At 55.2% G+C, this 115,343-nt stretch carries 108 protein-coding genes, 4 pseudogenes and 1 riboswitch (1 of these 113 cut by a window edge); of the genes and pseudogenes, 94 read left to right on the forward strand and 18 right to left on the reverse strand.

Annotated features, from left to right (window positions below; genetic code table 11):
- Positions 1-103: 103 nt before the first annotated feature.
- Genes HMPREF9334_RS00645 through HMPREF9334_RS00660 form a run of 4 tightly spaced genes read right to left on the reverse strand, consistent with a single transcriptional unit; the run spans position 104 to position 4,379 of the window.
- Positions 104-901, reverse strand: a complete 798-nt coding sequence (locus tag HMPREF9334_RS00645; protein WP_006691576.1) for a TonB family protein — start codon at positions 899-901, stop codon at positions 104-106.
- Between the two features lie 4 nt (positions 902-905).
- Positions 906-1,313 carry an ExbD/TolR family protein gene (locus HMPREF9334_RS00650; RefSeq protein ID WP_006691577.1) on the reverse strand — a complete coding sequence of 136 codons (408 nt, stop codon included), beginning with the start codon at positions 1,311-1,313 and terminating at the stop codon, positions 906-908.
- Positions 1,313-1,933, reverse strand: a complete 621-nt coding sequence (locus HMPREF9334_RS00655) for a MotA/TolQ/ExbB proton channel family protein (RefSeq protein WP_006691578.1) — start codon at positions 1,931-1,933, stop codon at positions 1,313-1,315. Before HMPREF9334_RS00655 ends, HMPREF9334_RS00650 begins: the two co-directional genes overlap by 1 nt.
- A 22-nt stretch (positions 1,934-1,955) precedes the next feature.
- The gene (locus HMPREF9334_RS00660; protein ID WP_006691579.1) at positions 1,956-4,379 is read right to left on the reverse strand and encodes a TonB-dependent receptor plug domain-containing protein; all 2,424 of its coding nucleotides are present in this window, start codon (positions 4,377-4,379) and stop codon (positions 1,956-1,958) included.
- Between the two features lie 203 nt (positions 4,380-4,582).
- Between HMPREF9334_RS00660 and HMPREF9334_RS00665 the strand changes: the two genes are divergently transcribed.
- From HMPREF9334_RS00665 to HMPREF9334_RS00685, 5 genes are read left to right on the forward strand one after another with little or no spacing between them, the layout of a single operon-like run.
- Positions 4,583-5,731: a PIN/TRAM domain-containing protein gene (locus HMPREF9334_RS00665; protein ID WP_006691580.1), complete on the forward strand. Its 1,149-nt coding sequence runs from the start codon at positions 4,583-4,585 to the stop codon at positions 5,729-5,731.
- Positions 5,732-5,756: 25 nt separating this feature from the next.
- Positions 5,757-6,527 carry a 2-C-methyl-D-erythritol 4-phosphate cytidylyltransferase gene (gene ispD, locus HMPREF9334_RS00670; protein WP_006691581.1) on the forward strand — a complete coding sequence of 257 codons (771 nt, stop codon included), beginning with the start codon at positions 5,757-5,759 and terminating at the stop codon, positions 6,525-6,527.
- A complete protein-coding gene (gene ispF, locus HMPREF9334_RS00675) occupies positions 6,524-7,000 on the forward strand; it encodes a 2-C-methyl-D-erythritol 2,4-cyclodiphosphate synthase (protein ID WP_006691582.1) in 477 nt (158 codons plus the stop codon). The genes ispD and ispF overlap by 4 nt, the downstream gene beginning before the upstream one ends.
- Before the next feature lie 16 nt (positions 7,001-7,016).
- Entirely contained in the window at positions 7,017-7,961 is a 945-nt protein-coding gene (locus tag HMPREF9334_RS00680; RefSeq protein WP_006691583.1) for a nitronate monooxygenase, read from the forward strand.
- A 16-nt stretch (positions 7,962-7,977) separates the two neighbouring features.
- Complete coding sequence (locus HMPREF9334_RS00685) at positions 7,978-8,907, forward strand: hypothetical protein (RefSeq protein WP_006691584.1); 930 nt, start codon at positions 7,978-7,980, stop codon at positions 8,905-8,907.
- A 342-nt stretch (positions 8,908-9,249) separates the two neighbouring features.
- Here the strand turns inward: HMPREF9334_RS00685 and HMPREF9334_RS00690 are convergent, their stop codons facing one another.
- Positions 9,250-11,103, reverse strand: a complete 1,854-nt coding sequence (locus HMPREF9334_RS00690) for a nicotinate-nucleotide--dimethylbenzimidazole phosphoribosyltransferase (RefSeq protein WP_006691585.1) — start codon at positions 11,101-11,103, stop codon at positions 9,250-9,252.
- Positions 11,100-13,289, reverse strand: a complete 2,190-nt coding sequence (locus HMPREF9334_RS00695) for a Tex family protein (RefSeq protein WP_006691586.1) — start codon at positions 13,287-13,289, stop codon at positions 11,100-11,102. Before HMPREF9334_RS00695 ends, HMPREF9334_RS00690 begins: the two co-directional genes overlap by 4 nt.
- Before the next feature lie 178 nt (positions 13,290-13,467).
- On the opposite strand from HMPREF9334_RS00695, the gene perR reads away from it, so the two are divergent.
- The 9 genes from perR to HMPREF9334_RS00735 all read left to right on the forward strand — a co-directional run bounded on the left by perR (position 13,468) and on the right by HMPREF9334_RS00735 (position 24,949).
- Positions 13,468-13,923 carry a transcriptional regulator PerR gene (gene perR, locus HMPREF9334_RS00700; protein ID WP_006691587.1) on the forward strand — a complete coding sequence of 152 codons (456 nt, stop codon included), beginning with the start codon at positions 13,468-13,470 and terminating at the stop codon, positions 13,921-13,923.
- A 505-nt stretch (positions 13,924-14,428) separates the two neighbouring features.
- Positions 14,429-16,024: an RND family efflux transporter gene (locus HMPREF9334_RS00705; protein WP_006691589.1), complete on the forward strand. Its 1,596-nt coding sequence runs from the start codon at positions 14,429-14,431 to the stop codon at positions 16,022-16,024.
- Between the two features lie 24 nt (positions 16,025-16,048).
- Positions 16,049-16,948, forward strand: a complete 900-nt coding sequence (locus HMPREF9334_RS00710) for a nucleotide sugar dehydrogenase (protein ID WP_006691590.1) — start codon at positions 16,049-16,051, stop codon at positions 16,946-16,948.
- Positions 16,949-16,954: 6 nt separating this feature from the next.
- Positions 16,955-17,353 carry a UDP binding domain-containing protein gene (locus tag HMPREF9334_RS12830; RefSeq protein ID WP_006691591.1) on the forward strand — a complete coding sequence of 133 codons (399 nt, stop codon included), beginning with the start codon at positions 16,955-16,957 and terminating at the stop codon, positions 17,351-17,353.
- 15 nt (positions 17,354-17,368) lie between these two features.
- Positions 17,369-18,304, forward strand: coding sequence for a polysaccharide deacetylase family protein (locus tag HMPREF9334_RS00715; RefSeq protein ID WP_006691592.1), 936 nt, complete (start codon positions 17,369-17,371; stop codon positions 18,302-18,304).
- Between the two features lie 33 nt (positions 18,305-18,337).
- Positions 18,338-20,224: a glycosyltransferase gene (locus HMPREF9334_RS00720; protein WP_006691593.1), complete on the forward strand. Its 1,887-nt coding sequence runs from the start codon at positions 18,338-18,340 to the stop codon at positions 20,222-20,224.
- The gene (locus tag HMPREF9334_RS00725; RefSeq protein WP_006691594.1) at positions 20,221-22,128 is read left to right on the forward strand and encodes a polysaccharide deacetylase family protein; all 1,908 of its coding nucleotides are present in this window, start codon (positions 20,221-20,223) and stop codon (positions 22,126-22,128) included. The genes HMPREF9334_RS00720 and HMPREF9334_RS00725 overlap by 4 nt, the downstream gene beginning before the upstream one ends.
- 24 nt (positions 22,129-22,152) lie before the next feature.
- A complete protein-coding gene (locus tag HMPREF9334_RS00730) occupies positions 22,153-23,178 on the forward strand; it encodes a glycoside hydrolase family 18 protein (protein WP_006691595.1) in 1,026 nt (341 codons plus the stop codon).
- A 28-nt stretch (positions 23,179-23,206) separates the two neighbouring features.
- Entirely contained in the window at positions 23,207-24,949 is a 1,743-nt protein-coding gene (locus HMPREF9334_RS00735) for a polysaccharide deacetylase family protein (RefSeq protein ID WP_006691596.1), read from the forward strand.
- Positions 24,950-25,005: 56 nt separating this feature from the next.
- Here HMPREF9334_RS00735 and speD read toward each other — a convergent pair.
- Positions 25,006-25,463, reverse strand: a pseudogene (speD, locus tag HMPREF9334_RS11460) (S-adenosylmethionine decarboxylase).
- A 245-nt stretch (positions 25,464-25,708) separates the two neighbouring features.
- On the opposite strand from speD, the gene HMPREF9334_RS00740 reads away from it, so the two are divergent.
- From HMPREF9334_RS00740 to HMPREF9334_RS11470, 12 genes are all read left to right on the forward strand, one after another.
- Positions 25,709-26,743 carry a rod shape-determining protein gene (locus HMPREF9334_RS00740; RefSeq protein ID WP_006691597.1) on the forward strand — a complete coding sequence of 345 codons (1,035 nt, stop codon included), beginning with the start codon at positions 25,709-25,711 and terminating at the stop codon, positions 26,741-26,743.
- Complete coding sequence (gene mreC, locus HMPREF9334_RS00745) at positions 26,740-27,681, forward strand: rod shape-determining protein MreC (protein WP_006691598.1); 942 nt, start codon at positions 26,740-26,742, stop codon at positions 27,679-27,681. The genes HMPREF9334_RS00740 and mreC overlap by 4 nt, the downstream gene beginning before the upstream one ends.
- A complete protein-coding gene (gene mreD / locus HMPREF9334_RS00750; RefSeq protein WP_006691599.1) occupies positions 27,678-28,175 on the forward strand; it encodes a rod shape-determining protein MreD in 498 nt (165 codons plus the stop codon). Before mreC ends, mreD begins: the two co-directional genes overlap by 4 nt.
- A gap of 23 nt (positions 28,176-28,198) precedes the next feature.
- Positions 28,199-29,989 (forward strand): penicillin-binding protein 2, encoded by a 1,791-nt coding sequence (mrdA, locus tag HMPREF9334_RS00755; RefSeq protein ID WP_006691600.1) that lies wholly within the window; start codon positions 28,199-28,201, stop codon positions 29,987-29,989.
- Between the two features lie 9 nt (positions 29,990-29,998).
- On the forward strand, positions 29,999-30,655 hold the full coding sequence (gene minC / locus HMPREF9334_RS00760; RefSeq protein ID WP_006691601.1) for a septum site-determining protein MinC: 657 nt from the start codon (positions 29,999-30,001) through the stop codon (positions 30,653-30,655).
- A gap of 10 nt (positions 30,656-30,665) precedes the next feature.
- Positions 30,666-31,460, forward strand: a complete 795-nt coding sequence (minD, locus tag HMPREF9334_RS00765; protein WP_006691602.1) for a septum site-determining protein MinD — start codon at positions 30,666-30,668, stop codon at positions 31,458-31,460.
- Between the two features lie 12 nt (positions 31,461-31,472).
- Positions 31,473-31,760, forward strand: coding sequence for a cell division topological specificity factor MinE (gene minE / locus HMPREF9334_RS00770; protein ID WP_006691603.1), 288 nt, complete (start codon positions 31,473-31,475; stop codon positions 31,758-31,760).
- Positions 31,757-32,863 (forward strand): rod shape-determining protein RodA, encoded by a 1,107-nt coding sequence (gene rodA / locus HMPREF9334_RS00775; RefSeq protein ID WP_006691604.1) that lies wholly within the window; start codon positions 31,757-31,759, stop codon positions 32,861-32,863. Before minE ends, rodA begins: the two co-directional genes overlap by 4 nt.
- A 246-nt stretch (positions 32,864-33,109) precedes the next feature.
- Positions 33,110-35,725 (forward strand): TIGR03960 family B12-binding radical SAM protein, encoded by a 2,616-nt coding sequence (locus HMPREF9334_RS00780; RefSeq protein WP_006691605.1) that lies wholly within the window; start codon positions 33,110-33,112, stop codon positions 35,723-35,725.
- Positions 35,726-35,841: 116 nt separating this feature from the next.
- Complete coding sequence (locus tag HMPREF9334_RS00785) at positions 35,842-36,066, forward strand: FeoA family protein (protein WP_006691606.1); 225 nt, start codon at positions 35,842-35,844, stop codon at positions 36,064-36,066.
- Positions 36,067-36,080: 14 nt separating this feature from the next.
- Entirely contained in the window at positions 36,081-37,976 is a 1,896-nt protein-coding gene (gene feoB, locus HMPREF9334_RS00790; protein WP_006691607.1) for a ferrous iron transport protein B, read from the forward strand.
- A gap of 32 nt (positions 37,977-38,008) precedes the next feature.
- On the forward strand, positions 38,009-38,176 hold the full coding sequence (locus HMPREF9334_RS11470; protein ID WP_006691608.1) for a FeoB-associated Cys-rich membrane protein: 168 nt from the start codon (positions 38,009-38,011) through the stop codon (positions 38,174-38,176).
- Between the two features lie 104 nt (positions 38,177-38,280).
- Here HMPREF9334_RS11470 and HMPREF9334_RS00795 read toward each other — a convergent pair whose 3' ends face one another.
- Genes HMPREF9334_RS00795 through HMPREF9334_RS00805 form a run of 3 tightly spaced genes read right to left on the reverse strand, consistent with a single transcriptional unit; the run spans position 38,281 to position 40,956 of the window.
- Positions 38,281-39,237 carry an arsenic resistance protein gene (locus HMPREF9334_RS00795; RefSeq protein WP_006691609.1) on the reverse strand — a complete coding sequence of 319 codons (957 nt, stop codon included), beginning with the start codon at positions 39,235-39,237 and terminating at the stop codon, positions 38,281-38,283.
- A gap of 25 nt (positions 39,238-39,262) precedes the next feature.
- Positions 39,263-40,168 carry a transglycosylase domain-containing protein gene (locus tag HMPREF9334_RS00800; RefSeq protein ID WP_039957059.1) on the reverse strand — a complete coding sequence of 302 codons (906 nt, stop codon included), beginning with the start codon at positions 40,166-40,168 and terminating at the stop codon, positions 39,263-39,265.
- Between the two features lie 20 nt (positions 40,169-40,188).
- On the reverse strand, positions 40,189-40,956 hold the full coding sequence (locus HMPREF9334_RS00805) for a DUF4931 domain-containing protein (protein WP_006691611.1): 768 nt from the start codon (positions 40,954-40,956) through the stop codon (positions 40,189-40,191).
- Between the two features lie 142 nt (positions 40,957-41,098).
- Here HMPREF9334_RS00805 and trmD point away from each other — a divergent pair, with 142 nt between their 5' ends.
- The 5 genes from trmD to HMPREF9334_RS00830 all read left to right on the forward strand — a co-directional run bounded on the left by trmD (position 41,099) and on the right by HMPREF9334_RS00830 (position 46,898).
- On the forward strand, positions 41,099-41,839 hold the full coding sequence (gene trmD / locus HMPREF9334_RS00810) for a tRNA (guanosine(37)-N1)-methyltransferase TrmD (RefSeq protein ID WP_006691612.1): 741 nt from the start codon (positions 41,099-41,101) through the stop codon (positions 41,837-41,839).
- 92 nt (positions 41,840-41,931) lie between these two features.
- Entirely contained in the window at positions 41,932-43,389 is a 1,458-nt protein-coding gene (locus tag HMPREF9334_RS00815; RefSeq protein WP_006691613.1) for a nicotinate phosphoribosyltransferase, read from the forward strand.
- Positions 43,390-43,396: 7 nt separating this feature from the next.
- On the forward strand, positions 43,397-44,263 hold the full coding sequence (locus tag HMPREF9334_RS00820; RefSeq protein ID WP_006691614.1) for a shikimate dehydrogenase: 867 nt from the start codon (positions 43,397-43,399) through the stop codon (positions 44,261-44,263).
- Positions 44,264-44,305: 42 nt separating this feature from the next.
- Entirely contained in the window at positions 44,306-45,613 is a 1,308-nt protein-coding gene (locus HMPREF9334_RS00825) for a nitrogenase component 1 (protein ID WP_039957060.1), read from the forward strand.
- Complete coding sequence (locus HMPREF9334_RS00830; protein WP_006691616.1) at positions 45,606-46,898, forward strand: nitrogenase component 1; 1,293 nt, start codon at positions 45,606-45,608, stop codon at positions 46,896-46,898. The genes HMPREF9334_RS00825 and HMPREF9334_RS00830 overlap by 8 nt, the downstream gene beginning before the upstream one ends.
- A gap of 62 nt (positions 46,899-46,960) precedes the next feature.
- Here the strand turns inward: HMPREF9334_RS00830 and HMPREF9334_RS00835 are convergent, their stop codons facing one another.
- The gene (locus HMPREF9334_RS00835) at positions 46,961-47,266 is read right to left on the reverse strand and encodes a P-loop NTPase family protein (protein WP_425358154.1); all 306 of its coding nucleotides are present in this window, start codon (positions 47,264-47,266) and stop codon (positions 46,961-46,963) included.
- A gap of 42 nt (positions 47,267-47,308) precedes the next feature.
- Positions 47,309-47,494, reverse strand: a pseudogene (locus HMPREF9334_RS12845) (hypothetical protein); the annotation flags it as partial.
- A gap of 323 nt (positions 47,495-47,817) precedes the next feature.
- On the opposite strand from HMPREF9334_RS12845, the gene HMPREF9334_RS00845 reads away from it, so the two are divergent.
- The 30 genes from HMPREF9334_RS00845 (at position 47,818) to HMPREF9334_RS00990 (ending at position 72,857) form a co-directional block, all read left to right on the forward strand.
- The gene (locus tag HMPREF9334_RS00845) at positions 47,818-48,597 is read left to right on the forward strand and encodes a Rossmann-like domain-containing protein (protein WP_006691618.1); all 780 of its coding nucleotides are present in this window, start codon (positions 47,818-47,820) and stop codon (positions 48,595-48,597) included.
- 219 nt (positions 48,598-48,816) lie between these two features.
- Complete coding sequence (locus HMPREF9334_RS00850) at positions 48,817-49,587, forward strand: Rossmann-like domain-containing protein (RefSeq protein ID WP_006691619.1); 771 nt, start codon at positions 48,817-48,819, stop codon at positions 49,585-49,587.
- A 399-nt stretch (positions 49,588-49,986) separates the two neighbouring features.
- Complete coding sequence (gene tgt / locus HMPREF9334_RS00855; protein ID WP_006691620.1) at positions 49,987-51,108, forward strand: tRNA guanosine(34) transglycosylase Tgt; 1,122 nt, start codon at positions 49,987-49,989, stop codon at positions 51,106-51,108.
- Between the two features lie 26 nt (positions 51,109-51,134).
- Positions 51,135-51,413 carry a preprotein translocase subunit YajC gene (gene yajC, locus HMPREF9334_RS00860; RefSeq protein WP_006691621.1) on the forward strand — a complete coding sequence of 93 codons (279 nt, stop codon included), beginning with the start codon at positions 51,135-51,137 and terminating at the stop codon, positions 51,411-51,413.
- The gene (locus tag HMPREF9334_RS00865) at positions 51,413-52,030 is read left to right on the forward strand and encodes a 5-formyltetrahydrofolate cyclo-ligase (RefSeq protein WP_006691622.1); all 618 of its coding nucleotides are present in this window, start codon (positions 51,413-51,415) and stop codon (positions 52,028-52,030) included. Before yajC ends, HMPREF9334_RS00865 begins: the two co-directional genes overlap by 1 nt.
- Positions 52,031-52,063: 33 nt before the next feature.
- Complete coding sequence (secD, locus tag HMPREF9334_RS00870) at positions 52,064-53,296, forward strand: protein translocase subunit SecD (RefSeq protein WP_039957064.1); 1,233 nt, start codon at positions 52,064-52,066, stop codon at positions 53,294-53,296.
- A complete protein-coding gene (gene secF, locus HMPREF9334_RS00875; protein ID WP_006691624.1) occupies positions 53,289-54,206 on the forward strand; it encodes a protein translocase subunit SecF in 918 nt (305 codons plus the stop codon). Before secD ends, secF begins: the two co-directional genes overlap by 8 nt.
- A gap of 54 nt (positions 54,207-54,260) precedes the next feature.
- On the forward strand, positions 54,261-56,252 hold the full coding sequence (recJ, locus tag HMPREF9334_RS00880) for a single-stranded-DNA-specific exonuclease RecJ (protein WP_006691625.1): 1,992 nt from the start codon (positions 54,261-54,263) through the stop codon (positions 56,250-56,252).
- Complete coding sequence (locus HMPREF9334_RS00885; protein WP_006691626.1) at positions 56,242-58,473, forward strand: RelA/SpoT family protein; 2,232 nt, start codon at positions 56,242-56,244, stop codon at positions 58,471-58,473. The genes recJ and HMPREF9334_RS00885 overlap by 11 nt, the downstream gene beginning before the upstream one ends.
- Before the next feature lie 76 nt (positions 58,474-58,549).
- Positions 58,550-58,801 (forward strand): IreB family regulatory phosphoprotein, encoded by a 252-nt coding sequence (locus tag HMPREF9334_RS00890; RefSeq protein ID WP_006691627.1) that lies wholly within the window; start codon positions 58,550-58,552, stop codon positions 58,799-58,801.
- Entirely contained in the window at positions 58,798-59,223 is a 426-nt protein-coding gene (ruvX, locus tag HMPREF9334_RS00895; RefSeq protein WP_006691628.1) for a Holliday junction resolvase RuvX, read from the forward strand. Before HMPREF9334_RS00890 ends, ruvX begins: the two co-directional genes overlap by 4 nt.
- A 12-nt stretch (positions 59,224-59,235) precedes the next feature.
- The gene (locus HMPREF9334_RS00900; RefSeq protein WP_006691629.1) at positions 59,236-59,538 is read left to right on the forward strand and encodes a DUF1292 domain-containing protein; all 303 of its coding nucleotides are present in this window, start codon (positions 59,236-59,238) and stop codon (positions 59,536-59,538) included.
- A gap of 79 nt (positions 59,539-59,617) precedes the next feature.
- A complete protein-coding gene (mltG, locus tag HMPREF9334_RS00905; RefSeq protein ID WP_006691630.1) occupies positions 59,618-60,715 on the forward strand; it encodes an endolytic transglycosylase MltG in 1,098 nt (365 codons plus the stop codon).
- Positions 60,716-60,731: 16 nt separating this feature from the next.
- Positions 60,732-61,970, forward strand: coding sequence for a peptidase U32 family protein (locus HMPREF9334_RS00910; protein ID WP_006691631.1), 1,239 nt, complete (start codon positions 60,732-60,734; stop codon positions 61,968-61,970).
- A complete protein-coding gene (locus tag HMPREF9334_RS00915) occupies positions 61,970-62,251 on the forward strand; it encodes an acylphosphatase (RefSeq protein ID WP_039957065.1) in 282 nt (93 codons plus the stop codon). Before HMPREF9334_RS00910 ends, HMPREF9334_RS00915 begins: the two co-directional genes overlap by 1 nt.
- A 9-nt stretch (positions 62,252-62,260) precedes the next feature.
- Positions 62,261-62,704, forward strand: coding sequence for a type II 3-dehydroquinate dehydratase (gene aroQ, locus HMPREF9334_RS00920; RefSeq protein ID WP_006691633.1), 444 nt, complete (start codon positions 62,261-62,263; stop codon positions 62,702-62,704).
- Positions 62,701-63,777 carry a M24 family metallopeptidase gene (locus tag HMPREF9334_RS00925; RefSeq protein WP_006691634.1) on the forward strand — a complete coding sequence of 359 codons (1,077 nt, stop codon included), beginning with the start codon at positions 62,701-62,703 and terminating at the stop codon, positions 63,775-63,777. Before aroQ ends, HMPREF9334_RS00925 begins: the two co-directional genes overlap by 4 nt.
- Before the next feature lie 48 nt (positions 63,778-63,825).
- Positions 63,826-64,383, forward strand: a complete 558-nt coding sequence (efp, locus tag HMPREF9334_RS00930) for an elongation factor P (RefSeq protein WP_006691635.1) — start codon at positions 63,826-63,828, stop codon at positions 64,381-64,383.
- Positions 64,384-64,398: 15 nt separating this feature from the next.
- Complete coding sequence (locus HMPREF9334_RS00935) at positions 64,399-64,806, forward strand: Asp23/Gls24 family envelope stress response protein (protein WP_006691636.1); 408 nt, start codon at positions 64,399-64,401, stop codon at positions 64,804-64,806.
- A 20-nt stretch (positions 64,807-64,826) separates the two neighbouring features.
- Positions 64,827-65,405, forward strand: a complete 579-nt coding sequence (amaP, locus tag HMPREF9334_RS00940; protein ID WP_006691637.1) for an alkaline shock response membrane anchor protein AmaP — start codon at positions 64,827-64,829, stop codon at positions 65,403-65,405.
- Positions 65,406-65,417: 12 nt separating this feature from the next.
- Positions 65,418-65,663 carry a DUF2273 domain-containing protein gene (locus HMPREF9334_RS00945; protein ID WP_006691638.1) on the forward strand — a complete coding sequence of 82 codons (246 nt, stop codon included), beginning with the start codon at positions 65,418-65,420 and terminating at the stop codon, positions 65,661-65,663.
- Complete coding sequence (gene nusB / locus HMPREF9334_RS00950; RefSeq protein ID WP_006691639.1) at positions 65,660-66,076, forward strand: transcription antitermination factor NusB; 417 nt, start codon at positions 65,660-65,662, stop codon at positions 66,074-66,076. The genes HMPREF9334_RS00945 and nusB overlap by 4 nt, the downstream gene beginning before the upstream one ends.
- Positions 66,077-66,157: 81 nt before the next feature.
- The gene (gene xseA / locus HMPREF9334_RS00955; RefSeq protein ID WP_006691640.1) at positions 66,158-67,381 is read left to right on the forward strand and encodes an exodeoxyribonuclease VII large subunit; all 1,224 of its coding nucleotides are present in this window, start codon (positions 66,158-66,160) and stop codon (positions 67,379-67,381) included.
- Positions 67,353-67,589, forward strand: coding sequence for an exodeoxyribonuclease VII small subunit (xseB, locus tag HMPREF9334_RS00960; protein ID WP_006691641.1), 237 nt, complete (start codon positions 67,353-67,355; stop codon positions 67,587-67,589). Before xseA ends, xseB begins: the two co-directional genes overlap by 29 nt.
- 1 nt (position 67,590) lies before the next feature.
- Positions 67,591-68,466: a polyprenyl synthetase family protein gene (locus HMPREF9334_RS00965; RefSeq protein WP_006691642.1), complete on the forward strand. Its 876-nt coding sequence runs from the start codon at positions 67,591-67,593 to the stop codon at positions 68,464-68,466.
- A 5-nt stretch (positions 68,467-68,471) separates the two neighbouring features.
- On the forward strand, positions 68,472-69,278 hold the full coding sequence (locus tag HMPREF9334_RS00970; RefSeq protein ID WP_006691643.1) for a TlyA family RNA methyltransferase: 807 nt from the start codon (positions 68,472-68,474) through the stop codon (positions 69,276-69,278).
- Positions 69,279-69,293: 15 nt separating this feature from the next.
- Positions 69,294-70,148, forward strand: coding sequence for an NAD(+)/NADH kinase (locus tag HMPREF9334_RS00975; protein ID WP_006691644.1), 855 nt, complete (start codon positions 69,294-69,296; stop codon positions 70,146-70,148).
- 11 nt (positions 70,149-70,159) lie between these two features.
- The gene (argR, locus tag HMPREF9334_RS00980; RefSeq protein WP_006691645.1) at positions 70,160-70,612 is read left to right on the forward strand and encodes an arginine repressor; all 453 of its coding nucleotides are present in this window, start codon (positions 70,160-70,162) and stop codon (positions 70,610-70,612) included.
- A gap of 14 nt (positions 70,613-70,626) precedes the next feature.
- Positions 70,627-72,351, forward strand: coding sequence for a DNA repair protein RecN (recN, locus tag HMPREF9334_RS00985; RefSeq protein ID WP_006691646.1), 1,725 nt, complete (start codon positions 70,627-70,629; stop codon positions 72,349-72,351).
- Positions 72,352-72,362: 11 nt separating this feature from the next.
- A complete protein-coding gene (locus HMPREF9334_RS00990) occupies positions 72,363-72,857 on the forward strand; it encodes a DUF4367 domain-containing protein (RefSeq protein ID WP_039957067.1) in 495 nt (164 codons plus the stop codon).
- 229 nt (positions 72,858-73,086) lie between these two features.
- On the opposite strand, the pseudogene HMPREF9334_RS12420 reads toward HMPREF9334_RS00990, so the two are convergent.
- Positions 73,087-73,215, reverse strand: a pseudogene (locus HMPREF9334_RS12420) (secretion protein HlyD); the annotation flags it as partial.
- A gap of 54 nt (positions 73,216-73,269) precedes the next feature.
- Between HMPREF9334_RS12420 and HMPREF9334_RS00995 the strand changes: the two are divergent.
- Entirely contained in the window at positions 73,270-74,235 is a 966-nt protein-coding gene (locus HMPREF9334_RS00995; protein WP_006691648.1) for a type I phosphomannose isomerase catalytic subunit, read from the forward strand.
- A gap of 84 nt (positions 74,236-74,319) precedes the next feature.
- Here the strand turns inward: HMPREF9334_RS00995 and HMPREF9334_RS01000 are convergent, their stop codons facing one another.
- Positions 74,320-75,255 carry an aldo/keto reductase gene (locus HMPREF9334_RS01000; RefSeq protein ID WP_006691649.1) on the reverse strand — a complete coding sequence of 312 codons (936 nt, stop codon included), beginning with the start codon at positions 75,253-75,255 and terminating at the stop codon, positions 74,320-74,322.
- A 159-nt stretch (positions 75,256-75,414) separates the two neighbouring features.
- Between HMPREF9334_RS01000 and HMPREF9334_RS01005 the strand changes: the two genes are divergently transcribed.
- The 6 genes from HMPREF9334_RS01005 to HMPREF9334_RS01030 all read left to right on the forward strand — a co-directional run bounded on the left by HMPREF9334_RS01005 (position 75,415) and on the right by HMPREF9334_RS01030 (position 82,367).
- A complete protein-coding gene (locus HMPREF9334_RS01005; protein ID WP_006691650.1) occupies positions 75,415-76,359 on the forward strand; it encodes a Dyp-type peroxidase in 945 nt (314 codons plus the stop codon).
- 107 nt (positions 76,360-76,466) lie between these two features.
- Positions 76,467-76,784: a PQ-loop repeat-containing protein gene (locus HMPREF9334_RS01010; protein ID WP_245535199.1), complete on the forward strand. Its 318-nt coding sequence runs from the start codon at positions 76,467-76,469 to the stop codon at positions 76,782-76,784.
- A 50-nt stretch (positions 76,785-76,834) separates the two neighbouring features.
- Complete coding sequence (locus tag HMPREF9334_RS01015) at positions 76,835-77,758, forward strand: hypothetical protein (protein ID WP_039957069.1); 924 nt, start codon at positions 76,835-76,837, stop codon at positions 77,756-77,758.
- A gap of 410 nt (positions 77,759-78,168) precedes the next feature.
- Positions 78,169-78,340: riboswitch (cobalamin riboswitch) on the forward strand.
- 106 nt (positions 78,341-78,446) lie between these two features.
- Positions 78,447-79,580, forward strand: a complete 1,134-nt coding sequence (locus HMPREF9334_RS01020) for an ABC transporter substrate-binding protein (RefSeq protein ID WP_169311772.1) — start codon at positions 78,447-78,449, stop codon at positions 79,578-79,580.
- A 36-nt stretch (positions 79,581-79,616) separates the two neighbouring features.
- Positions 79,617-81,734 (forward strand): TonB-dependent receptor, encoded by a 2,118-nt coding sequence (locus HMPREF9334_RS11315; protein WP_006691654.1) that lies wholly within the window; start codon positions 79,617-79,619, stop codon positions 81,732-81,734.
- Positions 81,735-81,842: 108 nt separating this feature from the next.
- Positions 81,843-82,367 carry a TonB-dependent receptor gene (locus HMPREF9334_RS01030; RefSeq protein ID WP_006691655.1) on the forward strand — a complete coding sequence of 175 codons (525 nt, stop codon included), beginning with the start codon at positions 81,843-81,845 and terminating at the stop codon, positions 82,365-82,367.
- Between the two features lie 770 nt (positions 82,368-83,137).
- Here the strand turns inward: HMPREF9334_RS01030 and cutA are convergent.
- The 3 genes from cutA to HMPREF9334_RS01060 all read right to left on the reverse strand — a co-directional run bounded on the left by cutA (position 83,138) and on the right by HMPREF9334_RS01060 (position 85,999).
- Complete coding sequence (cutA, locus tag HMPREF9334_RS01050; RefSeq protein ID WP_006691656.1) at positions 83,138-83,482, reverse strand: divalent cation tolerance protein CutA; 345 nt, start codon at positions 83,480-83,482, stop codon at positions 83,138-83,140.
- A gap of 22 nt (positions 83,483-83,504) precedes the next feature.
- Positions 83,505-85,034, reverse strand: a complete 1,530-nt coding sequence (locus HMPREF9334_RS01055; protein WP_006691657.1) for a YifB family Mg chelatase-like AAA ATPase — start codon at positions 85,032-85,034, stop codon at positions 83,505-83,507.
- Between the two features lie 152 nt (positions 85,035-85,186).
- Positions 85,187-85,999: an MBL fold metallo-hydrolase gene (locus HMPREF9334_RS01060; RefSeq protein ID WP_006691658.1), complete on the reverse strand. Its 813-nt coding sequence runs from the start codon at positions 85,997-85,999 to the stop codon at positions 85,187-85,189.
- A 120-nt stretch (positions 86,000-86,119) separates the two neighbouring features.
- Here HMPREF9334_RS01060 and HMPREF9334_RS01065 point away from each other — a divergent pair, with 120 nt between their 5' ends.
- Positions 86,120-87,058: a LysR family transcriptional regulator gene (locus tag HMPREF9334_RS01065; protein WP_039957080.1), complete on the forward strand. Its 939-nt coding sequence runs from the start codon at positions 86,120-86,122 to the stop codon at positions 87,056-87,058.
- On the opposite strand, the gene HMPREF9334_RS12770 is transcribed toward HMPREF9334_RS01065, so the two are convergent.
- The gene (locus HMPREF9334_RS12770) at positions 87,045-87,170 is read right to left on the reverse strand and encodes a hypothetical protein (protein WP_281042381.1); all 126 of its coding nucleotides are present in this window, start codon (positions 87,168-87,170) and stop codon (positions 87,045-87,047) included. The genes HMPREF9334_RS01065 and HMPREF9334_RS12770 overlap by 14 nt on opposite strands.
- Before the next feature lie 88 nt (positions 87,171-87,258).
- On the opposite strand from HMPREF9334_RS12770, the gene HMPREF9334_RS01070 reads away from it, so the two are divergent.
- From HMPREF9334_RS01070 to HMPREF9334_RS01190, 25 genes and pseudogenes are all read left to right on the forward strand, one after another.
- On the forward strand, positions 87,259-88,200 hold the full coding sequence (locus HMPREF9334_RS01070) for a hypothetical protein (RefSeq protein ID WP_006691660.1): 942 nt from the start codon (positions 87,259-87,261) through the stop codon (positions 88,198-88,200).
- A 7-nt stretch (positions 88,201-88,207) separates the two neighbouring features.
- Entirely contained in the window at positions 88,208-88,894 is a 687-nt protein-coding gene (locus HMPREF9334_RS01075) for a glycosyltransferase family protein (protein ID WP_006691661.1), read from the forward strand.
- A 32-nt stretch (positions 88,895-88,926) separates the two neighbouring features.
- Complete coding sequence (locus HMPREF9334_RS01080; RefSeq protein ID WP_039957084.1) at positions 88,927-90,690, forward strand: O-linked N-acetylglucosamine transferase, SPINDLY family protein; 1,764 nt, start codon at positions 88,927-88,929, stop codon at positions 90,688-90,690.
- A gap of 22 nt (positions 90,691-90,712) precedes the next feature.
- The gene (locus HMPREF9334_RS01085; protein ID WP_006691663.1) at positions 90,713-94,105 is read left to right on the forward strand and encodes a DNA polymerase III subunit alpha; all 3,393 of its coding nucleotides are present in this window, start codon (positions 90,713-90,715) and stop codon (positions 94,103-94,105) included.
- An 8-nt stretch (positions 94,106-94,113) separates the two neighbouring features.
- Positions 94,114-94,782: pseudogene (locus tag HMPREF9334_RS01090) on the forward strand (pseudouridine synthase); the annotation flags it as partial.
- Positions 94,783-94,840: 58 nt separating this feature from the next.
- Entirely contained in the window at positions 94,841-96,094 is a 1,254-nt protein-coding gene (locus HMPREF9334_RS01095) for a BaiN/RdsA family NAD(P)/FAD-dependent oxidoreductase (protein WP_006691664.1), read from the forward strand.
- 4 nt (positions 96,095-96,098) lie between these two features.
- Positions 96,099-97,403, forward strand: coding sequence for a 3-phosphoshikimate 1-carboxyvinyltransferase (aroA, locus tag HMPREF9334_RS01100; protein ID WP_006691665.1), 1,305 nt, complete (start codon positions 96,099-96,101; stop codon positions 97,401-97,403).
- Between the two features lie 17 nt (positions 97,404-97,420).
- Positions 97,421-98,074: a (d)CMP kinase gene (gene cmk / locus HMPREF9334_RS01105; protein ID WP_006691666.1), complete on the forward strand. Its 654-nt coding sequence runs from the start codon at positions 97,421-97,423 to the stop codon at positions 98,072-98,074.
- 9 nt (positions 98,075-98,083) lie between these two features.
- Positions 98,084-98,686, forward strand: coding sequence for a lysophospholipid acyltransferase family protein (locus HMPREF9334_RS01110; protein ID WP_006691667.1), 603 nt, complete (start codon positions 98,084-98,086; stop codon positions 98,684-98,686).
- Between the two features lie 159 nt (positions 98,687-98,845).
- Positions 98,846-99,601: an MBL fold metallo-hydrolase gene (locus HMPREF9334_RS01115; RefSeq protein WP_006691668.1), complete on the forward strand. Its 756-nt coding sequence runs from the start codon at positions 98,846-98,848 to the stop codon at positions 99,599-99,601.
- Positions 99,602-99,614: 13 nt separating this feature from the next.
- A complete protein-coding gene (locus HMPREF9334_RS01120; RefSeq protein WP_006691669.1) occupies positions 99,615-100,718 on the forward strand; it encodes a S1C family serine protease in 1,104 nt (367 codons plus the stop codon).
- Positions 100,715-101,194, forward strand: a complete 480-nt coding sequence (rlmH, locus tag HMPREF9334_RS01125) for a 23S rRNA (pseudouridine(1915)-N(3))-methyltransferase RlmH (RefSeq protein WP_006691670.1) — start codon at positions 100,715-100,717, stop codon at positions 101,192-101,194. Before HMPREF9334_RS01120 ends, rlmH begins: the two co-directional genes overlap by 4 nt.
- Before the next feature lie 153 nt (positions 101,195-101,347).
- Positions 101,348-102,697 carry an NADP-specific glutamate dehydrogenase gene (gene gdhA, locus HMPREF9334_RS01130; RefSeq protein WP_006691671.1) on the forward strand — a complete coding sequence of 450 codons (1,350 nt, stop codon included), beginning with the start codon at positions 101,348-101,350 and terminating at the stop codon, positions 102,695-102,697.
- A 144-nt stretch (positions 102,698-102,841) separates the two neighbouring features.
- Positions 102,842-103,672 (forward strand): undecaprenyl-diphosphate phosphatase, encoded by an 831-nt coding sequence (locus HMPREF9334_RS01135; protein WP_006691672.1) that lies wholly within the window; start codon positions 102,842-102,844, stop codon positions 103,670-103,672.
- Positions 103,673-103,675: 3 nt separating this feature from the next.
- On the forward strand, positions 103,676-104,302 hold the full coding sequence (gene pth / locus HMPREF9334_RS01140; protein ID WP_006691673.1) for an aminoacyl-tRNA hydrolase: 627 nt from the start codon (positions 103,676-103,678) through the stop codon (positions 104,300-104,302).
- Positions 104,268-105,545: a radical SAM family protein gene (locus HMPREF9334_RS01145; RefSeq protein WP_006691674.1), complete on the forward strand. Its 1,278-nt coding sequence runs from the start codon at positions 104,268-104,270 to the stop codon at positions 105,543-105,545. The genes pth and HMPREF9334_RS01145 overlap by 35 nt, the downstream gene beginning before the upstream one ends.
- 303 nt (positions 105,546-105,848) lie before the next feature.
- Positions 105,849-107,678, forward strand: coding sequence for a glutamine--fructose-6-phosphate transaminase (isomerizing) (gene glmS / locus HMPREF9334_RS01150; RefSeq protein ID WP_006691675.1), 1,830 nt, complete (start codon positions 105,849-105,851; stop codon positions 107,676-107,678).
- An 81-nt stretch (positions 107,679-107,759) separates the two neighbouring features.
- The gene (gene deoC, locus HMPREF9334_RS01155) at positions 107,760-108,404 is read left to right on the forward strand and encodes a deoxyribose-phosphate aldolase (protein ID WP_006691676.1); all 645 of its coding nucleotides are present in this window, start codon (positions 107,760-107,762) and stop codon (positions 108,402-108,404) included.
- Between the two features lie 81 nt (positions 108,405-108,485).
- Positions 108,486-109,763, forward strand: coding sequence for a threonine/serine exporter family protein (locus HMPREF9334_RS01160; RefSeq protein ID WP_006691677.1), 1,278 nt, complete (start codon positions 108,486-108,488; stop codon positions 109,761-109,763).
- A 13-nt stretch (positions 109,764-109,776) separates the two neighbouring features.
- Positions 109,777-110,967, forward strand: coding sequence for a multidrug effflux MFS transporter (locus HMPREF9334_RS01165; protein WP_006691678.1), 1,191 nt, complete (start codon positions 109,777-109,779; stop codon positions 110,965-110,967).
- Between the two features lie 16 nt (positions 110,968-110,983).
- Positions 110,984-111,640, forward strand: a complete 657-nt coding sequence (locus HMPREF9334_RS01170; RefSeq protein WP_006691679.1) for an HAD family hydrolase — start codon at positions 110,984-110,986, stop codon at positions 111,638-111,640.
- A 73-nt stretch (positions 111,641-111,713) separates the two neighbouring features.
- A complete protein-coding gene (locus HMPREF9334_RS01175) occupies positions 111,714-112,391 on the forward strand; it encodes a response regulator transcription factor (RefSeq protein ID WP_006691680.1) in 678 nt (225 codons plus the stop codon).
- Positions 112,388-113,689 (forward strand): sensor histidine kinase, encoded by a 1,302-nt coding sequence (locus HMPREF9334_RS01180; RefSeq protein WP_006691681.1) that lies wholly within the window; start codon positions 112,388-112,390, stop codon positions 113,687-113,689. Before HMPREF9334_RS01175 ends, HMPREF9334_RS01180 begins: the two co-directional genes overlap by 4 nt.
- A gap of 11 nt (positions 113,690-113,700) precedes the next feature.
- A complete protein-coding gene (locus HMPREF9334_RS01185) occupies positions 113,701-114,537 on the forward strand; it encodes an energy-coupling factor transporter ATPase (protein WP_006691682.1) in 837 nt (278 codons plus the stop codon).
- Positions 114,522-115,343, forward strand: the 5' portion of a protein-coding gene (locus HMPREF9334_RS01190; protein WP_006691683.1) for an energy-coupling factor transporter ATPase. Its footprint extends 33 nt past the window's final position; the window shows 822 of its 855 coding nt (coding positions 1-822); its start codon is at positions 114,522-114,524; its stop codon lies off the right edge, out of view. Before HMPREF9334_RS01185 ends, HMPREF9334_RS01190 begins: the two co-directional genes overlap by 16 nt.

Raw genomic sequence — 115,343 nt, forward strand, 5'->3', positions numbered from 1 at the left:
ATGGCGGGGAAGGGGGACCGCGCAAGCGGTGAAAGGGGCACAAAGAAGGGACTGCTGTAAGAAGTTTTTAGCTTCGTGCAACAGTCCCTATTTTATTGAAATCCTATCGAATACTGAAACTTACATTTGTTGTGACCGATACCGTCGCGCCGGTGGGGTTCGGATAGCTGCCGACGGCGTATGCCGCAGCAACTGCCGCATCGTCGAGCACGCCGTGCCCCGAGGAGGAGGCAATCGACACGCTCGTAATCGCGCCCGAGGAGCTGATCGTCGTAACGATGGTCGTCGTTCCCTCCAGGCGACGCTTCATCGCCATGTAGGGGTACTCCTTGTTCGCGTTGACTGCCGCCCAGAATCCGTTGGTATCAAACGGGGCACTGCCCGTTCCCGAGACATTGCCGTCGCCCGAGCCCTGACCTGCACCCGAGCCGGAACCTACGCCCTGTCCGTCGCCTGAGCCGTCGCCGCTGCCCGTGCCCGATCCTGAGCCGGTGCCGCTGCCCTCACCGCTGCCTGAGGCTGAACCGGAGGATGCGGCGGCAGGTGCGGCATCGGAGGAGGGGGCAGCTGTTTGAGAAGCTGCCTGTGGCACAGTCACGGCATCCGGGGTCGGCACAACTGCCTCGGTCGGTGTCACAGGAGGAATCGTCTGCTGCACCGTCTCGACGCGCTTTGCGACCTCTTCCGCCTTGAGCGGCTCGGGGAAGAGGTTTTCGGCACTTCCGCCGCCCTCGTGTCCGCTGCCCTGACTAAAATCAGATGCCTGCAGATCTATCTCGTAGACCTGCTGCTCCTGCTCGGCAACAACGACCGCGAGACCGACGGCGAGCAGGAGAAAGATCACGAAGTGAATTCCGGCAGAGACGATATAGGCCTTTCTCCATGAGAGGTGTTGATCCATATATCTATCCCTTCTGTTCTGCGGCAATCGAGAGCCGTTTTACCCCCGCTCCTTTGAGCATATCCATCACGGCGACCACCTGACCGTGTGCCGTGCGCTTGTCCGCCTGCAGGACGACCGCCGCATTCGGGTTCTCCTCCATGTGACGCTTCATGATTGCCGCCGACTCCGTGATGCTCACGGGATTGTTGTCCAGCGTAATATGCCCCTGTTCGTCAATCGTCATAATGATTGGGAGCTGTGCCGGAGCAGTCGCAGACTGTGCCTGCGGCAGCTGGACGGCAAGTGCCTTCTGCGCGACTGTCTGCAGGCTGTTCATCATGAAGAAGACAAGCAGGAAGAAGATGATGTCGATCATCGGGATAATCATGAACTCCGGCTTCTTTTTCAGTCGATGATTGCTAAAATTCATTACGCATCCCAGCTTTCTTTCTTTGCAGTGACGATCGTCGCGCAGAGACGCTCCGTATCCGTCACAATCGTATCGAGCTGATGGCTGAAATAGGTGTAGACACAGAATGCAATGATCGCAACGCAGAGACCAGATGCCGTCGCGACAAGAGCCTCACCGACACCGCCCGTGATCGCGGCCGCGCCGCCGCCCGCATCGAGCACGCTGAACGTCTGAATCATACCCGTGACCGTGCCGAGCAGACCGAGCAGCGGGGCAATCGTGACAATCGCACTCAGATAGTCGAGATAGCGACGGAAGTTGATCGATTCCATCGACATACGGTCGGAGAACGCGCCCTTCATCGAGGTCTCCGTGGATGCGTTCTCCATACCGCTCTCAATGATACGGGCAATCGCGGAGGGGTACTCCTTGCAGAGGTTTACAATCGTGTCCCAGTCCTGTTGTACGGCAGCATGATAGACCCCGTGGAAGAACACACGCGAACCCTTGCGGTTGATGCGGTAGTAGTAGAATCGCTCCACCGCAATCGCAATCGTGATGAGTGAGAGAATCAGAAGGGGATACATGACCAGTCCGCCGCTGTGAAAGAGGTGGACTGCGCTTTCAAAACCTGACATAAGTTGAACTCCTTTGTATAGATTAGAACATCATGCGCATACCGAGACGGTAGATGCGCCCGCCCATTCCGAGGAACGGGTCATATTGGTTGAAGATGTTGGTGATGCCGGCGTAGAACGTAAGGAAGTGGTGGTAGTCCTTCTCGACCATCAGATTCCACAGACCGTAGTTCTTCTCGCGGGCGACTTTCTCGCGGGTGGCATCGTGTTGAATGTCGCCGCGCATATATGCTTTCGCATCTGCCTCATTCTTGAACATTCGATAGACCTTTCCTGTATTGGGATCGGTAAATTCGACGTGTTCCAAGTTCCTGGCACCGCTGCCTGTGAGGCGTCCCGTTGCGATGCGGTCACGAATATCAAGGTAGTTGCGTGTATAGTCGCCCCAGAAGGTCGCACGCCATCCATTCTTCGGGTCGCTGTACGTCATCGTGAGGTTCAGCATGTGCCGGCCACGTCCCTCGAGGCGCTTGCCCGTCTGACGGTCATAAGCATCGAGATAGGTATATCCCGCCTTGATATTGAAATCACGTGCAACCTGATGAGAAACCTCTGCCTCGATGCCTTGTGTACGCGCCTTGGCGATGTTCTCATAGGTATAGATATCATCCGTAGCAGGAATGCCCTTCGCATAATCCGTCTCATCAATCACATCGTTTTCAATATCGCTCCAACTGTTCGCTGCGTTGAGATTGTTTACAAGATCGTCATAACTGTACCAGCCATAGGGATCCGGATATAGTATTTGCCGATCATAATAAGTACGTCCGTAGAGATTCTTGCTGTCCTTTTCTCCCTTATACATGATCTGCATATAGTCTTTGTAATCGTTGCGGAAGAGTGTGATCTTCGCACTCGTCTTCTTGTCGAAGTCCTTTTCGACGGAGATGTCCATGTTGAGTGCCTTCTCGGGCTTCAGCTCAGGATTGCCTTGGAAGAACCATCCGTTTCGAATGGGGGGGCTGGCATTCAGCGATGGTTCATACATCTCCCAGTCATGGTAGAGCTCGGCAATGCCACCTGTCGCGAAGCTCGTGCCAATGTTCGTCTTAAAGCGCACATTGTTGCGTGCCTTATACGTTGCACCGATGGAGGGGGAGACGTTTACGCCGAAGTGACTGTGGTTCGTATAGCGCAGAGAAGGGATCACAAGCAACTTCTTGCCGACCTGCCAGTCGTCCATGATGTAGGCGCTGTAGTAGCTCAGCGAGGTTTCATAGACATCGGCTTTTGCTGTCGTCTTTGAAATGATGGATGGATTATCCTTGGCGGGGCGGACATAGAGTCTGGATACTTCACGCGCCGTTTGCCCTGGGACGTGGATTCGTGTTCCCTCACCGTATTCATCGTGATAGTCCGCGCCGACGGTCACATAGTGCTTGTCGTGCGCCATTACACCGATCGATGCCTCCATGACATTATCTATGCGATTAAAGTAATCGAAGTACATATGACGGTAGGGGACACCAGGCTTGCCAAAGACATCATAATTCACATCGGAATTGTGTTCCGTCTGATAGAGGCGCACGTGATAGTCCGTGCGGCTTGTCTGCTTCTTCCAATCGATGCTGAAATTATTGCGCCATGCATCCTCATAGGCAATCATATCTATGACTCTGCCCAGTGATGTATCCTTCTGCAGGTCTTCCGTCTGGCGGTCTGCAGAGATGGTGATCGTCTCGTCCTTGCCGATTGTAAACTCAGCGCGTGCACTCATCGGATTGCGCTCGCCGTAGTACTGCATGGACGAGCCGTCTCTGTCGTAGAGGAAGGGGGCGGTCTTGCTCCATCCGTAGGAGAAGTCCATATACGTCCCGCCCCCAAGGTCGCCCGTGGAGTATCCGATGCTGTGGTTGTACTGATGTCCCTTCACGTCGATCCACGATCCTTCGGTCGTGAGACGGACGCCCTGCCGATGCGAGACCTTCGTGATGATGTTGATGACACCGCCGATGGCGTCTGCACCGTAGCGTGCCGTACCCGAGCCTCGAATGATCTCAATGTGGTCGATGTCATCGAGCCCGATGCGGTTCACCTCGTCTGTCGCGCCATAGTACTTGCTGAGGCCGCCCGCCAGTCTGCGTCCGTCGACGAGGATGAGCGTGTGGCGCGGCTCGGCACCGCGAATGCTGACGGTCTTACGCCCCATGTTGTCCGTGCCCATCTGGACATCCTGCTCTGCCGCGAGTGCGTCCGAGAGCGTGCGTGCACCCTTGCGGTCAAGATCGGCACGGGAGATGATCGTCTTTGTCTCGGGAGCTTCCTTGAGCATCTCTTTATCGAAGTCCACCTCCACGTGGATATCTTTTGTTGAGACTTTTGACTTACTCCCCCCCCCCCCCGAAACGTCCTCTGCTGCGTATCCGTGCGGCGCACCAATGCAGGCGAGTACAGCAGCGGTCAGAAGTGCATATCGTCCATGACGCAATTTTCCTTTGAATGACATACCTTGAAAAATCCTTTCCTGTAGAGATGATAAATAATGAGCACGATAATTATTATATGAAAAACCATATAGATGTCAAGAGTAACATTCATTTTCAAAAGCTCTGTTTTGACAATGCGAATTTTTTTTATTATACTGAAAGAGTTGAGAAGGGAGAGATTCGTTTCTTTTCCAACCATAAACAGATGAGAGGAGGTGAATGCTTGTTATTCGATCGTATTTTACGTTTTTTCATTGTGCTCATCATGGCGATTGTCGGCGGAACTCTGTTTGAGCTTGCGATTCCGACGGTGAGCGGCTATTTCGCGGCATCGTTTTGGCATGTCGAGCTCGGGGTGCTTGGGCTCTCGCCGGCGGGACTTCTCTGCATTCTCATCGGTACTGCTATCGGCGGCGTGGTCGGCTATCCGCTCGCGCCGTTCTTCACGGGACGCCTCAGACGTTTCTCCGTGTGGGTGGAGGGGCAGCTTGGCAAGATGCCGACGCGGGATGTGATCGCAGGGGCAATCGGACTTTTTATCGGACTCATCATTGCGCGTCTCCTCGGTGACGCGTTTTCTATGATACCGATTGTCGGCGACTATATTCCCATCGTGTTCAGCATTGTGCTTGGCTATCTCGGTGTTCATATCATGGTGCGAAAGCAGGAGGAGCTGGCGGCCGTCTTTGACTTTATCCCGCGTTTCCTGCGCGATATGTCGCGCGCTCGTGAGGGGCGTGTCTCCACGCAGACGGCGGCATCCTCCGCGCAGTCGGATCGGCAGTACAAGCTGCTCGATACGAGTGTCATCATTGACGGGCGCATCGCGGATATCTGTGAGACGGGATTTCTTGAGGGGACGCTGCTCATTCCGGTGTTTGTTCTTGAGGAACTGCAGCATATTGCGGATTCGCCGGATTCTCTAAAGCGCGTGCGCGGACGTAGAGGGCTTGACATTCTGCAAAAGATCCGCAAGGAGTCGCGCATGAAGGTGGAGGTCACGGAGACGGACTTTGAGGACATTGCAGAGGTGGACTCGAAGCTCCTGCAGCTGGCACAGGAGGTCGGCGGCAAGATCATCACGAACGATTTCAACCTGAACAAGGTTGCACAGCTGCGTGGTGTTCCCGTGCTGAACATCAACGCGCTCTCGAATGCGGTGAAGCCGGTCGCGATCCCCGGCGATCTCATGACGGTGCAGATTGTCCGTCCGGGCAAGGAGCACGGGCAGGGGCTCGCGTATCTCGATGATGGCACGATGATCGTTGTGGACGGCGGGTTCCGCTGCATGAACGAGGTTGTGTCTGTCGAGGTGACTTCGGCACTGCAGACGGCGGCGGGGCGCATGATCTTTGCAAAGCTGACGCGGTAATCACAGGGCGCACAGGAGGGAATATATGGTTAGTGTTGTCTTCCCTGCGGCGGGACAGGCACATCGGATGAATGCTGGACTGAACAAGGTTTTTCTGACGCTCGCGGGCAAACCGATGCTCCTGCGGACGCTGCTCACGTTTTCCAAGGTGTCCGAGGTCGGTGAACTGATCGTCGCCGTCGGTGCGGATGAGGTCGATGCGGTGAAGGGGCTTCTCAGCCGTGTGAAGGGGCTTGCTCCGTGGCAGGTAGTCGAGGGCGGCTCAGAGCGGCAGTATTCGATCCGCAACGGACTTGCCGTTGTCTCGGAGGAGGCGGATATTGTACTTGTGCACGATGCGGCGCGTCCGCTGATCCGCCGTGAGACGATTGAGGCGCTCATTCGTGTGGTACGCGCGGAGGGGGCGGCGATTGTCGCCGTACCTGAGAAGAATACGATCAAGATTGCCTCGGAGGACAATATTGTCGTGTCGACGCCGCCGCGCAGTACGCTGTGGCAGGTGCAGACCCCGCAGGGGTTTCGCAAGGAGATCCTGCGCGAGGCGAACCGCCGCGCAGATGAGGATGGGTTTCTCGGGACGGACGACGCGAGCCTTGTGGAGCGCATCGGTGTTCCCGTGCACATTGTCAAGGGTGAGTACAGCAATATCAAGGTGACGACGCCCGAGGACATGGTGGTCGCGGAGGCAATCCTGCGCAACGATATGGGCGCAGGTGAGCTGATGAAGACGGCTGTGCATGAGGCAAAGCGTCTCCTCGGGGGTGTCGTGCGGCGGCGGAAGGGAGAAGGCGAATGACGCGTTTTGGCATGGGCTATGATGTGCATCGTCTGGTCGAGGGGCGAAAGCTGATCCTCGGCGGTGTGGATGTGCCGTATGAAAAGGGGCTGCTCGGACATTCGGATGCGGATGTGCTGCTGCATGCTGTCTCGGATGCGATTCTCGGTGCGGCGGCACTCGGGGACATTGGGACGCATTTTCCGGATACGGATGAGCGTTTTCAGGGCGCGGACAGCGGCAAGCTCCTTGCGGAGGTCGTTCGTCTCGTGCGTGCGGAGGGCTATGCCATCGGCAATGTGGATGCAACGATTGTCGCGCAGGCACCGAAGCTGCTGCCGTATATCCCTCGGATGCGAGAGAATATTGCGCGTCTGCTCGGTGTGGCGGTCGGCGATGTCAATGTCAAGGCGACGACGGAGGAGCGGCTCGGGTTCACGGGCAGCGGTGAAGGGATGTCTGCTTATGCCGTTGCGGGCATAGAGCGCGTATAATATAGGAGGTAGTAACGTGGCAAATCAGCTCAAAGAACTCTTGGGAATCGAGGTTCCTATCCTGCAGGGCGGCATGGCGTGGATCTCGGAGGCGAATCTCGCGTCTGCGGTGTCGAATGCGGGCGGTGCGGGCATCATCTCGACGGGCGGGCGTACGACGGAGTATACGCGCGATGAGATTCGCCGCTGCCGTACGCTGACGGATCGCCCGTTTGGTGTCAATGTGATGCTCATGGCACCGAACAAGGACGAGATCGTGGATGTGATCTGTGAGGAAAAGCCGGCGTTCGTGACGCTCGGTGCGGGCAATCCCGTTCCGTACTTTGAGAAACTCCATGCGGCGGACGTGAAGGTCATCCCCGTTGTGCCGAGTGTGAAGCTCGCAAAGCGTGTGGAGGAAAAGGGCGCGGACGCGATCGTCGTCGAGGGCATGGAGGCAGGCGGTCACATCGGCGTGCTCTCAACGATGCCGCTGATGGAGCAGGTCATCCCAGAGGTAAACCTCCCTGTCGTTATGGCGGGCGGCTTCGGCGACGGACGCGGGCTTGCGGCAGCACTTCTCATGGGTGCGGCGGGCATCCAGATGGGGACGCGCTTCCTCGTCGCCGAGGAGTGCGTTGTGCATGACAATATGAAGGCGAAGCTGATCGAGGCGGTGGACACGGATACGATTGTGACGGGCTTCACCATCGGTGGATCGGTACGCGGTATCAAGAACAAGTTCGCGGAGGACTTTGTCGCGCTCGAACTCTCGGGCAAGGCGACGAAACAGGAGCTGCTCGACCGTGCGACGGGCACGAACAAGCTCGCCGCCGTGGAGGGTGATGTCGTCAATGGCATGATGCAGGCGGGCGAGACGCTGACACTCCTGCGTGAGGTCGAACCGGTCAAGGTGATTGTGGATCGCATTGTGCGCGAGGCGCGTGAGGTGCTTGCGCGTGCAGCGAAGATTGAAGTTTAAGGGGTAAATCAGGGGAATGGGAACCGACGAACTGACACGGATTCATGAGCTCGCGAAGCGCGTCACGCTTCTCGAAAAGATGGCGCTGCGTCAGCAGAGTCGCCTTGATGAACTGGTAGAGCGGCTGGAGGCGGCAGAGCGGCGTGCGGGTGAGATACCGCCGCGCAGGGAGGTGCAGAAGGAGCAGCCTGACAATCCTGCGGCTGAGGCGAACGCCGCCGCACAGCGTGCTGTCCCATCGGTGAGCGATCTCCTCAATGAGGAGATGAAACGCGACCTTTCGCGTGCATATACAGGAGCCGCCGCGCCGTCGCCGAATCCCTTGGCAGCGGGGCAGCCGGCGAAGCCGATGAATGCGATGGAGCGGGCAGCCGGAAGCTATGCGCGTGCGACGGGAGGCAAGGAAGCAACACCGAGTGACCGTGCGAAACAGGATGAAGCCGCACGAAAAAAAGCCGCCGATGCGGCGGCTTCGCTGGAGCAGATTCCTGTGCAGGAGCTGCGTGAACGAACCCCTGCCGAGCGTGCGGCAGACTATGTACGCGACTACAATGCGCTCTACGATGTCATGGGGACGATGTTCCAAAAGAAGAAGGCGCAGGACGACTTCATCAAGCTCTACGAAGTGCAGGGGATGCGCTGCACAAATATGCAGCTGCGCCTCAGCCGCCCCGAGCTCGAACCACGCTTTGTCGCCGTCACTCCGACGCGTGATGCGGACTTCTGGGGGATGCCGCTCGGCAACAATCTCTTTGCCGTCGTACCAAACCCCTTCCTCGTCTACGGGGAGGAGATGCACACGGCGGGCGGTATGCGCGAGGCATTCAACTCGAACTATCGCGCGGGGACTACCTACGGTCGCTTTACCGTCAAGGAAACGGCAACCTTCCAGTTCGGCACCATCGGCAAGGTGTTCAAGAAGGGACAGCTTGAGGTTACGGTATAAAGGCAAAAAATAAGGGGCTGTCGCACGAAGTTTTCTAACTGCGTGCAACAGCCCCTTGTCATTATGTCAACGGTATCGCTACAAGCGCCCCTTCCACCGCTTGCGCGGTCCCCCTCCCCCGTGTCGCACGGGGGAGGCTAGGATTATGGCATCTTAGCTTCCCCCGTCGCAACGGGGGAGCGGTCAACGTCATCCAATCACACGTCGCTAACGCTCGTGTTCTTGGGTCGTTTTCCCATACGACCTGTTTCCCGATCAGCTACCCCCTTTGGGCTTGCTTCTCGGACAGGTCAGTAAGTGGCGAGCGCAGCGAGTCGATAGGGGCGTTTATGCAACAGTCCCTTATTTTTTTGTCTGTTCATGCACCTGTCGTCCTGCGCCTGCGCCGTCGATGGCGACGGCGACACCGGTCTCGGTGAAGGTTTTCATGTCGTTTACGACGTGGAGAGCAGCGTGTAGGATGTCGATGCCGAAGATGCCGGCGATGCCGGCGGTCAATTCCGTGTCGATGGTGAGCATATCGGGGAGAACATGGAGGAGATGGGGAGTGAGGGCGGGGGAGTTTGCTTCTGTCTTGTGTGCGAGACGATCTGTCCGTGCATCGCCGGGGAGGATGAGACTGCCGCCCACCGCCGCACCGTGCAGGGCATCTGTGAGCGCATCGGTGATGGCGGCACTCGCCTTGTGTTCATCTGTGCCGAGGATAAGGATCGGGGAGCTGCGGGCGAGACGGTATGCAGCTGCGTATGCGTCCTCGCTGTCGTGTGAGGTGAGGATGTGGACGGGGATGCCGCGTGTATCCGTCAGGGCTGAGAGGATGCGCACGAGAACTTCGGGAAGTGCTTCGCTCTCTGTGATCAGGAGCAGTGCCGCCTGTGTGTTCAGAGGAGGACGCTCGCAGTGCATCACGCCCGCGAGCCGTACGGCAATCCGCTCAAGATAGCCGAGGCTGTGGATGGGCTTTGCGAGGTTATCGAGGCGGTATTGACAGGCGGACATAGAGGATTGGTTGGGAGGGGGAAGACGCAGTGACCCCACCGCCGCTTTGCGATTCCACTCCCCCTCTGTGACGGGGGCGGCTTTTAATAACGCCATATTAGCTTCCCCCGCTTGCGGGGGAAGTGGCGAGCAAAGCGCGCCGATAAGGGGGCGGTGGATCGCCTCCTCTGGTGAAGTATCTATTGTTTCCCAGACCTTTAGCATCTGCCCAAGCGTACGAAGCACAATCGACGAGCCTGCTGCTTCGCTTAGGCGTATATCGAGGCGGAGGATCGGCGTAGGTCCGAGGTGGTGCAGCGCGTGCGGATGCGAGTGTTCTGTCAGCGATGCGTGCGAGGCGAGGAGATAATGCACGCAGTTCGGCGCAAGTGCGTGTGCTACGAGTGCCGCAGATGTGGTATTTGCCCCATCGAGAATGACGAGCATCCGCCGTGCAGCCGCCCCGAGAATGAGCCCTGCAATGCAGCCGAGCTCAAATCCTCCGACCTTTGCGAGCACGTCCAGACCGTCATGCGGATCGGGGCGGTTGACATCGAGGGTGCGGCGGACGATTTCAACCTTATGCGCGAGACGCGCGTCGGAGATATTCGCGCCGCGTCCCGTGACCTCCTCGGGGGGCAGTCCGAGGAATGCCGCGACCATCGCCGCACTCGATGTTGTGTTGGAAATGCCCATCTCACCGGGCAGGATGCAGCGGTCACCACGATTGGCACAGTCATTTGCGATTGCGATGCCCGTTTCAATGGACTGGATTGCCTGTGCGCGTGTCATGGCAGGTCCTTTGGTCATGTTTGCCGTTCCGCGTGCAATGCTGTGGTGTAGAAGTCCGTGGATGTCTGTGTGTTCCGTATTCACGCCAAGATCGGCAACGATAAGGTTTGCGTTTGCATAGTTTGCGGCGGCGTTCGCTGCACCGCCGCGTGCGATGAGGTAGTTGCACATCATGTTCAGCGTGGTCTCGGGCGGGTAGGCACTGACGCTCTCGGCGGCGACACCGTGATCGGCGCAGGAGATGACAACGCTCGTCTGTGGGGGAGCGGGGTGGCGTTCGCCCGTGATACTGATATAGCGGAAAAGTACATCGTTCAGCCGCCCAAAGTCCACGCCGTCCTGTGACGTCATAGCCCTATCGATCTCGGCAGAAAGATCTGTGACGGGAATTGTGATCTTAGAAATTGTGCGTTCAAGAAGATTCATGCGCGTACCTTTTCCTTTTTCATGCGTTTCAGGGAGAGCCCGATACGGCCGCGTGCCTCGTCAATGCTGATAATCATAACGTCGAGGGAGTCGCCGACGGAGAGTGCGTCGAGCGGATGGCGCACGCGGCGGTGGCTCATCTCGGAGATGTGGAGAAGCCCCGCCTGTTTCAGCCCAATGTCGATGAATGCGCCAAAGTCCGTGATGTTGCGTACCGTTCCTTTGAGGATGGTGCCAACGGCGAGATCGGAGAGCTTTACAATGTTCTGACGTGTGAGCGGTGCGGGCAGATCCTCGCGCGGATCACGCCCGGGACGTGCAATTGCCTTGAGGATGTCCGTGACGGTCGGAATACCCGCGCTGAGTTTTTTTGCAAGCGGTGCTGCCGCTGTCTGTGCGGTCTTTAAGGCGAGGGCAGGGAGCTTCGCACGGTCGCGCAGATCGTCCTCGCTGACACCGAGCTCCGCGAGGATGGAGCGTGTAAGCTCATAGGACTCGGGATGAATAGCAGTGCTATCAAGCGGCGTTTCGCCCTCGTGGATGCGCAGGAAGCCCGCGCACTGCGTAAAGGCGGCATCGCCGAGGCGTGCGACCTTTCGGAGTGTCTTGCGGCTTGTGAAGCGTCCGTGTTCGTTGCGATAGGCGACGATATTCTTTGCAATCGTCGCGTTGATTCCCGCAATGCGGTTCAGCAGAGCGGGGGAGGCGGTGTTGAGGTCAACGCCGACATGGTTCACCGCATCCTCTACGGTTGCGTCCAGTGTCTCCTTGAGCTGTTTTTGACTGACATCGTGCTGATACTGTCCGACGCCAATCGCCTGCGGATCGATCTTCACAAGCTCTGCGAGCGGATCCTGTACGCGCCGCGCGATGGAGACTGCACCGCGAATCGTGACATCGTAGTCGGGCAGTTCATCCTTCGCGAGTTGAGAGGCGGAGTAGACGGAGGCACCCGCCTCGTTCGTGATAAGGTAGTGCACATCCTTCAGATCGTTGTCGCGGATGAGTGCGGCAACGAATTGCTCCGTTTCGTAGGAAGCAGTGCCGTTGCCGATCGAGATGAGCGTAACCCCGTGCGCCTTGATGAGCTTCAGCAGGGTCTGTGCCGCCGATCTGCGTTCGCCGTCACTCCGTGTGACCTGTATCACGCCGCTTGCGAGGACGTTGCCCGTTGCGTCGACGAGTGCCATTTTGCAGCCCGTGCGATAGCCGGGGTCAAGCCCAAGAACGGTATGGCCTGCGAGGGGCGGCTGCAGGAGGAGTTGACGGAGGTTGTGCCCGAACACGGCGATCGCCTTTTCCTCGGCAGCCTCAGTCAGCTGTGTGCGCAGTTCACGTTCGAGCGCGGGGACGAGCAGACGCTTGTAGCCATCCTCAATCGCCGCATGCAGTTCTCCTTCGAAAATCGAGGGACGCTGATGGATCCTCTTGTCAATCCACGCGATGTTGTCCTCGTGGTTGACAGCGATGCGGACAACGAGACAGCCCTTTTTCTCACCGCGATTGACGGCGAGAATCCGATGCGAGGGAAGTGTGCGGACGGGCTCGCTGTAGCCGTCGTACATCTGAAAGACCTGTGCATCCTCGGCATCGGCATTGAGCGTCGTTTCAAGGACGGCACTTCTCCAAAACTTTTCGCGCATGAGGCGGCGCAGCTCCGCCTCGTCCATGATCGTCTCGGCGAGGATATCACGCGCACCCGCAAGTGCGTCGGCGACCGTTGGGACTTCCTTTTCTGCATTTACATACGGTGTAGCAGCTTCCTTGGGCGAGCCTTTGGCCTCTCGTTGGAGCAGCATCGTGTTTGCAAGGTTTTCCAGCCCCCGCTCACGGGCAATGGAGGCGCGTGTGCGTTTCTTCTGTTTGTAGGGGCGGTAGAGATCTTCGAGTGTCTGAAGTTTTTCGGCGGCTTCGATTTCTGTACGCAGATCGTCCGTCAGCTTACCCTGCTCCTCGATGCGTGCAAGGATTTCCTCCTGGCGTTTGACAAGGCTGCGCAGGTAGGTGAGACGCGTCTCCACTTGACGCAGCACCTCGTCCTCAAGGGAGCCGGTCGCCTCCTTGCGGTAGCGTGCAATGAAGGGAATCGTGTTGCCGTCGTCGAGGAGTGTGATAACGGATTCGACCTGCTGCGGACGAATGGAGAGTTCGCCTGCAATCGCTGCGGGAATATCGGAGATGCGCATGAAACCAAACCTTTCTTTTTCGATTGAATGTTTTCCATTATACCATGATTTTCGTGCCGTGCAAAAGATATCATCGATTCTCATAACGGGACTATTGACAGGCGTTTTCGGATAGAGTATTATAATACATAAATAATAATGATTTTAGATTTGATAGAAAAGAAATGTAGGAATGATTATGCGAGAACATACGATGCTGACCCTTGGTGAGGTGACGGATATCCTCCGTCAGAATAAAAAGAAGGTGACACCGCAGCGCCTTGCCGTCTATGCCGCACTTGCTGCGACAACGGAGCATCCGACGGCAGAGACGCTCTACAAGGAGCTGCGTCCAAACTATCCGACGATGAGCCTTGCAACGGTCTACAAGTCACTTGATGCGTTCTGTGAGATTGGCATTGTACGAGAGCTGAATGTAGGGGAGGAGGCGTTCCGTTACGATGCGGATATCTCTGCGCATCCTCATGTGCGATGCATTGTCTGTGATAAGGTCGCGGATGTTCCCATTGCATCGCTTCCGTCTCTTGACAAGAACGTTGCTTCCGTCACGGGGTATCGTATTGTTTCACAGCAGATGTATTTTTTTGGGTACTGTCCGGACTGTCAGAAAACAAATGTCGAATCGTCTTCGTGAACAAAGCAATTCTGTGGAACAGGTTCATCTGATTGGATGAGCCTGTTTTTTTGGAGGAAGTTCGTCCTTACTTTATTTCGCGTGAAAAATAAAAAATATTTTTCCATACTATGTAAAAAGTCCTGTATCAAAATTTCAGAAATGCAGGAATTTATATGCGAAATTCTTGTCTTTTGTATCAATTTTATGCAAAAAGGAACCGCCTACTGCCTCTGTGTTGCTTTATCTACATCATATCAATAGAAGGAACGTAGACGTTTGTTTTATTTTCTGAATTTTTGTTTGACTAATATTTTTTCTTTTTTAAGAAAATTTTTTCTTGACTAAACTTACTACATGATGAGAAAATAACGATAAAAATAATGGGGCTATCATCCTAAATTAAATGATTCATTATTCCTTTGAAGTACAGATCATAGACGTATAATTATTTCACATTACGCCATTGTGGAGGGACAACAGATTCATGATTCGATATCGATACGGAACTGCCTGCTTGTTGTGCATGCTTGCGGGAACACTGCCGCACGCAACATTTGCGCAGACAACACCGTCATGGGTATATGATGCGGTGCATCATCTGGAAGAGGAAGGCTACATTGATCTTGGCGGGCGGGAAGCCGCAAGCATTCCGCACGATGATCTGACAAAGATTGTGGCACAGGGACTGCATGAGATCGACCGCATCCAGCAGGGGACGCTGGCGGATGAGTACGGACGCATCACGAGCCTTGCCGTACGCGATGAAGCACATATGAAGCTCTATTGGGAGCAGGAGAGGTATGCGCTGAAAGGGTACGAAGCAGCGCAGACAGACGCGCGAAAGGCGGAAGAACTGCTCGCTCGCCAATCCATGCGCGGGGAGAATCGTCTCGAGGTCATGCAGCCGTTGCAGGAGCGGACTGCTGCCGCGAGTCGTCGGCTTCAGTTCGCTGCTCGTGATTATGCACTTGCAAAGGTGCGCCGTCAAAAACGGGAGCTTGCCCTGGCGAAGGTGCGGGAGCGTCAGCAGATGATCTTCACCTCCCTGACGGGGGAGGACGGCGGCGATTCTTCCATATCTGCCGAGCCCCTGGTCGAGCCGCAGGTTCTTGCGCTTGCCGCGCGTTTGCGCTCTGCATTCATTGAGGATTTGGCAGAGACAGGTTATATGGATCGGGAGAATGCCGAGCAGCAGCTCTATGCATCGGTGCTTCTGCCCGAAGCAAAGGTTCCGCGTGTGAAGGTCGATGCCGAGGTGCGGATTGATGCCTCCCGCTCCGCCGGGGGTGAGCGCGGGGACAGTCGTTCCCGCGTACGTGCCCGCATCTATCCGGACTATGACATTGATGGGAATTGGCACGCCGCAGGGATGGTCGAGTATGAAAAGCGACTGACGGGCGGCGGAGGCGATAAGGATGGAAAACTGAAGCTGGATCGTTACTATTTGACCGGAAGCCTGGGAGCTGCTCAAACAACCGTCGGCGTGTTTGGTGCAACGATGGCAGAGGGGAATATCTACGACAGCAAGTTTCGTGGCGTACGATTTTCGATGGGAGCGCCGATTACCTATGCGGCGGAATACGGACGAATTGACCGTGCACACACGGTCGCGAATCTGACCGCCTCCTACGATGCGAAAACCTATAAGGCGGAAGCGGGGATGTACCGCTTTGACAAGATCGGCAATGCGACGCGCAATATCTATATGCTGAACTATCGAAAGCCGATCGGTGCATTCGATTTTGGTGCAATGCTCCTCTATGGAAGGGATCACGCGGCCGGCAATGGAACGGGGTATGTTTTCACTTTGGAGCGCGGCGGTGCGAGTGCATGGCGACCGGGTTCTTCCTCCTATTTTCTGAAGTATTATCATCAGCCGAGTTCCACGTACGTGAGCCATACGATGAATGGCTCTGCGGACTATATGAGCTATGACGCTGCGCTCAGAGGTCCAGTGCGCGGCGGCTTCCGTGGTTGGGGTGTAGGGTGGTCGTATACGGTGAAAAAAGATCTGAACTTCTCTATCGAGTATTTTCATCTGTGGGATTTGCAGACGCACGAGCGGAGCAGGACAATCTGGGGGGCACTGACGCGATATTTCAAAAATTATGAAGAATAATCGGAGAAAGGAGAATTTTTGAATATGTTGGAGCGACTGGAACGGGGCAGTGAAAAACTGGCTGTTGTAGGACTGGGCTATGTTGGACTGCCCCTGGCGGCATCCTTTTCCGAGCATTTTTCAGTCATCGGGTATGATTACAATGTGGACAAGATTGCCGCATACCGTATGGGCAGGGATCTCACCGGAGAGCTTGGTGCACAGGGAATACGCGAGACGAGGATTGACTTTACGTCGAACGAGGAGCGTATCCATGAGGCATCCTTTATCGTCGTTGCTGTGCCGACACCGATCAATGGTGACAAGACACCTGACCTTGAGCCGCTGAAGGAGGCGACGCGCACGGTAGGACGCAATCTGCGGCGCGGCAGCATCGTGGTCTACGAGTCCACAGTTTATCCCGGCGTGACGGAGGATATCTGCTGCCCGCTCCTCGAGGAGATCTCGGGGCTGCGCGCAGGTGTGGATTTCAAGGTGGGCTACTCGCCCGAGCGAATCAATCCGGGTGACCGTGTGAACCGCCTTGAAAATATCGTAAAGATCGTCTCGGGTATGGACGGGGATACACTGAATGACGTTGCGGATGTCTATGGGCGGATCATTCGTCAGCTCTTCCGTGCCTCGTGTATTCGCGTGGCGGAGGCGGCGAAGGTGGCGGAGAATGCCCAGCGGGACATCAATATTGCCTTTATGAATGAGCTCGCCATGGTATTTCATCGGATGGAGATCGACACGGGCGAGGTTGTCGAGGCGATGAATACAAAGTGGAACGCGCTCGGCTTCCGCCCCGGACTTGTCGGCGGCCACTGCATCGGTGTGGATCCGTACTACTTTATCTATCAGGCGCAGAACCTCGGCTATCACTCGCAGCTCATCTCGACGGGTCGACGCATCAATGACGACATGAGCAGCTACATTGCATAGACGGTTGTGCGCGAACTTGTGCGCGCAAAGGTTGATCTTGCCGAGGCACGTGTCTATCTCATGGGAATGACGTTTAAGGAGAACTGCCCCGACACCCGAAACTCGCGTGCCGCAGATGTCTATCGCAGGCTTGCGGAGTACAATCTGAATCTTTGGGCGGTCGACCCACGTGTAGATGATGAGGTATTTCGCGATGAATACGGTTTTGATATCACACATCGGGATGCGGTGCGTGATGCGGACTGCATTGTCTATCTCGTGGCACATGATGAGTTCCGCAGTATGACGTGGAGTGAGCAGAGCAGACTGTTCCGCGCGGACGGTCCGCATCTCATCATTGATGTGAAGGGGCTTTTTTCGCGTGAGGAAACCATGCGCGAGGGCTTTCAATACTGGAGCCTTTGAGGAAAGGAGCTGCAGATGAATTATCGTAAGTTGGGGGGCGTTGCACTCCTTGGACTTCTGCTCGTCTGCGGCATATGGATCCTCTTTCGGGACTATGTGATTGAGAAGTCGGATACACAGGCGGAGCTGACGGATCTCAGTGCGTCGTATGCAGCGTCCGAGGAGATTGCTGCTGCCGCGCAGCGTTTGACGAACGGGGAGAAGCCGGCGGAGGTTGTGACGCGACTTTTGGATGACAGCGCACGTGTCGCCATCGTGTTCGACGGTTTGCCGGAACGCCCCCTTGCGGAGCGGCTTCTGGATGTTCTGCAGAAACACAATGCCTCGGCGATATTCTTCGTCGAGGGACAAAATGCGGCAGAGCAGCCGGAGACAATCCGTCGAATCTATGATACCGGGTATGAGATCGGTAACTACACCTTTGTCGGTATCAGTGGCGCGGAGAAGCTCCCGACGGATCGTTTGCTCGCGGAACTTTGCCGCACCCAGCAGGTTGTCGCGACGCTCTCGCCAAAAGCGCCGACACTTTTTCGTGCGCCGCGCACGACATTCACAGATCCACTGCTACAGGCGGTAAAGGCGGCAGGGATCGATTATGCTGTCAAGGAAAATGTACGTCATGCGGCGGGGACGTTCCGGAATGCCGCGGATGCAGCCGCGTTTGCCGCGACCATACCGCGCGGCAGCATTATTTCCATCGCTCTGACGCGACCTGTAGATCCGCTCCCGAAAGATGTGGGCAAGACGGATGAGCGACCTGCGGTGGACAAGAAGCCGAACATCGAAGACCCTCCCGCCGTACGCAATACACCGCCGCCGCCAGATCCTGCTGATGAGCTGGATTGGCTGCTTACAGCACTTGAGAGCACGGGCATAAAGGCGGTGGATCTTCACGATTTCCGTAAAATCCATTACATACCGGTGATTCCCGCGGTAGATCCCGGAAAATAGAGAGGCAGGTGAGAGTATTTGGCGCAGCAGACAATGGAGCTTGATGAGCGGCACAAGCTGAAGCAGCTCGCAGGGCAGGCTTCGGACGGCGTGCAGGATGTCCTGTATGAGGAGAAGCAGGATCGCCGCCTCCTCTCCCATGTGCCGGATTCGACAGGACATCGCAGCAATCACAGTCGCCGTGGAGCCTCGGAGGAAATGAATACCGAGGACTATGTACGCTATGAACAGGATGCAAAGAATGGACAGCGTTATCTCGTTGACTATCCGATCGAGATGCGCCTGCCGGGCGGCAGCAGCCTCACCGGGCGTGCGGTCGACATCTCCACGACGGGCATCCTCGTACGGATAGATACCGTTCCGGGGCGGGCTGCACCGACGTTTGAATGCGATGTCAAGCTGACCTTCGAGATCACGCCCGGCTCTATGCCCGAGGGCTATGAGATGAAGGTGAAAAAACTCCCCGCATCGGTGGTGCGTCGCTTTGAGACGGAGGCAGGGGTACTCTACGGTATGGAGTTCAAAAAGAGTCTCGCGGAATATGCTGCCGCTCAGCGTCGCGATTACATGCTGTGGATTGCATCATTTTGTCTTGCAGTTATTGCATTCATCATTGTACTTATGCGTGCGGAGTCTGTCATCTATTTCAAATTTAACCGATGGCTCTATCTCTACAGCATCATAGCGGCGACATTCCTTCTGACGCGTTATCTCTTTGCGTCGTTCTACCGTCCTGTACGCATTGACCCCGATTTTACACCGGCCGTGACGATCATCATACCATGCTTTGATGAGGAGAAGTGGATTCAGCGCACGATCCACAGTTGTATCAATCAGGACTATCCCGTAGACAAACTTGAGGTGATCGTTGTCGACGATCATTCCAATGACCGCTCTGCCGAGCGCGTTGTAGAGATGATCGAGCAGCTCAAGGCAGCGGATACGAGCGACAACGCCTATCATGTTTCCGAGCGCATTCGCTTTTTGCAGCAGCCGTTCAATATGGGCAAGCGCGACGCGATGGCGCGTGGTGCACGGGAGGCAAAGCACGAGCTGTTGGTCTTTGTGGACTCGGACAGTTTCCTTGATCCGTTTGCCGTACGCAACATCGTACAGCCTTTTCGTGACAAGGAGATGGGCGGCGTGTCAGGGCGCACAGATGTTGCCAATACCTACACCAATTCCCTGACGAAGATGCAGGCCGTACGCTATTCGGTCGCCTTCCGCATCATGAAGGCGGCGGAGGGGTATTTTGATGCAGCGACCTGTCTCTCAGGACCTCTGTCTTGCTACCGCAAGGATCTTGTGCTGAAGTATCTGGACGATTGGCTGAACCAGACCTTTCTCGGACAGAAGGCGACGTTTGGGGACGACCGCAGCATGACGAATTTTATCCTGCGTCATCATCGGACGACGTATCAGGACTCTGCCGTCTGTATGACGATCGTGCCGCGCTCCTATCATGTATTCCTGCGCCAGCAGATGCGATGGAAACGTTCGTGGCTGCGCGAGTCACTGATCGCCTCTAAGTTCATGTGGAAGAAAGAGCCGTTCATGTCGCTCGGGTTTTACATGGGCGTCCTTGTTCCGATCGCCGCACCGATCATCGTGCTCTACAACTTTCTCTATGTTCCGATCATGCACCGTGTATTCCCGACGAGCTTTATCATTGGCATGATGATGATGGCGCTGCTTATGAGTATGGCGCAGCTTCTTATCCGACGGAGTACGACGTGGATCTATGCGCTGTGGTTCTGCATCTACTATGAGGCTGTGTTGCTCTGGCAGATGCCTGTCGCATGGGTCACATTTTGGAAGACAACGTGGGGTACGCGTCTCACACAGGCAGATCTGGAGGAGCTGAAAAAGAGGCAGGAAAAGGAACAGGCGAAGAAGATGGAAATGGGAGGGGTAGGATGAACGAGAGGGAAGCCCCGACGAATGCCCCCGTAGAAATCGGTCATGAGGATTTTACAAGACGGAAGAAACGATGGAAAAAGGTACGTGTCTGCATGCAGTTTGTCATCCTGATTGCGGCAGTCTATGTCATTGTGAATCTCTTCTTTACATTCAAATCCTATGTAGCGTTTACAAATGATGATGTCAGTGACGTGGATCAGGGCTTTATTGCACTTTCGTACTTCGGTGTCGACCGTATCGGCGATACGAGCACGCTCATTGGCAAGGAGCAGCTGCGCCGGCAGCTGACGGAGCTGCGGGATCAGGGCTATGTCACGATCACGCAGAAGGACATCCTCGACTACTACCGCAACGGGAAGCCGCTGCCGCCGCGCTCCCTCTATCTGATGTTCGAGGATGGGCGGCGGGATACGGCGATCTTCGCGCAGGAGATCATGGAGGATCTGAACTTCAAGGCGACGATGATGACCTATCCGGAGAAGTTTGCGCAGAAGGATCCGAAATTTCTCATGCCAAAGGATCTGCACGAGATGGAGGAGTCCTCATTCTGGGAGATGGGGACAAACGGATACCGTCTGGAATACATCAATGTGTTCGATCGCTACAATAATTTTATTGGGGAAATCGATCCGCTGCGGTTTGATATGGTGCGCCCCTACCTCGGACGACGTTACAATCACTATCTGATGGATTACATCCGCGACAAGGATGATCTTCCGACGGAGAGCGAACGCCATATGAAGGCGCGTGTGAGCTATGATTACATGCGCCTGCGTGATATCTATGAGAATGAACTCGGCTATGTGCCGCAGACACATGTCCTGATGCATGCGAATACGGGGCGTTTCGGCAATCATCCGCTGGTCAGCGCGGTCAATGAGCGTTGGATTCGCGATCTCTTTCCGATGAATTTCAATCGTGAGGGCTTTGTGCTTAATGAGCGGGGAAGCAGCCTCTACGATCTCACACGGATGCAGCCGCAGCCGTATTGGCCGATCAATCACTTACTTATGCGGATCAAATACGATACGAATGACGATCTTGTGTTCGTGGAGGGGGAGCAGGAGACCCGCAGGGCGTGGGAGCTGCTGGAAGGAGCGCTGGAAGCGCATGATGAGTCCCTGATCCTCACGACGCTCCCGGAAGGAAACGCACTTGTACGTCTGCAGGAGGGAATGGAGCTGCGTGACCTGCGCTTTGAGGCATATGTCGAGGGCAATGCCTTTGGCGCGCAGCAGGTCTATCTGCGCAGCACATCGGACTGCAGCAATGCGATCCGCGTGCAGCTGGTCAACAATCAGCTTGTGGTCGAGGAGATCATCGGCGGTTCGGAACGTGAACTCTATCGGGAGAAGCTGCCCGTCATTCTGGAGGAGACGATTCCGTCCGTCGAGGAGGATCGTCGTGATGCGATGGTGCGCGAGAACGAGGCGTTTGCGCGCTATGCACCGTCGCCCATTGCCGCGCGGGAATACCTCGGACGTGCCGAGGCATTGCGTGATACGCCGGTTGCGACCGTCGCAGATGGTGCGGAACCGTACGAGGGCACGCAGAGCTTTCATCGGCGCAGCAAACATAGGATGGCGATTCTCCTGCGCGATGATCTCCTGTCCGTCGAGATCGACGGACATATGGGGCCACAGGAGCTGCCTGTGCGCCTCACAGAGCGGGGCAGTATTTTCCTCGGCGCTTCATGGAAGGGAGCTGCGTGGAGTCAACGAAATCTTGCGGATGATGTATATGACGGTATCTTTCATAAGGTCCGGCTTCTTGCGCATACGGGGCGCGACGCCGGTGAGGGGCGTGTGCTCTATACGAGCGAGTATACAGGTTGGGAAAAGACGAAGAAGAATATGAAAGAGCGATGGGATGCGCTCATCGCTTGGTTCTTGGAGTATTTGTAAGAGATGAACAAAGGAGAATACCCTATGCGGCCCGGCATGATCTGCCTGCTGTTTGCTGCGAGCGTGCTGCTCGGCGGATGCGTGGAAGCGGAGCCGCTCAGGAGTGGTCCGCACCCGCTGGTACATCTGACGGCATGGCAGACCTATTGGGATATGGAGGGGGGCAGGAACGACTATGACCTGCTCCGCAAAAAGATGGACGCTATTTCCTATTTCGCTGTCGCCTATGACGAAAATGATGCTCTCTATGTGCCGGAAGCGGTTCGTGCGATGGCAGAAACATATAAGGGGAAAAAAATTGAAACATATCTGAGTTTCACAAATGACATTGTGGGGAAGCGTCGTTTGGAAAAGGACAGGGAACTCCTGTGGCGTCTGCTTGGCGATGATGCCGCCCTCGACCGTACGGTCGAGGGAATTGTCTCGCTTGCAGCCCAATTCGGTGTGCGCGGCGTGGAGCTGGACTATGAGAACTTTGCGAAGGATGAGAAGCTGTTGCAGCGTTATCTGGTCTTTACCTATCGTCTGTCGACAGCGTGTGTGCATCAGGGGCTAAAGCTGCGTATCGTTCTCGAGCCGTCCGTACCGTTTGATGCCGGCTTTGCAAAAGGACCTGAGTACGTCGTCATGCTCTACAATCTCTATGGCAAACACAGCGGACCCGGGGCGAAGGCGGACGGTGCATTCATCGAAAAGACGCTTGTGAGGATGGAGGCTCTGCCCGAAAAGCGTGCCGTTGCCTTTGCGACGGGGGGATGTCTCTGGCAGGATTACGGTCTCTTTGGACGAAAGAGTGGTGAGTGTCGTTTTATCACGGAACGAGAGGCGGTCGATCTTGCGAAAAAACACCGTGTCATGCCTGAACGGGATGAGGAAAGTGCCGCGCTGCACTTTCGCTTTGATGCGGACGGACATGAAACAGAGGTATGGTATGCAGACAGCGAAACGCTGAATACCTGGATCACGCTCGCTGCCAACCGCGGCATCTCATCTGTGAGCATCTGGCGGCTCGGCGGAAATGTGGATCTTGGACAGGTGCATAACAAATAAAAACTTTTCGATGAAAAGGAGGGCGATGATGCGGCATAAGAATGTAGTTTGTATTCTCATCGGCATATTCTGTCTCCTTGGGCTGTGCACCGATATGCGTGCGGCGGCTGCGGCAGACTATGCGGCACTGCGCATTGCGAACGGGGGGCGAATTGCACACGCGCAGCGGTTTATCACCTCGGTAAAGCCGGCCGTCATTTTTACCTTTGGCGGGTTGTCAAAGCAGGAGGCACTGAATGATATTCTGCATGAGATGGAAGCGCAGGGGATGCGTGGGACGTTCTTTGTCACGGAGCGCGAACTCCAACGCAATGGTGACAATATTGCCCGCATTGTCGCTGAGGGGCAGGATCTCGGCGTAGGTCTGCGCCCCGTGGAAGGGGCGGATTTTGCGGACTACTGTGCACAGATCGAGCGCATTCAAACGGCACTTCGGACGCGTTACGGCACTGAGACGAATGTTGTGCGTCAGATGTCGGGGGCGGAAGAAGATGTGATTGGTGAGGCTGTTTCTGCGATGGGATGCGTTCTCGTCGGGCAGAGCGTCAATATTGTGCAGTCCAAGCATAAGAATGCACAGAGCGCAGAGGAGGTGATGCCGCAGTTGTTTGGGCGGTGGACGACATCACTGAATCGCGGTGCGATTGTCTATCTGCGCACGGACTTTTACACGCGCCCTGCGCTCGCGGCGGAGATGCTGCATGCGGTGGTGACGGCAAAGGTGGATAACATCGCCTACACGAGTTTCGGTTCTGCAGGCGCACAGGCAATGCACGAGCGGGAGGCATCGCGCTATGCGATGATCTCGGTTGCGGATGGACTGCGTGATACAGCGGCATGTTATACGTATCCCGTAGATTTGAGCGCGCTGCCCGAGGAGATGCGTCCCTGCGTGCGCTCCCCCTTGCTGGAGGGAAGGGCGTTTTCGAAGGAGTTCTTCAAACGGTATATTGGTGCGCCCGAGGTCGGTGAGAATGACCGTATGCTCGGATTTTCGCGCAGTGAGATTGCACAGGCGGATCAGACGGGCATTGTCAAAACGGTTGCGGACAATACGGTCTTTCTGACGTTTGACGACTGGGGCAGCGACGACACCATCAATCATCTGCTCTACGTCCTGCGTAAACATGAGGTGCATGGGACATTCTTCGTCATTACATGGAACATCCACAACAACCCGAATCTCCTGCGTGCGATTGCAGCGGAGGGGAATGAGATCGGCAGTCATACGGACGGACATAAACCGATGACGATTCAGGACGAAAAGGGGCGGCAGATTCCCGTACAGAATCCGGAGGAGTACGATGAGGATGTGCGTTCTTCCTATGAAAAGCTGGCGGCGACCGTTGGCGACATGAAGCTGCAGTCGGGACGATACGTGCTTACGCGTCTCCTGCGCCCGCCGACGCTTGCCGTCAGTCGTATGGGCGTTGCGGCGATTCTGAACAATGGATTTACCTATGTGGTCAACGGCAGTGGCAGCACGGAGGACTACGATGCAGTTACGATGGAATCCCTCGTCGGCATCATGCACCGCCTGACGCATGAAACAGACGGTTCGGTGAAGCGCGGTGCGATCCTCGTCATGCACATGAGCTCGACTGCTGCGCGGACGGCGGAGGCCCTCGATATCCTCCTTACAGCGAATGACGCACTGCCCGAGGGACATCCCGGCAAGTTTAAGATCGGACTGCTCGGCGACTATCTCACGGGTGACTACGATCAGACGATGAAGCAGGTGAAGCCTGCGGCAGGATATAAACTTCACTAAAAAACCCCTTGAACAACTCCGTTGGTCGGAATTTGTTCAAGGGGATTCTGTTTGTCTCAGCCGCGGTTACGCCGTGCAAGGATGCGGATGACTTTTGCCCCTGTACTCTTGATCTTGCGGATCGGGGCGACGCGTGTCGTGGTCTTCGGACGAATCTCAGAGGGCGAGCGGAAATCTCCGCGCCTGAGATGGGTGGTTTTTGTTTTTCGGGTTGAAATGCGTTGCGCAGAGTGCGTGCGATCGGGTCGAGCGCCGCGTCCTCCATGCAGAGATAAACGTCGAGCGAGACATGGTGCAGGTCGGGATGGACATGCAGTGCCAAATGCCCGTCCGGCAGAAGCGCCATGAGTGAGATGTGTCCGCTTTTCTGCACATCGCTGATGATCTGCAGGGGAACGAGATCGAGTTCTCTGAGTGCATCGGAGACTTTTGTACGTAGCTCTTCCTCGCTGCTGCATTTGCCGGCCTTGCAATTATAAAAATCCACTGTCAGCATCCTTGATTGAATGTTCATGCGCATCCGTCTCCTTACACAGTGTATATCTTGTTCTCATTATAGAGGAAAGGACGGCGTACGTCAAGAAATATGGTCGAATTGTCCTAAATGGATGTCCGTCCATATGAATTGCTTTTCCCAATAAAATCTCATGGAAAAATATACGCGCTTATGATATACTGATTCTGCACGCCTGATGGGCGGTGCAATGGAATTATTGATACGAATACATCTTAACTTGACGGAAGGAGACTTCTTTTATAATGTTTGGTCTTTTTGGTGGACACGATATGGGGATTGACCTCGGAACGGCAAATACACTGGTACATGTCAAGGGGCGCGGCATCGTTCTGCGCGAACCCTCTGTTGTTGCAATAAAGAGTGATTCGGGTGATGTTCTTGCGGTGGGCGAGGAAGCGAAGCAGATGATCGGTCGCACGCCTGGCAACATTGTCGCGATTCGTCCGATGAAAGACGGTGTGATTGCGGATTTCGACGTGACGCAGGCGATGCTGAAATACTTCATCCGCAAGGCAATGCGCTCGCGGTCATTTGTGCGTCCGCGCGTTGTGGTCGGCGTTCCCTCCGGTGTCACGGAGGTGGAGAAGCGTGCGGTCATTGACGCGGCACAGCAGGCAGGTGCGCGTGAGGCGTATCTGATCGAGGAGCCGATGGCGGCGGCGATTGGCGCGGGGCTTCCGGTGGAGGAGGCAACGGGCAGCATGGTTGTCGATATTGGCGGCGGCACGACGGAGATTGCGGTCATCTCGCTCGGCGGTATCGTGACGAGTCGTTCCATCCGCATCGGCGGCGATGAGATGGACTCGTCGATCGTGCAGTACATCAAGCGGATGTATAATCTCATGATTGGTGAGCGCACGGCGGAGGAGATCAAGATCACCGTCGGCACGGCGATTGTCACCCCCGATACAGATCGTACCATGGATATCCGTGGGCGCGACCTTGTAAGCGGTTTGCCAAAGACGCTGACGATCCATGCGAAGGAGATTCGCGAGGCTCTGAATGAGCCGATCTACAAGATCATCGACGCGGTAAAGGGAACTCTTGAAAAGACACCGCCGGAACTTGCGGCGGATGTTATGGATCACGGCATCATGATGACGGGTGGCGGTGCGCTGCTCATGAATCTGGACAAGCTGCTCTCACATGAGACGGGGATGCCCGTACTCGTGTCGGAGGACGCGCTCTCCTGTGTCGGCGAGGGGACGGGACGTACCCTTGAGAACATCGGTCTTCTCAAGAACGTTGTCATGTCCTCGAAGAAGTTGAAGCAATGATTGACCGAATCGGACGGGCAAGACAGGCGGGACGGAAGATATGGGCACTGCTCTTCGTTCTGCTCGCTCTGTTCTGCGTCATTTTCTTTGCCGCCCGTGGACGTTTTCAGGCGACCGCATCGACGAGCACAGTGGGAACGGTGCTTGCGCCGTTCGAGATGGCATTTTCCTTTGTAGGACAGCAGGTTCGCCATGTGACCTCGAATCTTTGGGAAATTGCAACGGTACATGAGCAGAATCAAATGCTCAAAAATGAGGTCGAGCAGCTGCGCCGGCAGAATACGATGGCAGAGGAATATGCAGCGGAAAATGTGCGTCTGCGTGAACTCCTCGCGTACAAACAGGCGGCGCAGCAGTTCGATCTTCTTGCAGCGCGCGTCATCGGGCGTGATGCGGCACTCTGGACGAGTACGATCGTTGTGGACCGCGGATCGAAGGACGGCGTACGTGAAAATATGCCCGTGGTTACGGGCAAGGGATTGGTGGGCCGCGTAACGGAGGTTGCTCCGCTCTCGTCGAAGGTGCAGCTGATTCTTGATGTGCGTTCTTCGGTCGGCACACTTGTCCAACGCACGGAGTCGCGTGTGACGGGCATCGTCACGGGGACGATGGATAATCCCTATATGCCGCAGATGGTGAACATCCCGCGCAATGCGGATGTGCAGGACGGTGATGCCGTTGTTACCTCTGGTTTTGGCGGCATCTACCCCAAGGGAATTCCCGTGGGCAGCATTGTCTCGCAGCACAGTGACGACACGGGACTTTTGAAGGTTGCTATCATTGAGACGGCGGTAGATTTTCAGCGCCTTGAGGATGTGGCGATCATCACGGCATCGCGCGAGGCTCCGCCGGCTCCGATTCAGCCGACACCGCTCAGTCCGGGGGCGGCTGCTGCGGCGCAGATCTCTGCAGAACAGGCAAAGGCGGCGGGGCAGTGAAGAAATACAAGTTTTTTTTCGTGTTTTTTATTGCTTTGTTTGTCCTGCAATTTTCTTTTTTGCCGCTGGTATCCGTTTATGGGATTGTTCCCGATTTGCTCCTCCTTGCAACGGTTTCTTACGCTTTTCTGCGCGGCAGCGTGTGGGGGGGATTTGTCGGTTTTGCCCTTGGCATGGTGGAGGATCTGAGTGTCGGATCGTTTTTCGGGCTGCACGCATTCACGTTGACGCTGATCGGACTCTTTTTCGGACGTTTCTCTGATCGCGTGTTCAAGGAACAGTTCTTTCTCCCGATTACAGCATCGGTTGCGGCAACCTTCGCAAAGTATGTGATTTCTGCGATGCTTGTATATTTGCTTGGCTATCATTTTAACCTGTTTTTGCATATGGGACGTGTACTCTTTATTCTGCTCCTGTTTCAGCTGATCTTTGCATATCCGATTCACTGGGCGACCTTCCATTTGGATAAGCGCGTACGCGACCCCGAGCGTTAGAATGCATTTCTCGGAGTGTAATTGTGAACGAAAATGAAGATTTTAGCGGACGTCTGCAATTCTTAAACTTTGTGCTTGTGCTTATCATTGTGGTGCTGATCGGACGGGCGGGCTATCTGCAGGTCTATGACGGCGCGTTTTATGCGCGTCTTGCCGAGGGGAACCGCATCCGCATTATCCCAGCGGAGGCGGCACGCGGGACATTCTATGACCGTAACGGCGAGCTGCTCGTGACGAACCGTCCCGGTTTTGCGGTGTCACTGCTTCCCCTGACCGAACCGATTTCGCCCGAGGTGATTGCGCGTGTATCCAAGCTTATCAATGTGCCGGTGGAAGAGATTCAGCAGAAAATTGACGCGCATGTGGGCTTTGATCCGATCCGCATTAAGACCGACGTGCTGCCCGATATTGTTACGATTATTGAGGAGCAGAAGGACAACTACCCCGGTGTTGTAATCGAAGTTCTGCCGATTCGTGACTATATTTATGGAGAATATGCGGCGCATGTATTCGGCTATGTGAGCGAGATTAACGAGGAGGAACTGGAACGCCGCAAGGATGATGGCTACAAGTCGGGCTATATCATCGGGAAATTTGGTCTTGAACGCATCTACGATAAGGATGTGCGCGGCATCAACGGCGGTGACCAGGTCGAGGTGGATGTATCGGGGCGGCCCATACAGCTGCTCGGGCGGCAGTCGCCTGTTCCCGGCAACGATCTCGTCCTAACGATCGACAAGCACCTTCAGGAGGCAGCAGAGCAGGCGGTAGACGCCCAACTTGCGTTGGTGCACGCGTATGCTGCTGCTGCTGTCGTGATGAATCCGCAGACAGGTGAGGTGTTGGCGATGGTCAGCCGCCCCGCGTTCAATCCGAATCTTTTTGCGGGCGGTATCTCCACGCTGAACTGGAATGTATTGAACAACAATCCCTATCACCCGATGGACAACAAAGCGATTACGGGCGAGTATCCTCCCGGTTCGACATTCAAGATTGTAACGGGCACGGCGGCGCTCGCCGAGCACAAGGTGACACCGCAGGAAAAGATATTTGATTCGGGGCATCACTGGATCATCCCGAAGACGAATGCGGGCGGCGAGGCGCTCGGCTGGATCAACTTCCAGGAGGCGATGGCGCACTCGGACAATGTCTACTTTTATGAGATGGGCAATCGCCTTGGCGTCGATGCACTGGAACGCTATGCGCGGATGTTTGGGTTGGGTGAACGCACGGGGATTGATCTGCCATATGAGGCAGAGGGGCTCGTGCCGAACCGCAAGTACAAGGCGGACAACTACGAGGACGGTGAGTGGTATCTCTCCGAGACGTTCGATGCGGCGATCGGGCAAGGCTTCAACCTTGTGACCCCGCTGCAGGCGGCGATGGTGATGGGGGAGATTGCGGCGAACGGCAAGCGTTATCAGCCGCATCTCGTCCAGCGAATTGTGGATGTCCATGGGAATACGGTGCGCGAGTTTCAGCCGAAGCTGCTCTCAGAGTTGGATGTGAGCCCGTCCGTCATTCGCAATGTGCAGGAGGGACTGCACAGCGTGACAAAAATCGGTACGGCGGCAGGCGTGTTTGCCGGATTCCCGATCGATATCGCAGGCAAGACGGGCACGGCGGAGAATTCACAGGGACGCGACCACGGCTGGTTTGTGGCGTATGGTCCCTATGCAAATCCGACGATTGTTGTCGCGGTGATCGTGGAGCAGGGCGGCTTTGGTTCGCTGTCTGCGGTGCCGATCGGCCGCAGGATTATGGAGGCGGCATTTCGACTGGATCGTGTTCCGCAGGATGCAGGGAAGAAATGAGGGACGGAAATGAGCGAGGATAAGATCAAAATCAAAGGGGAGAACGGCGGGCTCATGCTTGGATTCCCCGCCGATATGGATTTTTCGGAGATCGTGGCGGAGCTGGGGGCGAAACTGGAATCCGGTTCGGGTTTCTTCCTGCGCGGTACATTGGTGCGTGTTCCAAGGGATCGCTTTGCGAAAGAAGAATTTGCCGAGCTGCAGGAACTCTTTCGGACCCATGGGCTGATCTGCCGTCTGGCAAAACCAGAACCGGTTGCTCCCTTCGTGCCTCCTGCTGCCGCGCATCCGCGTGAAGTAGAGCCCGTGCCGCCGCAGGAAAAACCACAGGAAGAACTGCAGCGTATGCTCGTCATCGACAAGACCTTGCGCGGCGGTCAGGCGGTGGAGACGGAAGGCTCTGTCATTGTCTTTGGAAATGTCAACCCAGGTGCGCAGATCACGGCGGGCGGCAGTGTGGATATCCGCGGCACATGCCGTGGTGTGATTCATGCGGGTGCCGCAGGGGACTCGACTGCGTTTATTATTGCAGATCATCTGATGCCGACACAGATCCGTATTGCGAACTATGTTGCGCGTTCGCCGGATGAGCCGGAGGACTCAGGAAAGGCGGAGCGCGCCTATGTGAAGGACGGTCAGATCGTCATTGAGCCAATAGAGAGGTAGGTTTTGAAATATGAGTGATATCTACGTGGTGACATCGGGAAAGGGAGGCGTCGGAAAGACAACGACGACGGCGAATCTGGGCGTGGGCTTTGCCATGCGCGGAAAGAGCGTCGTTCTCATCGATACGGATACGGGGCTTCGGAATCTCGATCTCCTGCTTGGACTTGAAAACCGCATTATGTACGATCTGGTCGATGTGACCTCGGGGCGTGTGCCGTACAAGAAGGCACTCGTGCGTCACAAAAAATATGATTCGCTCTTTCTCCTGCCGACCTCTCAGGTCAAGGACAAGAGTGCGGTGAATCCCGATGAGCTTGCGACGCTCTGCGATGAGCTGCGCCGCTCCTACGATGTCATCATCATCGACTGCCCCGCCGGCATTGAGCAGGGGTTCAAGACGGCAATCGCGGCTGCCGATACGGCGATCGTCGTGACAATGCCGGAGATCTCGGCAGTGCGTGATGCAGACAAGATCATCGGCGAGCTGGGGCGCGCAGACAAGGAGGATATCCGCCTCATCGTCAACCGCATCCGTCCGAAGATGATTGAAAAGGGCGATATGCTCGATATGGACGATATTGATGAAATCCTTTCCGTCAGCTGCATCGGTCAGATTCCGGACGATGAGATGGTTGTAACGAGTACGAACCGCGGTGAACCCTGCGTCACGATGCCGGATTCTCCTGCGGGGCAGGCGTACCTCGACGTGGTTGGACGTCTCTCGGGCGAGGAGATTCCGTTCCGCGAGTTTGCGAAGGAAAGTATCTGGGAGTCGATCAAGAGCAAACTCTTTGGGAAAAAGTAAGGAGGGGACAGCGTGATTGAAATGCTGAGAAAGCTTCTTGGAAAAAAGGAAACTTCCGGCGACGTTGCGCGCCGTCGTCTCCAGCTGGTTATCATCAACGATCGAGCGAATGTCTCGCCGGAGATTATGGACAATATGCGCGCGGAGATCATTCAGGTAATCTCGAAGTATATGTATATTGATACGCGCGAGATGGAATTTTCTCTCGAAAACGAAAATGACACGATGGCACTTGTCGTCAACATCCCTGTCGTCAGTGTTCAGCATGGTGGCAGTGATATCTCAAGGCGCAGACGATGATTCTCTCAAAACGTCTCCTGCGCCGTACGGATCTGACACTGATTGCGGCTACGGCGGCAATCGTCATCATGAGCCTCGTCATCATCGGCAGTGCAACCCATGTCAACACGCCAAGCGAGGAGCGCTACTGGTTCGTTCAGCGGCAGGGCATCTCGATCATTGTAGACATCGCACTTGCGGCATTCCTGATGAATTTCGACTACAAGATCCTGCAGCGTTACGGCAACCATTTCTACGTGTTTAATCTCGTGCTCCTAATCCTTGTTATGCTGATCGGGCAGACAGCACTTGGTGCACAGCGGTGGATCGCACTCGGCCCTATCAGCATACAGCCCTCGGAGTTCTCGAAGCTCATCATGATTATCGCGCTTGCGGCGATGATGGAAAAGCGCGGCAGGATACATACGCTCAGTGATCTCGCGCCAGTCGCGACATATGTCGGCGTACCGTTCCTACTTGTCTTAAAGCAGCCGGATCTTGGAACATCGCTTGTCTTTCTTGCGATCTTCTTCGGCATGGTGTTTGTCGCTGGGATTCGTCTGCGCATCCTCTTTGCCATTTTCGGTCTGGGGCTGGCGGCACTGCCTGTCCTCTGGCATTTTTTGAAGGACTATCAAAAGATGCGCATTATGGTGTTCATGGATCCGAATGTCGATCCGCTCGGTGCGGGCTATCACATCATCCAGTCGAAGATCGCGATTGGCTCGGGGCTGCTCTTCGGCAAGGGGCTGTTCGGCGGAACGCAGAGTCAGCTGAACTTCCTGCCCGAGAACCATACGGACTTCATCTTCTCTGTTGTGGGAGAGGAACTGGGCTTCGTCGGTTGTACCGTCCTTCTGCTGCTCTATCTCATCGTGCTCTGGCGCGGCGTGCGGATTGCACAGAATGCGAGCGATACGTTTGGTCGGCTGCTCGCAGTCGGCATTACGTCGATGATCGCATTCCATGTGCTCGTCAATGTCGGAATGACGATGGGAATTATGCCCGTTACGGGCATCCCGCTCCCACTGATGAGCTACGGTGTGAGTTCACTCACAACCAATATCATGGCAATTGCCATTCTGCTGAACATTCAGCTGCGACGACAAAAATTACTGTTTTAGGGAATCGCTGATAAAATGAAGTCTGCCAGATTGGCGTAGATTTTTTCGTCCGAACAAGGCGGAAAACCGGACGCAGAGTGGTGCTCTGTGGAGGATTTTCCGCCGAAGTGCGGGCAAAAAAGATGCGTCAAGATAGTAGTGCTGAATTTATCAGTGCTTCCTGAGACTTTCTGAGGCTGTGCGCCTTCGCGTGGCAGTCTCTTTTCTTTTCTGTGTATATATTGATGTATGGGGGATAATGAAACAATGGTGCAGCTCGATCACAGCATCCTGCAATCGGTACTGAAACCTGCGCGGTATACGGGTGGTGAATGGAATGCCGTGCATAAGGATTGGTCATCGGTTCAATGTAAATTCGCGCTTGCGCTGCCCGATGTCTATGAGGTTGGCATGAGCAATCTCGGGCTTGCCATCCTCTATGAGATTCTGAACCGCCGTGCGGATATTGCAGCAGAGCGCGTCTATGCCCCATGGGTCGATATGGAGGAGAAGATGCGCGAGCGGGGAATTCCTCTTTTCTCCCTTGAGAGCCGCCACCCGATTGCGGAGTTCGATTTTCTCGGTTTTTCGCTGCAATACGAGATGATCTACTCAAATGTGCTGAATATGCTCGACCTTGCGGGGACCCCGCTCTATGCACATGAGCGCGGAGACGATATGCCATTTGTCATGGGCGGCGGACCGTGCGTCTACAATGTCGAGCCGATTGCGGACTTCTTCGATTTCTTCGTGATCGGAGAGGGCGAGGAAGTTCTTCTTGAGATATGCGATGCTTTTATTGCGTGGGATTCCGCAGGAAGGGCCGGCGGACGCAGAGGCTTCCTCACGCGGCTTCTCTCGGTTGATGGCATCTATGTGCCCTCGTTCTATGAGCCTGTCTATGATACGGCGGGCAATTTCCGCGAACTGCGTCCGCTGCACCCCGAGGCACGTCCCGTGATCTACAAGCGCGTCGTGCGGGATATGAATGCAGTTATGTCCGTAGAGCATCCGCTTGTGCCCTATATGGACATCGTGCACAACCGCATGATGATGGAGCTCTTTCGCGGCTGCTCGCGCGGCTGCCGCTTTTGTCAGGCGGGTATTGCCTACCGCCCCGCGCGCGAGCGCACGGAGGAACATTTGCGCGAGATGGCGAATGGTCTGATCGAATCGACGGGCTACGATGAAATGAGCCTCACTTCGCTCTCCTCAGCGGACTACTCCTGCCTCGGTCGGCTTGTGGACGATCTGATGACAGATTATGCAGGGGAAAAGCTCAGCTTTTCTCTGCCGTCACTGCGCATCGACAGCTTTTCGATTGACCTCGCGCATCGGATGCAGCAGGTGCGTAAATCGGGGCTGACCTTTGCACCCGAAGCGGGGACGCAACGTATGCGCGATGTCATCAACAAGGGCGTGACGGAGGAGAATCTGCTGACTGCGTGCGGCGCGGCGTTCCGTCATGGGTGGAAGCAGGTGAAGCTCTACTTCATGATGGGGCTGCCGACGGAGACAGATGAGGACATCATCGGCATTGCACGCCTTGCGAAAAAGGTGGTCGATCTCTATACGGAGATCCGTGGGCGTCGTGGCTGCAAGGTGACGGTCTCCGTCTCCTGCTTTGTGCCAAAGCCCTATACGCCGTTCCAGTGGTTCGGACAGCTGCCGATTGAGGAGTTTCAGCGGCGGCAGCAGCTCCTCAAGGAGCACATCACCGATCGCTCGATTACGTTCCACTACCACGATGCGCGTCTCTCCGTGATCGAGGGGGTCTTTGCGCGCGGCGACCGCCGCCTTGCGCCTGCACTCTATGAGGCGTGGAAGAACGGTGCAAAGTTTGACGGTTGGTCGGATCTCTTTGACGACAGCCGCTACTTCGCTGCGTTTGAGAAGTGCGGCATTGACTGGGAATATTTCAGTCGTCGCACGCGCACGATTGGCGAGCCGCTGCCGTGGGCACATACATCGCCCGGTGTGCTCGAACGATTCCTGAAGTCCGAGTGGCAGAAGGCACTTGCGGCCTCGCTCACGGAGGACTGCCGCCGCACGCACTGCACGGGCTGCGGCATCTGTCCGACGCTCGGTGTGGACGTGATCGACTATGCCGGCACGGAGGCAGAGCAGACATCTGCGCCTGTGGAGGTGCATCCACGCGCGGCTGAGACGGACGCAGAGCATGCGCCTGCAGCGCGCAGCCTCTTCGTCTATCGCGGGCTGATTACAAAGGGGGAGGAGTTGCGCTATGTCTCCCACCTCGACTATGCGAATCTCTTCGTGCGTGCGTGCAAGCGCGCAAAACTCCCGATGGCGTATTCGGAGGGGTTCAACCCGCACATGAAGGTCGCGTTTGCGTCCGCGCTCTCGCTTGGTGCGGCGAGCGATGCGGAGTATGTGGACTTCGAGATGACGGAGGCACTTCCGCCGAGTGTGGTTATGAAGCGTCTCGGAGAACACCTGCCGCGCGGGGCGCAGATGGTGCGGCTCAAACTATTGGAAGGCAAGCATAAGGCTCTGATGGCGGATGTGGACGAGGCGCGCTATCGGATTGCCGTACCCTATGCGGGCGATCTCGATGCGGTGCGCGAGAGCGTGCGCCGCTACAACGCGGCGGAGAGTGCCGTATGGGAGCGCGTGACACCGAAGAAGAAGCGTACGATTGAGACAAAGACATACATAAAAACGCCCGTCTCCTTTACGTTGGAGCACGAGCGTCTGACGTTTTGGATGAATCTCGTCGTGACCTCGGAGGGCAGTGTCAAGCCCATCGAAGTGCTGTCCGTGATGGTGCGGGATTTTGCCCTGCCGATTGATCCGAACGAGGCGTATGTGACGCGCATCGGACTGTTTGCAGACGGTGTGGCACTGATCGACCGGGCATGATTTCACGCCTGAGACCACTTGATAGAGTGATATGAAGTAAGGTATCATACACAATGCAGAGATAGTTTCATTATCATTTGCATTGATAATAATGTGGATTTTAGGAGGTATCTTGATTGACACTGAAGGATGGGAAGACAGGAATGACGCTGAAGATTTTGCAAATCGGTGAGTCACCGCTCAAGCAGCGTCTCATGTCGATGGGACTCATTCCGGGAACGAAGGTGACGGTTCTGCGCTCAGCCCCCATGGGGGATCCGATCGCGATTGGCATTCGCTCGTACAATCTCGCGCTGCGCCGTGAGGATGCAGCACTTATATCCGTCGAGCAGGTCGGTTAGGGGAGGACCGGAATATGTCAACACTTGCAGTCGCTCTGACCGGCAATCCGAATACCGGTAAATCGACCATTTTCAACGCGCTGACGGGAGCACGTCAGAAAATCGGCAACTGGCCGGGGGTTACGGTCGACAAAAAGATCGGCCACACGCATTATAAGGGGCGGGCAATTTCCGTCGTCGATCTTCCGGGGACGTACAGCATCAACGCACGCTCGCCGGAGGAGAAAATCGTCATTGACTATCTGACGAATACGAAGCTGGATCTCGTCCTGAATGTCGTGGACAGTTCGAACATCGAGCGCAATCTTTTCCTCACGGTGCAGCTCCTTGAGAAGGGGATTCCGCTCCTCATCGACCTCAATATGCAGGACGATGCACAGCGACGCGGCATCAAGATCAACACAGCAAAGCTCGAAGAGGCACTCGGTATGCCCACCGTAGAGACGACGGGGCGCAGCAGCAAGAGTACAAAGACGCTGCTCGATGTCTTTACGAGTACGGTCATGGCAAAGTATCAGCCGAGTGATCTTGTCAAGGAGCACATTGCGAAGATCCATGAAATTGAGGGCAGTTCGCGTACAGAGGCGGAGAAGGAGGAGGCGATCATTGAGGCGCGTTACGCACTCATCGATCAGGTCATGGCGCAGGCAGTGACGGTTCAGAGTGTCGGTGCAACGCGCTCGGAGAAGATGGATCGTTTCCTTGCAAATGGTGCTCTTGCGCTGCCGATCTTCTTCCTGATTCTCTATGCTGTGTTTCAGATCACGTTTACATGGATTGGTCAGCCCATTGCCGACGAGCTTGAGGTACTCATCAACGATGAGTTCTTGAACTTTGCAAAGGATTCACTTGTGGCGGCGGGGGTTGCGGACTGGATGGTCTCGCTCGTTACGGACGGCATCATCGCGGGTGTCGGCTCGGTGCTGACATTCGTCCCGCTCATCTTCGTCCTGTTCTTCTGCCTCTCGTTCCTCGACGGCACTGGCTACATGGCACGCATCGCGTTCATCACCGATCCGATCATGCGCCGCTGCGGTCTGACGGGCAAGGGCATCATGCCGCTGATGATGGGCTTCGGCTGCGCTGTTCCGTCCATCATGGGTGCACGTGCGCTCGACTCGGAAAAAGACCGCATGGTCTCGATCCTCGTTACGCCATTCCTGACGTGCGGTGCGAAGCTGCCGATCATGGCACTGTTTGCAGCGATGTTCTTCCCCGATAATGCGGCGAACGTTGTCTTCCTCATGTATGTTATCGGCATGGTTATGGCAATCGTCGTGGCAAAGCTGCTCGGCTCGACCATGTTCAAGGCACAGGGCTCAACCTTCCTGTTGGAGCTTCCGCCGTACCGTATGCCCGATATGAATTCGGTTCTCTTGGAGACATGGGATAAGGGCAAGGGATACCTCATCAAGGCCGGTACGATTATCTTTGCGGCATCGGTCATCCTCTGGTTTATGTCGAACTACAACTTCAGCGGACCGTGCGAGATCGAGGACAGCATCCTCGCAACACTTGGCAGCTGGATGTCTGTGCTCTTCACATTCCACGGCTTTGCAACGTGGGAGGCCGGCGCGGCTGTCCTCTCCGGCATCATGGCGAAGGAGACGGTTGTTGCGACAATCGGCATTCTCTACGGTGTTGCCGATGTCTCGACAGAGGCGGCAGATGCGGTCGACACGGCCTCCACGATGCTCCAGACGGGAATGGGTGCAGCGTTTACAAGTCTTTCGGCACTTGCCTTCATGGTGTTCTCACAGCTCTATACGCCGTGTGTCACGTCACTCGGTACGCTCAAGAAAGAGACGGGCGCGTGGAAATGGGTCGGCTTCTCTGCCGTCTATATGTTCGCGATTGCTTGGTTTGTTTCACTTCTCGTCTATCAGATCGGTCGGGCACTCGGATTCTGATGAAAGGATTCGTTTTCTGAGGAGGGATTCCTATGGCGACCTATGTCGTTGGTGCATTCGTGGCGGTCGCACTCTTTTTTGCAGTCCGCCACGTCTATCGGAACTTTTGTCTGGGCAGGGAGGACTGCTGCGGCAGCAGCTGCTCGTCCTGTGATGAACCGCCTTCTTGCTGCCATTCATCGGAACAACTGAAAAAATAAGACAAGCGCGCTCTCTAGGGGGGGCGCGCTTTTTGCTGTGTGCAAACGAGCACAGGGATATCGCATATGAAGGAACGCTGAAAATAGTGCCATGTTTGCGGATATCATTCGCCGGATTGTGTCTTTCGGATTCGCTGTGCGATCAGCGCGAGTACAGGCAGCTCAATCAGCGGGCCGATGATGAGGGCGAGTATGGTCAGAGGGCGGTCGGGGAATGCAGCAGCGGCGATTGCCAGTGCGAGCGGTGAGTTGCGTGCGAGGGTGGTGAAGCTGAGTGCCGTGAGGTCTGCGCCACGAAATCCCAGCCGTGTGCCAAGACGGCGTACGAACACATAGTTGACGATGAAGAAGATCAGCATGACGAGGAGCATATCGGCGAAGAGCTTAGGATGTGCAAACAGCAGCGTGCTTTCCGATGCAAACATAGCAAGGACAGCGGTCATGAGAAAAGCGAGCTGCAGCCCGTCTCCCCATCTGCGGAGGTGTGTGATGCCATGTGCCGCGCGCGGAAAGGAACGTCCAAGTATCCGGCTGCATACGGCAAGAGTCAACGGCAGGAGCAGCACAATCAGTGCGCTGCGAACAACCTCTGCATCGGTCATGTGGACAATATCCCCGTAGAATAGAGCCAGATCGACGGGCAGGAGCAGGATTTGCAGTGTGAGGTTCAGCGGCAGGATTGATGCCCCGAGCACGGTGTTTCCACGCGCCTGTGCCGTAAAGACAAGGTACCAGTCCGTGCATGGCGTTACGAGAAGCATCATCAGGCCGATCTGCATATCAATGCTTTCATGAAAGAAAAGAAGTCCCAATGCATAGGAAAAAACGGGAGTCCACAGGAAATTGACAGCGACGGCGGTCAGCGTGAAGCGGACATTCTGAAACGCCGCACGCAGCTTGCTGCCGTCGGCGGAGAGGAAGACCATGTAGAGCAGTGCCCCCAGTGCGGGCGTAATGATATGAGCAGAGGCTTCGCGGAGTCCCTCCACAGATCCGAGCCAAATCCCTGCCAGTGCCGCTGCAATGATGAGCAGCGGCTGATAGATTGCAGCTAAATTCATCCGTTCATCCTTTATCCGTGATTCCTTACCTCTTTTCCTTTGCGCTCTCCTCGGGGCGGAAATCCAGCGGCTGCATCTTTGCATCTTCGGCTGTGCGTGCGTCGATCAGTCCCTGTGCTTCCATTGTATCGAGGACGACTGCCTGCCGCTTCTTTGCGGCGATGAAGTTTTCAAATGGGGAGAGTTCGGAGGGGGCATTGGGGATGCCCGCGAGCATGGAGGCTTCGGGCAGGTCGAGCGCGGCCGGTGCTTTTCCATAGTATCCCTCGGCTGCGGCATTCACACCGTAGAAGCCCGAACCGTAGTAAACGACGTTCAAATACATCTCGAGAATCTCATCCTTCGAGTAGGCGATCTCGATGTCGAGGGCGAGCAGAAGCTCCTGCACTTTGCGCGTGAAGGTCTGCTCGTTCGCGAGAAAGAGATTCTTTACAAGCTGCTGTGTGATTGTGCTCGCGCCTTCCTCGATACGTCCATGCTGGATGTTGACGAGGGCGGCGCGTGCCATGCCCGTCATGTCAAAGCCCCAATGATCGTAGAAACGCCGATCCTCGATCGCCACCATTGCACGCTTGAGGTCGGGGGAAATGTGTCCGATGGGGACATAGTCGGAGCGGTTCAGGCGCGCGTTGATCGCGCGGCGGATGAAGAGGACGCGTGCGAGCTGTTCGAAGGCATCGGGATCGTGGATCTCGTGCAGCTGATTTGCGGGCAGCTGCCGCTCGGCAGAGGGCAGGAGTTCACCGATGCTCTGCCAGACCTGTGGGACGAAGAGAAATGTGCCAACGGAAACGAGGACGGCGCACAGCAGCATACTCAAGAAAAAACGCCCAAATTTGCGGGGCGTTTTTTTCTTTCCTGTGCGTTTTCGTGCCGTTGTTTTGCGTCTGCGCGTGCGTTTCGGCGGGGTCTCGTTGATCGTATCGTTCATACTGTACTCCACATATTGTTTTAGTGCTTCCCAAAGTATTTTGCACGTATCCGATCCCGCACCTCCACAAGGTTGGACGGGAGCAGACGGATGTTGTAGCCGATGAAGACGGGGGAGGTGGCAAAGCGCGGCATGATCTTGATGAAGATGTCTGCGCCATCATTGTAGAAGAAGATGTTGTAGCTCGTCAGCGGACGGCGGAAGGCATTCATAAAGAAGTCAACCGCGATCTGGATGTAGTCGGCGATGGTTGCAGTCGCCCCCGCATCCGCAGGGACGATGTTCAGCTCCCAAAAGCCGACGCGCGGTGTGGTGGAGATGTTCAGCGTGACGCCGTCCCGCTCGTCCACGGTCAGTCCCTCGAACTCGGCGCGGCGAAAGGCAAGCTCCTGCCGAAACGTGGGGAAGCCGACGAGCTGCATATGCGGGTGACGGATTGTTCCGCCCGAGTACGGTCCATAGTTCTTGAAAAAGAGCACCGTGTCATACTTTCCGCTCGCACGCATCTGCGCCCAATGCTCCATGCCGAACGCGATGAGGCGGTGCATATGGTCGCGCGTGTAGGCGGGCATATCTGCATCGCAGTCCCTGCCCTCGATGAGGACGAATTGATCCGCCTCCTCGATGACGTTGTACTTGTTTTTGAGCAGGATGATATCGCCGTCTGTCGCGATGATGTCTGTCAGCTTGTCCGTTGCACAGAACGGACAAGCCGCATTGCTGTGAATGATGTTTTCGGGCTTCTGCCGCCCGATATCCGTATTGAAATGGGCAAGGTTGATGTCCATAAAATGCTCCTGAGTTCCATTCATCCCTTTCCCTATTATATATCTTCCGTGTCGATTCGTAAAATATTTTATCGAAAGCGTGCAATTCACAAATGCATTCATGTTATAATGAAAGACATTGCAATGAGGATAAGGAGTTCCTATGAGAATCGATCTTGTAACGCTCTTTCCCGAGATGTTTGCGGGCGTATTTGGCACGAGCATCATCGGGCGTGCGGCAGAGCGCGGCATATTGGATGTTCACTATACAAATTTTCGTGACTACTCGACGGATAAACACCGTCATGTGGACGATACCCCGTGCGGCGGCGGGGCGGGCATGGTCTTAAAGCCCGAGCCCCTTTATGCTGCCGTGCGTGACATTCGTGCCAAGACCACCGATTGTGAGGGGCGGCGGTGCACCATCATCTTCGATCCTGCGGGCGAGGCATTCACGCAGAAGACGGCAAAGGAACTGGCGGCATACGAACAGCTCATTCTTATCTGCGGACACTATGAAGGTTTTGATGCGCGCGTCTACGATCTCGCCGACCGCCTTATTTCCGTCGGGGACTTCGTACTGACGGGCGGGGAGATCCCTGCGATGCTCGTGGTCGATGCGACGGCGCGCATGCTGCCGGGTGTGCTCGGCGACGATACGTCTGCACCGACGGATTCATTTTTTGATGTGCTGCTCGGCTATCCGCAGTACACGCGTCCGCGTGTGTTTGAGGGCAAAGCGGTGCCCGATGTCCTGCTCTCCGGCAATCATGCGGAGATTGCACGCTGGCGGCGTGAGCAGTCCCTGCTTCGTACCATGCGCCACCGTCCGGAGCTACTGCCATTGGCAAAGCTCACAACGGAGGATCTGCTCTTTCTGTCAAAACAGAACGAAAAATGGTGAGAAACTATTTTTGCGTGAATCTTGAGGAAATGGTATAATGCAAAGGAATGATTGTTATGCCATTTCTTTCTGCCCGATAGGGGGACTGTACTGTGACGCAATTTGATAAGCGAAACTTGTCGATGATGATGGATTTCTACGAGATGACGATGTCCTACGGATACTTTCGTCAGACACACGGCGACGTGCGCGTTGCCTTCGATCTCTTCTTTCGCTCGGTTCCCGACAGGGGGGGCTATGCCGTCTTTGCAGGGCTTGAGCATGTGATCGAGTTCGTGGAGAATCTTTCCTTTTCGGATGAAGACATCGATTATTTTCGTGCACAGAATCTGTTTTCGGAGGAGTTTTTGTCGTTTCTGCGCGGCTTCCGCTTCCGTGGGGACATCTACGCCGTGCCGGAAGGGACGATCATCTATCCCAACGAGCCTCTGATGACGATTGTTGCGCCCATCATCGATGCGCAGCTGATTGAGACGGCGATTCTCGCACAGATCAATCATCAGTCTCTGATTGCAACGAAGGCTTCGCGCATCGTTCGTGCGGCTGAGGGGCGCAAGGTGTCGGACTTCGGCGCGCGGCGTGCGCACAACATGGACGCTGCGACCTACGGCGCACGCGCGGCCTACATTGGCGGTGTCGATATGACGGCAACGGTGTCGGCAGGACAGCAGTTCGGCATTCCCATATCGGGGACGATGGCGCACAGCTGGGTCATGTTCTTCGAGGATGAGTTCACGGCGTTCAAAAAATATGCGGAGCTCTATCCGCAGGCGACCGTGCTCCTCGTCGATACCTACGATGTCATTCATTCGGGGATTCCGAACGCCATTCGTACGGCGCATGAAGTGCTTGCGCCGCAGGGGCACCGCCTTGCGGGGGTGCGCATCGACTCGGGCGATCTGGCATATCTCTCGAAGCGCGTCCGCACGATGCTGGATGATGCAGGGCTTACGGACTGCAAGATTATCCTGTCGAACAGCCTCGATGAGTTTACGATTTCCTCGCTCCTTCTCCAGGGCGCGCAGGTGGACAGCTTCGGTGTGGGCGAGCGTCTGATTACGGCGAAGTCCGATCCCGTCTTTGGTGCAGTCTACAAGCTTGTTGCTGTAGAAAAGGACGGCGTGTTTGCGCCGCGCATCAAGATGTCGGAAAACGTGGAAAAGCTGACGAATCCCGGGCTCAAGGATCTCTACCGTATCTACGACAGGCACGGCAAGGCGGTCGCAGATATGCTTGCCGTACGGGGGGAGGAGATCGATCTCACGAGGCCGTTCCGCTATGTCGATCCGCGCAAGCCGTGGAAGAACCGCTTCTTTGAGGGGGTCACGGCGGTGAATCTGCGCCGTCTCTATGTACGTTCGGGCAAGCGCGTAGAGCAGCTGCCGACGCTCGAAGAGATCCGCTGCTATGTGCAAAAGCAGCTGGCGGAGGAGATCTGGCCGGAGGAGCAGCGTTTTGAGAATCCGCACCGTCACTATCTCGATATGACACCGATGTATTACGAGATCAAGATGGGTCTGCTCGACGATATGCGCGGCAAGCATAGTTAGGATATATATGATTACAGGAAAGACAAGACTGCTTGCCGTCATCGGTGCCCCCATCGCCCACAGCCTCTCACCGATCATACAGAATGCAGCCCTGCACGCCGCAGGGCTTGACTATGTCTATACGGCTCTGCCCGTACGTGCGGATGCTCTCGCATCTGCGGTGCGCGGTCTCCGCGATGCGGGCATTGCGGGATTCAACGTGACGATTCCGTTCAAGACGGAGATCATTCCGCTGCTGGATGCGCTGAGTGAGGATGCGCGGCGCATTCAGGCGGTGAATACCGTTGTGATCGAGGACGGCAGAATGGTCGGTCACAATACGGATGTCGCCGGGTTCCTCGCGGGCTTTGCGGAGCGGGGGATTGCGCTCACAGGGAAAAAAGCTGTACTCATCGGCGCGGGCGGCGCAGCGCGGGCGGCTCTGTGGGGACTTCTGCGCAGCGGTGTTTCCTCCGTCGTGATCGGCGTACGCAGTGTGGAAAAAGGCGCGGCACTTGCGGCAGACTTTGCAGTGGACGGCGATGTGCGGGCGGTATCTTTTGATGATACCGCATGGATTGTTGCGTGCAGCGATGCCGATATTGTCGTGCAGACAACGCCGCTGGGTATGACACCGCACACAGCGGAGATGCCGCCCGTCGACACTGCGTCGATGAATCCCGCCGCAGTTGTATACGATCTGATCTATACGCCTGCCGAGACGCGCTTTCTGCGCGAGGCACGGGCGCAGGGATGTGAAACGATCAACGGCGAGACAATGCTCGTCGCGCAGGGGGCGGAGGCATTTCATCTCTGGGCAGGTGTGCGTCCCGATATGGAACTGATGAAACGAACGCTGCGTGAGGAGCTTGCACGGAATACGTTGCGGTACTGACACCGATGGCGGTTGAGGAACCGGAGGACTTGGTGGAGCAGTATGGCAATTAAGGTAAAACGCGCGGGGGTGCGGCGTGCGCAGTGCAGCTGCAGTATGCCCGCTGTCTGGTGGGCGCTCTCGTACGCGCGGGGAGCACTGGTTATCTTTCATAGTCCACGCTCCTGTGCACATGTGGTGCGTGAAAAGGATGTCGGTAGCTTTCACCGTCTGGTCGGTGCGGGCACGTATGCACCGCCGTCGCCCGTACCGCTCCTCACAAGCGGCATCGCTGAGGGCGACGCGGTGTTCGGTGCGGCGGAGCGTCTGCGTGCGTGCATCCGCTATGCGGCGGAGAAGTATCATCCGCATGCTGTCTTTATCGGCGGCTCCTGCGTGAGCGGCATCATCGGAGACGATACGCGGGCAGTGGCGGAAGAGATGGAGGAGGAACTCGATCTGCCTGTTGTGGCAGTCCCCACGAGCGGCTTTTTGGACAATGAATCCTTTGACGGCTATCTCTCGGTTGCGCGTGTGCTGACCGACCGCTTTATGCATCCACCCGCGCAGGTGAGGCAAGGGACGGTGGCGTTTCTCGGGGACTATGGCGGCTTCTACAGCTCCTATGTGCAGGAGCTGAAGCGGCTGCTCGCGGGGATCGGACTGCAGCTTACGGTACAGTTTCCCACCTATACGCCGCTGGATGAGATACAGGCGGTATCGGAGGCGGAGCTACTCATTGTGCTCGGCAGTTCGATGTCGGACGAGAAGCAGGAGATGCTCGTCGCGTTCGCAGAGGAGCTGCATACGCGCTTCGGTACGCCGTACTTTGCCGAGGCGTTTGCGGGCGGTGCGGAGGAGACGGCGCATTGGCTGCGCTGCATCGGTGTACAATGCGGGCGTACGTCGGAGGCGGAGGAGGTGATCCGACGCGAGGAGGAGGCGTTCGAGCGCGTTCTCGTGCGTGCGCGGAAGATGCTTGACGGGCGGCGCACGGTGCTGGTCGTTGGGCGTGAGCTGCACTGGCTGCAGCCAGAGATCCTCCTGCACCTGATCGAAAAGGCGGGCGTATGTCTCGCCGGGATCATCTTGCTCGCACTCTTTACCGAGGAACAGCGTACCACAGTAGAGGAAGGGCTGCGTCAGTGCACGGATGTACCGATCCTTGCGGTGGAGGATTCCGCGAGTGAGGAACTGCTGCGGGCGGTGGATTTCGTATTTACCACGCATGAACTCGTGGACGTAGGGCTGCGGCAGATCCTGCTCGGCAAGCTGCCCACGGTCGGCTGGGCGATGGAACGGCAGCTCATCGAGGATATGGAGCACGTACTCTATCGGCATACGGACAGAGGAGGGCTGATCTATGGATGAGGCGGTTCTCTCCTTCGACGATATGTCCGTGTGGATGGAGAGCTGTGCGCTGACAGGCGCGGCGGCGTTCTTCGCGGGGCTGCGCGGCTGTGCCGTGATCGTCAACGGCCCGCTGTGGTGCTATCTCTTTACGCAGCGGCACATCGAGCAGAGCCAGAGCGACATCTCGCACCGCATGAAGTGCACACAGCTCGACAACGATGCAATTGTGTTCGGTGCGGAGGATTATCTGCGCGAAGCCCTGCAGCCGCATATCGACCATCCGCCCGCGCTGCTCGCCGTCATTAGCGGTAGTTCGGCAAGTCTGATCGGCGATGATGTCGGTGCGATTGCACGCGCGGCGGGGGTGACCTGCCCCGTGGTCGCTATTGACAGCGGCGGGCTGGTCGGCAGCTTTGCGGATGGATGGGCGCGTGCTTCCTGCGCGATGATCGATGTGTTGCTCAGAGAGACACGGGGAGAGGTGCGGTGCGGGGTCAACCTCATCGGCATGACCTCATCCTACTACAACGGTGAGAACGATGTACGGGAGCTTGTACGCCTGTTGACGGGGGCGGGCTATGAGGTGCGCCACGTATTCGGTTGCGACATGCCACCCGAGAGCATTGGCGATCTCTCACAGGCGGAGCTCAATATCGTTGTGCATGATGAGCTCGGGCTTGCAGCGGCAAAGCACATCGAACAGCACTGCGGCACGCCGTATATCGCACCGCTTCCCCCGTACGGCCGCGCGGGGACGAAGCGGTGGCTTGCGGCGATCTTTTCCGCACTGCCGCCCGTACGCGGCGAGGATGCCATGGAGGAGATTGCGGCGGCGGAGCGCAGGGACTTCCTACGGATCAACGATCTCAAGAATACGTGGGGAGAGCTGCTCTTTGATACCGCGCTCATCCGTGCGCCGCGCTCGTCGGCGTGGGGGCTTGCCGAGGCACTGCGGACGGAGTGGGCGGATGTGCGCCACCTCGCGGTTGCAGCGCAGCTGCGCGAGGACGCTGCTGCCGTAAAGATCGCGGACGAGCGGCTCGCGGAGACGGATACGGCGCGGGCGCAGGGAGTGCTCGCGGCGATGGAGCGTGGTCTGCTCATGGGGAGCAGCAGTGAGTCCGTGCTTGCCGACCCGCGCAGGATGCTCTACGTCCCCGTCTCTTATCCTGTCGTGGATCGGCTCCACATCTCGGATCAGCCGTTTATGGGACTGCGCGGCGCACGGCACATCGAGGACATGCTCTGGAACGGGAGCGTCCTCAGGCGGGAACTGTCTGTCCGCGCAGGTATACATGGATAAGATGGATGCTCTATGAAAAATCGGGGCTGCTGCACATTTCTTTCGTGCAGCAGCCCCGTTTCTCATTGATGAGCTTGTGGTGGGAGGGGGACACAGGTGCGTGTCTCGGGGATGTGTTCATACCCGACAATCTTCGCGGTGACCCCATACAGTTTTGTGAGTCGTTCCTCTGTGATTGTATCGTTTGTCTGTCCCACGAAAAACACGCCGTCCCGCCCCATGATGGCCGTCTGATCTGCACAGTAAAAGGCATGACTTGGTGCATGTGTCGTCATCATAACCGTGATCCCCGCCGCACTGAGTGTACGGATGCGGTTCATCACGAGCACCTGATTGCCGAAATCGAGGCTCGCCGTGGGCTCGTCCATGCAGAGGAGCTGCGGCTGCTGCGCAATCGCACGTGCCAAGAGGACAAGCTGCCGCTCTCCGCCGCTGATCTTTGTATGGTCTCCTTCTTCTCTCCAACGTCGATAATGACCTGCGGATTCGCGGAGAGCACTGCCTCCTTGTTGAAATTCTTCATGCCGTAAAACTGACCGAGCACGGGAAGATCGCGGTACTGAGCCCCCACATAGGGGAGCGTAGCATCTTTCCACTGTCCGGAAATACCGACGAGCTTGTCCGGAGCAATGGCAAAGAGTGCCATCTGGGCAAGACCGCCGGATGGTGCGATGCGATCAATCTGTTTTGGGAGCTCGACTGTACGTCCTGCGGAATCCGTGAAGGTATATGTCGCGGCGACAGGATTCTCCTTTTCCTCCTGGCCGCATCCGACGAGCAGAATAAGGAGGAGGAATAATACGGTGAGCAGTGCATTTCTTTTTTTCACAATCATCATCCTTTCGTTCTCTGTTCACGGTTGAATCTGCTGAATCGCTGTGTTATCCTAGGGGCAACAGATCTGTGAGGAGGTATTTTCGTGAACTACTGGAATCTTTACGATGAGATCATCGACGGATTGCCACAGGACATCTATATCGACGACTATGCCGTCGGACGCCCATGGACGTATGTGCGTGCAGGGGATTTGGTCGGCATCTGCATGACGATCCCTGCGTACAGCCGCCCGCGTCTACGAAAGGAGAGCTTTCTCGGCTATTCGCTGCGCGAAGCGGGAGAGTACGTGCGCTCGTGGCAAGGGCAGGAGGCATCCATTGCCGCTGCTGCCATCAACGCATTTTACAATCAGCCGTCCAAGGTGGAGGCGATGCAGGGATTCCACGGCGAGGATGCATCCGCCGAAACACTGGATGAGCGCAAGAAGCTGGAAGCATTCGCCATGTATACGGAGCAAATTCGCGGCAAGAAAGTCGCTGTCATCGGTCACTTTCCGAATTTCCAAAAGAAATGGGAATCGATATGCGACCTCTCCATCCTTGAGATGCAGCCCGAGTGGGGGGACTATCCGGCGGAAGCGGCAGAGTTCCTTCTGCCGCAGCAGGACTTTGTCTTTATGACAGGGGCGACCTTTGCCAACAAGACCATGCCGCGCCTTTTAGAGCTCTCAAAGAATGCCGTGACCGTCCTCGTTGGCCCCTCCGTGCCCATGCATCCATGTCTTTTTGACTACGGTGCAAACGGTCTTTCGGGATTTACAGCAACCGATGCTGCACTCGCTGCCGATCTCGTTCATTTCGGCTATGAAACCGATATTGCAAGCTGTGGAAAAATGGCGGACGTTCTTCCACATTTTGTCTGAATACAACATAACAGAGTTGCCGTACGTTTTCAAAGCGTACAGCAACTCTGTTTTATTTTACGAGGTTAGAACGTCATATCCACGCCGAGGAGGAAGTTTGCTCCTTCTGCCGGATGATAGAGCTTGTCCTGATCGTCCCCGCAAAAGAACTGTTTACGCACCCTTGGAACGAGGCAACAAAGAAGTTCCTCGGGATTACGAAATGAGTGAAGAAGCAACATGACGAAAGAAGAGTTGTTTGGACGGCTGCGCAGCCGCTTTGGCGAGGTCTTGCGGCGGTATCATATGGAGGATGATGCGGTCGACATTACTTGCCGCTCTCTGACACCGGAGGAGGCGATTGGCAGTCATACGAAGCGCATGGATTTCCCGATCCTGACGGGAAAGGATGTGATGATACAGGCGGAGTATCGGGGGTGCAAGGGGCAGGCGTTTACCGATGCGCCCGCAGAATATCATGGCAGGCTGAAGGATGTACTGACCATGGATCTGTGCGGTGATCGATATGCGCGAAGTCTCTTTCTGGCGACGCTCAATGCGGTCATAGGCGCAGTTGGCCTCTGTGTCGGAACCAGTCACTGCCGCAACGATGGCCCGGAACAATGCGCGATGGATATTCGCTCGTATCTGGATGAGTTCTATCCAAATGTCAAGCGCATCGGACAGGTGGGATTCCAGCCGGCGATGGTGGAGATGTTGGTGAACTCAAACTATGAGGTTCGCGTCATGGACTTGAATCCGCAGAACATCGGGCAGATCAAATACGGCATTCAGATTGAAAATGGTGCTGACCCGAAGGCAAAAGATGATATTGTCAAAAACTATGCTGATATTATCTTTTGTACGGGCAGTACGCTTGCCAATGGAACCATCGTGGACTATCTGGATGTTCAGCCGGAGGTTCATTTCTACGGCATAACGGCAGCGGGTGCTTGTGCCCTGCTAGGACTGAAGCGTCTTTGCTTTGCCCATCGGTATGAGGCATCATAAATCTCGCGTATCTCTTCGGGCAAAAAATCAAAAAAGGTGCGGCATAAAGGGGGATCCTCGTGCAGCACCTATTTTTGTATGCGACGGGATACGAGATTATCAGGGCTTGCTGGATTTATCCTTGTGTTCCGTAATCATCCTTTGCAATATTTGACAAATAGCATGGGAAGCACTGATAAATTCAGTCGCGCCATATTAGTGTATCTTTTTTGCCCGCTCAATGCCTGCAAATCCTCCATATAGCTTTGGCTATGCGTCCGGTTTGCTGCCTCAATCGGACAGAAAAATCTACGCCAATCTGACGAACTTCATTTTATCAGCGATTCCCATGGATTTGTGTTTTGAAAATCTCTCGCTTTTGTGTTATGATACAGGGTGTTTTGAGATGGGAGGGTATGAGTGGCAGCGATAACATATGAGCTGATTCGCAAAGACGAGACGACGGGTGCACGTGCGGGCGTGATCCACACGCCGCACGGGAGCTTTCCGACGCCCATCTTCATGCCTGTGGGCACGCAGGCGACGGTCAAGGGCGTATCGCCTGACGAACTGCGTGAACTTGGTGCGGGCATCATCCTCAGCAATACCTATCATCTCTTTCTCCGCCCCGGCATGGAGCTCGTGCGCGAGGCGGGCGGGCTGCATCGGTTCATGCACTGGGACGGCGCAATCCTCACGGACAGCGGCGGCTTTCAGGTGTTCAGTCTTGGCGACCTCCGCAAGATCACCGAGGAGGGCGCGACATTCCGCTCGCACATCGACGGATCGAAGAAGTTTCTGTCGCCCGAGGTATCGATGGAGGTGCAGAAAGCACTCGGCTCGGATATTGTCATGGCGTTCGACGAGTGTATCCCGTATCCTGCCGACCACACCTATGCAAAGGCATCGACGGAGCGCACGCAGCGGTGGCTCGTGCGCTGTCGTGACGCAATGGCGGATGCAGAGGGGCAGGGGCTTTTTGGCATTGTGCAAGGCGGTATGTACCGCGACTTGCGTGCGTGGCACGCCGCCGAGGTGACGGCACTTGAACTGCCGGGCTATGCCATCGGAGGCCTGAGTGTCGGCGAGCCGCACGAACTGATGGAGGAGATCCTCTCCTACACGGTGGAGTTGCTTCCTGCCAACAAGCCACGCTATCTCATGGGGGTCGGTACGCCGGACTACCTTCTCACGGGTGTACGGCACGGAATCGATATGTTCGACTGCGTTTTCCCGACGCGCGTGGCGCGCAACGGTATGGCGATGACGTGGACGGGGCGGCTCGTGATGAAGAACGCCGTGCATACGCACGACCATACGGTGATCGAGGAGGGCTGCGGCTGCTATACCTGCCGCAACGGCTATACACGGGCGTACATCCGTCATCTCGTGCGTGCCGAGGAGATCTTTGGTCTGCGTCTCCTGACGCTGCACAATCTTTACTTCTTGCAGGAGTTCATGCGGCGTATGCGTGCGGCGATTATTGCGGGGACGTTCTCCGCATTTTATCAGGATTTTATGAATCACTATCATAAAAAATAAGGTTATTAAATGAAGGAGTTGTATTTATGGATGCAGAAATGATGGCACAGCTGAGCTCGTGGGGGCCCATTATCATATTGGTGCTCTTCTTTTATTTTCTCCTCTATCGTCCGCAGAAGCAGGCGCAGAAGAAGCGTGATGCCATGCTTGCCGCGCTGAAAGTTGGCGATGAGATCATCACGCTCGGCGGGATGCACGGCAAGATCACGGCACTTGATGATAAGAGCGTGACGCTGCGTGTGGCAGACGGCGTGAACATCGTGTTTGAACGCTCGGCGATCAGTGCTGTGAATACGTCCGAGTGATGCGGCGTATGGCAGATGAGATTTTAGCGGAACAAAAGAGCATACTGCGGCGGGAGATGCTTGCCCGCCGCCGTGTATTTTCGGCGGCGGAGCGCAAAGATGCGAGCCGCACCATATGTGCGCGCGCGGCACAGCTGTCCGCGCTGAAGGCCGCGCAGACCATTATGCTCTATGCCTCCATGGCAGAGGAGATTGATCTGGTTCCGTTCATGGAGACCCTGCTCGCGGACGGACGGCGTATCGTCCTGCCTGAGATCACGGGCAGGGGGACGATGGAGGCGCGGGAGCTGCCCGCGATCGATGCGCTGACGGACGGTGTCTTCGGTATAGCAACACCGGATCCCACGCGCGGCAGCATTGTCCCCCCCGAGGAGATTGATGTTATCATTGTCCCGGGAGCGGCATTTTCTTCGGACGGCGGACGTTTGGGGCTGGGCGGTGGTTACTATGACCGTTTCCTGCCGCGTGCGCGAAACGCCGTGCGGGTTGTGCTCGCCTTTGATTTTCAGATTGTTCCCGATGTCCCAATGGGCGTGCAGGACGCCCGCGTCGATGTCATTTTGACCGAGCGGCGCATGATTTCCTGCAATGGATACTACCTTGAGGAAGAGGTGTGAGGACTGTTGAGACAACATAGTCTGTTAAAGCTGGTGATTTCGATTGTGGTCATCATCGGCGCGTTTTTTTTCCTAGTTCAGCCGCTCGCGAGCTCGATTCGGCAGGGACTTGACCTGCAGGGCGGAACGCACGTCGTTTTGGAGGCGGTCGATACGGAGCAGGCGCAGGTCAACGACGATGCGATGAACCGCGTCATTGCCATCATGGAGAAGCGCGTCAACTCGCTTGGACTGACCGAGCCAATCATCCAGCGCGAGGGGGAGCGCCGCGTCATCATCGAACTGCCGGGCATCAAGGATCCAGATGCTGCGATCCGAACGATCGGCAAGACGGCGATGCTCGAGTTCCGCGACGAAGAGGGGCATACGGTGCTCACGGGTACGGATCTGAAGGATGCACAGGCATCGACGAATCCGCAGTCGGGGCAGAACGTTGTCAACCTGGAGTTCTCGGATGAGGGCGCACAGAAATTTGCCGATCTCACGATGAAGAACGTCGGGCGTACGATTGCGATCCTGCTCGACGGCGAGGTGCTGACTGCGCCGAACGTGCGTGAGCCGATTCTCGGCGGGCGTGCGGAGATCACGGGGCAGAAGACGCTTGAGGAGGCGCAGAACCTCGCGGTCGTCCTGCGCAGCGGCGCGCTGCCCGTGAAGGTTGAGATCATCGAGACGCGCACGGTCGGCCCGACGCTCGGACAGGATTCGAAGGACAAATCCCAGTTTGCCTTTGTCATCGGGCTTGGTGCAGTCGTTCTCTTCATGGTCTTCTTCTACCATCTTTCGGGATTCATCGCAGATGTAGCCCTGATGGCATACACGGTCATGCTGCTCGGCATTCTCTATCTAATGGATGCGACATTGACCTTGCCGGGCGTTGCTGGAATCATCCTCTCCATCGGTATGGCGGTCGATGCAAACGTCCTTATCTTCGAGCATTTCAAGGAGGAGTATCAGGTCAATCGAAAGTCCCTGCGGCTTGCAATGGATGCGGGCTTCAAGCGTGCGTTTACGACGATCTTTGACTCGAATGTCACAACGCTGATTGCTGCGGGCGTGCTTTTCTTCCTCGGAACGGGGACGATTCGCGGCTTTGCGATCACGCTCGGTGTCGGTACGATCCTTTCGATGTTTACGGCGATTACACTGACGCAGTATCTGCTGAAGCTCATGATTAACTCGAAGCTGTCCGACAGTCCATGGCTCTACGGTGCGAACGGCTTCATGCTCGGTGTGAAGAAGAAGGGGGATGAGAAGAATGCCTAAGTTCGATATTGCGGGACATCGGAAAATCTGGTTTCTCATCTCCCTCGTGCTCATCATCCCCGGGTTGATCTGCATGGGGGTACGTGGCTTCAACTTCGGCATCGACTTCACGGGCGGGACGATCATCGACCTGCGCTTTGAGCAGGCGGTCACGCTCTCCGATGTGCGTTCGAGCCTTGCGAAATACGATCTCGATGGGAGCACGATTCAGCTTGCGGGGGCGGAGTCCGGCATCGAGTCTTCCGAGAACGTCATGATCCGCACGATCGACCTCGAGGAGAACCAGCGCAAGGAGGTTATGGCGTCGCTCACGCAGGATGTCGGCCCCTATACCGTGCTCCGCGAGGAGAAGGTCGGCGCGACCATCGGCGGAGAGCTGATTACAAATGCGGTGCTCGCACTTGTAATCTCGTGGGCACTCATCATCCTCTACGTCGCCTATCGCTTTGAGTGGCGATTCGGCGTATCGGCAGTGCTTGCGCTCATCCACGATATCATCATCGTGCTTGCTGTATTCTCGTTTACCCAGCGTCAGATTGACTCGTCCTTTATTGCGGCGCTGCTCACAATCGTTGGATACTCGATCAATGATACCATTGTTATCTTCGACCGCATCCGCGAGAATTTGAAACTGCATTTCAGGCGCGGCGGCGATGTGAACGAGCTTGTTAATACCTCCATCTATCAGACACTGACGCGTTCGCTCTACACGGTATTCACCGTTCTGTTTACAACGTTCGCACTCTATTGGTTCGGCGGCGAGACGACGAAGGATTTCGCATTTGCGCTTCTCGTCGGTTTTGCGTGCGGCTGTTACTCCTCTATCTTTATCGCGAGCCAGCTTTGGATCGAGCTGAGAAATCGCACGGAGCGGCGGCCGGCTGCCAAACCGGCTGCGGTGGAGGGGTAAAGAAAAGAGCCTGTCCCATGACAGGCTCTTTTCCTATTGGAAAGGGGGGAGACTATGCTGAAAGAATGGATTGTGCACGAGGAGACTGCGGAGGGCAATGTCCTCGCGCACGCATTGGGGACTGCGCCGATCATCGGACAGATTCTGTGGCATCGCGGCATCAGGACAGAGGCGGCGGCACGAGCATTTCTCCATCCGGAGAATGATCCGTTCCATGATCCCTTTCTCATGAGGGATATGGAAAAGGCAGCAGCGCGGATCATGCGCGCGATTCGCGGCGGGGAGCAGATTGTTGTCTATGGGGACTACGATGTGGACGGGATGACCTCGACCACGCTCTTGATGAAAAATATCCGTGCACTCGGCGGCACGGTCTCCTACTATATCCCGAATCGCTTTACGGAGGGATACGGCATCAACGGAGCGGCACTGCGTCAGATTGCAGCGGAGGGATGTGGGCTGCTCGTTACAGTGGACTGCGGCATTGCTTCTGTACAGACGGTTGCGGATATGGAGCGGGGGATGGACATCATCATCACCGATCATCACTTGCCGGGGAGCACACTGCCACCCGCCTACACCGTCGTCAATCCACATCGTTTGGACTGTCCCTATCCTGATAAGGAGCTTGCGGGGGTCGGCGTTGCGTTCAAGCTCGTGCAGGCGCTTTGGCAGATGGCGGAGCAGCGTCTCTATACAGATGACATGGATATCGTTGCACTTGGAACAGTTGCAGATCTTGTTCCGCTTGTCGGGGAGAACCGCAAGATTGTTCAGATGGGGCTGCGGGTGATGTCGGAGAACCCTTCCGAGGGCATTGCGGCACTGATCCGCGTTGCAGGGCTTGAGGGGAAGGCGATCAATACGGGTATGGTCGGCTTCCAGTTAGCTCCGCGTCTCAATGCTGCGGGGCGCATCGAGACCGCGCGGCACGGTGTGGAGCTGCTCCTCTCTGCGGACGCGCAGGAGGCGGATCGGACCGCGGGCGAACTGAACATGCTCAACACGGAGCGTCGCGATTTGGAACAGAGAATACTCACAGCGGCGGAAGCAATGCTCACGGATTTTACCCCCGATGTGCCCGCTATCGTGGTTGCGGGTGAGGACTGGAACGCCGGTGTCATCGGTATTGTCGCATCCCGTCTCGTCGAGAAATACTACCGTCCGAGTATCGTGCTTACGCGGCAGGGGGATGTCTACAAGGGGTCATGCCGCAGTATCACAGGTCTGCATATATATGAAGCTCTTGCCGCATGCAGAGAGACACTCATCCAATTCGGCGGGCACGAAATGGCGGCTGGGCTGACGCTTGCGCGTGATCGCGTGGAGGATTTTCGGCGTGCGTTCGCGAACTATGTAAATACGCATTTGACAATAGCGGACTTTACACCGAAGATCTCCATTGAGGGGATCTTCGCCCCTGCGGACTGGATGCTTGCGATGGTGGAGCAGCTCACTCTGCTTGAGCCGTACGGCATGGGCAATCCGCGCCCCGTCTTTGGGGTTAGGGATCTGCGTCCGCAGTCGGCGGCGGCGATTGGCGCGGAGGGAAAGCATCTGCGCATGGAGGTCGGAACGCGTACGCAGCACGTGGCAGCGCTCTACTGGAATGCGGGGGATCTCGCCGAGCTCGTGACAGAGGAGGCAGGGGATTTTGCCTACACGCCGAACATCAACGAGTGGCAGGGGATGCGCTCCGTGCAGTGCATGGTGGACTCCATCATGCCCGCCGCACATGAGCGCGTCTTTCCGAATCGCGATCTGCTGAAAGCAGTCTATACGTTTCTCAGCCGGCTGCGCGATGGGACGGATCGGATTCCGTACGGGGAAATTGCGCTTACACGTCATTTTTCACGTGAGGTTTTCCATGTTTCGAGGTATACGATGGAAACGTCCCTGTGTATTTTTCGCGAACTCGGACTGCTCGCACCTCTGACGGAGGGCGGCTGGCAGTTCATCCCGCCGACAGGAAAAATGGATCTTACGGATGCGCCGACCTTTCGTCGGCATGAGGACAGAAAGGGGGATATGAACGATGGCGGATGATGCTCAAAGGGGTGTCACCATAGATATGATTTTGGATAAGGTGCGCTCTTATCAGGCGGATGCCGATCTTGCGAAGATACGGAAAGCATACGACTGTGCGGAGAAGGCGCACAGCGGACAGGTTCGCATCTCAGGCGATGCCTACATCGTCCATCCGCTCAACGTCGCCTATATCCTCACGGGACTTCACCTCGATGACGAGACGATCTGCGCCGCACTCCTGCACGATGTGGTGGAGGATACCTGTGCGACGCTTGAGGAGATGGATGCGGAGTTCGGCAGGAACATCATGGAGCTCATCGACGGTGTGACGAAGCTCGGACGCATCGAGTATATGTCCAAGGAGGATGTCAAGCTCGAGAACTACCGCAAGATGTTCCTCGCGATGGCGAAGGACATCCGCGTCATCATGATAAAACTCGCGGATCGCCTGCACAATATGCGGACGCTCAAGTATATGCGCGAGGACAAGCGTCAGCGCATCGCCAAGGAGACCATCGAGGTCTACGCACCGCTCGCGAACAGGCTCGGCATTTCCAGCATCAAGGTGGAGCTCGAGGATCTCTGTCTGCGCTACCTCGAACCAGAGGCGTACTATGCGCTGGTCGAGGAGGTCAAGCACAAGCGGCAGGAGCGGCAGGAGTTTATACGGGAGTCGATTCGGCAGATTCGTGAGAAACTCGAAGCCGCGGGAATTGAGGCGGAGATCAAGGGACGTGCGAAGCATTTTTACAGCATCTACCGCAAGATGAAGCGCGATAACAAGAGTGTGAGTGAGATCTATGATCTCTCCGCTGTGCGCGTGCTCGTCTCCTCGGTCAAGGACTGCTACGGTGTGCTCGGGGTCATTCACGCGATGTGGAAGCCGATCCCCGGCAGGTTCAAGGACTACATTGCCATGCCAAAGTCGAATGGCTATCAGTCCCTGCACACAACCGTCATGACGCATGGCGATCCGCTCGAGATACAGATTCGAACGAAGGCGATGCACCAAGTCTCCGAGTTCGGCGTTGCCGCGCATTGGAAGTACAAGGAGGCGGGGCGCAGCATCGGCGCGACCGACGAGAACGATCAGAAGATGTCGTGGCTGCGCCAGATGGTCAGCCTGCAGAAGGAATACGACGATCCGAAGGAATTCTTCGAGGCCCTGAAGCTCGATGTGTTCTCGGATGAGGTCTTTGTCTTTACGCCGCGCGGCGATGTCATCGACCTGCCGAAGGGGTCGAACCCGATTGACTTTGCCTATCACATCCACACGGAGATCGGTCACCGCTGTGTCGGCGCGAAGGTTAACGGAAAGATTGTGCCGCTCGAATACAAGCTCAAGAACGGCGACATCGTGTCGATTGTCACAAACAAGGGGGGAGGCGGTCCGAGCCCCGATTGGCTGAATACGGTCGCCTCCTCTGCGACGCGCAGCAAGATCCGCGCGTGGTTCAAGAAGGAGAACCGCGAGGAGAATGTCGAGCGCGGCATGAACCTCATCCGTGACGAGGCAAAGCGACTCGGCTACGCGCCGAAGGAACTGACGGCGGGCGGGCGGCTCGGCAAGGTTGCGGAGAAACTCAACGTGCAAAGCGAGGACGATCTCCTAGCTGCACTCGGTTACGGTGGTGTCTCTCTGCGCGGTGTCATGACGAAGCTCATTGAGCTTCACCAACAGGCGATCAAGGACAGCACGCCACCCGAGGTCTCGCAGATGCTCTCCGAGCTCAAGGCACCGCGTCGCGGCAAGCGCAAGAAGGCGAGTCACGGCGTCCTCGTCGAGGGCGAGGGCGGCTATCTCGTGCGTCTTGCACGCTGCTGCAACCCGATCCCCGGCGATCCCATCACGGGGTACATCACGCGCGGGCGCGGCGTATCCGTGCACCGCTCTGACTGTCCGAATGTGCTCAACGATACAGAGTTTACGCGTGTGATTGAGGTGAGCTGGGACATCGGGCTCGACAAGGACTATATTGTTGGCATTGAGATTATATGCAACGACCGCAACGGTATGCTCGCTGAACTCCTCGCCGTACCCGCCGAGATGAAGGTCAACATTCACACCGTCAACGCAACCCCGAATCGCCGGAACAAGACCTCAACCGTCCTCCTCGGGCTCAACGTCAGCAACATCGATCAGGTCACCCAGGTCATGACGAAAATGCGTCTGCTCAAGGATGTTTACCGCGTCACACGTACCATCGGCAGCTCGGCACTCCCGAACGGGGAGGTGTGACCCTTTCTGTCACATTGTTTTTTCGCATATTTTGTGGTAATATCAAGCGTATCAATTCCCCTGTGAGGTGAAACTAATGGAAGATCAGAAAACAATGATGTTCTCCTTCGGCGAGGACAAGCCGAAAGCGGACACTGTCATACGCGAGGCCGCCGCAGCAATGCGGGAAAAGGGATACAACCCCATCAATCAGCTGGTCGGCTATCTGCTCTCGGGTGATCCGGCGTATGTCACAAGCCATCATGACGCGCGGAGCAAGATTCGCAGCCTGGAGCGCGACGAACTTCTCGATGAACTTGTGCGGTTCTATCTGGAGCATGAGAAGTGAAGCGCTATCTCTCACTGGACATCGGCGACGCGACGATCGGCATTGCCGTCAGCGACCTGCTCGGGCTCACGGCGCAGGGCGTTGAGACAATCCGCCGCACAGAGCTCTCTGCTGATCTCGACCGGCTTGCACAGCTTGTGCAGGAGTATGAGCCCACGGGCTTTGTCGCAGGGCTGCCGAGGCACATGAACGGAGATGAGGGGGAACGCTGTGATATTGTCCGCGCCTTTATGGCAGAGGTGGCAGAACGGTTTCCATCGGTTGCAATCCACTACTGGGATGAGCGTCTGTCGACGGTCGCTGCCGCGCGTGCTCTCATCGCAGCAGATGTCTCGCGTAAGAAGCGGCGCAAGGTTATCGACAAGATGGCGGCGGTCTACATATTGCAGGGATTTTTGGATCGGCAGCAGCATTTGAAATAAAGGAGAAGTCAAATGGCAGATCACGAAGAACTTCACGATGATGATGTCATCGTTGTGATGACGAATGAGGACGGCGACGAGTTTTACTATCGTGAGGAGATGATTATTCCAATCGGGGAGGATCGCTTTGCCGTGCTGGTCGCGCTGAATGTTTCCTCCGAGGAAGATCTTGAGAACGCCGAGGAAGGCGACGAGGCGACAATTGCGAAGATTGTCATGGATGACGATGGTGAAGAAATCTACACGGATCCAACGGATGAGGAGTTTGATGCGGTGCGCCGCGCTTACGAACTGATCGAAGACGAGGAAGAGTGAGAATGAACGGCTGTCATCCGAGGGAGATGACAGCTTTTTCTCATCAGTAAGGCAGCCGCAGGAGAGAGGGAGGATTTGCTTGAAGGAGTCGTTGCAGGGAATATGGGACTTCTTGAAGACCAATGGTTTGCGGCAGGCGTTTGATGCCGTCTACCGTGGAAGGGGAACACCGCTCCAGAAAAAAATTGTGTTCGGGATTCCGGTGCTGGGGATCTTATTCTTTTTGATTGTTCTCCTCGTTATCGTTCCGTTGTCCGAAGCACCGTCCCGTACAGGAGCGTCGGGGACACAGATCTACTTTACCGTTCGTCCGGGCATGAGCGTGCGTGAGATCGGGAAAGAACTGCATGAGCGCGGTGTCATCGACAGTGAGACAAAGTTCTGGTGGACGGCAAAGCTGAACGGCTTTGAAAACAAGGTCAAGAGCGGTACCTTTGCACTGGAGACGGGCATGGGCGAACGCGATGCTCTTGAGATGCTGGTCTATGGCAATACGGTGACGATACGATTCACGATTCCCGAGGGCTTCGGTGTGCGTGAGATTGCCGCACGGCTCGAGGACGAGGGGCTGGTAAAGGCGGATGATTTTATCGCGCGTGCCAAGACCTACCGCCCCTACCCGTACATTGAGGAGCATGAGAACGTCCGTTATGCGGCAGAGGGGTTTCTCTTTCCCGATACCTATGAGATCAACGGTGCGTTTGACACCGCACGCATCATGGAGATGATGGCGGAGAACTTTGACCGCCGTCTGACAAAGGAGATGCGCGACCGTGCGAAAGAGATGAACCTCTCGATCTACGAGCTTGTGACGCTTGCCTCGCTTGTCGAAAAGGAGGCGTATCACGAGGAGGATCGTCCGATCATCGCACAGATCTTTTTGAAGCGTCTGCGCATTGGTATGCCCCTGCAGGCGGACCCCACTGTGCAGTATCTCCTTGACGTGCCGAAGGAGGATCTGCTCTACCGTGATACGGAGATCGAATCTCCGTACAACACCTATCAAAATGTCGGACTGCCGCCGGGACCGATCGCAAGCCCCGGTACGGCATCATTGAATGCGGTATTGCACCCAGCGGATACGAACTATCTGTACTTCGTCGCCGACCGGAATGGCAACAATTATTATGCGACGAACTACGCGGATCATCTCGATCTTGTTGATCGAGTACGCTGAAGTATTGGGAGGCTGAATGAGAAAAAGACCGGAGCTGCTCGCACCCGCGGGAACGATGGAGAAGCTGCAGATGGCACTCGCCTATGGTGCGGATGCCGCGTATCTTGGCGGTGCACAGTTCGGCTTGCGTGCGTTCGGCGGCAACTTCACGGACGAGGAGATACGAGCGGCGGTGCGGCTCGCACACAGGGCAGGGAAGAAGATCTATGTGACCGTCAATGTGTTCCCGCACAATGATGATCTTGTCTCCCTGCCGGATTATCTGCGTACTCTCTCTGAGGCAGAGGTGGATGCCGTGCTCGTTGCCGATCTCGGTGTCTTTATGCTTGCGCGTGAGGTCGTGCCTACTCTGTCTGTGCATATCAGCACACAGGCGAACAATGTCAACTGGCGCACGGTACACGCGTGGCAGGAACTCGGTGCGGAGCGCGTTGTGCTCGCGCGGGAGCTTTCGCGCGAGGAGATACGTGAGATTCGCCGACATACCGACGTGGAACTGGAGCTGTTTGTACACGGGGCGATGTGCATCTCCTACTCGGGACGATGCCTACTCAGCAGCTATTTTACGGGGCGCGACGCGAACCGCGGCGAATGTGCGCAGTCCTGCCGTTGGAAGTATGCACTCGTGGAGATGTCGCGTCCCGGGGAATACTACCCCGTCGAGGAAGATGAGCGCGGTACCTACATCATGAACTCGAAGGATCTCTGCCTTCTGCCATATCTGGATGAGGTGGTCGACTGTAGGATTGACAGCCTAAAGATCGAGGGGCGTATGAAGAGTGTCCACTATGTCGCGAGCGTGGTCAAGGCATACCGCATGGCGCTCGATGCTTGCCTTTCGGGGAAAACGTATGAGGTGCGGGCAGAGTGGCGGGCGGAGCTGGAAAAGGTCTCGCACCGCGCCTACACCACGGGATTTTTCTTTGGAAAGACAACGACGGAAGATCAGATCTATGGGTCATCCTCCTACGAACAAACCTCGGATTTTGTCGGACTGGTGCGTTCCTATGACACAGAAAAACGGCTTGCGACGGTGGAACAGCGCAACAACATGAAGCTCGGGCAGGAGATCGAGATCTTTCAGCCTGTGGGCGCGCCCTTTCGACAGGAACTTGCCGAGATGTGGGACGCGGATGGACGGGAGATCACGGCAGCACCGCATCCACAGCAGATTGTCCGTATACGTATGGAACAGCCGGTTGAGGTGAGCAGTATTTTGCGTCGCGATGTACCGATGAAGAAGGAGGAGCGATGATGGCAAATGTGATTCGTCGCTATGCATGTGCTGCAGGGCGTGTGCAGGGCGTAGGATTTCGCATGTTCGTGCGCCAACAAGCGGTGATGAATGACATCACGGGGTGGGTGATGAATATGTCCGACGGTACGGTGACGATGGAGCTGCAGGGCGATGCCAATGCCGTCGAGGCTGCCTTTACCGCGATGCGTGCGGGCAATTATTTCATTCATGTGGAGCGTCTGGATATTGAGGAGCGTGAACCTGTGGACGGAGAGCGGGATTTCACCATCAAATATTAGGAGTGTATCATGGGGAAAATACTCGTAATGAATGGACCGAACCTCAATCTGCTCGGTACGCGCGAGCCTGAAATCTATGGCTCTCTGACGCTTGCAGACATCCATGAGCGTCTGCGCTGCCGTGCCAATGAGGCAGGGCTGGAGATTGAATTCATGCAGTCGAATCATGAGGGGGTGCTTGTGGATGCGATTCAGCGTGCACGCAGGACGGTGGACTACATCATCCTGAATGCCGCTGCACTCACACACTACAGTATCGCCCTCCGTGACGCAATTGCGGCGGTTGATGTGCCCGTCATCGAGGTGCATCTCTCGAATATCCACAAGAGAGAGGAATTCCGTCACAAATCTGTGATCGCCCCCGTTGTGGTCGGGCAGATTGCGGGGTTCGGTGCGGAGAGCTATCTGGCGGCACTTGAGATCATTATCTGGCGGATGGGAGACATGCGATGAACATGGAAGCGCGTATTGCGCGTTTACGTGCACTGCTCACTGAAAAGATTGTGGACGCAGTGCTCATAACAAAGGAGGAGAACGTTCACTACTTCAGTGGATTTCGCGGAGATTCAACGGTGCTCCTCGTGACGCATGAACGCCTTCTGCTCGTGACGGACAGCCGCTATACGGAGCAGGCTGCGGTACAGGCACCCCTCTATGAGGTTGTCGAGCAGCGGGACGGTCTGTATGGGAAAGCTGCGGAGCTTGCGGCGGACGCCGGTGTTGTCTCCCTTGCCTTCGAGGGCGGAGCACTCGTCTACATCAAGGTGATATGGCTGCGCGAACGGCTCGGTGAAATTTCCTTCGATACGCCGCTGAATCTCGATCTGCTGCGGCAGGTGAAGGATGCGGATGAGATTGCGCTCATCCGCCGTGCGTGCAAAATTGCGGACGAGGGCTTTGCCCATATCCTTTCATACATTCAGCCGGGTATGACGGAGATGGAGGTCGCTGCGGAGCTTGAGCATCACATGCGTATGCTTGGCTCGGAGCGTCCCGCGTTTCAGACCATCATCGCATCGGGGATACGCGGAAGTTTGCCGCACGGTGTCGCAAGCGATAAGACGATTGCACGTGGGGATCTTGTGACAATGGACTTTGGTGCGGTCTGCGCGGGTTATCATTCGGATATCACACGCACCATCTGTGTGGGGCACGCGGACGCGCGGCAGCGCGAACTCTATGATGCGGTTCTCACGGCACAGAAGCGTGCACTGACGGCATTGCGCCCCGGCGTTACGGGCATTGAGGTCGATCGCGTGGCGCGGGATTATCTCGCGGAGCACAATCTCAATCAGTATTTCGGGCACGGGCTTGGGCACAGCCTCGGACTTGAGATCCACGAGGAGCCGCGTCTCTCGAAGGCGGGCAAGGATGTTTTGCAGCCGAATATGCTCATTACGGATGAGCCCGGCGTCTACATCCCGAGCTGGGGCGGCATTCGCATCGAGGATACCGTCCTCATCACGGCAGATGGCTCGGAGGCACTGACGCATGCGTCAAAAGAATTTATTGAAATCTGCACATAAAACCGCTATAATATGCAGAGATGATTACTATATGGAGGAACGAATAATATGATTAACAGCACCGATTTTCGCACCGGCCTTACCATTGAGTACGATGGGGGTGTCTGGCAGATTGTCGATTTCCAGCATGTAAAGCCGGGGAAGGGTGCCGCGTTCGTCCGTACGAAGATCAAGAACGTCGAGACGGGTGCCGTGGTTGAGCGTACGTTCAACCCGAACGAGAAGATGCCTGCTGCGCACCTTGAGACGCACACAATGCAGTTCCTCTACGAGGCGGACGGTGTCTATACGTTTATGAACACGGAGACTTACGAGCAGTCCGAGCTCTCGCGCGAGCAGCTCGGCGATGCGCTGAACTACCTCATGGAGAACATGGAGGTTGCGATGCAGCAGTTCAAGGGGCGTATCATCGGCATTCAGCTCCCGAACTCGGTCAGTCTCAAGGTTGTCGAGTGCGAGCCGAGTGTCAAGGGAAATACGGCGACGGGCGCAACGAAGATGGCAAAGGTTGAGACCGGCTACGAGGTGCGCGTACCGCTCTTCATCAACGAGGGGGATGTGCTTCGCATTGACACGCGCACGGGCAACTACATCGAGCGTGCATAAGTACAGAACGGAGGCATGGACATGGAAAATGACAAGAACGCAGTGAAGAAGGAGACGGGGCTCGGCACGATCCGCGTTGCGGACGAGGTCGTCAGCATCATCGCGGGGCTCGCCACGACAGAGGTCGAGGGCGTTGCAGGCATGAGCGGCGGCATCGCGGGCGGCATTGCGGAGATCCTCGGACGTAAGAATTTCTCCAAGGGCGTCAAGGTCGAGGTCGGGGAGAAGGAGGCTGCCGTCGATCTTTACATCATCGTGAAGTACGGCATCCGCATCCCAGAGGTTGCACTTGCAGCACAGGAGAATGTCAAGCGTGCGATTGAGACGATGACAGGGCTCTCCGTGATCGAGGTCAACGTGCACGTGCAGGGCGTCGGATTCCCCGAAGAGGAGCCGAAACCTGAGGAATCGCGTGTCCGCTAAATGCAGCTGAGGGGGAAGCGATGGGTATTATAAATCGTCTGCTGCTCCTGCCCTACACGCTGTGTATCATCGCGCTCACCATTGCCGTGGTCGCCGCAGCTCTGCGGATTGTGCCGGAGAGTATCTGGATGAACGAGTTGCGCTATGCGCTGTCTCGCCAGGAGTTGCTCGCAGCGTGCGGAGTATTCTTCCTCGTCAGTCTCAAGCTGTTTTTTGCGGTGTTTTCGCATACATCGAGTACAGCGCGGACACATGGTGAATTCATGGTGGTCGATACGCCGGCGGGCGCGGTTCAGGTGGCGCTCTCCGCTGTGCGCGGCATTGTGGAGCGTGCAACACTCTCCATGCAGGGAGTTCGGACGGCAACTGCCGTGATTTCTGTGCATGACGCACCAAAGGACACTGTGGCAACACCGATGCAGGTGGAGCTGAAGATCACACTCGCGGATCATACAAGTCTGAATTCGGTATCAGAAGAGTTGACTGCAAAGATTCGTCAGGAACTCCACAATGTACTCGGCATTGCAGATGTACCCGTGGCGCTGCGCGTAACGGAGATCTCGAACAACGCGGGTGATGCGAAGCGGGCACTGGCTTAGCGGGAGGACGGTATGAAAGAAAAATTTCTGCTCCTCCTTCAGGATCAATGGGAACATCATCGCGGGCGGACGGCGGGACTGCTGGTCGGTACGCTATTCGGCGTGCTCGTTCTACTGTTTGGCTTTTGGCATATCGTATTCATTCTCCTCTGTGCAGGAGTAGGGATGTATATTGGGCTGCGCGCAGAGCGCAGTGGTGGTTTGGCGGAGCTGATTGATACGAGTGCCCTGAGCCGCCTGTTTCGGAGGATGTCATGAGCCGCAGACACGCGCGGGAAGCCGCTCTCCTGACGCTCTTTCAGTTGGAGTTTGATGCGGGTGAGGCATCGGAGGAGAAGGCAAGCGAACTCGCGATTGACGAGGTGGAGGGCATCAAGGAGAACGACCTGTCCTACGCGCATGCACTTGTGCAGGGGACGCGCACGCATTTGGCGGAGATCGATGCGGAGATTGCTCGTCTCGCGAAGGAGTGGAAACTCCACCGCATGGCCGCTGTCGACCGCAACCTGATCCGTATGGCGTATTATGAAATGCGCTATCAGGAGGAACCTATCGATCCTCCGGTCGCCATCAATGAGGCGGTAGAGCTTGCAAAAAAATATGGCTCGGATGACGCGAGCCGCTATGTAAACGGGATACTTGCTGCAATGCAAAAATCTGTTCAAGTCTAAGGACACACCGATGAAGAAAGAATCCGTTGCACGAGAGTTTCGTGCAATGGTTCTTTTTTTATCAACGTGGAAAGGCATTTTATGACCGTTCATTCTGTCAGTGATGTGACACGCTATATCAAAGGAATATTCGAGGGAGAGGAGATCCTCTCGGATATCTTGATTCGCGGCGAGGTTTCAAATTTCAAACGCTACCCCTCAGGACACTGCTATTTTACACTCAAGGATGCAGATGCGAGCATGAAATGCGTCATGTTCAACGGGTACGTGCGGAATCTGCGCTTCAGCCCTGAGAATGGGATGCAGGTGATTGCGGGCGGCAGTGTGTCCGTCTACGAGCGTGACGGTGTGTATCAACTCTATGTAAATACTCTGACACCGGAGGGGGCGGGCTCGCTTGCCCTTGCCTTTGAACAGCTGAAGGAGAAACTGTATGCAGAGGGGCTTTTCGACGAAGCGCACAAGCAGCCCCTGCCGCGCTTTCCGCGTCGTATCGGGATTGTCACCTCATCCGCCGGAGCTGTTCTGCGAGACATTCACAAGGTTGCAAAGCGTCGCTGGCCGGCGGTGCAGCTGATCCTTCATCCCGTACTTGTGCAGGGGACGGAGGCGGCGGAGCAGATCGCCGAGGCAATCCGCTTTTTCAACGAGAAATATTCCGTGGATGTACTCATCGTCGGACGCGGCGGCGGTTCGACAGAAGATCTTTGGGCATTTAACGAAGAGCCCGTTGTGCGCGCGATCTATGCCTCGCGGATTCCCGTGATCTCTGCCGTCGGACATGAGACGGATACGACACTCGCGGATTTTGTCAGTGACCGCCGTGCGGCGACACCGTCACAGGCGGCGGAGTTTGCTGTGCCCGATGCGGCAGAGCTGCGGAAGTATATGGAGGGACTGCTTCTGCGTCTCCATGCGGGGCGCATGCGTCAGATGGAGCAACGCAGAGAACGTCTCCGGACACTGATCGATCGTCCGTGGTACCGGAATCCAAAACTCCTGCTTGCAGGCCCGATGCAGCACGCGGATCGCGTTGTGGAACGTCTCCACCGCGTGGCGAAGGACAGGCGTACGAATGCGCGACAGCGTCTTGAGCTCGTACTGAAACGTCTCGAACTCCTGAACCCTGTGCAGATTCTCTATCGTGGATTCAGCGTGGTGGAGAAGGACGGGAAAACAGTGACCCGGTCAAAGAATCTTGCGGCCGGCGATCATCTGAGCATTACATTTGCGGATGGAAAAATATCTGCCGTGGTTGCGGCAAAGGAGAAGCAGCATGGCGCGAAAAAAAGAGATGGCATTTGAGGAAGCTCTCGGTGCACTGGAGCAGATTGTCGCGGAGATCGAGACGGGAGAGCTGTCCCTTGCCGATCTCATGGCAAAGTATTCAGAGGGGATCAAGCTGTCGGATGTCTGTATGACCTCCCTCAAACGTGCTGAGGAGACGATGGATCTTTTGGTAAAGGAGACGGCGGCGGGCATCGCGGAAGAAAAGCTGCAGATCGGAGGGTGAGATGAAGGAGCTCTGGAAGAAACGGCAGGAACTTGTCGAGTGTGCATTGAAAGATGAGCTGGCAAAGACACCAGTACTTGACCCAATTCTGCGGGAGTCGATGGAGTACAGCCTCATGGCGGGCGGGAAGCGTCTGCGCCCGATCCTCCTGATGGCGGCAGCGGATGCTGTGGGCGCGGATGGAACGAAATTCCTCCCTGTCGCCTGTGCACTTGAGATGATCCATACTTACTCGCTCATTCATGACGATCTGCCCGCAATGGATGATGACGACTACCGCCGCGGCAAGCTGACCAATCATATGGTGTACGGGGACGCTGTTGCAATCCTTGCGGGGGATGCGCTCCTCACACTTGCATTTACAGTGATTTTGCGGCAAAAGGACGTGTCTGCAGAAGCTCTCCTGCGCGTGGTTGATGAGATCAGCCGAGCGGCGGGGGCTGAGGGCATGGTCGGCGGACAGGTGCTCGATCTCAGAGCGGAGGGAGGGCACATCTCGATGGAGGAGCTGCGCCGTGTTCACATGGGCAAGACAGGTGCGCTCTTTCACGCAGCGCTGCGCAGTGGCGCGATCCTCGCGGACGCGACGGAGGAGCAGCTTGCGGCACTTACATCGTATGCTGATCATTTCGGGCTGGCGTTCCAGATCACGGACGATATCCTCGATGTCATCGGAACCTCCGAGGAGATCGGCAAGCCCGTCGGCAGCGATGAGAAGAATCACAAGTCGACCTATGTGTCGCTGACCTCTCTTACCGAGGCGCAGGAGCTTGCGCGCCATACGGCAGAAGAGGCAGAGACGGCACTCTCAATTTTCGGTACAGAGGCAGATTTCCTGCGTGATCTTGTCGCGCATCTGGTGAATCGGAAGCAATAGGGCATATGAAGAAAGAGCGGTTGGATGTTCTGCTCGTTGAGCAGGGATTTGCCCCCAGTCGGGAGCGTGCAAAGCGGCTCATCATGGCGGGACAGGTGCTCGCAGATGAGCAGCGCATCGACAAGGCGGGGACGACGGTATCCGTGGATGCAGTGCTGCGCGTTGTGGGGGAGGATCTGCCCTACGTCAGCCGTGGCGGGCTGAAACTGGAAAAAGGAATGGCTGTCTTCGGTGCTGTCCTTACAGGGAAAACGGCAGCGGATATCGGCGCATCGACGGGCGGATTTACGGACTGTATGCTCCAAAACGGTGCAGCAAAGGTGTTTGCGATCGATGTCGGCTACGGTCAGCTCGATTGGAAGCTGCGTACAGATGAGCGCGTCGTCAATATGGAGCGAACAAATATCCGCAATGTGACATTGGAGATGTTAGGCACACCTCTGGATTTTGCCTCTATTGACGTGGCGTTTATCTCACTCGATAAGGTCCTGCCCGTCGTCCGTACATTGCTTTCTGAGCATGGCGAGGTCATTGCTCTGATTAAGCCGCAGTTTGAGGCGGGCAGGGAGCGCGTGGGCAAGAATGGTGTCGTCCGCGATCCCGCCGTACATGAGGATGTGATTCAAGCGGTTCTTTCCGTGGCTGAGGTGCAGGGATTTTTCTCTGCGGGACTTACGTTTTCCCCCGTGAAAGGACCGAAGGGGAATATCGAATACCTTCTGTATCTCAAGGTGCGGGAGGGGGAGCAGAGGATTGATGCGGCATTGGTGCACGATATCGTGTCAGAGGCGCATCGTACACTGGATGGATGAGGTGTTGATATATTTATGAGGACGGTTGCAGTTTTCCCCAATCTGATGAAACCGGAGACACGCGACATCTTGCTGCGGATTCGCGATTTTTTCGCCAAACAGGGGGCGCGTATCATTTTGCCGCGCGTGCGTGCGGTGGAGTTCGGTATGGAGGACTGCGGTGTCGATGACATCGAGAATCAGCCGGCAGATTTTGCACTCAGTCTCGGCGGAGATGGAACTCTGCTCGGTATCTGCCGCAGATATGCAGAGAATCCTGTGCCCGTCTGCGGCATCAACATGGGAACGCTTGGCTTCATGGCAGACATCGAGCAGAACGAGCTCGAATCACGGTTGCAACGGCTTTGTGCGGGAGACTATAACATCGAATGGCGATGTTTCCTTGCGGGATTTGTGACAAAGCCGGACGGTGCGGAGCATTTCCTTGGATATGCCATCAATGATATCGTTGTGATGAAGGGCGATCCGGCGCGTATCATCTCACTTGGTCTTGCGGTCAACGAGACCCCGCTCGTCGAGTGCAAGGCGGACGGATTCATTGTCGCATCGCCGACCGGCTCCACGGCGTATTCGCTCTCGGCGGGCGGCCCTATCATGAATCCCATGGTGAAGGGGATTGTCCTTACGCCGATCTGTCCCCATACGCTGAACATTCGTCCGCTTATCATCCGTGAGGAGGATGTCGTACACATTCATCTGGTCGACATGCGGCAGAGTATCATCGTCACACTGGACGGACAGGAGACGACCAAGATTCATCCGGATGACATCGTTACTGTCAAATGTTCGGATGTTCGCGCGGGTATCATCAAATTTGCGGACAAGGACTACTATCAGACCCTGCGCACGAAGCTTTGGAGAAACTGCTAGGAGAGAGTGGAATGAAAAGTCGGCGTCACGAACTCATCAAGAAGATCATTGGGGAAGAGATCATCGAGACGCAGGAGGCACTTGCTGAGGCTCTGCGGGTACGTCATATGCGCGTCACGCAGGCGACCATCTCGCGGGATATCAAGGAACTCTTTTTAATCAAAGTGCCTGCGGGCGGCGGTCGCTATCGCTATGCCGTATCACCGCAGGAGAGGGTGCATTTCTCCGAAGGACGGATGAAGCGTCTCTTCAAGGACAATGTGACACGTTGTGATTTCAGTGAGAACATCGTTGTTGTCAAAACGCTTCCGGGAGCAGCTGCGACGGTTGCCGCCGCACTCGATGCCTCGGATTGGCAGGAGGTCATCGGTACGGTTGCAGGTGACGACAGCATCTTTGTCCTCGTCAAGCCGATGGATGCGGCAGAGGGGCTTGTCATGCGCATTCAGGAACTCATTCGCTGAGGGGAGGAAACGCTATGCTGCAAAGCCTTCGTGTCTGGAATTTTGCGCTGCTTGAGGAGGTTGCCGTTGAGTTCGGCGCAGGGCTCAACATCCTCACCGGTGAGACTGGTGCGGGTAAATCCATCCTGATTGACGCACTCGGCGCGATCCTCGGTCAGCGAATATCTGCCGACGCGATTCGGAGCGGCTGCGATGCTCTCCGTGTTGAGGCGGTATTTTCGCTCGATGAGAGCGATGCGGAACTGTGTGCTCTGCTCGCGGAGCAGGAAATCGAATGTGAAGATGAGCTCATCATTCTGCGTAAGGTGGCGCGCACGGGCAAGGGCTCGATCCTTGTCAACGGATGCCATGTCACGCTGACCTTTCTCAAAAAAATCGCGCCGTATCTCGTAGACATCCATGGGCAGAACGAGAACCTTGCCCTCCTGCACGAGGACGCACAGCGTAATCTGCTCGAAGGAGGGGACAGCAACCTGCGTGCGCATCTCACGGCATATGCAGCGGTCTATGCAGATTGGAAGGAGAAGACGCGCCTCAGAGAGGAACGTGCGGAGGAGATCGATGACATTGGCGAACGTCTGGATCTCCTGCGTTGGCAGGAGAAGGAGATTGCAGAGGCGGAGCCGGTAGAGGGCGAGGATGAGGAACTCGAGGCGGAGATTCGTCGTCTCTCCCATTCGGAACGCTTGGTTGAGAATGCTGCCGAGGCAGTGAATCTCCTCAGCGAGGATGGGGAGGAGGGGATCGCAGTCCTGTCCGCGCTCGCACATGTCACCCATGCACTCGATGAGATTGCACGCTATGACGATGGACTCACAAACGCACAGACAATGATCGAGGAGGCATACATCTCCCTCCAGGAGGCATCCTACGAGGTGCGCGACTATCTGGACAGCATCGATGTAGATCCCTCACGCCTCGATCAGATGCAGATGCGCATGGACGTGCTCGACCGGCTCAAAAAGAAGTACGGCGGGTCAATTCCCGCCGTACTGGAGCGTCTTTCCTGCATTCGGAGAGAACTTGAAAGCATCGACAACTACGATGTCGATATGGAGCAGCTCGACAAGGAGATTGCTGTCCTGCATGACCAGCTTAAAACCTGCGCAGCAGAGCTCACCGCACGCAGACAGGAGGTTGGCGCGGTACTTTCCACTGATATTGCGCGCGAACTGCAGGGGCTCGGCATGGCAAAGGCGCGTTTCCGCATTGTCGTTACACCCGAGGAGAAATATACAAGTCGTGGTGCGGACAGTCTCGCCATGCTCTTTTCCGCAAACGTGGGCGAGGAGGAGAAGCCCCTTGAAAAGATCGCCTCGGGCGGCGAGCTCGCACGCATTGCGCTCGCGATCAAATCCATCGTTGCCGCACGCGATACGGGCGGCACGAGTATGGTGTTCGATGAGATCGACACGGGCATCGGCGGGCGCACCGCCCAGATGGTCGCCGAGCGTATTGCCTTCGTCGCGCACTACAAGCAGGTGCTCTGTATCACGCATCTGCCGCAGATCGCTTGTATGGCGGACGAGCACCTCTACATTGCGAAATCCGTCAAGGGGGATACGACCGTAACGCAGGTGACGGCACTCTCCGACGAGGAGCGTGTACGTGAGATCGCACGGATGGCCTCCGGCGATGATGTCACCGAGGCGGCGCTGGCAAACGCACGCGAAATGCTTGCGGGTGCGGGAAAGAAAAAGGCGGCATTTCAGAAGAAGAAAAAAGCAGCAAAGAAATGAGAGGTGTGCCAATGACAATATATGGAATGAAACGCATTTTGCTTGCGGGGCTCGCGACATCGGCACTCTGTATGGGCAGCGTCCACGCAGAACAACCGATACAGCAAATTCCTTCGCCGCTCGTCTCATATACAAGTGTGCGCGACGCATGGGCAGTGGCAGGCCTTCCTGTCTACACGCCGACACTCCTGCCCGTCGGCTATGCGCAGAAGGATATCATCGTTATCGACAGGAGCATCGCCGAGATCTTCTACCGCAATGACGCGGGTAAGGAAATTTTATTCCGTATGGCGAAGGGCGATGCGGATATCAGCGGAGACAGCACTGTCTACGAGGTCAATCAGGTTGTGCAGATCGGCCGCCAGTACATCCGTGTCAAGGGCACGGAGAAGCTCGTCAGGCTCGCCCTTTGGTCGCGCGGCGGCTATACTTTCTCCCTCTCGTTTGAGGAGCCTGTCCCCGTTGAAGCAGTACAGGCTATCGTCAGCACGCTTCCTTGGAACTGATCCATATTCGACAAAAAGAGAGATTCCATTCGTCATACCGAACGTGAACTGACCCCCAACAGTTAGACTTAACAAATCTAACTCTTGGGGGTATTGTTATGGCAAAATACGGGAGGGAATGCAAGCTGAGAAACACATTTCGTTCGTATCATTCGTGCTTCGTTGGAAGAAATGGATTTTCTTGCATTATTGAAATAGATATTATATAACAGAATACAAGATATGATCTTTAAGGAAGCACTGATAAATTCAGCCATGTCATCTTGACGCATCTTTTTTGCCCGCACTGTGTCGACAAATCCTCCACATAGCCCTTGCTATGCGTCTGGTTTGTCTCCTTGTTCGGACGAAAAAATCTACGCCAATCTGAGTGTCTGTTTTATCAGCGATTCCTTGAGAAGGAGCGTAATATATGAAATATCCTATGAAACTCATTGCACCGCTCAAGGATTATCTCTGGGGTGGAACGCGACTGAAGTACGAATACGGTAAGGAAACTCAGCTGACGAAGGTTGCCGAGAGCTGGGAACTCTCCTGCCATAAGGATGGCAAAAGCGTGATCGCAAACGGCGCAGCGGCGGGGCAGACACTTGCGGGATGGTTTGCGGCGGAGGGAGCAGATGCTCTTGGGACGAATGCCGCGAAGTTTCCCTTCTTTCCTCTTCTCATCAAACTGATCGACGCACATGACAATCTCTCCGTACAGGTACATCCCGACGACGACTATGCTTTGCGGGTCGAGGGGGAGTATGGAAAGACGGAAATGTGGTATATCGTCGACTGCGAGGACGGGGCAGAGCTGCTCTACGGCTTTGCACAGGAGATTTCAAAGGACGAGTTTCGGCGGCGTGTCGAGAACAATACCCTGCTCGATGTTGTACGGCACGTGCCGGTCAAGAAGGGGGATGTATTCTTCATTCCCGCAGGTACCCTCCACGCAATCGGCAAAGGCATCCTCATCTGCGAAATTCAGCAGAACTCGAATACGACGTATCGTATCTATGACTACGGCCGCGTCGGCGCAGATGGGAAACCGCGTGATCTCCATATCGAAAAGGCATTGGAGGTGACGCATCTCAGCTTCTCTGCAAGTTCGGAGAAAAAGCCGCAGGTGTGCAACATATTTGCAGGCACTGAGGCACGTCTCCTTGCCGCATGTGACTATTTTACCGTCTATCATCTTGCGGTAAAGGGGCAAACTGCACTTTATGCTGGGGCAGACTCCTTTCAGTGTTTGACCGTCTTGTCCGGCAACTTGACGCTGCACTCCGAGGAGGAGGCTCTAAATGTGCAGCAGGGCGAGAGCATTTTTTTGCCGGCAGGGCTTGGTCGCTATGTACTGAATGGATATGGAGAGCTGATTCTCAGTAAGGTCTGACACTTCATTGGTTCCGATTGGCAGCCCCTAGGGAATCGCTGATAAAATAGACCCTATAATGCGGCTGAATTTATCAGTGCTTCCCTAGATCATCTCTTTTTCCCATAAGCGGATGGTGTTGAAGTTGAGTTTGTCCGCCGTGCTCTCGAGCAGGGAGATCTCCTCGGAGGTGAGCGTTATCTTCATTGCCTGCACGGCATCTGTGACATGGTGTTCTTTTGTCACGCCGATGATGGGCAGCGTGCCCTTGCTGATCGCCCATGCGAGGGGGATCTGTGCGATGCTGACCTTGTACTTGTCTGCGAGCAGTTTGAGAGAAGTGTTCATTATCTCGATCTTGTCCATGATCGGATTGTAGACAGCTGCACGCGCTGCGTTATCCGGCATTGGGTGATGTGTGTCGTATTGCCCCGAGAGCGCACCCTGCTCAAGTACCATATACGAGAAAAATCGGATGTCGTTTGCATGGCAGTAATCGAGGATGCCGGATTCCTCGGAGGTGCGGTTCATGAGACTGTAGTGGTTCTGTACCGCACCGAGTTTTTGCCCGTGCGAACGAAGGATTTCGTCCGCCTCCTTGATCTCTGCGAGGTTGTGGTTTGAGACACCGATCATCGGTGCATCGTCTTTGCCCGCAAAGAATTTTGCCACGCGTTCGATCCAGTGCGGAGCCTCGGTCGGGTTATGAAGCCAGTAGATGTCCATGCGATCTACGCCGAGCAGCTTCCGCTGCATTTCCCACATATCCGCTACGGGGGTGTCCGAGGACGGATCCACACACTGCGGCGTGAGCTTGTCCGCGATGAGGTAGGTGTCGCGTGCACGCCCCTTGAGGAATGTGCCGAGCATCTGCTCCGATGTACCCATGCCGTATGCGTATGCCGTGTCCCAGAGGTTCAGCCCATGTGCCATCGCAGCATCAAAGACAGGGCACAGCTGCTCCTCTGTGTAGTTTGTACCGAATGTGCCGTCGTTGCCCCATGCCCATGCACCGAGCGCAATCTTTGGCAGATCTGTCATTGTGATTCCTCCCATTTCTTGTAAAAACTATTCCTATCGTAGTATTCGGTGCATCAGCGGCGTTTTCCTTTGTCGATGTTTTTTTCTTGTCTTACGTGGAGAAACGTCGTACAATAAAACTGGAAGTTGGATGTATGATAGGGTATAGGAGGGAGACCTATGGAGGTCAATGCAAATCTGGCGCAGGATGTCTTCAAGGATGCGGGGGAGAGTGTCATCTTTGTCATGCTCTCACTGAAGCGTGAGGACATTGAGAAGGAGCGGGAGATCATCGCCGACATGGCGGATCGGATGGAGGCGATTCAGCGCTCGATGAACATCCGCGTCGCACCGGAGACGGTGAAGCTCTCGTTTGGGTTCAGCAACCGTGCGTGGGAATATCTCTTTCCCACGGCAAAGAAGCCGAAGGAACTCGAGGATTTCCAGGGGGTAAACGGCGAACACCACACAGCACCGGCGACATCTGCTGATCTCTTCCTCCATGTGCGTGCGGGTCAGGCGGCGACAAGCTATCTCGTCGTCGATCAGATCATGGGCTTCCTGCGTCCTGTCGTAGACGTAGTGGATGAGACCCACGGTTTTCACTATCTTGAGGGTCGTGCAATCATTGACTTCATTGACGGAACGGAGAATCCCGTCGGTGAGGAGGCAAAGGAGTGGGCGATCATCGGCGCGGAGGATCCGGAGTTCATCAACGGTTCCTATGCCTTCGCGCAGAAGTATGTTCACGACCTCGACGCATGGAGGGCACTCCCGACCGAGGTGCAGGAGAAGTACGTCGGCCGCAGGAAATACAGTGATCTCGAACTCTCCGACGAGGAGAAGGATCCGCGTGCGCACAACGTCATCTCGCAGGACAACCGCGACGGCGAGGAGCACAAGATTGTGCGTATGAACGTCGTCTTTGCAAATCCGGGTGAGGGGGTGCGCGGCACCTATTTCATCGGCTACGCGCGTCACTGGGATGTGACACGGCAGATGGTTACCAATATGTTCACGCAGGATGACCGTCTGCTCGAGTATTCGACCGCCGAAAAGGGGCAGCTCTTCTTCATCCCGTCGAAGGAGCTCCTCGGACGTATCGCCGAGGGGGAATTGTTCTAGGGAGCATTGAGTAGATCGGTATACACTTGGGAATATATATCAATTGAGATGTTTGTGGTACAATAGTGGGGGGAAGTTTTATTGACCTTTTTGGGGGAGGACACCATATGGAAGAAGTATTGAAAAAAGCAGAAGCTGAGGCGGGCATCTGGAAAAGGAGACTGTGCAGCTTGGGGAGAAAGCCGAAAAAACAAGATGAAAATTGTTGGCGTGATTGCCTCCGGTCTGTCCATCTGTATGTACGTTTCCTATATTCCGCAGATTCTTGGAAATCTGTCCGGTCATCAGGGGGACTGGATTCAGCCTTCGTCGCATTCATCAACTGCACGATGTGGGTTGGATATGGATTTTTCAAAGAGCATCGCGACTGGCCGCTTGTAATCGCCAATTCGCCAGGCATCATCTTTGGTCTGACGGCTGCATGAGAAATGAAAAGATGACTTTTACGCTTGTTGTGAGAAAGGAGTCCCACACTATGCAAAAGTCACCAGACAAAAAATTGATTCATCGTATTTTATCCGCGCTCACGTGCGGTGGTCTCGCCCTGTCGGCTGCAGCCGCATCGGCTGCGCCCGTTGTTGTTACGGAACCGGTCACGGAGGATATGGTCACCACGACAGAGGGGATCGCCGCAAATATTACGGGCGGTGTCGGAAACATCGTCGTTGGAACGCCAAATGCTGCCGACGAGACGAAGCCGGTCATCGGAGATCCATCTTCTTCCTCCTACTACAAATACTGCCGTGTCGCCGGCTCCTGGCTTGGCTCAGACGAGGTGAAGACGCTTGTCCTCAAGGGCGGTACGGCGATCATCTATAGCGGTACAATGGGGGATGTCACGGGAGCATCCATCTATCTAAAAAATGGAGGCATGGCAACTGTAACAGGTGCCTCGGTTGTGTTTAATGGCGGCAATACCCAGCAGAGTGAGTATGGTGGGCTCTTTGGTGCGCTTGCCAGTGTCAACGCGGAGGCATCGGCTCCCTATGCGCGGGCATACACCTCCGGTAATACCCTGACGATCAACGATGGTGACATCGACGGCCCTTCGGCAGGTGCGACAAGCTATGCAAACTCCAACACTGGGCAGAGCGAAGTCATTGCCTCCGCAAATAAGAACACCGTCACAGTGAATGGCGGCGAGGTCATGCGAACTGTGCGCTGTGGATACGGCTATGCCTTCTCCACAGCGGGGACGGAGCATGTTACGGCGGAGACGAATGAAAACAACGTACTCATCAATCATTCGGAGATCACGGGCAATGTTGAGGGAGGATATGCAACGGCAACAACGGAGAACGGCGCTGCCATTGCAAGAGCAAAAGATCTAACACTTACCCTGAATATGCGAGATTTCATCCGTCATACTTTGCCGTATATGATGCCCCCAAAAAGTTAGACCTGAAAGCGTAGGAAAGTAATTTCCTGCGCTTTTTGCTATGCAGTTTGATGTTTGCTACGGTGCTGCGCAGGACTTAGCCGGCCAAAAGACCTGTTTAATATGGTGCTTGTTATAGTGGACGATGTTATTCCTCGATCGCTGTCTTGCGTCCCTCGCAGCTATGTAAATACGTTCATAGCTTTAATTGTCTAAAGAAATTCTCCATTGACAGTTCCCCTTACGAGACATGCAATGAAGTGAATTTTTGATGATAATAAAAGTGTACTCCATCCTGTTGAGGATTTATTTCCTCGGCAGAAGAAAACACATAAAATTATTTGATTTCATTTTATTACTAATTTTTGTTTATTGACATATAATTTTGGATATGATACCATACATGTGATTCTTAAGAGTCGAATTATAATTAAATATTTTGCCGATCGGGTGCGCATTGCGCTCAATAGAGAAGCAGGTGAGAAACCTGCGCTGTCCCGCAGCTGTAATGCGGAGTCGACCCCATGATGCCACTGGGAAACCGGGAAGGCGGGGAAGATGATGATGCAGAGCCAGAAGAACTGCCCGATCGGAACGCTGTATCGTCCCTGCGAGAGACAGGAAGGCGCGATTTTTTTGTGTATTACATATGCCTTTTTGCCGGAGAGCAAGAAGGTTTTTTCATTCTATAATACATGCAATTTTTGTTGTGAAGCACATCGAGAAAAAGGGGGCTCTGGACCAGGCAGAGGGAGGGGGAGATGATCTGATGTGTCAACGTCGCAGATGCAAGCATATATCGGATATAAGGATAGTTTTTTCTCTTCTCGCTGTGATATTTTGCACGATTTTAATTTTACGTCAATTTACAGCAACATCCTTATCAATTCATGATGTTCTGCCGGAGATGCAGACGGCAGCACGCTGTGTGCAGACCTATAACTCACATGGACAGCAGGAAATGTTGATCATCACGAGTGAACCGCAACGGGTTGTGGTAATGGATTGGAACAACATTGAAATCCTCTTGGCTTTGGGATTGGCTGATCGAATTGTACTAGCCTGTATGGAGCCTCCACACACGGTTGATTTACAGGAGCGGTATCCGGAGGAATTTGCCAAGATAAAGGAAATTGCTCCTGAGCGTGTAAGTTTGGAAATGATTCTGGCAACGGAACCAGATCTGATTTTTGCACGTCAATCCGCATTTTCTGAGCGGAGACTCCAGTCTACAGAATGGTGGCATCAACGAGGTGTAAATACCTATATTCCTATAACATCAAATACCAGAGAGAAACAGACTATCGAAAAAGAACTCCGATACATACGTGATGTTGGTATCGTGTTTGGCTGTCCGGAAAAAGCTGAGGCAATTGCAGCAGACATTTCCGCTCAGATTGGGCAGATACAAGAACAAACAGCGGGGAAGAGACAGGATCGGGTAATCGTTCTGGAGGGGGCTCCGTCAAAATATGTGATCAACTATAATGCGCATTGGCTCGTTGGTGATTTTCTGAGCACACTTGGCGCTCGTATGGTGACAGATATGCAGTTTCGTGATGCGGAGACTTTATTGATCTTAGATCCAGATATTATCTTTGTGGAATATTTTGATGATCATACGGCTTCTTTTGCAGATCAGTTGATGCATCATCCGGAATACCGTTCGCTCAAAGCCGTGCAGGGAAATCGCGTCTACCCGATTCCTGTGGAGTTTATGTATATGCCTGGGCTACGCACTGCAAAGGGGCTTTTCCTATTTGCAAAAGGCCTGTATCCGGACATTGAATGCGATATGGAAACCAAAGGGGGCGTTTCAAAGGCCGTATCAAATCGAGAATAACATGTATCTACATGAATGTTAGAAAGGATGATTCCTATGAAAAAAAGAGTTGCTCTTCTCAGTATTCTGCTTGCTGGGGCTGTCCATCTGCCGACCGTATATGGCGCAGCCTCTGAAAGCACGTATTCGTATTCTCTGCCGGATGTTTTTGTGTATGGCAATTATAAGGACAAAATTTTCCATGGCGGGCAAATTGTACGTAAGAACAGTTTAGGCATTATGGGCAATACAGACTTTATGGATGTACCGTTTAATGTGATGAGCCTCTCGCAAAAATCCATTGATATGAATCGATCTTCTGGAAATACACTCCTTGAGGTGCTTACATTGGATCCCACGGTGACCTCTGATGGCGACAATACCTATAATGATGTGCATATTCGCGGCTATCGTCTGCGTTCGCAGCATTATTATATCAATGGTGTACCGGGGATGCTCTCCCCTTCGTCTGTTCCAACCAATTTTGTAGACAGGGTGGAAATCATTTCCGGGCCCAATACGTTGGTGAATGGGATAGGGGGGTACTTTGCCAGTGCGGCCGGCGCCGTGAATCTCGTTCCGAAGGTTGCGGAAGATGAGACAAAGATATCCTTCCGGGAAACTTTTTCCGGGAAGAGCCATTTTGTTCATGAACTAGATCTTGGAACACGCTTCGGGAAGAATAAGGAGTGGGGTGTTAGAGCAAATATTGGACTCGAGGACGGAACAACGCGATTCCGAAATGAAAAATATAAGGAAAACAATGGCTTTGTCAACATTGATTATCGGGGAGAAAAAACATCTGCACAGCTGTTGCTTGGTCATCGGGAAGTGCACCACAAAGGATGTCAGACGGGAATCCGACTGAATAAACATTCTCTGCCAAAACCGCCGCAGGGGGATGTAAACTTTCAGCCTTCGTGGGGAGAATACAGTCATGCCAATGATATTGTGACATTTTCTTTGGAGCAGCAGCTCAATCCATCGACAGAACTGTTTTTTAAGTTCGGGCATCATACAGATGAGTGGGATCCAGTGACCGTTCTGTACTATCCCAAGCTGACCGATGAAAAAGGAAATTTTACGGTCGGTGTGGAGATGTTTCGGGAGAATAATACCTTTCGTGGATATGCCGGTGGCGTTCGTCTGAAAGCAAATACCGGTCAGATGCGTCACGATATTGCGCTGAGCGCGGACCGGTTGGAGGGTGAGGGATGGATTGAGTATGATACAGATTACTACGATGACCTGATTCCTCCCTATACGGGGAATATTTACGATAAATCCTCTTTTGATAAAATGCTCCCGCCTAAGTCACCGAATTGGGGGTATCATGATGATGGCAGTCTCGATTTTGTCATGAAGGGAATTAGTTTTGTCGATCGTATGGTCACTGCTGATGAGAAATGGTCTTTTTTGCTCGGACTTCGTCATCAAAATGTTTCGGAGGCGAACAAGGACAGTTCCAAGTTCAGTCCGAATCTCGGATTGATGTACGCCTTAAATCCCCATGTGAAGGTTTATGCCAACTATATGGAAAGCCTTGGCAGGGGAAGAAAGGTGGGCAGACGATATGCCAACAAGGGAGAATATCTGCCGCCACAGACCACCGAGCAATACGAGCTTGGCGTGAAATGGGACGCCAAGCGTCTGGGAGGAAGTTTTAGCATTTTTTCCGTGGAACAGGAAAATCTCCATGTGGATGCGAACAATCGGTATGGTTATAATGGACGGCAAAAAAATCAAGGGGGACAAGTAACGGTATTCGGACAGGTAATGCCAAAGCTCAGTCTTCTTGGTGGTGTCATGTATCTGAATGCCAAGCAAAAAGGAGGGGCAGATGACGGTAGAACGATTGCGGGGATTCCAAAATGGAATTTCACACTCTCTACCCAATATCAGATGAACGAGGAATGGGCATTGACGGGGCGTATGGTGGCGAATAGTAAGGCTCCTATGAATCCGCTTGCCAGCAAGCATGTACCGGGGTGGTGGCGACTGGATCTCGGGGCGCAGTACAAGCGTACATTTGCGAATGGAGATGCACTGCGCGTGGGACTCAATGTGTTTAATGTGTTGAACAGGGAGTATTGGGTTGTTCAGGATGCCGTTGCGGAATCTGTCTCGATGCATGGTCCGCGCAGTCTGGTGCTGTCTATGTCGTATGATTTCTAAGAAGTGCCGTCATTATGGAAACAGAATGTAAGTGCAGGTAGGTTCTCGTACTTGGACATTGTTTCTATAGATTCACTGGTTGTTATTTCGTCAAAGGAGAATCAGCAAATGAGAAAGAAAATTCGTGAGGGTGCAGTGCTTGGTGTTCTCTTATCATCTGTCCTGTATGGGGGGGATGTTCATGCACAAGAGATTTCTTCGCGTGAATCTATCGAGGAGAATGATCCGTCAACTTTATATGCGACGAAGGATATTGAGGTCACCGGTGAGCTCAAAGATCCGTTTGGCAATGCTATAACGGAGCAGTCCTACTATCGCACGGGCGGTGATGTGAATATCATTGATCGGGATATGCTTGAGAAACGTCATTATGATCAGCTCAGCGATGCACTGCGGCAGATTCCGGGGATACAGATCAAGACGCCGGGGTATCGCGGAGGAGAATTTGAGTATACACAAACCCACAGCATTGTGACAATCAATGGCGATGATCGTGTAGTTGTGCTCATGGATGGGCGTCGCATGGATAACTCTGTGGGCAGTGTCGTTTCGGGACAATCGTCAAGTGCATCGAAGGCGGTCATATCTGCCGTTCTTGAAGATTGCCTCCGATTCACATCTCTCGAGAGATGATATGGGGCAAAGGCTCATCTTCGGCGATGAGCATATTATCTGCACGAACGATTCGTATTTGCGGAGGAAAAATGAGAATGATGAAGTCATTGATACAATTCATATTAAGCAGGACGACGATGGTATTGATATCGAAGACAGGATCATACGGTTAAAGGAATACATTAAAGCAAATTCTTAATTGATAACGTAGTCACTTTTCATATGAAAGAGATTCCATTGTGACCTACCCCCAAAAGTTAGACTTGGCTAATCTAACTTTTGGGGGCATTGTCATGTCAAAATACGGTAGGGCATGTAAGCTGAAGATTATGCAGGAATATCTTGCAGGATACGGAAGCTATGAGGCACTATCGAAGTACTATCACGTTTCTCTCACTCCCATCAGGAGATGGGTAAAGGCTTAAAGTATATACAATTCCTACAAGGGGGTGGTCGGCAAGGTTGCAGACCGTTCCCAGAGACGAAGATTTAAAACCTTCGATTCAAATCGGAAAATTACGATGGATATGAGTAAGTTCAAATACTGGATGTAAAATAAGGTGGCGATCGAGAAATAATCGTCTACTATAACGAGTATCGTATCAAAAAGTCTCTTGGTTGGCTCAGTCCTGCTCAGTACCGTTACAAACATCAAGCCGCATAGCAAAAAGCACAGAAATTTGCTTTCCTACGCTTTCATGTTTAACTTTAGTCACTACAATTTGGAATCTCTTTTTTGTTGATTAGAAAATGTAGGAGCAAAGGTCGATGTGATTATCCGTTATTTTTCAGCGATTCTCTAGGTTTTCATCCAAGAGGGGGATCGTGAAAATAACCGGTGTCTCATATGGGTGTACGGCACGGATTGCCGCCATGGTTTCACCTAAATGGCTCTCATCTACACGCACCTCAACCTTGAGCTCGGAAGCCTCATAGAGCTCACCAATTGTCCCCTCATACGGCGAAGCTCCCTCAAGTGGACGCCATGAGCCAATGACATGCGAATAGGCGAGACAGCTGTCATAGTTTCCACTCTGCCCTGCTCCCACCGCCCGCAGTACATTCCGAAGCTGCGAAAAATGTGTCTCCGGAATAAAGATTTCGAGTTTTACATATTTCGTTTGCGTATCCATTATATACACTCCATCTGTAACATCACTCGATATTCACCCCAATATCGGAGCGCAGCTGGATTGCCTCCGCAATATGCGCCGCCGTGATGACGGGACTTTGCCCGAGATCAGCAATCGTCCGTGCTACCTTGATGATACGGTCGTGAGAACGCGCCGATAGGTTGATACGGTGAAATGCCGCCTCAAGCAAACGCTCTGCCTCCTGCTCAAGCCGACAATATTTCTTTATCATGCTGTGATTCATCTGTGCATTACAAAAGAGGCCGTGTCTCTGCAATCGCTTGCACTGAATGATGCGCGCCGCCACAACGCGCTGCTGAATTGATTCGGAGGATTCCGCCTTACGCGTAGCATGAAGATCCGCATAGGTCACACGCGACACACGGATATGAAGATCGATACGGTCAAGCAAAGGTCCTGATAATTTTCGTGTATATCGCTTGATCTCGCCCGCAGAGCACTCACATATATGATCCTTATCTCCGTGAAAACCGCAGGGGCATGGATTCATTGCCGCTACCAAAATGATACTAGAGGGAAACGTCAGTGTTGCGTTCGCACGCGACACTGTAATCTGGCGATCCTCAATCGGCTCGCGCAGGACCTCAAGCGTCTTCTTGCTGAACTCCGGCAGCTCATCGAGAAAGAGCACGCCGTGATGGGCAAGCGTCACCTCGCCCGGGCGCGGGATGCTCCCACCGCCGATCATCGCCACCGTCGAGGATGTATGATGCGGACTGCGGAAGGGGCGCGTGGTCACAAGCCCCGTATCCTTGCCGAGCAGCCCAGAGATACTGTAAATCTTCGTGATCTCGATGGCTTCTTCCTTCGTCAGCTCCGGCAGAATCGAAGGCATTCGACGTGCCAGCATCGTCTTGCCCGAACCGGGTACGCCAACCATCAAGACATTATGCCCGCCAGCCGCTGCAATCTCAAGTGCACGCTTCGCCTGATACTGCCCCTGCACATCGGCAAAGTCATCGGTGAAGGTGGCATCCTTTTTCTGCTCTGTGGGGTGTGGCGCAGAAGGAGTTAGTGTTTCCGCACCCGTCAGATGACGCACAAGCTGCGCCAGATTTTCGACCGCATAGACCTTTATTCCGTCAATGAGGAGTGCCTCGTCTGCATTGGAGGGAGCAACATAGAACTCCCTCAGACCGTGCTCACGCGCCGTGATTGCCATTGGGAGAATGCCGCTGATCGGACGGCAGTTTCCATCGAGAGAAAGCTCCGCTGAGAAAAGTGCGCTCTGTATCGCCGCCTCGGGAAGCATACCGTAGGATGCCAGGAGTCCGACGGCAATTGGCAGATCAAGCCCCGAACTGTCCTTTCGCACGTCCGCAGGCGCAAGATTCACCGTCACCCGCTCCTGCCGCAGCTGAATGCCGGAGTTGCGAATGGCAGTCCGCACACGCTCCTTCGACTCCTTCACCGACGTATCGGGAAGCCCCACCAGCTCAAAGCCCGGCAGACCGGACGACACATCCACCTCAACGTCGATAATCCGTCCGTCAATCCCGAGGGTCGTCGCACCATAGGTCTTTGCAAACAACGGCCTTCCCTCCTACGTTTCAAATATAAGAAAATTATAACACAGGATAGGGGTTGTTGCCTAATGATTCTTTGCAAAAGAAAAGAGATTCCAAACGCTGGGTAGGGCGAATGGAATCTCTTTTGTGTGCGGAATGTACCGTATGACAGGAATTAAGCTCCGACTGTTGCGGCTTTATATTCAACCGACGCACCATCGGACGGCATATCATAATTCACCACGCCGCGACGTGCCAAACATCCTCGCAGTGTATGCCTCGTAAGCGCAGCATGTGCGACATTGTCCAAGTGCGTCAGATAAAGACGGGCGTTAGGCGCAGTCATTGCAACGCAGTGAACATCCTCATCATTCATGATGAGGCGTCCGTTTTCCACGGTCTCTGCGGCACAACAGTTCAGGGCAATCACCTCAGGCTGATAGTTCCGCAGTGTCTCAGCTACGCCAGAATACCAGACCGTATCCCCTGTCAAATAGAAGGTGTTCTCCTCCGGTGCCTCAAACACAATCCCCATCGCGTCACCACACGGAACAACGGTGCCGTGCAGGGCAGGGACGCGGGTCAGTCTCGCCGCACCGAACTCCATACCGCTTGTCGGCAGGACGAGTACCTCTGAAAACCCGGAACTCCGCAGAACAGAGGCATCCTCCTCCGACTGACAGATGACTGGCACCGCCTTATCAAGCGGCGCACCGACCGTCCCGTCCGGTGCCATATCAATATGATCGGGATGCAGATGCGTAACGATGTAGTAGTCGACACCGCTCAAAATCTGCCCCATATCCATCGGCAAATCATAGAACGGCATCGGGAGATGCTCCTTCATCGGATCGGGGACATGGAACGGCATGTCTGGAATATCGACAAATGACAGCTGATGTTTCGGCGCAAGCCACGGGTCAATCAGAAATACCTTCCCCGCATAATCCAAACGGTTCGTTGCATTGCGAATCTGTGTGAGTTTCATAAGTGTTTCTCCTGTTCATTATTTGGTTGATCTGTTCATAGTATAGTGTACTTCACAAATGACGGCAAGAAAAACAATGGGACTTGCCGCAACAATATTGTTGCGGTAGAATAGATACCGATGAAAGAGACGGGAGGTATGAAGATGAATCGAAAGCAGATGGAGTATTTTATTGAGGTCTATCGCTGCGGCAATATCCAGACGGCGGCGGATCATCTTTATGTTGCAAGGCAGGGTCTCAGCAGAGCGATGCGGTCACTCGAGGAGGAGCTTGGACAGCCGCTTTTCATCCGTACCCCGCGCGGAATCATTCCGACCGATTATGCAGCAGCGCTACTGCCCCACGTTCAACGTATGCTGGATGAATATCAATCCATCGAAAGCATGAAATCCCTCGCCACCCATTCAAAAAGTGTCGTTACCATTTTTGCACTGGATCACGTCTTTTCTTATCTCGGAGCGCAATTTCTACAGGATTTTCATACTACTCATCAGAGCATTATTTTGAGCATTGTCGATACAACGGACGACGATGCAATGGAGGGACTTCTGACAAAGCGATGTCATTTTGCCATCGTCACCGCCCCTTTTGATCAGACCCGCTTTCAAGGGGACGCACTCTTTTTCTCGCGCTACTGTGCACGTCTCTCTGCGCATCATCCCTTGGCAGAAAAAAGCCGTATCACCTACACAGATCTCGACGGGCAAATGATCATCAGTAAAGGACGCGCCTATCACTGTTTCCGTCACAATATCGACAAACACATCCTCCTGCCCGGTCTCAAAATCGAGATTCTAGCCGAAACCGCCGATGAATCTCTCATTGTTGATCTGCTGCGTCATAATCCTGCGATCAATCTTGGTTATGACTATGCAGCCGTCATGAACAGACAGCCGGACATTGTCATGCGGGAACTCGGTGACGGAAAAGATACGGGACAGGTGGTCTGCCTCATACAGGACAAGACCGTCATCCTCACCGAAGCGGCGCGTACATTCCGTCAATTCCTCTTGGATTGGCTGAAAAAAACGAGAAAGGATCGTATCATATCTCCTTGACGATCTCACTCTCGGCATGGATGATGCGGAACGTCAGTTCCTTTTCCTTCATCCCGGACTCCAATGCCCCGAATGCCCTCAGCGCACCGACCCATGGATGAAAAAGAGGCATAGGGACTGCAAGCTCTTTACAGATTGTGATATAATAGGAAAGTCTATGTTTCCAGAGTCACGATTATTGTGAAATGGAGGAGCACCGCTTGGCTGAGAAAATTCGACCGGAACTGCTCTCTTTTCTGCAGCCAAATGCTGCTTTGCTGCGTGTACTGGTCGTAGAGAGTCTGAGCTATCTGCCGGAGCTGCGCAGAATGTTTCCGCGGGCGGAGCTCTATGCTGTTACAGCTGATATGGATGCGATGGAGATGGATGTTCCTGCGGGCGTTCATTGGCAGATTCTCGATTATCTGAGTGTTCCGCTTCCATATACACGCGGATATTTTGACTATATCATATCTGACCTTACGCTGGAGAAGGCGGACAACCCGCAGGATATTGCTGCGGGATTTTCGATGTTTCTCAAGGAGACAGGGGCATTTTTGACGAGCTTTCGCAACATACGCCACTGGTCTGTACTGAAAAATTTAATGGAGGGACATTATTATAATATTGTGTCCCGTCTCTATACGAGAGCCGAATTTGAGAATCTTCTTTACGCGTCCTTTTACAAAAGCATCCGTGTGCAGCAACAGAAACGGGAGGCTCCGACGGGGCTGATTGAGCGCCTCGTCACTGCCGGTTTTGAGAATGAGCTTGATGATCTCGAGACAGAGTTTTATTTTGTGCGTGCGGATCGCTCCATGCCGGAGTTGTCGCTCCTCAAATCGATGTATACGAAGGCTGCGCGTGAGCAGATGGTGCGATTGATTCACCGAATTGAGTACGACGTAGAGCGAGAGTCTTCGGTGCAGTCCTTGTGGGCGTTGCTGGATCGTTTTTCTGTGTTTCCTGCCTATGCAGCTTCTTTGGTTCGTGAGACTGTTGTCCATACAGAAGCGTTCTATCGTCGTTTGTCAATGAACTATGATGGGCGAGATGCATTTATTTATGAGATGTTGGGTGTAAGTGCGATGGAGTGTGTTGATCCTGTGGATCGGGAGTTGTATTACAGCTTGCAGAGAGAATTTGCACATGGGAAAAAATAGAGAAATTATGGATATGGATCAGAATAAAGTAGCATTTATTTCTTGCGTCAACGATGAAGATATGTACAGTGAGTGCCTTTTGTACTTGAAATCACTGTATATCCCAGGTGGCATGTCGATCGAATACATTCCTGTACGCAATGCTGCTTCCATGTGTGCGGGTTACAACGAAGGGGCGCGTGCCTCCGACGCAAAATACAAAATCTATCTGCATCAGGATGTGCTTGTCGTCAATAAGGATATTATTGTCGATCTGCTTTCGATCTTTGAAGATCCGACGATCGGTCTTGTCGGCATGATTGGCTGCCGCAGTCTCCCACGTTCCGGTGTCTGGTGGGATGGCCTGCGTACTTACGGGCGCGTCCTGCATCACTGCGAGCCGGAGAGCGTGGTAGACTCGCACTGCATGGAGCCGGAGGGCAACTATATCGATGTCGAGGCCGTAGATGGGCTCTTCCTCGCGACACAGTATGGTATCCGTTGGCGTGAGGATCTGTTTACGGGGTGGCATCTCTATGACACGTCGATGTGTATGGAGATGAAGCGGCATGAGTTTCGCGTGGTTGTTCCGAATCAGGAAGAGGATTTTTGGTGCATTCACTGCCCGCGTGAGAAGCCGCTTGCGCCGGAATATAAACGGTATCAGAAGATCTTTCTGCATGAGTATGGTGCAGAGCTGCATCCCGAGGTCTAAGCAAAATATGCGTGGAAAGGAGGTTTTTATCTATGCAGGAGCAGCCGCCAAAGGCAGAGCACACGGCGGAGGAAAAGATCAACTGGCTGAGACTCGCGACAAAATTTTCTGCGGATGGTGATCTAAAGGGGATGCGTGCCTGTGCCAAAGAGGTGGATCGCCTTGTGGCGGGGGATGTCGACGCAATGGCGGTCAATGCCGAGGTCGCGCTTTACAGTGGACGCATTGATGAGGCAGAGGAGCTTGCCCGCAAGGTGCTGCGTGTTCAGCCGCGGCATCCGCGTGCGCGCATGGTGCAGGCAGGACTTGCCGCGTTGGAGTTCCGTCTGGACGATGAGATCCCCCTGCTTGCCGACCTGATTGAGGAGCTGGCGCATAAGGCAAAGGTGCTGGGGGAGGAGGATCTCTCCTACACCATCTATCATCAGATGCTGAAACGCGCACGCGGGTGGCTTGCCGATGCACTCTATCTCGCGGGGGAGGCAAAGGGGGCGGCGCATGAGCTCCTCATGTCCAGCCGTCTTACCGATGAAGCAGATGAGGCAGCGGAGCTCTACAGTAAATATCTCTTCATGCGAAACTACCGCCATCTCGGTGCAAAGGATGGCCGTCTCAAGGCGGAACATTATGATCGGCTGCTGGATGTGAGCCCTTATGTGCATGGAAATGTTTCCAGATCGGCTCAGAAAAAACTGCGCGTCGGCTACATATCGCCTGACTTTCGTGAGCATTCGGTCTCGTACTTTTTGACACCTTTGCTGCGTCATTTTGACGGCGAACAGTTTATGGTGTTCTGCTACGCTACGGGGCGCAGTGATGCCGTGACGGAGCGGCTTCGCACGCGACGCGTGACATGGCGTGATCTGCGCGGTCGCCCGCCACGCACGGCGGCGCGTCTGATTGCAGAGGACAAAATCGATATACTGGTCGATCTTTCCGGTCATTCACAGGACAATGCACTGCCAATAATGGCATATCGTCCTGCTCCTGTTCAGATCTCTGGTATCGGGTATACGAATACAACGGGGCTTCATGCCATCGACTATTTTCTTTCGGACGAAATCTGTATTCCGAAGGGGGATATTCAGGCGGAGGCTGGGTTTACGGAGCGCATTCTGAGATTGCCCCATTCACATCTTTGTTATGCCCCCGAGGCAATCCGTGCGATGCCGGAGGCAGGCTATGAGCCGCCCCTTCGTAAAAACGGATATGTGACGTTTGGCTCATTCAACAATTTCGCGAAGGTTACGGATGAGATCCTGCTCCTATGGCGCGGTATCCTTGAATCTGTGCGCGGCTCGAGACTTGTTATCAAGGGGAAGATATGCAGTATTGACTCCGGGATCAATTTTGTAAAAAAACGTCTCTCCATGCTGAATTATGACTTGACGCGTGTAGAGTTCCGTCCGTATAGTCCGGACTATCTGGAGCAGTATCGGAACATTGACATTGCGCTCGACACTGCGCCATACAACGGCGGACTCACAACGTGCGAGGCACTCTACATGGGGGTTCCCGTTATTTCGCTGCGTGGGCGCACGCACGGTTCTCGTTTTGGTGCGTCCATTCTGACGAATGCAGGTGTGCGTGAACTCGTTGCCGAAAATGACATCAACTATGTGCGGCGTGCCGTCCAGCTTGCCGAGTCTCCGAAGCTGTTGGAGGCGTATCATATGGGACTGCGTGCAAATATGAAGCGATCCCCGCTCATGAATGTCGAGAACTATATGGAAGAACTTGAGACGGCATATCAGGAGATTTGGGAAGACTTTTGCAAAAACACTACACGCGCGTAATGCATAAGAAAGGAGGAACAGAATGTCCTTTGCCCATCTGCATGTGCATACGGAATACAGTCTGCTTGACGGCGCGAGCCGTGTCAAGGAGCTGATCCGACGCACAAAGGAACTCGGAATGGATTCGGTTGCCATTACTGACCATGGTGTCATGTACGGTGCTGTCCGGTTCTATAAGGAGGCAAAGGCGCAGGGGATTCACCCTGTCATCGGCTGTGAGGTCTATCTGGCACCGGGCATGCGACAGGAACGTGCGGAGGTAGACGGAACTCGATACTATCATCTGATTCTTCTTGCTGAAAACGAAACAGGCTATCGCAATCTGGTTGAACTAATATCCCTCGCAAATATCGAGGGATATTATTATAAGCCGCGTATTGACAAAGAACTTCTTCGTCAATACCATGAGGGCGTTATCGCACTCTCTGCATGTGTGGCAGGGGAGATTCCACAGGCAATCCTGCGCGGGAACAATGAGCGGGCAGAGGCTCTGGTCGCAGAGTATGTGGAGATCTTTGGGCAGGATAATTTTTTCTTGGAGATTCAGGATCACGGTCTGCCCGAGGAAAAGACAGTCAACCGTGCTCTGCGTGAGCTTGCAAAAAAATACGATATCGGACTTGTTGCTACAAATGATGTGCACTATGTCCATGCGGATGACAGCGAATTTCATGACATTCTTCTCTGTGTGCAGACGGGGCGGACGATCAATGATCCCGATCGTATGCGCTTTTCCGGTCCCGACTACTATCTGAAATCAGAGGAGGAGATGGCAGCTCTCTTTGCGGACTACCCCGAGGCACTTGAGAATACGGCGAAGATTGCCGCACGCTGTCAAGTGGACTTCACCTTTGGGGAGCTGCAGCTGCCGTTTTATCCATTGCCTGAGCACTTTGAGAGCGACGATGCCTATCTGCGTGCACTCTGCGAGGAGCGTCTTTCCTCACGCTATGCGGATGTTACGGACGAGATTCGCACGCGTCTGGACTATGAGCTGGACGTAATTCACGGCATGGGATATGCCAGCTATTTTTTAATTGTCTGGGACTTTATTGTCTATGCGCGTGGACACGGTGTAGAAGTCGGCCCCGGGCGCGGTTCTGCGGCGGGCAGTATTGTCGCCTATCTGTTGGGGATCACGAATATTGACCCGCTGCGCTATGCGCTCCTCTTTGAGCGATTCCTCAATCCCGAACGCGTATCCATGCCGGATATTGATATCGATTTTGATGATATCAATCGCGGTCGGGTTATTTCGTATGTCAAGGAGCGTTACGGCGAGGATCATGTCGCGCAGATCGCCACGTTCGGAACGATGGGGGCAAAGGGCGCAATTCGCGATGTCGGGCGCGTGCTTGAAATGTCGTTCAGCGAAGTATCTGCCATTACCAAGCTTGTTCCTGCGGAACTAAACATCACGTTGGAGCGCGCCCTCAAAGAGTCGTCGGACTTCCGTCGTCTCTATGACGAGGACGAGAGTGTTCGTAGGGTGATCGACCTTGCGCGAAGGATCGAGGGGCTGCCGCGCAATATCTCCATTCATGCGGCAGGTGTTGTGATTGCGAAGGAGCCGCTTGCGAGCCAGGTGCCCGTCTGGGTCTCGGAGGGGACGCTCGTTACGGAGTTCGACAAGGACGATGTGGAGGCACTCGGTCTGCTCAAGATGGACTTTCTGGGGCTGCGTACCCTCACCATTATTGCAGATACAGTGCGTCATGTACGTGCATCGCATGGGATTGAACTGGATGTTGATGCGATACCGCTTGTCGATGAGAAAACATCACAAATGCTGTGTGATGGAGATACAGGAGCAGTCTTTCAGATGGAGTCGGCGGGCATGACGAATCTTGTCAAGGATCTGCAGCCGAAGGGCTTTGTCGATCTTATTCCGACGGTGGCACTCTACCGACCGGGACCACTCGGCAGCGGCATGGTGACGGACTTCATCGACGGTCTGCATGGAAAAAAAGAGGTTGTCTATATGCATCCTCTCCTTGAGTCGATCCTAAAGGAGACGTTCGGCGTTGTGCTCTATCAGGAGCAGGTCATGCAGATTGTGCAGGTACTTGCGGGGTTCAGTCTCGGACAGGCGGATCTGCTGCGCCGTGCGATGGGGAAGAAGAAACATGAGCTCCTGATGGCACAGAAGGAAATCTTTTTACAGGGCTGTGCGAAGAACGGGCTTGAGACATCGCTGGCGAATCATATCTTTGATCTCTTGACGCACTTTGCGGACTATGGGTTCAACAAGTCCCACAGTGCCGCCTACGGTCTGCTTGCATGGCAGACGGCATATCTCAAGGCACATTATCCCGTGGAGTTTATGGCGGGTGTACTGACGAGCATTATGGACAAGACGGACAAGATCCCCGTCTACATTCAGCTCTGCCGCCAGATGGGGATCAAGATCCTGCCGCCCGATATCAACTCAAGTGCGGCGACGTTCGGCATCGAGGATGGCGCTATTCGCTTCGGGCTTGCTGCTGTCCGCAACGTCGGCGAGAATGCGATTGTAAGCATGGAGCGTGTACGAGCAGAGGGCGGGAAGTTTCGCTCGCTTGTCGATTTCTGTGCGCGTGTTGATATGCGTGCGGTCAATAAACGTGCGCTTGAAAGCCTCATCAAATGCGGCGCGTTTGACAGCATCGGTACGGAGCGCAACCAACTCCTTGCATCCCTCGATGCTGCGATGCAGGACGCAGCTCGTCGTCAGCGCGATGTGCTGAGTGGGCAGGGTGGTCTCTTTGGCGAGGAAACGATGGAGGAGGTTCAGCAGATTGCCGTCTCCGCAGATGTTCCGCCGAGTACGGCACGCGAGCGTTTGACCTGGGAAAAGGAAGCGACGGGCTTTTACATCACGGGGCATCCGCTGGACGATTACAGTGATACGCTCTCCGCCCTGCTCTCCATCGGTGAGATCCCGAATACCGTGCGCAAGGATCGCCAGCTTGTACGCATCGGCGGCATACTGACGAGTACGAAACGCTTTACAACGAAGAAGGGCGACACGATGCTCTTTGCGGAGTTGGAGGATTTCAGCGGCAAGATTGAGGTGACGGTGTTTCCGCGTGTGTTCTATGCACATGTCTCCGCTCTGGAGCTGGATGCGATCATCGTTGTGGAGGGGCGCGTCGATACAACGGGCGAGGAGCCAAAGCTGCTTGCCGAGGAGATCTGGGGGATGAATGAGTATCGCTCTTCTTTCTACCTGATTCCGCAGACAAATGTTGATCGCCGTACGCTATGGACGGCGATGCAGGAGATTTTCGCTGCGCATCCGGGAGATCATCCCGTCTATGTGCAAAGTGAGGGACGATGGCGCAGGCTGGGAGAGACGTATTGGATTGACGGCTCGAAAGAAGCGCAGAGCGCACTCACTCGTCTGATGGGCGAAAGTGCTGTCAAAATGCGATAGGAAGCGAAATGGAAGAACGATTGCAGAAAATCCTCAGCAATGCGGGTGTGGCGTCACGCCGTGCGGCAGAGGAGATGATTCGTGCGGGGCAGGTCAGTGTGGATGGTGCTGTCGTGACGGAGCTCGGCTCGAAATATGACGCGGCACATCACGTGATTGCCGTCGATGGCAACCGTATTCAGCCAGAGGAAAAGCGATTTTATATTCTCCTCAACAAGCCGCGCGGATATCTCTCGACGGTGCGGGACGATCGGGGGCGCAAAACGGTGCTCGATCTCCTGCCCGATCTCCCTGCGCGGCTCTATCCCGTGGGGCGGCTCGATGCCGATACGGAGGGGCTGCTCCTCATCACGAACGATGGAGCACTGACGCAGGGGCTGCTCCATCCACGCTATGAGATCAACAAGGTCTACCATGCAGAGGTAGTGGGAGAGGTCACGGCAGAGGGGCTGGAACAGCTGCGCCGTGGAATCCTGCTCGAAGACGGCAGAACTGCTCCCGCACGTCTGCGCGTATTGCGCGTGGAGGATGGGCATACCGTGGTCGAAACGATCATCCATGAGGGGCGCAACCGACAGGTGCGCCGTATGTTTGCCGCGATTGGCTGCCGTGTCGCGGCACTTAGGCGCGTGCGATTTGCACGACTGACACTGCGCGGACTTGCCTGCGGTGCATACAGGCATCTGACGGCAGAGGAGATTCGGGAGCTTCGTGAAATTGCGGGGGTGACAGAGCGTGAAAAGAATCATTGTGGTGGGGGCGGGACCTGCGGGCATGATGGCGGCGGCGGCAGCGGCAGAGTGCGGCGGGAGCGTTCTGCTGCTCGAGAAGATGCCGCGTGTCGGCCGCAAAATGATGATTACGGGAAAAGGACGCTGCAACGTCACAAGCGCCGATGATGTTCCCGATATCATCAAAAATATTGTCGGGAACGGCAGATTCCTCAACAGCAGTATACGTGCCTTTGACAATGCGGATGTGATGGCATTCTTTGAGGGACTCGGCGTTCCACTCAAGACCGAGCGCGGCAACCGTGTCTTTCCGACGAGTGATCGTGCCGCCGATGTCGTGGATGCCATGCTGAAATACCTGCGTGATCAAAAGGTCGAGATTCAGACGAATGCGGCAGTCAGTGCGCTCATCATCGAGCATGGAGAATTATGCGGTGTGCGTCTCGCGGATGGTGAGAGGGTCGAAGCAGATGCTGTGATTCTCGCGACGGGTGGCGCATCCTATCCTGCGACGGGTTCGACGGGGGACGGCTACGCTCTCGCAGACGCGGCAGGACATACGATTGTGCCGATTTTTCCCGCACTTGTCCCTCTTGTGACGCAGGAAATGTGGGTGAAGGACGTTCAGGGGCTGTCCCTACGGAACGTGCGAGCGACCTTGTATCATGCGGGGAAGAAAGAGCAGGACTTCTTCGGAGAGATGCTCTTTACGCATTTTGGCGTAACGGGACCGATCATCCTTCAACTGAGCCGTCGCGCTTCCGAGCTGCTCATGTCAGGGGCAAAGGAGCTTTCGCTTCGCCTGAATTTGAAGCCTGCGCTGACGCATGAGAAATTGCGGGAGCGTGTGGATCGGGACTTTACGGCGTACGAACAGAAGCAGCTTCACAACGGCATGATCGACCTTCTGCCCAAGCGGCTGATTGCCCCCGTTCTTCGTGCAGCAGAGCTTTCACCCGAGCGCGTCGTCGGACAGATTTCGTCAAAGGAGCGGGAACGACTCGTGCGTACATTACAGGCACTCCCACTCACGATCATAGGGACACGTCCCATTGCCGAAGCGATTGTGACGGCGGGCGGTGTCACGACGCCTGAGATCGACCCGCGCACGATGGAATCCAAACTTGTGAAGCATCTCTATTTCGTCGGTGAACTGGTCGATGTGGATGCCTATACGGGCGGCTACAATTTGCAGGCAGCGTTTTCGATGGGACATGCCGCCGGCTGCCACAGTGTATGGGATTTGGAAGGGGCATAAGTGAATGGCTGAGATGAAAATGATTGAAGCCGCGCAGCATGGATGGCGGGGCGCGGTTGATATCCCTGGGGACAAGTCCATCTCGCACCGCAGCGTCATGTTTGCGGGGCTCGGGGATACGCCTGTGCATATCCGCAACTTCCTCCATGCGGCGGATTGTCTCTCGACGGTTCATGTGATGCGTGCGCTCGGCAGCACGGTCGAATTTCTGAACGAAAACGAACTGATTGTTACGGGAAAAGGACTGCATGGACTGACAGAACCGATGACCGTACTGGATGCAGGAAACTCGGGGACGACGCTGCGCCTCATGATGGGGCTGCTCGCGCCGCAGCCGTTCCTCTCGGTGTTCTGCGGTGACGCATCGCTGACGCGCCGCCCAATGGGGCGCGTGCTCCTGCCGCTCTCTGCGATGGGCGCACGAATCTACGGGCGAAATACAAACAACAACCTCCCGCTTACGATTGTACCGACGGGAGAGAAGCTGCGCGGCATCCACTATGAGAGCCCCGTTGCGAGCGCACAGGTCAAGTCTGCGATCCTGCTTGCAGGGCTCTATGCGGATGCATCGACCACCGTGACAGAGCCATATGTATCGCGTGACCATACGGAGCAGATGCTCGCGGGCTTTGGCGTGCGTTTGGAGCGCACGGGGACGAGTGTCACCGTTTTCCCAGTGGAGGATGGGGCTTATCGTGCACCGGAGGAAATCACCGTGCCCGGGGATATCAGCTCGGCAGCATACTTCCTCGTCGCGGGCAGTATCATTGAGGACAGCAGTCTTTTGCTGCGGAATGTGGGCATCAATCCGACGCGCACGGGCATTCTGGATGTGCTTACAGAGATGGGAGCGTATATCACGCTCCAAAATGAGCGCACGAGCGGCGGCGAGCGCGTGGCGGATCTCACAGTCGAGACAGCCCCCCTGCGCGGTGTGTCTTTTGGTGCGGAGATCATGCCGCGCCTCATCGACGAGATTCCGATTATCGCCGTCGCAGCACTCTTTGCCGAGGGCGATACCGTCATTACAGGTGCTGGTGAGCTGCGTGTGAAGGAGACGGATCGTCTTCATGCGATTGCGACGGAGTTCCAAAAGCTTGCTCCCGGCAGCATCGAGGAGCGCGAGGATGGGCTTATCATTCATGGAAAAACAGAGATCCAAAGGGCGCAGGCGAGCAGTTACGGCGATCATCGCATGGCAATGTCGCTTGCTGTTCTCGGTGCGGCGGCGAAGGGCGTCATCATCGAGGAGCCGGATAGCGTGAATATTTCCTATCCGACGTTTTTTTCCGAAATCGAGCGGCTGTGAATGAGGAGGATTTTGATATGAAACGTGTGATAGCGATTGATGGACCTGCCGGTGCGGGCAAGAGCACCGTTGCAAAGATTGTGGCGGAAAAACTCGGTTATACCTACATCGACACGGGGGCAATGTACCGCGGTGTCGCGTGGAAGACGCTGCAGCAGTCACAGGAGGCGCGTGATGAGGATATTCTGCGTGCTGTCCAGGACATCGACGTGCGTCTTGCCTGTACGGAGAGCGGCACACGCGTCACGGTTGACGGCACGGATGTGACGCGTGAGATCCGCACGCCCGAGGTCACGCATATCGTGTCGCGTGTCGCAGCACTTGGTTCTGTGCGTGAGAAGATGGTGGAACTGCAGCGTGCGATGGCGGCGGACGGCGCAGTCGTCATGGACGGGCGTGACATCGGGACGAATGTGCTTCCGAATGCCGACGTAAAGATATTTCTGACGGCATCCGTCGAAGAGCGTGCACGTCGTCGGTATGACGAGATGAAGGAAAAGGGCTATGCGGTCGATTTCGACGAACTGAAACACGAGATTGCCTCACGCGACAAGCAGGACAGCGAGCGTGCGATCTCCCCACTGCGTCAGGCGGAGGATGCCGTTCTACTCGATTCGACCTCGCTCACGATTGATGAGGTTGTCGCTCGTATCTTGAAGCTCTCGGAATAGGCGGTCACTATGCTGTACGGATTTTTACAGATTGTATTTCGGCTTTTTTTTTACATCGTCTTCCGCACGCGTGTCTACGGACGTGAGAACATTCCTGCAGAGGGCGCGGTGATTCTCGCCGCGAACCATGCGAGCAACATTGATCCGCCGCTTATGGCGAGCCTCATCGACCGCCCCGTCAGCTATATGGCGAAGATCGAACTGTTCGAGAACCCGATCTTTGGTGCGGCGATCCGCCGTTGTCATGCGTTTCCCGTGAAGCGCGGCGAATCCGACCGCGGTGCGATCAAGGCGGCGGTTACCGTGCTCAAGGAGGGGCGTGTGCTCGGACTTTTCCCGGAGGGGACGCGCAGCAAGACGGGGGAACTGCAAAAGGCGGAGGCAGGCGTCGCCCTGATTGCAGCCATGACAGGTGCCCCGATTGTGCCTGTCGCCATCCTCAACACACACCGCATCTTCTCCAATGGCGGATTTATCCCGCAGCTGCGCATCATGTACGGAGAGCCGATCACGTTCGACGGCGACCGCAAGAGCAAGGAGACGCTGGATGCGTTCTCTGCTGATATCATGGCACACATTGCACGAATGAAGGATGAGCTGAGCAAAAAATAGGTCAGAGCCGTTGATCGCGTTCTTTTGGACAATGTCATTTCCCGAAAGAATGCGATCAGCGGCCTATTTATATGGATGCCTTAAGGTTCTCCATAGAATCCATGCAGAAAATTTACAGAAAAAAGGGATAATATGTGGAGCAGAGAGGAGGACTGTTCGTTGCAGGTATCCATACTTGCGAGTGGAAGTAAGGGAAACTCGGTCTATGTTGAGCTGGACGGTGTGCGGATCTTAGTGGATGCGGGCATCAGTGCGGCACGGATCACGAAAGGCTTGCGTGCACGCGGCGTAGAGCCGCAGAGTCTCGATGCCGTACTCGTCACGCATGAGCACATCGACCATGTGCGCGGGCTGAAGGCGCTGGCAAAGCAATATCATCTGCCGATCTTGGCGACGCGCGGGACGCTTGCGGGCATTGACGGTGGCGCGACGTTCGAGGACGATATGCGGGGGATTACGGGAGATTTCAAGATTGGCGAGGTTGCGGTGCACCCCTTTGCCATCTCCCATGACGCAGCAGAGCCCTGCGGATTCCGCATCGAAGGCTCGCACTGCTGCACGATTGCGACCGACCTCGGCGTTGTCACCGATACGGTGCAGGAGGCGATGGAGGGGGCGGATGTCCTCGTACTTGAGGCAAACCACGATGCCGATCTCCTGCGTCGGGGCAGCTATCCGTGGCCGCTGAAACGGCGCATTCTCTCGAATCGCGGGCATCTCGCAAACGGAGAGGCGGCATGGGCACTCACGCGCATGAAGAAACACCCGCGTAAGGTCTACCTCGCGCACCTCTCGGAGGAGAACAACCGCCCCGCTCTTGCGTGCGATACCGTGCAGGATATCCTTTCCTCACGCGGCATGACGCTCGACGTGGAGAGTTGTCTGCCGGAGGGCGGGGCAGAGATCATTCTATAAAGGAGATGTCATAATGAACATCCGATTTCACAAGAAAAAGGGGGCTGCACTCGCTGCGGCGGCAGTTTTTGCATCCTTTGTCATATTCGGCGGCTGCTCGATGGGGACAGCTGCCGACAACTCTGTCGGCGGTCTGAAGCCCGCACAGGCAGTCGATGTATCAGGCCTATCGGAGGCGCGCAATACCCCCGTCGTCCGCGCGGCAAAGGCGGTCGGCCCTGCTGTCGTCGGCATCACGAACAAGGCGGTCGCCCGTGACTGGTTCAACAACCCTGTCGAGACGGAGGGCGTCGGCTCCGGCGTGATCTTCCGCAGTGACGGCTACATCGTGACCAACAATCATGTGATTGACGGAGCGAAGGAGATCATTGTCTCGCTCTCCGATGGACGCAGTCTCAAGGGGAAACTCATCGGAAAGGATGAGTTCACCGACCTCGCCGTTGTGAAGGTGGATGAAAGCAATCTGCCGACAGCGACCTTCGGCAATTCGGATACGGTCGTGGTCGGTGAGCCTGCGATTGCGATCGGCAACCCGCTCGGGCTTGAGTTTCAGGGCAGTGTTACCGTTGGGGTCATCAGCGCACTGAACCGCACGCTCGATGTCAGCGACAAGCGTGTAAAGCTGCTGCAGACCGATGCGGCAATCAGCCCCGGTAACTCGGGCGGTGCGCTTGTAAATGCGGATGGTGAAGTCATCGGCATCAACAGTGCAAAGGTGGCTGCTGCTGCCGTCGAGGGGATGGGCTTCTCCATCCCGATCAACACGGTGCAGACCATCGTGAACGAACTGATCGAAAAGGGCTATGTGGCTCGTCCGTACCTCGGTGTATCCGTCTTTGATCCGGCGACGGCGGCACGCTACGGCTATCAGCTGAATATCGACAAGGGCGTCTACATTTTCCGTCTGACCCTCGATGGGCCGTGCGGCAAGGCGGGTTTCCAACGTGGTGACATTATCCTTGAAATCAACGGCGAGGAGGTCAACAGCGTTGCGGAACTTCGGAATAAGATTGCCTCGTACAAGGTCGGCGATAAGGTAACGGTGACGTATGACCGTAATGACACGAAGCGCAAGGCAGAGGTCACTCTCGAAGAGATGCCACAGGAGGATCGTTGAAGATCACGATTGTCTGCGCGGGCAAGATCAAGGAAAAGTACCTGCGCGACGGGATCGCCGAGTATGAGAAGCGCCTGCGTCCCTATGCGGATGTACGTACGCACGAAATCGCAGAAGAGCGTATGAAGGAGAAGCCCTCTGCGGCGGAAAAGGCGGAGACTATTCGTCGTGAGGGGGAACGGCTTTTGGCGCAGGTGCCGCAGGGGGCACATCTCATTGTGCTCGATGTGGGCGGCGCAGAACTGTCCTCGGAGGAACTTGCGGCAAAGATTGACCACCTTGTAGTCACAGGCGAGAGCCATATTGCTTTTCTCATCGGAGGACCCTTTGGCCTTGCGGATGAATTGCGCCGCCGTGCCGATCTGCGGCTTTCCTTCTCGCGTTTCACATTCCCACATCAGCTTATTCGCCTCTTTCTGGTAGAGCAGATTTACCGTACATTTAAGATCAGCAGAGGAGAGCCCTACCATCTGTAAATTTTGGAGAAGTGCCGATTTTGGCACTTCTTTTTTGTATTTCCAGTGCATATTGTATTCATACCGGCAATCCCTATACAAACCTTTGCGCCGTGTGCTATACTCAGTCACGTTCGATGAAGGGCACCGAGCAAGCAAGAGGGAGGAATTATAATGTCTGACATGAAACAGTATGTAAATGATATTCTGGATCTGGTATCGAAGCGCGATCCCGATCAAACGCATTTCAAAAACACGGTCGCCGAGGTTCTGACATCGGTCGTCCCCCTTTTGGAGAAGCATCCAGAGTACAAGAAGCACAAGATCCTTGAGCGCATGATTGAGGCAGACCGCATCATCACGTTCCGTGTGCCGTGGGTGGATGACAAAGGCGAGATTCAGGTCAATCGCGGCTATCGCGTGCAGATGTCGAGTACGCTTGGCCCGTATAAGGGAGGTCTGCGTTTTCATCCGAGTGTCACGCTCGACATCCTGAAGTTCCTTGCCTTTGAGCAGGTGTTCAAGAATGCGCTGACGGGGCTGCCGATCGGCGGAGGCAAGGGCGGATCGGATTTTGACCCGCATGGACGCAGCGATAACGAGGTCATGAACTTCTGTCAGAGCTTTATGACGGAGCTCTATCGCCACATTGGGCCGAACGTGGATGTCCCTGCGGGCGATATCGGTGTCGGCGGGCGTGAGATTGGCTATCTCTTCGGTCAGTACAAGCGCATCCGTGACTCGTATGATGCAGGTGTTCTGACGGGCAAGCGTACGGACTACTGGGGCAGCCTTGCGCGTACGGAGGCAACGGGGTACGGTCTGCTGTACTTCGTGCAGGATATGCTTGCGGCGAAGGGCATCGACCTCGCGGGCAAGACGGTCGTCGTCTCTGGTGCGGGCAACGTTGCGATCTATGCGATTGAGAAGGCACAGGAGTTTGGGGCGAAGGTCGTGACCTGCTCCGACTCGAATGGCTACATCTACGATCCGGACGGCATTGATCTCGCAGCGGTCAAGGACATCAAGGAAGTCCGCCGTGCACGCATCAAGGAGTATGCAGCGACCCATCCGAACGCAGAATACCATGAGGGCTGCAGCGGTGTCTGGTCGGTGAAGTGCGATATTGCACTGCCGTGTGCGACGCAGGGTGAGATTGATCTGGAGTCGGCAAAGCTGCTCGTTGCAAATGGCGTACAGGCGGTCGGTGAGGGGGCGAATATGCCGTCGACTCTCGATGCGATTGCATACTTCCAGAGCCACAAGGTGCTCTTTGCACCGGCAAAGGCGGCGAATGCGGGCGGTGTTGCGACCTCCGCGCTCGAAATGTCGCAGAACTCCGAGCGTCGTCAGTGGACGTTTGAGAAGGTGGACAAGCGTCTCCGCAAGATCATGTCACACATCTACCGCGACGCAAAGAAGAACGCGGAACTGTATGCCGACCCCGACGATCTTGTCGCAGGTGCAAACATCACGGCATTCGCAAAGGTTGCGGATGTTATGCTCGCACATGGGCTTGTGTAAGTGTAGAACCGTATAGAGAAGGGCTGCTTCGGCAGCTCTTTTTCTTTGAACACTCGTGCAGAAATGCGGGAACTGTGCTATAATAGGCGGGATTTTAGAGATCCTTGTTAGAGGAGGAGTATATTTACAGTGGATATTTCATTGATGGAACTGGTGAAGGTTGTCATTCTGGGTATTGTGGAGGGACTGACGGAGTGGCTGCCCGTCTCAAGTACGGGGCATATGATCCTCGTCGATGAGTTCATCCGGCTCGATGTGTCGACGGCATTCATGGATATGTTCCTCGTTGTGATCCAGCTTGGCGCGATTCTTGCCGTCGTCGTGCTGAACCTCGAAAAACTTAACCCGTTCCTTAAGAGCAAGTCGGAGGCAGAACGGCGTGCGACATTCGATCTCTGGGGCAAGGTCATCATCGCCTGCCTGCCCGCCGCCGTGATCGGGCTTGCCTTCAATAAATATATGGAAGAGCATTTCATGAATGCACCTGTCGTTGCTGCAATGCTGATTCTCTACGGTGTGCTCTTCATCGTGGTGGAACGCTTCAACAAGCGGCGCACACCGCGCGTCGAGAGCCTCGCAAAACTGGACTACCGCACGGCGTTCATCATCGGCATGTTTCAGGTGCTCTCGCTCGTCCCTGGGACGAGCCGCTCGGGTGCGACGATCCTCGGTGGTATCATCTTCGGTGCGAGCCGTTATGTTGCGACGGAGTTCACGTTTTTCCTCGCGATTCCCGTCATGTTCGGCGCGTCCTTTCTGAAGCTCGTAAAGTTTGGATGGAACTACACGGGGACAGAGCTTGTAATTCTCGCGGTTGGTATGGTGACGGCATTCATCGTCTCCATTCTCTCGATCCGCTTCCTCCTGCGCTACATCAAGCGCAATGATTTCACAGCGTTCGGCTGGTACCGCATCGCACTCGGCATCGTCGTACTCGCCTATCTCTTTGTGATTGGCGATCCGACGAAGGAGTAACACATGAAAATTATTGCAGGACTGGGCAATCCCGGCACGGAGTATGCACAGACGAAGCACAATGTCGGCTTTATGCTGCTCGAGTCGCTTGCGGTGCGTCTGAATGCACCCGCATGGAAGGAGGATTTTTTCTCTGCCATCACCGAGGTGCGCATTGGCGGAGAGAAAGTATTTCTCGTCAAGCCCTTAACCTATATGAATAACAGCGGCGAAGCGCTCGGTCCGATGCTTTCCTACTATAAAATAGATGCGGATGAGCTCGTCGTTGTTCACGATGATATGGATATCCCTGCAGGGACGGTGCGTATACGGAAAAAAGGCGGTTCGGGCGGCCATAACGGCATCAAGTCCATCCTCGCCCATGTGGGCAGTGAGGACTTTGCACGCGTGCGCATTGGCATCGGAAGACCGCCCGCAGGATGGACGGTTATCAACCATGTCCTTGCGCCGTTTGCGGCGGAGGACGTTTCGAAGATCCGCACAGCAATCGACTATCTCCTCCCTGCGGTGGAGTGTATCGTGACGGACGGTGTAGACCTTGCAATGAACAAGTACAATCCGCACAAGAAAAAAGCGAAGAAGCAAGAGGGAAGTCATGAAGCCCAAGAATCAGGCGGCACGTCCGCATAGACATAGTGACGAGATCACAACGGTCTATGCCGACAAGCACGGAAATATTCGCACGGCGGAGGGTGTGCGTGCAATGGGGCGTATCGGCGCAGAGAATGTTCCGCTTACGTCTGCGGATGTCATTCCGCTGCCCGAGAGTGCCGATCTCATGTTTATGCCTGAACACACTGCTGTGGGACAGACGGCAGACGGAGTGGAGAAGTGCATTGCGGGAACGGCGGTTGCAGCGATTCTGCCGCAGGGTTATACGCGCACGCATCTGCCCTCCTTTGTTCGCGCCGATGGTGCTGCACCGCTGCCGCTCTACGGATATACGGCGGTCGTTTCCCACCGTGGTGAGCTGTGCGTCGCCGCCGTCTATACGGATGAAAACGAGAAGTGGGACCCCGCCAACTACAACGGCAAGGAACTGAAGAAGCTCGTGCGGCGGACGATGAAGGAGCTCCCGAACAACCGCATTGTGGAGCAGGTGGGAAACTGCTCACTGAACTATCACTGTCTGACGGCGCAGAATCTGTTTTATCGGCGTTGGGAGTGTGGGGTTCCGACATCGCCCGTCTGCAATGCAAACTGCCTCGGCTGTATCTCTCTGCAGAGTTCGGAGTGCTGCCCCTCACCACAGGAGCGCATCACATTTTCGCCGACGGCAGAGGAGATTGCCGAGGTCGGTATCTACCATCTCTCGCTTGCGCCCGATGGCATCATCAGCTTCGGGCAAGGCTGCGAGGGCGAACCGTCGCTTGCTGCTGATCGCATTGCTGAGGGAATCCGCAAGATTCGTGCCGTCACCGCGCGTGGTCAGATCAATATGAACTCGAATGCGGGCTTTCCCGCAGGGATGAAGAAAATCGTGGACGCAGGGCTGGACTCGCTGCGCGTCTCCATCATCAGTGCACGCGATGAAAGTTATAATGCATATTACCGTGCGAGCTACCCGCTGGACAATGTCAAGGAATCCCTGCGCTATGCGCTCGATCACGGTGTCTATGTGTCGTTGAATCTGCTCCATTTCCCGGGCTTTACCGACCGCGCGGAGGAACTGGCAGCTTGGCAGGAGTTCTTCCGTGCACTGCCCGTGCAGATGATTCAGATGCGGAATCTGAACATCGATCCGACGCTCTTTCTGCGAACGATGCCGGAGGCGGTCGGTGCGCCTGTCGGGACGCGCGTGTTCATGGACGAGCTTCATGCGGAGTTTCCGCAGCTCGTCATCGGCAGTTTTAGTCATTATGTCACTGCATGACCAATTGACTTCTCGCGCAATATCGGATAGAATGACCCCATGCACGTTGGTGCATGGGGATTTCTTTTATGAAAAAGATATCGGGAATCACTGAATTTATCAGTGATTCCTAATTCTTAGCGCTGGCTCTGAAAACGGATTGTGTTTCCAGAGGACGAGGAGAAGGTTGTCGAGTCATCAGCGGATGCCTTCCGGCACGCTCTGTCGAGAGTCTGCGGTCAAAGCGCAGGGGCGACCCTGCGGACAAAGCTGCAGATGGAGTGAAATCCCTGAGAGAAGTGTTTTCTGTCAGGAGGTATTTTTATGTGTGGAATCGTGGGTTATGTGGGGGATCGTCAGGCGGCGGAGTTCCTGCTCGACGGTCTGTCGAAGCTCGAGTATCGCGGCTATGACTCGGCAGGTATCGCCGTCTATGATGGAGAGAACATCCGCGTGGAGAAGAGTGTCGGCAGACTTGCCGCACTGCGCGACAAGATCAAGGGGAATGTGCCCATGGGCAGCCTCGGCATCGGTCATACGCGTTGGGCGACGCACGGCCGTCCGTCGGATGTAAACTCGCATCCGCATACGGACTGCCATGGCGACTTTGCCATCGTGCACAACGGCATCATTGAGAATTATCTTTCGCTGAAGGAAGAGCTGATTGCCAAGGGGCACGTCTTCAAGTCCGAGACGGATACGGAGGTTGTCGTGCACCTCTTGGAAGAGGTCTACAGTGGGGACTTTGTTGCCGCCGTGCGTGCGGTTCTGGAGCGGATTGAAGGCTCGTATGCGCTTGTATTTATGAGCCGTCGGCATCCCGATCTGCTCGTCTGCACGAAGCAGGACAATCCGCTCATCATTGGACTTGGCGAAGGCGAGAACTTTATCGCTTCGGACATTCCCGCCATTATTTCCAAGACGCGCCGTACCTATATTCTGGCGGACGGGGAAGTTGCCATTGTCCGCAAGGACGCAGTCGAGGTGACAAACCATCTCGGTGCCCCCGTGCCGAAGAAGGTGTTCGAGGTGACATGGAATGCCGAGGCGGCGGAAAAGGGCGGCTACGAGCACTTCATGCTCAAGGAGATTCACGAGCAGCCGAAGGCGGTGCGCGACACAATGAGTCAGCGCATCACGTCAGATAAAAATGCTGTCTCCTTTGAAGAACTTGCGTGGGATGCGGACTATCTGAATTCGTTTAACAAGATCTACATCGTCGCATGCGGTACCGCGTACCATGCGGGACTTGTGGGCAAATACTACATCGAAAAGCTTGCGCGCGTTCTTGTTGAGGTGGATGTCGCCTCGGAGTTCCGCTATCGCGATCCGATTGTCGATGCGCATACGCTTCTGATTGTGGTTTCGCAGTCGGGGGAGACGAGCGACACACTCGCCGCGCTCAAGGAGTCAAAGCGACGTGGAGCAAAGACCCTTGCCATCACAAATGTAGTTGGATCGTCGATTGCGCGCGAGGCGGATCAGGTTGTCTACACATGGGCGGGCCCTGAGATCGCGGTCGCATCGACGAAGGCATATACGACGCAGCTCGTGCTCTTCTTTATGCTCGCGCTCTACATGGCGGAGATCAAAAAGTCGATTGCGGCGGAGCGTACGGCGGAGTTGGTTGCGCAGCTGCATGAGATCCCCGCACAGGTCTCCGAGATCCTGTCCGATGTCGACCCAATCAAGACCTTTGCGAAACAGTACGGTTTCAACGAGGATGTGTTCTACATCGGGCGTGGTCTGGACTACGCCGTGTCACTTGAGGGGGCGCTCAAGCTCAAGGAGATCTCCTACATTCATGCAGAGGCGTATGCGGCGGGTGAGCTCAAGCACGGGACGCTTGCCTTGATTGTTGAGGGTGTTCCCGTGATCGCGCTCGCGACGCAGCGCAATGTCTATGAAAAGACCCTCTCGAACATTAAGGAGGTCAAGGCGCGCGATGCAGTTGTCATCGGTATCGCGGCAGAGGGGGACACGGAGCTCGAGAAGTATGTTGATCACGTTATGCACGTTCCGGCATCGGATGAGTTCATCATGCCGATTCTCTCGGTGATTCCACTTCAGCTGCTCGCCTACTACGCTGCAATCACGCGTGGCTGCGATGTGGACAAGCCGCGCAATCTGGCGAAGTCTGTTACAGTCGAATAATATCATTTGCAAAAAAGATGGCAGAATCGCAGCAATGCGGTTCTGTTATCTTTTCTAATGTTTTGTGCAGGAGGTCTTTTTATGGATCTGGCAAAGTATATCGATCATACTCTTTTGAAGACGGATGCCCGAAAAGCAGATATGGACAAGCTTTTGAGTGAAGCGAAGGCGTATGGTTTTTCCTCCGTCTGCGTCAGCCCCATATGGGTTTCCTATGCGGTCGAATGGCTCAAGGGGTGCGGCGTAAAAACCTGTACCGTCATCGGTTTCCCGCAAGGGGCTACACCCACGGAGGTCAAGGTGTTTGAGGCGAAAAAGGCGATCGCGGACGGGGCAGAGGAAGTCGATATGGTGATTCCAGTGGGTCGCCTCAAAGACAAAGATCTTGACTATGTGCGGAACGATATTCGCGCTGTTGCAGAGGAGGTCAAAGGACAAGCACTTACAAAAGTTATCATTGAAACATGTCTTTTGACCGATGAAGAGAAACGACTTGCCTGCCGCCTTGCCAAAGAGGCAGGCGCGGATTTTGTCAAAACCTCGACAGGGTTTTCGACCGGCGGTGCTACCGTTGAGGATGTGAAACTCATGCGAGAGACCGTCGGTTCGGATCTGGGGGTAAAGGCATCCGGCGGCGTGCGATCACGGGCAGATGCCGAAGCAATGATTGCCGCCGGAGCATCGCGTCTTGGCACAAGCAGTGGTGTGAAAATCATTGAGGGATAAAAGGATGAGCAGAACCTCGGCGTGGGGTTCTGCTTTTTCTTGTGAAAAGACGTGACAAAGACCGCATAGTCTGCTATAACTATGTTCATTATGGTAAATGAAACAGCACGTATCAACATCAATAATATCCTTGAACGCGCCATCGACATCGGCCAACGTATGCTTGTGACGGGCGCGGAGGTCAGCCGCGTGGAGCGCACGATCAACTTCATCTGCCGCGCCTACGGCGTGCGCCATGTGGACGTGATGGTCATTACGACCAGCATTGTTGTGACGCTGCGTGGGGAGGACATCGGCGTGCTTACGCAGATGCGCCGTGTCCCCGGGCAGAACTTCGACTTTCAGCGGCTCAAGGCTCTGAATCAGCTTTCACGCGAGATTTGCGCCCATCCCATGACCTCGGACGAGATCAAAAAACGCATTCGGGAGATCGACACGATGGAGGTGATCTCACTCAAGGCATCCCTGTTCTATTGGGCTCTGATTGCCGCGAGCTTCTCTGCGTTCTTTGGCGGGCGTTTCGATGATGCCGTCTGTGCGGGCATTGTGGGCGTGCTCTTGCGTCTCTTGCAATATCTCCTCGGTCAGACGAAGTTGAACCCGTATTTTGCCCTTGTCCTGCTCAGCTTTGTCGGGGGGATGCTCGCGAACTCGTTCATGTATTTTGGTCTGGACATTCATCCCGCCGCAATCAACATGGGCAATATCATGCCTGTCATCCCAGGGCTTGCCCTCATGAACTCAATCCGCGATATGTTCAACCAGGAGACGATATCAGGGCTCATCAAGAGTGCCGAGGCGTTTATTCTGAGCCTCCTCATTGCAACGGGGTTTGCATTCAGTGCGACGGGGACACTCATCGCCTTTGAGACGGCGGGATGGGTTTATCTCCTGACCTCGTTTGTCGGCGGCTTTTGCTTTCATCTGCTCTGGCACGGTCACTTCAAGGACGCTGTCATGGGAGCGGTGGTCTGCATGGGTGCGTGGGGATTCACGATGCTCTTTGTGGCAATGGGATGGAACGAGTTTGCAGGCTACTTTGCGGGGGCGGTCTTTGCAACGATCGCTGCGGAAATTTTGGCGCGCATCTACAAATCGCCCGCGACGATCTTCCTCATCATCGGTGTGATTGCGATGGTGCCGGGCGGCTCGCTCTACCGTACGATGTTCTACGCCGTCGCTGCCGACTGGGAGAAATTTGGAACGCAGGGGATCAAGACGTTCCTCTATGCCGTTTCGATTGCAGCGGGGATCGTCATCGCAACGGCGATCTGGGAGACGGTCAAGGCATGGCTGATGAAGCGCAAGAAAAAAGATGGTATATCCTGTACGGAGGAATGCTGCGAAGGAAAATCGTAAACAGGGGGATTTTATGGCAATGACACGGCGCACGCGGCTCTGGCTGACGATCTTTCTCGGCGTGATGACGGCAATTGCGCCGCTCTCGACGGATATGTATCTGCCGGCATTGCCCGAGGTGCAGACGGATTTTGGTGTCTCGACATCGCTCGTCCAGCTGACACTGACGATGACGACGCTCGGCATGGCACTCGGTCAGATTCTCGCAGGGCCTCTGAGCGATCTCCACGGGCGGCGGATTCCGCTCTTCATCGGGATGCTCGTGTTCATCGGTGCGACACTCGGCTGTGTACTCGCCGAGGATATTTATCTCTTCCTTTTCTTCCGCTTCTGCGCGGGCTTTGCGGGAGCGAGCGGCATTGTCATTGCGCGTGCGATTGCGCGCGATGTCTGCGAGGGGGCGGAGCTGACACGATTTTTCGCGATTCTCATGATGGTGAACGGCTTTGCGCCCATCATCGCACCTGTCATCGGTGGGCAGATCCTGCTCTTTGCCGATTGGCGCACGACCTTTGTGCTCCTCACGGTCATCGGCGTATTCCTTGCAGGTGCGACACTCATCTATCAGGAGACACTGCCGCGTGAGCAGCGCAGTGCGAACGTGACGGATTCATTGAAAAAGTTCCCGACGCTTCTGCACGACCGCTATTTTCTCGGGCACTGTCTCCTCCAATGCTTCGTGTTCGGGGCATTCTTTTCCTATCTCTCGGGTTCCTCGTTTGTTTTTCAAAATATCTATGCCGTCTCGCCGCAGGGATACAGCATGATCTTTGCCGTGATTGGCGCGGGACTGCTGCTCGCCGGGGTTCTTCCCGCACGTCTTGCGGGGCGTGTACCGGATATCACCATGTTGAAATATGCGGTGTTCGTACCGCTGATTGGGAGTACGCTGCTGCTCGCAGGATTTTATTTCTCTGCACCGCTCGCCGTCATCGTCCTCCTGCTCTTTCTTACGGTTGTTCCGCTCTCTGTGATGGGGGCGGCGAGCTTTTCGCTTGCGCTTTCGCGGCAGGGAAAGAACGCCGGCAGTGCATCGGCACTCATTGGCTGCTTTTCCATGCTGCTCGGCGCGTGCATGATGCCTCTGGTCGGCATTGCGGGTGACCATACGGCGATTCCGATGGGGATTATCATGCTGGCAGGCTACAGTCTGGGGTGGCTGGTTTTTCGCCGCATGATTGCGGTCGACCATATACGAGCATAGGAGGTAAAGACAGCTGATGAAAGCGTTGATCTACGATATGGACGGTGTGATCGTCGACAGCGAGATCATACACATGAAGGCGGAGACCATCCTGCTTGCGCGCTATGGGATCACGGCGAATGAGGCACTGCTGATGCCCTACCGTGGGACGAGCGACAAAACAATGTTCGAGGATATCAAGGAAAAATACGATGCTGCCTATGACGTGGCGGGCATTGTTGCGGAGAAGGACGACCTCATGCGCGAGCTCCTGCGTACGGAGGAGCTTGTACCGATTGCGGGGGCGCTCGAACTCATTGCGGCGACGGATGCACTGCGGCCGCGCGGCATTCGCACGGCAATTGCGAGTTCCAGCCCGCATGAGACCATTGCGCATGTGACGCAGACGTTTGGCATCACGAACAAATTTGATGTGATCGAGTCGGGAGCGGAGCTGCCCATGTCGAAGCCCGACCCAACGATCTATCTGAAGACGGCGGAGCTGCTCGGTGTCGCCCCTGCGGACTGCCTCGTCATCGAGGATGCGGCGGTGGGTGCACAGGCAGCACTGCGCGCGGGCATGACCTGCATTGGCTTCTGCAGTCCGCACAGCGGAATTCAGGATTTTACGGGCTGCGCACGCATCGTACAGAGCCTTTCGGAAATTGATTTGCATGTGTATTTTGGCGGATAGAAAACGCGGATTTTCAGCTATCTTTCACCCCATTTTCCTATAATTCTCGTAATAAAAATCGGGAGATGATACGATGCGTGTGCTTTTGGCGGAAGATGATCTGCGCCTCGGGAAGCTCATTCAATATATGCTCGAACAAAACGATATCTCGGTCGAGTGGGTGACGGACGGCAGTGACATCTATGAGTATGCGACCTATGCGGAGTACGATATTCTGATCCTGGATTGGATGATGCCCGGGGAGACGGGCGTCGAGGCCTGTGCGCGTCTGCGCCGCAGCGGCTATGATCGTGCGATTCTGATGCTGACGGCACGTGACTCGGTGGAGGATCGCGTGACGGGACTTGACGCGGGGGCGGATGACTATCTCGTGAAACCGTTTGAGTTCTCGGAGCTGCTCGCGCGTCTGCGTGCACTCGGACGGCGTGCGACACAGCGCATTCAGCATGAGGTGGATGAGATTGGCGGATTCAAATTGAACCGTACGGCGAACATCCTTGAGAAGAACGGTAAGACGATCCAACTTTCACCGCGCGAGTTTCAGCTCTTTGACCTGCTCGCACAGAACATCGGCATCGTTGTGCCGCGCGACATCATCCTCGACCGTATCTGGGGTCTTGAGGCAGATGTCAGCTCGAACAACATTGACTCCTACATGAAGATGCTGCGGAAAAAACTGGATGCAGCAGGAGAGGGCGACGCAATCAAGACGGTTCGTGGGGTTGGTTACAAACTGGAGACGTCGCGTTGAACGAGCAGAATGTATTTGGGCGCAGCCGCTTGCGGCTTATGCTCCGTTACGCGCTTGTTATGGGAGGACTGGTCATCGTCCTCCTCTTTGCCATGCACAAGACGATGGAATGGGCGATCACGTCCGAACAGGCGCGTGAACTCTTAGACACGGCGGATAGTGTGGCGGAGGCACAGGCATATGCTGTGCTTCACGCCGGCATGGATACGGACGAGGCACAGCTCTACCGCAGTACGAACGATCGTCTCTTCTACTATGTCTTCGACGGCGAGGGAAGGCTCGTCAGCTTTTCGCGCGCGTCTCTCCGCATCGAGTCCTTTGTGTTGGACATCGTGACTGCGTGGGACGCGCCCGAGCGGGAAGTACGCGTCTTTACGAAGACGAACGAGCGCGGTGCATCGACGAAGGTGATGATGACAGCGCAGACGGTGTTCAGCCCCCCGCTGCCGATCCAGACAGTTTACGTCGGCAAAGATGTCACCGCCATGTATAACGGCATGGAAAAGGCGACGTGGGCACTTGCGATTCTCGGCGGGCTGGCACTCATATTTGCTGCCGCTATCGGCTATGTGCTTTCGGGTGGTGCAATGAAGCCCGTGCGCGAGGCATATGAAAAACAGCGGCAATTTGCCGCAGATGCCTCGCATGAGCTGCGGACGCCGCTCGCCGTCGTACTCGCCTCGGCAGATCTTCTGCGGAGTGATCCATCGATCACGTCGCCCTTTTTGAAGCAGGTTGTTGAGGATGTGCGTGATGAGGTAAAGAAGATGACGAAGCTCGTCAGCGATCTCCTCACTGTCGCGCGCAGCGATGCGAAGGCAAATCAGGTGAAACCTGTACGGATGGATCTCGTCGCTGCCGCGCAGCAAACTGTGCGCATCATGCGCCCCTTTGCCGAGAAGAAGGATATTGTCATCGCGGAAGAACTGCCGAGACGTGCGGAGATTCATGCGGACGAACAGAAGATACGTCAGCTGATTCTGATTTTGGTCGATAACGCAGTAAAGTACACACCCGAACACGGACGCATTTTCGTTCGCATACAAGAGGAGAAGGGCGGTGTGGAGCTTTCCGTTTCCGATACGGGTATCGGTATTGCACCAGAACATCAGGAGCGCATCTTTGATCGCTTCTACCGTGTGGACAAGGCACGCTCGCGCCGTATGGGCGGCAATGGTCTTGGACTTGCCATCGCGCGCGAGATTGCCGAGGCGCACGGGGGAACGATTGCAGTCGAGAGCGAGATGGGCAAGGGGACGACGTTCCGCGTCCACCTAAAGACGAGAACAAAGAATTAGAGAGAGCGCAAATGACAGAGAATTTTTTTGAACTCGATCATGTCACCCATGTCTACCAAAGCGGAGAGGGGGAGGGGCATGAGGCACTGTGCGGTATCACCCTCTCCATTGCAGCGGGCGAATTCGTGGCGGTGCTCGGGGCAAACGGTTCGGGCAAGTCGACCCTTGCACGGCATCTGAACGCCCTTCTCCTCCCGAGCGAGGGAACGTGTCGGGTGCGCGGATGGGATACGAAGGACGAGACGCGGCGATGGGACATCCGTCAAGAGGTCAGCATGGTGTTCCAGAACCCCGACAATCAGCTCATTGCAGCGGTGGTTGCGGATGATGTCGCATTCGGCCCTGAAAACCTTGGGGTTCCACCTGCAGAGATCCGTGCGCGCGTGCAGTCTGCGCTTGTACTCGTCGGTATGGAGGCATACGCGCAGACTGCACCGCATCTGCTCTCAGGCGGGCAGAAGCAGCGCATCGCCATCGCAGGAGCAATCTCCATGCAGACGCATTGTCTCGTCCTTGACGAGCCGACGGCGATGCTCGACCCGCGCGGCAGGGCGGAGGTTCTCCGTGCGGTCAAAAAACTTCACGACGAGCAGGGCATGACGATCGTCTACATCACGCATTTCATGGAAGAGGCGATTGCGGCAGACCGCATTGTGCTGATGGATGCGGGGCAGGTTGTCATGGACGGAACGCCGCGCGAAGTGTTTTCCAAAGCGGAGCAGGTGCGTGCACTTGGGCTGGACATCCCACTCGCAGCCGATCTGGCCGAGCATTTGCGGCGCGGTGGACGTGATCTACCGCAAGATATCATAACGGATGAGGAGCTGCTGCATTGTCTATCGAGATAGAATCCCTTTCGTACATATACATGGAGAAGACACCGCTCTCACACACTGCCCTACATGATGTTACGCTGACAATTCATGAGGGTTCGTTTACCGCGATCGCGGGTGAGACGGGCGCGGGAAAGTCGACACTGATGCAGCTGATCGGCGGTCTGCTCGTTCCGACTGCGGGCCGCGTGCTCGTGGATGGTGTGTCTCTCCATGGAAAAAGCAAAGCGGAAAAAGAGGCGGCGCGAACGGCGCGTTTCCGCGTTGGCATGGTCTTTCAGTATCCGGAGCACCAACTCTTTGAGGAGACGGTCTGCGCGGATATTGCATTTGGCCCGCGCAATCAGGGGCTCTCAGACGCCGATGTCGAAAGTCGTGTGCGCGAGGCGATGGAGCTTGTCCGTTTGCCCGACAGCTATCGCGAGCGCTCGCCATTTGCCCTCTCGGGCGGGGAGCGCAGACGCGTTGCCATTGCAGGTGTGCTTGCGCTTGCGCCGCGTTATCTCGTGCTCGACGAGCCTGCAGCAGGACTTGATCCACGCGGACGCGAGGAACTGCTCTCCATGCTCACGATGTTCCACCGTGAGCGCGGTGTCAGCATCGTCCTCGTCTCCCACAGCATGGAGGACATCCTGCGCGTTGCCGATCACATGGTAATCCTCGCGGGTGGGCAGGTCATCGGTGAGGGAACGCCGTACGACCTCTTTCAGCGGGATGATCTTCTCGCGCGAGCCTCGCTCGCCGCTCCGCATCTCCTGTGCCTCGGACGGAAACTCGAGGCGGCGGGCTATCCCGTCGGGGACTGCATGACGGTTGTGGAT

Source organism: Centipeda infelix ATCC 43532, from assembly GCF_000234095.1.
GTDB lineage: Bacteria > Bacillota > Negativicutes > Selenomonadales > Selenomonadaceae > Centipeda > Centipeda infelix.

Bases quoted from the DNA above. Each gene is read 5' to 3' on its own strand.
- HMPREF9334_RS00645 (WP_006691576.1), bottom strand. From the start codon at position 901: ATGGATCAACACCTCTCATGGAGAAAGGCCTATATCGTCTCTGCCGGA.
- HMPREF9334_RS00650 (WP_006691577.1), bottom strand. From the start codon at position 1,313: ATGAATTTTAGCAATCATCGACTGAAAAAGAAGCCGGAGTTCATGATT.
- HMPREF9334_RS00655 (WP_006691578.1), bottom strand. From the start codon at position 1,933: ATGTCAGGTTTTGAAAGCGCAGTCCACCTCTTTCACAGCGGCGGACTG.
- HMPREF9334_RS00660 (WP_006691579.1), bottom strand. From the start codon at position 4,379: ATGTCATTCAAAGGAAAATTGCGTCATGGACGATATGCACTTCTGACC.
- ispD (WP_006691581.1), top strand. From the start codon at position 5,757: ATGGTTAGTGTTGTCTTCCCTGCGGCGGGACAGGCACATCGGATGAAT.
- ispF (WP_006691582.1), top strand. From the start codon at position 6,524: ATGACGCGTTTTGGCATGGGCTATGATGTGCATCGTCTGGTCGAGGGG.
- HMPREF9334_RS00685 (WP_006691584.1), top strand. From the start codon at position 7,978: ATGGGAACCGACGAACTGACACGGATTCATGAGCTCGCGAAGCGCGTC.
- HMPREF9334_RS00690 (WP_006691585.1), bottom strand. From the start codon at position 11,103: ATGAATCTTCTTGAACGCACAATTTCTAAGATCACAATTCCCGTCACA.
- HMPREF9334_RS00695 (WP_006691586.1), bottom strand. From the start codon at position 13,289: ATGCGCATCTCCGATATTCCCGCAGCGATTGCAGGCGAACTCTCCATT.
- perR (WP_006691587.1), top strand. From the start codon at position 13,468: ATGCGAGAACATACGATGCTGACCCTTGGTGAGGTGACGGATATCCTC.
- HMPREF9334_RS00705 (WP_006691589.1), top strand. From the start codon at position 14,429: ATGCTTGCGGGAACACTGCCGCACGCAACATTTGCGCAGACAACACCG.
- HMPREF9334_RS00710 (WP_006691590.1), top strand. From the start codon at position 16,049: ATGTTGGAGCGACTGGAACGGGGCAGTGAAAAACTGGCTGTTGTAGGA.
- HMPREF9334_RS00715 (WP_006691592.1), top strand. From the start codon at position 17,369: ATGAATTATCGTAAGTTGGGGGGCGTTGCACTCCTTGGACTTCTGCTC.
- HMPREF9334_RS00720 (WP_006691593.1), top strand. From the start codon at position 18,338: ATGGAGCTTGATGAGCGGCACAAGCTGAAGCAGCTCGCAGGGCAGGCT.
- HMPREF9334_RS00725 (WP_006691594.1), top strand. From the start codon at position 20,221: ATGAACGAGAGGGAAGCCCCGACGAATGCCCCCGTAGAAATCGGTCAT.
- HMPREF9334_RS00730 (WP_006691595.1), top strand. From the start codon at position 22,153: ATGCGGCCCGGCATGATCTGCCTGCTGTTTGCTGCGAGCGTGCTGCTC.
- HMPREF9334_RS00735 (WP_006691596.1), top strand. From the start codon at position 23,207: ATGCGGCATAAGAATGTAGTTTGTATTCTCATCGGCATATTCTGTCTC.
- HMPREF9334_RS00740 (WP_006691597.1), top strand. From the start codon at position 25,709: ATGTTTGGTCTTTTTGGTGGACACGATATGGGGATTGACCTCGGAACG.
- mreC (WP_006691598.1), top strand. From the start codon at position 26,740: ATGATTGACCGAATCGGACGGGCAAGACAGGCGGGACGGAAGATATGG.
- minC (WP_006691601.1), top strand. From the start codon at position 29,999: ATGAGCGAGGATAAGATCAAAATCAAAGGGGAGAACGGCGGGCTCATG.
- minD (WP_006691602.1), top strand. From the start codon at position 30,666: ATGAGTGATATCTACGTGGTGACATCGGGAAAGGGAGGCGTCGGAAAG.
- rodA (WP_006691604.1), top strand. From the start codon at position 31,757: ATGATTCTCTCAAAACGTCTCCTGCGCCGTACGGATCTGACACTGATT.
- HMPREF9334_RS00780 (WP_006691605.1), top strand. From the start codon at position 33,110: ATGGTGCAGCTCGATCACAGCATCCTGCAATCGGTACTGAAACCTGCG.
- feoB (WP_006691607.1), top strand. From the start codon at position 36,081: ATGTCAACACTTGCAGTCGCTCTGACCGGCAATCCGAATACCGGTAAA.
- HMPREF9334_RS11470 (WP_006691608.1), top strand. From the start codon at position 38,009: ATGGCGACCTATGTCGTTGGTGCATTCGTGGCGGTCGCACTCTTTTTT.
- HMPREF9334_RS00795 (WP_006691609.1), bottom strand. From the start codon at position 39,237: ATGAATTTAGCTGCAATCTATCAGCCGCTGCTCATCATTGCAGCGGCA.
- HMPREF9334_RS00800 (WP_039957059.1), bottom strand. From the start codon at position 40,168: ATGAACGATACGATCAACGAGACCCCGCCGAAACGCACGCGCAGACGC.
- HMPREF9334_RS00805 (WP_006691611.1), bottom strand. From the start codon at position 40,956: ATGGACATCAACCTTGCCCATTTCAATACGGATATCGGGCGGCAGAAG.
- trmD (WP_006691612.1), top strand. From the start codon at position 41,099: ATGAGAATCGATCTTGTAACGCTCTTTCCCGAGATGTTTGCGGGCGTA.
- HMPREF9334_RS00820 (WP_006691614.1), top strand. From the start codon at position 43,397: ATGATTACAGGAAAGACAAGACTGCTTGCCGTCATCGGTGCCCCCATC.
- HMPREF9334_RS00825 (WP_039957060.1), top strand. From the start codon at position 44,306: ATGGCAATTAAGGTAAAACGCGCGGGGGTGCGGCGTGCGCAGTGCAGC.
- HMPREF9334_RS00830 (WP_006691616.1), top strand. From the start codon at position 45,606: ATGGATGAGGCGGTTCTCTCCTTCGACGATATGTCCGTGTGGATGGAG.
- HMPREF9334_RS00835 (WP_425358154.1), bottom strand. From the start codon at position 47,266: ATGGACGAGCCCACGGCGAGCCTCGATTTCGGCAATCAGGTGCTCGTG.
- HMPREF9334_RS00850 (WP_006691619.1), top strand. From the start codon at position 48,817: ATGACGAAAGAAGAGTTGTTTGGACGGCTGCGCAGCCGCTTTGGCGAG.
- yajC (WP_006691621.1), top strand. From the start codon at position 51,135: ATGGATGCAGAAATGATGGCACAGCTGAGCTCGTGGGGGCCCATTATC.
- HMPREF9334_RS00865 (WP_006691622.1), top strand. From the start codon at position 51,413: ATGCGGCGTATGGCAGATGAGATTTTAGCGGAACAAAAGAGCATACTG.
- secF (WP_006691624.1), top strand. From the start codon at position 53,289: ATGCCTAAGTTCGATATTGCGGGACATCGGAAAATCTGGTTTCTCATC.
- recJ (WP_006691625.1), top strand. From the start codon at position 54,261: ATGCTGAAAGAATGGATTGTGCACGAGGAGACTGCGGAGGGCAATGTC.
- HMPREF9334_RS00885 (WP_006691626.1), top strand. From the start codon at position 56,242: ATGGCGGATGATGCTCAAAGGGGTGTCACCATAGATATGATTTTGGAT.
- HMPREF9334_RS00890 (WP_006691627.1), top strand. From the start codon at position 58,550: ATGGAAGATCAGAAAACAATGATGTTCTCCTTCGGCGAGGACAAGCCG.
- HMPREF9334_RS00900 (WP_006691629.1), top strand. From the start codon at position 59,236: ATGGCAGATCACGAAGAACTTCACGATGATGATGTCATCGTTGTGATG.
- HMPREF9334_RS00910 (WP_006691631.1), top strand. From the start codon at position 60,732: ATGAGAAAAAGACCGGAGCTGCTCGCACCCGCGGGAACGATGGAGAAG.
- HMPREF9334_RS00915 (WP_039957065.1), top strand. From the start codon at position 61,970: ATGGCAAATGTGATTCGTCGCTATGCATGTGCTGCAGGGCGTGTGCAG.
- aroQ (WP_006691633.1), top strand. From the start codon at position 62,261: ATGGGGAAAATACTCGTAATGAATGGACCGAACCTCAATCTGCTCGGT.
- HMPREF9334_RS00925 (WP_006691634.1), top strand. From the start codon at position 62,701: ATGAACATGGAAGCGCGTATTGCGCGTTTACGTGCACTGCTCACTGAA.
- efp (WP_006691635.1), top strand. From the start codon at position 63,826: ATGATTAACAGCACCGATTTTCGCACCGGCCTTACCATTGAGTACGAT.
- HMPREF9334_RS00935 (WP_006691636.1), top strand. From the start codon at position 64,399: ATGGACATGGAAAATGACAAGAACGCAGTGAAGAAGGAGACGGGGCTC.
- amaP (WP_006691637.1), top strand. From the start codon at position 64,827: ATGGGTATTATAAATCGTCTGCTGCTCCTGCCCTACACGCTGTGTATC.
- HMPREF9334_RS00945 (WP_006691638.1), top strand. From the start codon at position 65,418: ATGAAAGAAAAATTTCTGCTCCTCCTTCAGGATCAATGGGAACATCAT.
- nusB (WP_006691639.1), top strand. From the start codon at position 65,660: ATGAGCCGCAGACACGCGCGGGAAGCCGCTCTCCTGACGCTCTTTCAG.
- xseA (WP_006691640.1), top strand. From the start codon at position 66,158: ATGACCGTTCATTCTGTCAGTGATGTGACACGCTATATCAAAGGAATA.
- xseB (WP_006691641.1), top strand. From the start codon at position 67,353: ATGGCGCGAAAAAAAGAGATGGCATTTGAGGAAGCTCTCGGTGCACTG.
- HMPREF9334_RS00965 (WP_006691642.1), top strand. From the start codon at position 67,591: ATGAAGGAGCTCTGGAAGAAACGGCAGGAACTTGTCGAGTGTGCATTG.
- HMPREF9334_RS00970 (WP_006691643.1), top strand. From the start codon at position 68,472: ATGAAGAAAGAGCGGTTGGATGTTCTGCTCGTTGAGCAGGGATTTGCC.
- HMPREF9334_RS00975 (WP_006691644.1), top strand. From the start codon at position 69,294: ATGAGGACGGTTGCAGTTTTCCCCAATCTGATGAAACCGGAGACACGC.
- argR (WP_006691645.1), top strand. From the start codon at position 70,160: ATGAAAAGTCGGCGTCACGAACTCATCAAGAAGATCATTGGGGAAGAG.
- recN (WP_006691646.1), top strand. From the start codon at position 70,627: ATGCTGCAAAGCCTTCGTGTCTGGAATTTTGCGCTGCTTGAGGAGGTT.
- HMPREF9334_RS00990 (WP_039957067.1), top strand. From the start codon at position 72,363: ATGACAATATATGGAATGAAACGCATTTTGCTTGCGGGGCTCGCGACA.
- HMPREF9334_RS00995 (WP_006691648.1), top strand. From the start codon at position 73,270: ATGAAATATCCTATGAAACTCATTGCACCGCTCAAGGATTATCTCTGG.
- HMPREF9334_RS01000 (WP_006691649.1), bottom strand. From the start codon at position 75,255: ATGACAGATCTGCCAAAGATTGCGCTCGGTGCATGGGCATGGGGCAAC.
- HMPREF9334_RS01005 (WP_006691650.1), top strand. From the start codon at position 75,415: ATGGAGGTCAATGCAAATCTGGCGCAGGATGTCTTCAAGGATGCGGGG.
- HMPREF9334_RS01010 (WP_245535199.1), top strand. From the start codon at position 76,467: ATGGAAGAAGTATTGAAAAAAGCAGAAGCTGAGGCGGGCATCTGGAAA.
- HMPREF9334_RS01015 (WP_039957069.1), top strand. From the start codon at position 76,835: ATGCAAAAGTCACCAGACAAAAAATTGATTCATCGTATTTTATCCGCG.
- HMPREF9334_RS11315 (WP_006691654.1), top strand. From the start codon at position 79,617: ATGAAAAAAAGAGTTGCTCTTCTCAGTATTCTGCTTGCTGGGGCTGTC.
- HMPREF9334_RS01030 (WP_006691655.1), top strand. From the start codon at position 81,843: ATGAGAAAGAAAATTCGTGAGGGTGCAGTGCTTGGTGTTCTCTTATCA.
- cutA (WP_006691656.1), bottom strand. From the start codon at position 83,482: ATGGATACGCAAACGAAATATGTAAAACTCGAAATCTTTATTCCGGAG.
- HMPREF9334_RS01060 (WP_006691658.1), bottom strand. From the start codon at position 85,999: ATGAAACTCACACAGATTCGCAATGCAACGAACCGTTTGGATTATGCG.
- HMPREF9334_RS01065 (WP_039957080.1), top strand. From the start codon at position 86,120: ATGAAAGAGACGGGAGGTATGAAGATGAATCGAAAGCAGATGGAGTAT.
- HMPREF9334_RS12770 (WP_281042381.1), bottom strand. From the start codon at position 87,170: ATGCCTCTTTTTCATCCATGGGTCGGTGCGCTGAGGGCATTCGGGGCA.
- HMPREF9334_RS01075 (WP_006691661.1), top strand. From the start codon at position 88,208: ATGGATATGGATCAGAATAAAGTAGCATTTATTTCTTGCGTCAACGAT.
- HMPREF9334_RS01080 (WP_039957084.1), top strand. From the start codon at position 88,927: ATGCAGGAGCAGCCGCCAAAGGCAGAGCACACGGCGGAGGAAAAGATC.
- HMPREF9334_RS01085 (WP_006691663.1), top strand. From the start codon at position 90,713: ATGTCCTTTGCCCATCTGCATGTGCATACGGAATACAGTCTGCTTGAC.
- aroA (WP_006691665.1), top strand. From the start codon at position 96,099: ATGGCTGAGATGAAAATGATTGAAGCCGCGCAGCATGGATGGCGGGGC.
- cmk (WP_006691666.1), top strand. From the start codon at position 97,421: ATGAAACGTGTGATAGCGATTGATGGACCTGCCGGTGCGGGCAAGAGC.
- HMPREF9334_RS01110 (WP_006691667.1), top strand. From the start codon at position 98,084: ATGCTGTACGGATTTTTACAGATTGTATTTCGGCTTTTTTTTTACATC.
- HMPREF9334_RS01120 (WP_006691669.1), top strand. From the start codon at position 99,615: ATGAACATCCGATTTCACAAGAAAAAGGGGGCTGCACTCGCTGCGGCG.
- gdhA (WP_006691671.1), top strand. From the start codon at position 101,348: ATGTCTGACATGAAACAGTATGTAAATGATATTCTGGATCTGGTATCG.
- HMPREF9334_RS01135 (WP_006691672.1), top strand. From the start codon at position 102,842: ATGGAACTGGTGAAGGTTGTCATTCTGGGTATTGTGGAGGGACTGACG.
- pth (WP_006691673.1), top strand. From the start codon at position 103,676: ATGAAAATTATTGCAGGACTGGGCAATCCCGGCACGGAGTATGCACAG.
- HMPREF9334_RS01145 (WP_006691674.1), top strand. From the start codon at position 104,268: ATGAAGCCCAAGAATCAGGCGGCACGTCCGCATAGACATAGTGACGAG.
- glmS (WP_006691675.1), top strand. From the start codon at position 105,849: ATGTGTGGAATCGTGGGTTATGTGGGGGATCGTCAGGCGGCGGAGTTC.
- deoC (WP_006691676.1), top strand. From the start codon at position 107,760: ATGGATCTGGCAAAGTATATCGATCATACTCTTTTGAAGACGGATGCC.
- HMPREF9334_RS01160 (WP_006691677.1), top strand. From the start codon at position 108,486: ATGTTCATTATGGTAAATGAAACAGCACGTATCAACATCAATAATATC.
- HMPREF9334_RS01165 (WP_006691678.1), top strand. From the start codon at position 109,777: ATGGCAATGACACGGCGCACGCGGCTCTGGCTGACGATCTTTCTCGGC.
- HMPREF9334_RS01170 (WP_006691679.1), top strand. From the start codon at position 110,984: ATGAAAGCGTTGATCTACGATATGGACGGTGTGATCGTCGACAGCGAG.
- HMPREF9334_RS01175 (WP_006691680.1), top strand. From the start codon at position 111,714: ATGCGTGTGCTTTTGGCGGAAGATGATCTGCGCCTCGGGAAGCTCATT.
- HMPREF9334_RS01185 (WP_006691682.1), top strand. From the start codon at position 113,701: ATGACAGAGAATTTTTTTGAACTCGATCATGTCACCCATGTCTACCAA.